The organism is Kistimonas asteriae (genome assembly GCF_018263925.1).
Lineage (GTDB): Bacteria > Pseudomonadota > Gammaproteobacteria > Pseudomonadales > Endozoicomonadaceae > Kistimonas > Kistimonas asteriae.
The window spans coordinates 57672-173014 of record NZ_JAEVHF010000008.1 but is presented as its reverse complement, the minus strand read 5'-3'; the positions used below and the strand labels follow the sequence as shown (position 1 = coordinate 173014).

At 52.3% G+C, this 115343-nt stretch carries 96 protein-coding genes and 9 tRNA genes (2 of these 105 cut by a window edge); 38 read left to right on the top strand and 67 right to left on the bottom strand.

The window, feature by feature from the left end:
- Positions 1-182, bottom strand: the 5' end (the start) of a protein-coding gene (locus KHS78_RS11205; RefSeq protein ID WP_211828473.1) for a type IV pilus assembly protein FimV. It extends 1057 nt beyond the left edge of the window; the window shows 182 of its 1239 coding nt (coding positions 1-182); its start codon is at positions 180-182; the stop codon falls past the left edge of the window.
- A gap of 92 nt (positions 183-274) precedes the next feature.
- Entirely contained in the window at positions 275-2455 is a 2181-nt protein-coding gene (locus KHS78_RS11200; protein ID WP_211828472.1) for a malate synthase G, read from the bottom strand.
- Between the two features lie 409 nt (positions 2456-2864).
- Between KHS78_RS11200 and aceA (KHS78_RS11195) the strand changes: the two genes are divergently transcribed.
- Positions 2865-4181, top strand: a complete 1317-nt coding sequence (gene aceA / locus KHS78_RS11195) for an isocitrate lyase (RefSeq protein ID WP_211828470.1) — start codon at positions 2865-2867, stop codon at positions 4179-4181.
- A 28-nt stretch (positions 4182-4209) separates the two neighbouring features.
- On the opposite strand, the gene KHS78_RS11190 is transcribed toward aceA (KHS78_RS11195), so the two are convergent.
- Both KHS78_RS11190 and KHS78_RS11185 read right to left on the bottom strand, forming a co-directional pair.
- Positions 4210-5175, bottom strand: coding sequence for a hypothetical protein (locus KHS78_RS11190; RefSeq protein WP_211828468.1), 966 nt, complete (start codon positions 5173-5175; stop codon positions 4210-4212).
- A gap of 182 nt (positions 5176-5357) precedes the next feature.
- Entirely contained in the window at positions 5358-6293 is a 936-nt protein-coding gene (locus KHS78_RS11185) for a LysR family transcriptional regulator (RefSeq protein WP_211828466.1), read from the bottom strand.
- 153 nt (positions 6294-6446) lie between these two features.
- Between KHS78_RS11185 and aceA (KHS78_RS11180) the strand changes: the two genes are divergently transcribed.
- On the top strand, positions 6447-7763 hold the full coding sequence (gene aceA / locus KHS78_RS11180; protein WP_211828465.1) for an isocitrate lyase: 1317 nt from the start codon (positions 6447-6449) through the stop codon (positions 7761-7763).
- 102 nt (positions 7764-7865) lie between these two features.
- Here aceA (KHS78_RS11180) and KHS78_RS11175 read toward each other — a convergent pair whose 3' ends face one another.
- A complete protein-coding gene (locus KHS78_RS11175; protein WP_211828463.1) occupies positions 7866-8630 on the bottom strand; it encodes an AraC family transcriptional regulator in 765 nt (254 codons plus the stop codon).
- A gap of 97 nt (positions 8631-8727) precedes the next feature.
- Between KHS78_RS11175 and KHS78_RS11170 the strand changes: the two genes are divergently transcribed.
- Positions 8728-9915 (top strand): MFS transporter, encoded by a 1188-nt coding sequence (locus tag KHS78_RS11170; RefSeq protein WP_211828461.1) that lies wholly within the window; start codon positions 8728-8730, stop codon positions 9913-9915.
- Between the two features lie 344 nt (positions 9916-10259).
- Here KHS78_RS11170 and KHS78_RS11165 read toward each other — a convergent pair.
- The 9 genes from KHS78_RS11165 to KHS78_RS11125 form a co-directional block, all read right to left on the bottom strand.
- Positions 10260-10333: transfer RNA gene (locus KHS78_RS11165), tRNA-Cys, on the bottom strand.
- 25 nt (positions 10334-10358) lie between these two features.
- Positions 10359-10445 (bottom strand) — tRNA-Leu (locus KHS78_RS11160).
- A gap of 83 nt (positions 10446-10528) precedes the next feature.
- Positions 10529-10602 (bottom strand) — tRNA-Cys (locus KHS78_RS11155).
- 23 nt (positions 10603-10625) lie between these two features.
- Positions 10626-10701: transfer RNA gene (locus KHS78_RS11150), tRNA-Gly, on the bottom strand.
- Positions 10702-10772: 71 nt separating this feature from the next.
- Positions 10773-11333 carry a CDP-diacylglycerol--glycerol-3-phosphate 3-phosphatidyltransferase gene (pgsA, locus tag KHS78_RS11145; protein WP_211828459.1) on the bottom strand — a complete coding sequence of 187 codons (561 nt, stop codon included), beginning with the start codon at positions 11331-11333 and terminating at the stop codon, positions 10773-10775.
- Positions 11334-11451: 118 nt separating this feature from the next.
- Entirely contained in the window at positions 11452-13287 is a 1836-nt protein-coding gene (gene uvrC / locus KHS78_RS11140; protein WP_211828457.1) for an excinuclease ABC subunit UvrC, read from the bottom strand.
- Positions 13288-13355: 68 nt separating this feature from the next.
- Positions 13356-14006, bottom strand: coding sequence for a UvrY/SirA/GacA family response regulator transcription factor (gene uvrY, locus KHS78_RS11135; RefSeq protein ID WP_211828544.1), 651 nt, complete (start codon positions 14004-14006; stop codon positions 13356-13358).
- A gap of 185 nt (positions 14007-14191) precedes the next feature.
- A complete protein-coding gene (locus tag KHS78_RS11130; protein ID WP_211828456.1) occupies positions 14192-15118 on the bottom strand; it encodes an electron transfer flavoprotein subunit alpha/FixB family protein in 927 nt (308 codons plus the stop codon).
- Positions 15118-15867, bottom strand: coding sequence for an electron transfer flavoprotein subunit beta/FixA family protein (locus KHS78_RS11125; RefSeq protein ID WP_211828454.1), 750 nt, complete (start codon positions 15865-15867; stop codon positions 15118-15120). The genes KHS78_RS11130 and KHS78_RS11125 overlap by 1 nt, the downstream gene beginning before the upstream one ends.
- A gap of 453 nt (positions 15868-16320) precedes the next feature.
- Here KHS78_RS11125 and KHS78_RS11120 point away from each other — a divergent pair, with 453 nt between their 5' ends.
- Entirely contained in the window at positions 16321-17976 is a 1656-nt protein-coding gene (locus tag KHS78_RS11120) for an electron transfer flavoprotein-ubiquinone oxidoreductase (RefSeq protein WP_211828452.1), read from the top strand.
- Positions 17977-18025: 49 nt separating this feature from the next.
- Here KHS78_RS11120 and KHS78_RS11115 read toward each other — a convergent pair whose 3' ends face one another.
- Positions 18026-18607 (bottom strand): DUF1285 domain-containing protein, encoded by a 582-nt coding sequence (locus tag KHS78_RS11115; protein ID WP_211828451.1) that lies wholly within the window; start codon positions 18605-18607, stop codon positions 18026-18028.
- Between the two features lie 147 nt (positions 18608-18754).
- Here KHS78_RS11115 and KHS78_RS11110 point away from each other — a divergent pair, with 147 nt between their 5' ends.
- Positions 18755-19678: a C40 family peptidase gene (locus KHS78_RS11110; protein ID WP_211828449.1), complete on the top strand. Its 924-nt coding sequence runs from the start codon at positions 18755-18757 to the stop codon at positions 19676-19678.
- A 574-nt stretch (positions 19679-20252) separates the two neighbouring features.
- Here the strand turns inward: KHS78_RS11110 and KHS78_RS11105 are convergent.
- From KHS78_RS11105 to KHS78_RS11090, 4 genes are all read right to left on the bottom strand, one after another.
- Positions 20253-20987: a helix-turn-helix domain-containing protein gene (locus tag KHS78_RS11105; protein WP_211828447.1), complete on the bottom strand. Its 735-nt coding sequence runs from the start codon at positions 20985-20987 to the stop codon at positions 20253-20255.
- A 317-nt stretch (positions 20988-21304) separates the two neighbouring features.
- Positions 21305-21598, bottom strand: a complete 294-nt coding sequence (locus KHS78_RS11100; protein WP_211828445.1) for a HigA family addiction module antitoxin — start codon at positions 21596-21598, stop codon at positions 21305-21307.
- 330 nt (positions 21599-21928) lie between these two features.
- On the bottom strand, positions 21929-23671 hold the full coding sequence (locus tag KHS78_RS11095) for an SLC13 family permease (protein WP_211828443.1): 1743 nt from the start codon (positions 23669-23671) through the stop codon (positions 21929-21931).
- Positions 23672-23736: 65 nt separating this feature from the next.
- A complete protein-coding gene (locus KHS78_RS11090; protein WP_211828441.1) occupies positions 23737-24312 on the bottom strand; it encodes a YfbR-like 5'-deoxynucleotidase in 576 nt (191 codons plus the stop codon).
- A gap of 172 nt (positions 24313-24484) precedes the next feature.
- On the opposite strand from KHS78_RS11090, the gene KHS78_RS11085 reads away from it, so the two are divergent.
- On the top strand, positions 24485-26194 hold the full coding sequence (locus KHS78_RS11085) for a ricin-type beta-trefoil lectin domain protein (RefSeq protein ID WP_211828440.1): 1710 nt from the start codon (positions 24485-24487) through the stop codon (positions 26192-26194).
- A gap of 133 nt (positions 26195-26327) precedes the next feature.
- The gene (locus KHS78_RS11080) at positions 26328-26654 is read left to right on the top strand and encodes a DUF2288 domain-containing protein (protein WP_211828438.1); all 327 of its coding nucleotides are present in this window, start codon (positions 26328-26330) and stop codon (positions 26652-26654) included.
- 226 nt (positions 26655-26880) lie between these two features.
- On the opposite strand, the gene KHS78_RS11075 is transcribed toward KHS78_RS11080, so the two are convergent.
- The 4 genes from KHS78_RS11075 to KHS78_RS11060 all read right to left on the bottom strand — a co-directional run bounded on the left by KHS78_RS11075 (position 26881) and on the right by KHS78_RS11060 (position 31330).
- Positions 26881-27273 (bottom strand): hypothetical protein, encoded by a 393-nt coding sequence (locus KHS78_RS11075; RefSeq protein ID WP_211828436.1) that lies wholly within the window; start codon positions 27271-27273, stop codon positions 26881-26883.
- Between the two features lie 189 nt (positions 27274-27462).
- The gene (locus tag KHS78_RS11070; protein WP_211828434.1) at positions 27463-28833 is read right to left on the bottom strand and encodes an L-serine ammonia-lyase; all 1371 of its coding nucleotides are present in this window, start codon (positions 28831-28833) and stop codon (positions 27463-27465) included.
- A 71-nt stretch (positions 28834-28904) separates the two neighbouring features.
- Positions 28905-30362, bottom strand: a complete 1458-nt coding sequence (locus KHS78_RS11065; RefSeq protein WP_211828433.1) for an aminoacyl-histidine dipeptidase — start codon at positions 30360-30362, stop codon at positions 28905-28907.
- Positions 30363-30526: 164 nt separating this feature from the next.
- On the bottom strand, positions 30527-31330 hold the full coding sequence (locus tag KHS78_RS11060) for an MOSC domain-containing protein (protein WP_211828431.1): 804 nt from the start codon (positions 31328-31330) through the stop codon (positions 30527-30529).
- A gap of 179 nt (positions 31331-31509) precedes the next feature.
- Here KHS78_RS11060 and KHS78_RS11055 point away from each other — a divergent pair, with 179 nt between their 5' ends.
- On the top strand, positions 31510-32604 hold the full coding sequence (locus tag KHS78_RS11055) for an efflux RND transporter periplasmic adaptor subunit (RefSeq protein ID WP_211828429.1): 1095 nt from the start codon (positions 31510-31512) through the stop codon (positions 32602-32604).
- An 11-nt stretch (positions 32605-32615) separates the two neighbouring features.
- A complete protein-coding gene (locus tag KHS78_RS11050) occupies positions 32616-35723 on the top strand; it encodes a MexW/MexI family multidrug efflux RND transporter permease subunit (RefSeq protein WP_211828427.1) in 3108 nt (1035 codons plus the stop codon).
- A 72-nt stretch (positions 35724-35795) separates the two neighbouring features.
- Here KHS78_RS11050 and KHS78_RS11045 read toward each other — a convergent pair whose 3' ends face one another.
- The 3 genes from KHS78_RS11045 to nagE form a co-directional block, all read right to left on the bottom strand.
- The gene (locus KHS78_RS11045) at positions 35796-36671 is read right to left on the bottom strand and encodes a cation diffusion facilitator family transporter (protein WP_211828425.1); all 876 of its coding nucleotides are present in this window, start codon (positions 36669-36671) and stop codon (positions 35796-35798) included.
- 237 nt (positions 36672-36908) lie between these two features.
- Positions 36909-37262, bottom strand: a complete 354-nt coding sequence (locus tag KHS78_RS11040; RefSeq protein WP_211828423.1) for a PTS sugar transporter subunit IIB — start codon at positions 37260-37262, stop codon at positions 36909-36911.
- Positions 37263-37570: 308 nt separating this feature from the next.
- Positions 37571-39007: an N-acetylglucosamine-specific PTS transporter subunit IIBC gene (nagE, locus tag KHS78_RS11035; protein ID WP_211828421.1), complete on the bottom strand. Its 1437-nt coding sequence runs from the start codon at positions 39005-39007 to the stop codon at positions 37571-37573.
- 246 nt (positions 39008-39253) lie between these two features.
- Here nagE and nagB point away from each other — a divergent pair, with 246 nt between their 5' ends.
- Genes nagB through KHS78_RS11020 form a run of 3 tightly spaced genes read left to right on the top strand, consistent with a single transcriptional unit; the run spans position 39254 to position 42448 of the window.
- Entirely contained in the window at positions 39254-40054 is an 801-nt protein-coding gene (gene nagB, locus KHS78_RS11030; RefSeq protein WP_211828419.1) for a glucosamine-6-phosphate deaminase, read from the top strand.
- 1 nt (position 40055) lies between these two features.
- Entirely contained in the window at positions 40056-41237 is a 1182-nt protein-coding gene (gene nagA / locus KHS78_RS11025; protein ID WP_211828417.1) for an N-acetylglucosamine-6-phosphate deacetylase, read from the top strand.
- Positions 41237-42448: an ROK family protein gene (locus KHS78_RS11020; protein ID WP_211828415.1), complete on the top strand. Its 1212-nt coding sequence runs from the start codon at positions 41237-41239 to the stop codon at positions 42446-42448. Before nagA ends, KHS78_RS11020 begins: the two co-directional genes overlap by 1 nt.
- 35 nt (positions 42449-42483) lie before the next feature.
- Here the strand turns inward: KHS78_RS11020 and KHS78_RS11015 are convergent, their stop codons facing one another.
- A complete protein-coding gene (locus KHS78_RS11015) occupies positions 42484-42738 on the bottom strand; it encodes a glutaredoxin family protein (RefSeq protein ID WP_246506347.1) in 255 nt (84 codons plus the stop codon).
- 222 nt (positions 42739-42960) lie between these two features.
- Here KHS78_RS11015 and KHS78_RS11010 point away from each other — a divergent pair, with 222 nt between their 5' ends.
- The 6 genes from KHS78_RS11010 (at position 42961) to KHS78_RS10985 (ending at position 50397) form a co-directional block, all read left to right on the top strand.
- Entirely contained in the window at positions 42961-44943 is a 1983-nt protein-coding gene (locus KHS78_RS11010; RefSeq protein WP_211828413.1) for a monovalent cation:proton antiporter family protein, read from the top strand.
- Between the two features lie 181 nt (positions 44944-45124).
- The gene (locus KHS78_RS11005) at positions 45125-46300 is read left to right on the top strand and encodes a hypothetical protein (protein ID WP_211828410.1); all 1176 of its coding nucleotides are present in this window, start codon (positions 45125-45127) and stop codon (positions 46298-46300) included.
- Between the two features lie 54 nt (positions 46301-46354).
- A complete protein-coding gene (locus KHS78_RS11000; RefSeq protein ID WP_211828403.1) occupies positions 46355-46552 on the top strand; it encodes a DUF2970 domain-containing protein in 198 nt (65 codons plus the stop codon).
- Between the two features lie 336 nt (positions 46553-46888).
- Positions 46889-48550 (top strand): nitrite/sulfite reductase, encoded by a 1662-nt coding sequence (locus tag KHS78_RS10995; RefSeq protein ID WP_211828402.1) that lies wholly within the window; start codon positions 46889-46891, stop codon positions 48548-48550.
- Positions 48531-49019, top strand: a complete 489-nt coding sequence (locus KHS78_RS10990) for a DUF934 domain-containing protein (protein WP_211828400.1) — start codon at positions 48531-48533, stop codon at positions 49017-49019. Before KHS78_RS10995 ends, KHS78_RS10990 begins: the two co-directional genes overlap by 20 nt.
- A gap of 208 nt (positions 49020-49227) precedes the next feature.
- Positions 49228-50397, top strand: coding sequence for a cation:proton antiporter (locus KHS78_RS10985; protein WP_211828541.1), 1170 nt, complete (start codon positions 49228-49230; stop codon positions 50395-50397).
- Positions 50398-50746: 349 nt separating this feature from the next.
- On the opposite strand, the gene KHS78_RS10980 is transcribed toward KHS78_RS10985, so the two are convergent.
- The 3 genes from KHS78_RS10980 to sohB form a co-directional block, all read right to left on the bottom strand.
- The gene (locus KHS78_RS10980) at positions 50747-51646 is read right to left on the bottom strand and encodes an FkbM family methyltransferase (protein ID WP_211828398.1); all 900 of its coding nucleotides are present in this window, start codon (positions 51644-51646) and stop codon (positions 50747-50749) included.
- Positions 51647-52071: 425 nt separating this feature from the next.
- The gene (locus KHS78_RS10975) at positions 52072-53073 is read right to left on the bottom strand and encodes a YhdH/YhfP family quinone oxidoreductase (RefSeq protein WP_211828397.1); all 1002 of its coding nucleotides are present in this window, start codon (positions 53071-53073) and stop codon (positions 52072-52074) included.
- A gap of 27 nt (positions 53074-53100) precedes the next feature.
- A complete protein-coding gene (gene sohB, locus KHS78_RS10970; RefSeq protein ID WP_211828395.1) occupies positions 53101-54135 on the bottom strand; it encodes a protease SohB in 1035 nt (344 codons plus the stop codon).
- A gap of 263 nt (positions 54136-54398) precedes the next feature.
- Between sohB and KHS78_RS10965 the strand changes: the two genes are divergently transcribed.
- Positions 54399-54713, top strand: a complete 315-nt coding sequence (locus KHS78_RS10965) for an SCP2 sterol-binding domain-containing protein (protein ID WP_211828393.1) — start codon at positions 54399-54401, stop codon at positions 54711-54713.
- Between the two features lie 81 nt (positions 54714-54794).
- Here KHS78_RS10965 and KHS78_RS10960 read toward each other — a convergent pair whose 3' ends face one another.
- Positions 54795-55451: a hypothetical protein gene (locus KHS78_RS10960; RefSeq protein ID WP_211828391.1), complete on the bottom strand. Its 657-nt coding sequence runs from the start codon at positions 55449-55451 to the stop codon at positions 54795-54797.
- A gap of 151 nt (positions 55452-55602) precedes the next feature.
- Here KHS78_RS10960 and KHS78_RS10955 point away from each other — a divergent pair, with 151 nt between their 5' ends.
- A complete protein-coding gene (locus KHS78_RS10955) occupies positions 55603-56379 on the top strand; it encodes a TSUP family transporter (RefSeq protein ID WP_211828389.1) in 777 nt (258 codons plus the stop codon).
- Between the two features lie 76 nt (positions 56380-56455).
- On the opposite strand, the gene nudC is transcribed toward KHS78_RS10955, so the two are convergent.
- The 3 genes from nudC to KHS78_RS10940 are packed head-to-tail and all read right to left on the bottom strand — an operon-like array spanning position 56456 to position 59821.
- Positions 56456-57328 carry an NAD(+) diphosphatase gene (gene nudC, locus KHS78_RS10950; RefSeq protein WP_211828379.1) on the bottom strand — a complete coding sequence of 291 codons (873 nt, stop codon included), beginning with the start codon at positions 57326-57328 and terminating at the stop codon, positions 56456-56458.
- Positions 57300-58982, bottom strand: a complete 1683-nt coding sequence (locus tag KHS78_RS10945; RefSeq protein ID WP_211828377.1) for a FimL-related protein — start codon at positions 58980-58982, stop codon at positions 57300-57302. The genes nudC and KHS78_RS10945 overlap by 29 nt, the downstream gene beginning before the upstream one ends.
- 26 nt (positions 58983-59008) lie before the next feature.
- Positions 59009-59821, bottom strand: coding sequence for a crotonase/enoyl-CoA hydratase family protein (locus KHS78_RS10940; RefSeq protein ID WP_211828375.1), 813 nt, complete (start codon positions 59819-59821; stop codon positions 59009-59011).
- Positions 59822-60032: 211 nt separating this feature from the next.
- On the opposite strand from KHS78_RS10940, the gene nhaB reads away from it, so the two are divergent.
- Entirely contained in the window at positions 60033-61493 is a 1461-nt protein-coding gene (gene nhaB / locus KHS78_RS10935; protein ID WP_211828373.1) for a sodium/proton antiporter NhaB, read from the top strand.
- 447 nt (positions 61494-61940) lie between these two features.
- Here the strand turns inward: nhaB and dnaQ are convergent, their stop codons facing one another.
- The 3 genes from dnaQ to KHS78_RS10920 are packed head-to-tail and all read right to left on the bottom strand — an operon-like array spanning position 61941 to position 63922.
- A complete protein-coding gene (gene dnaQ / locus KHS78_RS10930; protein WP_211828370.1) occupies positions 61941-62654 on the bottom strand; it encodes a DNA polymerase III subunit epsilon in 714 nt (237 codons plus the stop codon).
- The gene (gene rnhA / locus KHS78_RS10925; protein WP_211828363.1) at positions 62654-63121 is read right to left on the bottom strand and encodes a ribonuclease HI; all 468 of its coding nucleotides are present in this window, start codon (positions 63119-63121) and stop codon (positions 62654-62656) included. Before rnhA ends, dnaQ begins: the two co-directional genes overlap by 1 nt.
- A gap of 21 nt (positions 63122-63142) precedes the next feature.
- Positions 63143-63922, bottom strand: coding sequence for a class I SAM-dependent methyltransferase (locus KHS78_RS10920; protein ID WP_211828347.1), 780 nt, complete (start codon positions 63920-63922; stop codon positions 63143-63145).
- A gap of 81 nt (positions 63923-64003) precedes the next feature.
- Between KHS78_RS10920 and gloB the strand changes: the two genes are divergently transcribed.
- The 8 genes from gloB to fabI all read left to right on the top strand — a co-directional run bounded on the left by gloB (position 64004) and on the right by fabI (position 74916).
- Positions 64004-64783, top strand: a complete 780-nt coding sequence (gene gloB, locus KHS78_RS10915; RefSeq protein ID WP_211828345.1) for a hydroxyacylglutathione hydrolase — start codon at positions 64004-64006, stop codon at positions 64781-64783.
- A 101-nt stretch (positions 64784-64884) separates the two neighbouring features.
- Positions 64885-66492 (top strand): lytic transglycosylase, encoded by a 1608-nt coding sequence (locus KHS78_RS10910; RefSeq protein ID WP_211828344.1) that lies wholly within the window; start codon positions 64885-64887, stop codon positions 66490-66492.
- A gap of 74 nt (positions 66493-66566) precedes the next feature.
- Positions 66567-68453, top strand: coding sequence for an extracellular solute-binding protein (locus tag KHS78_RS10905; RefSeq protein ID WP_211828342.1), 1887 nt, complete (start codon positions 66567-66569; stop codon positions 68451-68453).
- 16 nt (positions 68454-68469) lie between these two features.
- Positions 68470-70272, top strand: a complete 1803-nt coding sequence (locus KHS78_RS10900) for an extracellular solute-binding protein (RefSeq protein ID WP_211828340.1) — start codon at positions 68470-68472, stop codon at positions 70270-70272.
- Positions 70273-70357: 85 nt separating this feature from the next.
- On the top strand, positions 70358-71449 hold the full coding sequence (locus tag KHS78_RS10895; RefSeq protein ID WP_211828338.1) for a microcin C ABC transporter permease YejB: 1092 nt from the start codon (positions 70358-70360) through the stop codon (positions 71447-71449).
- Positions 71449-72465 carry an ABC transporter permease gene (locus KHS78_RS10890; protein WP_211828336.1) on the top strand — a complete coding sequence of 339 codons (1017 nt, stop codon included), beginning with the start codon at positions 71449-71451 and terminating at the stop codon, positions 72463-72465. The genes KHS78_RS10895 and KHS78_RS10890 overlap by 1 nt, the downstream gene beginning before the upstream one ends.
- On the top strand, positions 72462-74051 hold the full coding sequence (locus KHS78_RS10885) for an ABC transporter ATP-binding protein (protein WP_211828334.1): 1590 nt from the start codon (positions 72462-72464) through the stop codon (positions 74049-74051). Before KHS78_RS10890 ends, KHS78_RS10885 begins: the two co-directional genes overlap by 4 nt.
- A 70-nt stretch (positions 74052-74121) precedes the next feature.
- Positions 74122-74916, top strand: coding sequence for an enoyl-ACP reductase FabI (gene fabI / locus KHS78_RS10880; protein ID WP_211828325.1), 795 nt, complete (start codon positions 74122-74124; stop codon positions 74914-74916).
- 63 nt (positions 74917-74979) lie between these two features.
- Here the strand turns inward: fabI and KHS78_RS10875 are convergent, their stop codons facing one another.
- From KHS78_RS10875 to KHS78_RS10825, 11 genes are all read right to left on the bottom strand, one after another.
- Positions 74980-76887, bottom strand: coding sequence for a SurA N-terminal domain-containing protein (locus KHS78_RS10875; protein WP_211828323.1), 1908 nt, complete (start codon positions 76885-76887; stop codon positions 74980-74982).
- Between the two features lie 271 nt (positions 76888-77158).
- Positions 77159-77431 (bottom strand): nucleoid-associated protein HU-beta, encoded by a 273-nt coding sequence (gene hupB, locus KHS78_RS10870; RefSeq protein WP_211828321.1) that lies wholly within the window; start codon positions 77429-77431, stop codon positions 77159-77161.
- Between the two features lie 354 nt (positions 77432-77785).
- On the bottom strand, positions 77786-80212 hold the full coding sequence (gene lon / locus KHS78_RS10865; RefSeq protein ID WP_211828319.1) for an endopeptidase La: 2427 nt from the start codon (positions 80210-80212) through the stop codon (positions 77786-77788).
- Between the two features lie 303 nt (positions 80213-80515).
- Positions 80516-81805 (bottom strand): ATP-dependent Clp protease ATP-binding subunit ClpX, encoded by a 1290-nt coding sequence (gene clpX, locus KHS78_RS10860; RefSeq protein WP_211828317.1) that lies wholly within the window; start codon positions 81803-81805, stop codon positions 80516-80518.
- Between the two features lie 143 nt (positions 81806-81948).
- Positions 81949-82587 carry an ATP-dependent Clp endopeptidase proteolytic subunit ClpP gene (gene clpP, locus KHS78_RS10855; protein ID WP_211828315.1) on the bottom strand — a complete coding sequence of 213 codons (639 nt, stop codon included), beginning with the start codon at positions 82585-82587 and terminating at the stop codon, positions 81949-81951.
- 80 nt (positions 82588-82667) lie between these two features.
- Positions 82668-84008, bottom strand: coding sequence for a trigger factor (tig, locus tag KHS78_RS10850; protein ID WP_211828314.1), 1341 nt, complete (start codon positions 84006-84008; stop codon positions 82668-82670).
- A 251-nt stretch (positions 84009-84259) separates the two neighbouring features.
- Positions 84260-84344: transfer RNA gene (locus tag KHS78_RS10845), tRNA-Leu, on the bottom strand.
- Positions 84345-84382: 38 nt separating this feature from the next.
- Positions 84383-84458, bottom strand: a tRNA-His gene (locus KHS78_RS10840).
- 36 nt (positions 84459-84494) lie between these two features.
- A tRNA-His gene (locus KHS78_RS10835) sits at positions 84495-84570 on the bottom strand.
- Positions 84571-84733: 163 nt separating this feature from the next.
- Positions 84734-84810: transfer RNA gene (locus KHS78_RS10830), tRNA-Arg, on the bottom strand.
- A gap of 28 nt (positions 84811-84838) precedes the next feature.
- Positions 84839-84915 (bottom strand) — tRNA-Pro (locus KHS78_RS10825).
- A 21-nt stretch (positions 84916-84936) separates the two neighbouring features.
- On the opposite strand from KHS78_RS10825, the gene KHS78_RS10820 reads away from it, so the two are divergent.
- Together KHS78_RS10820 and folD are read left to right on the top strand one after the other, a co-directional pair.
- The gene (locus KHS78_RS10820; RefSeq protein ID WP_211828305.1) at positions 84937-85305 is read left to right on the top strand and encodes a hypothetical protein; all 369 of its coding nucleotides are present in this window, start codon (positions 84937-84939) and stop codon (positions 85303-85305) included.
- A complete protein-coding gene (gene folD, locus KHS78_RS10815; RefSeq protein ID WP_211828303.1) occupies positions 85286-86146 on the top strand; it encodes a bifunctional methylenetetrahydrofolate dehydrogenase/methenyltetrahydrofolate cyclohydrolase FolD in 861 nt (286 codons plus the stop codon). The genes KHS78_RS10820 and folD overlap by 20 nt, the downstream gene beginning before the upstream one ends.
- 54 nt (positions 86147-86200) lie before the next feature.
- Here the strand turns inward: folD and yiaY are convergent, their stop codons facing one another.
- The 4 genes from yiaY to KHS78_RS10795 form a co-directional block, all read right to left on the bottom strand.
- Positions 86201-87352 (bottom strand): L-threonine dehydrogenase, encoded by a 1152-nt coding sequence (gene yiaY / locus KHS78_RS10810; RefSeq protein ID WP_211828301.1) that lies wholly within the window; start codon positions 87350-87352, stop codon positions 86201-86203.
- A 294-nt stretch (positions 87353-87646) separates the two neighbouring features.
- Entirely contained in the window at positions 87647-89029 is a 1383-nt protein-coding gene (gene cysS / locus KHS78_RS10805; protein ID WP_211828299.1) for a cysteine--tRNA ligase, read from the bottom strand.
- Between the two features lie 80 nt (positions 89030-89109).
- Positions 89110-90777 carry a glutamine--tRNA ligase/YqeY domain fusion protein gene (locus tag KHS78_RS10800; RefSeq protein ID WP_211828297.1) on the bottom strand — a complete coding sequence of 556 codons (1668 nt, stop codon included), beginning with the start codon at positions 90775-90777 and terminating at the stop codon, positions 89110-89112.
- A 78-nt stretch (positions 90778-90855) separates the two neighbouring features.
- Entirely contained in the window at positions 90856-90999 is a 144-nt protein-coding gene (locus KHS78_RS10795; protein WP_211828295.1) for an entericidin A/B family lipoprotein, read from the bottom strand.
- 327 nt (positions 91000-91326) lie between these two features.
- Between KHS78_RS10795 and KHS78_RS10790 the strand changes: the two genes are divergently transcribed.
- The gene (locus KHS78_RS10790) at positions 91327-91836 is read left to right on the top strand and encodes a peptidylprolyl isomerase (protein WP_211828294.1); all 510 of its coding nucleotides are present in this window, start codon (positions 91327-91329) and stop codon (positions 91834-91836) included.
- Entirely contained in the window at positions 91787-92560 is a 774-nt protein-coding gene (locus tag KHS78_RS10785; protein WP_211828285.1) for a UDP-2,3-diacylglucosamine diphosphatase, read from the top strand. Before KHS78_RS10790 ends, KHS78_RS10785 begins: the two co-directional genes overlap by 50 nt.
- A gap of 26 nt (positions 92561-92586) precedes the next feature.
- On the opposite strand, the gene KHS78_RS10780 is transcribed toward KHS78_RS10785, so the two are convergent.
- Positions 92587-93234 (bottom strand): MiaE family protein, encoded by a 648-nt coding sequence (locus KHS78_RS10780; protein ID WP_211828283.1) that lies wholly within the window; start codon positions 93232-93234, stop codon positions 92587-92589.
- Positions 93235-93371: 137 nt separating this feature from the next.
- Here KHS78_RS10780 and KHS78_RS10775 point away from each other — a divergent pair, with 137 nt between their 5' ends.
- The 4 genes from KHS78_RS10775 (at position 93372) to KHS78_RS10760 (ending at position 98488) form a co-directional block, all read left to right on the top strand.
- Positions 93372-93980: a hypothetical protein gene (locus KHS78_RS10775; RefSeq protein ID WP_211828281.1), complete on the top strand. Its 609-nt coding sequence runs from the start codon at positions 93372-93374 to the stop codon at positions 93978-93980.
- A gap of 144 nt (positions 93981-94124) precedes the next feature.
- The gene (locus KHS78_RS10770) at positions 94125-94994 is read left to right on the top strand and encodes a universal stress protein (RefSeq protein WP_211828280.1); all 870 of its coding nucleotides are present in this window, start codon (positions 94125-94127) and stop codon (positions 94992-94994) included.
- A 334-nt stretch (positions 94995-95328) separates the two neighbouring features.
- Positions 95329-97920 (top strand): bifunctional aconitate hydratase 2/2-methylisocitrate dehydratase, encoded by a 2592-nt coding sequence (gene acnB / locus KHS78_RS10765; RefSeq protein WP_211828278.1) that lies wholly within the window; start codon positions 95329-95331, stop codon positions 97918-97920.
- 79 nt (positions 97921-97999) lie between these two features.
- Complete coding sequence (locus KHS78_RS10760) at positions 98000-98488, top strand: DUF4442 domain-containing protein (protein WP_211828276.1); 489 nt, start codon at positions 98000-98002, stop codon at positions 98486-98488.
- A gap of 60 nt (positions 98489-98548) precedes the next feature.
- Here the strand turns inward: KHS78_RS10760 and KHS78_RS10755 are convergent, their stop codons facing one another.
- Positions 98549-100570 carry a transglutaminase TgpA family protein gene (locus KHS78_RS10755; protein WP_211828274.1) on the bottom strand — a complete coding sequence of 674 codons (2022 nt, stop codon included), beginning with the start codon at positions 100568-100570 and terminating at the stop codon, positions 98549-98551.
- A gap of 156 nt (positions 100571-100726) precedes the next feature.
- Between KHS78_RS10755 and KHS78_RS10750 the strand changes: the two genes are divergently transcribed.
- Positions 100727-101113, top strand: coding sequence for a hypothetical protein (locus tag KHS78_RS10750; RefSeq protein WP_211828272.1), 387 nt, complete (start codon positions 100727-100729; stop codon positions 101111-101113).
- Here KHS78_RS10750 and KHS78_RS10745 read toward each other — a convergent pair.
- From KHS78_RS10745 to KHS78_RS10685, 13 genes are all read right to left on the bottom strand, one after another.
- Positions 101103-102068, bottom strand: a complete 966-nt coding sequence (locus tag KHS78_RS10745; RefSeq protein ID WP_211828270.1) for a DUF58 domain-containing protein — start codon at positions 102066-102068, stop codon at positions 101103-101105. The genes KHS78_RS10750 and KHS78_RS10745 overlap by 11 nt on opposite strands.
- A complete protein-coding gene (locus KHS78_RS10740) occupies positions 102065-102970 on the bottom strand; it encodes an AAA family ATPase (protein ID WP_211828268.1) in 906 nt (301 codons plus the stop codon). Before KHS78_RS10740 ends, KHS78_RS10745 begins: the two co-directional genes overlap by 4 nt.
- A 114-nt stretch (positions 102971-103084) precedes the next feature.
- A complete protein-coding gene (locus KHS78_RS10735; RefSeq protein WP_211828265.1) occupies positions 103085-104302 on the bottom strand; it encodes an O-succinylhomoserine sulfhydrylase in 1218 nt (405 codons plus the stop codon).
- Between the two features lie 93 nt (positions 104303-104395).
- Positions 104396-105910, bottom strand: a complete 1515-nt coding sequence (gene purF / locus KHS78_RS10730; protein WP_211828263.1) for an amidophosphoribosyltransferase — start codon at positions 105908-105910, stop codon at positions 104396-104398.
- Positions 105911-105969: 59 nt separating this feature from the next.
- The gene (locus KHS78_RS10725) at positions 105970-106467 is read right to left on the bottom strand and encodes a CvpA family protein (protein WP_211828261.1); all 498 of its coding nucleotides are present in this window, start codon (positions 106465-106467) and stop codon (positions 105970-105972) included.
- Positions 106468-106651: 184 nt separating this feature from the next.
- Entirely contained in the window at positions 106652-107176 is a 525-nt protein-coding gene (locus KHS78_RS10720; RefSeq protein ID WP_211828259.1) for an SPOR domain-containing protein, read from the bottom strand.
- A 59-nt stretch (positions 107177-107235) separates the two neighbouring features.
- Positions 107236-108531, bottom strand: a complete 1296-nt coding sequence (folC, locus tag KHS78_RS10715; RefSeq protein WP_211828257.1) for a bifunctional tetrahydrofolate synthase/dihydrofolate synthase — start codon at positions 108529-108531, stop codon at positions 107236-107238.
- 98 nt (positions 108532-108629) lie between these two features.
- Positions 108630-109556 carry an acetyl-CoA carboxylase, carboxyltransferase subunit beta gene (gene accD, locus KHS78_RS10710; RefSeq protein WP_211828255.1) on the bottom strand — a complete coding sequence of 309 codons (927 nt, stop codon included), beginning with the start codon at positions 109554-109556 and terminating at the stop codon, positions 108630-108632.
- A gap of 75 nt (positions 109557-109631) precedes the next feature.
- Positions 109632-110435, bottom strand: a complete 804-nt coding sequence (gene trpA, locus KHS78_RS10705) for a tryptophan synthase subunit alpha (protein WP_211828253.1) — start codon at positions 110433-110435, stop codon at positions 109632-109634.
- A gap of 16 nt (positions 110436-110451) precedes the next feature.
- Positions 110452-111666, bottom strand: a complete 1215-nt coding sequence (gene trpB / locus KHS78_RS10700; protein WP_211828251.1) for a tryptophan synthase subunit beta — start codon at positions 111664-111666, stop codon at positions 110452-110454.
- Positions 111650-112321, bottom strand: a complete 672-nt coding sequence (locus tag KHS78_RS10695; protein WP_211828249.1) for a phosphoribosylanthranilate isomerase — start codon at positions 112319-112321, stop codon at positions 111650-111652. Before KHS78_RS10695 ends, trpB begins: the two co-directional genes overlap by 17 nt.
- Before the next feature lie 23 nt (positions 112322-112344).
- Positions 112345-113157 carry a tRNA pseudouridine(38-40) synthase TruA gene (gene truA / locus KHS78_RS10690; protein WP_246506360.1) on the bottom strand — a complete coding sequence of 271 codons (813 nt, stop codon included), beginning with the start codon at positions 113155-113157 and terminating at the stop codon, positions 112345-112347.
- Between the two features lie 130 nt (positions 113158-113287).
- Positions 113288-115343, bottom strand: the 3' portion of a protein-coding gene (locus KHS78_RS10685) for a FimV/HubP family polar landmark protein (protein ID WP_211828245.1). 1118 nt of this gene lie beyond the right edge of the window; 2056 of the gene's 3174 nt are visible here — the last part of the coding sequence; its start codon lies off the right edge, out of view; the stop codon is at positions 113288-113290.

The following is a 115343-nucleotide window of genomic DNA, read 5'->3' as shown; positions in this document are numbered from 1 at the left end:
CCGGAAACTTCAATCTCCGCATGCAGGGGCTCATTGAATCCAGAGAATAATTGAATCGCGGAAAACTCAACGGCATGAATGGAAGGTGCAAGCAACAGGCATACGGCAAGGAAAAACGTATAAACGCTTAACCCCGAATCATTAATAATGTTGGTATTCGGTTTTTGCCTAACCACTTTCATACTATTTAGAATAGCAAGGCAGAACCGTGAAAATTTGTTATTAAAAAACGCACCCTAAGGTGCGTTTTTTAATGCGCTACGAAGTGATCGCTTTAACAGCCGAACTTGGCTTTGGCCTCCCGGCGACGTGCATGGAGGACAGGTTCTGTGTAGCCATTAGGCTGCTCAGTTCCTTTGAACACCAGATCACAGGCTGCCTGGAAGGCAATACTCTCATCAAAAGCAGGCGCCATATTGCGGTACTCGGGGTCATCAGCATTCTGTCGGTCAACAACAGCAGCCATCCGCTGCATGGTTTCCATCACCTGCTCTTCCGTGCAAACACCATGACGTAACCAGTTGGCGATGTGCTGGCTGGAGATTCGCAGTGTAGCGCGATCTTCCATCAGGCCTACATCATTGATATCCGGCACTTTGGAACAACCAACGCCGTGGTCAACCCAGCGGACAACATAACCCAGAATGCCCTGAGCGTTATTGTCCAGTTCCTGCTGAACATCTTCCGCTGTCAATGCGGCGGGATCATCAAGCAAGGGCACTGTCAGGATGTCATTGAGACTTGCACGCTGGCGGTTGGCCAGCTCGGCCTGTACATCCGCCACATTAACCTGATGATAATGGATGGCATGCAGGGTGGCGGCCGTCGGAGACGGCACCCAGGCCGTATTCGCGCCCGATTTTGGGTGACCAATTTTGACCGACATCATCTGTGCCATCTGGTCAGGAATCGGCCACATTCCCTTGCCGATCTGCGCCCGTCCTTTCAAGCCAGCTGCCAGACCCGTATCGACGTTCCAGTCTTCGTACGCCTTGATCCATGCCTCATTTTTCATGGGGCCTTTGCGTACCACGGGTCCCGCTTCCATGGAGGTATGGATTTCATCCCCTGTGCGATCAAGGAAACCGGTGTTGATGAAAACAACACGCTCTTTAGCGGCAGCGATACAGGTCTTGAGATTCACCGTGGTACGGCGCTCCTCATCCATGATACCGACTTTCAGGGTGTTGACCGGCAGATCCAGTGCTTTCTCAATTCGCCCGAAGAGTGTATTCGTGAATGCGACCTCTTCAGGGCCGTGCATCTTGGGCTTAACGATGTAAACGCTACCCGTGCGTGAATTGCTGTACGGGCCACTGCCCTTAAGGTCGTGGATGGCAATCAGTGACGTTACCATACCATCGAGAATGCCCTCTGGAATTTCATTGCCGTCTTTATCCAGAACCGCCTCATTGGTCATCAGGTGGCCTACATTACGGACAAACATCAGGCTTCGACCAGGCAGAGACAGGGCATTTCCGTCAGGCGTCACATATTCACGGTCTGGGTTGAGGGTCCGTGTGACCGTGCTATCACCTTTCTTGAACTCAATACCCAGCGTTCCCTTCATTAAGCCCAGCCAGTTTCCATAGACAACGGCCTTGTCTTCGGCATCAACAGCCGCGATAGAATCTTCACAGTCCATGATGGTAGTCAGTGCCGATTCCAGTAGGACGTCCTTCACATTGGCCGGGTCATCCTTGCCGATCACATGCTCAGGGTTAATCTGAATTTCCAGATGTATCCCATTGTTTTTTATGAGTATTGCAGAAGGATTATTTAGGTCACCCTGATACCCAACAAACTGTTCAGGCTGCTGAAGCGCTGTTTCTGTACCGTCTTTCAGTTTAACCGCAAGCTGGCCTTCCTTGATGCCATAACCACAGGAATCGGCATGCGAACCCTTGGCAAGTGGTGCGGCCTCGTCCAGAAAACGTCGGGCATAGGCAATCACCAGGGCGCCACGCTCTGGGTTATACCCTCTCCCCTTCTCGGCGCCTGCCTGCTCAGGAATCACGTCGGTACCGTAAAGGGCATCATACAGGCTACCCCAACGGGCATTAGCGGCATTAAGGGCGTACCGGGCATTCATGACCGGTACAACCAGCTGGGGACCTGCCAGTTTTGCGATTTCAGAATCCACATTCTCCGTAGTGATCGTGAAATCTTCAGCTTCTGGCAACAGATAGCCTATCTGTTCGAGGAAAGCGCGGTATTCTGCCGCATTGTGTGACTGACCGCGTCGCTGCTGATGCCAGGTATCAATTTGTACCTGCAGGTTATCACGGCGTGCCAGTAAGGCTTTATTGACGGGAGCCAGCTCAGTGATAATGGCTTCCAGCTCGGTCCAGAAGTGATTGGCATCTACCCCTGTTCCCGGCGCTATCTCGTTGGCAACCAGGTCATGTAAAACCTTGGCAACCTGGAGACCACCTGCTTGTATGCGTTCTGTCATCGTTATTATGCCTCTCAGCCCTGGTGAACAATCCTGTCCTGCCAACCCCCAAGCCTCCCCCGGCGAACAGCAGGTTTCAGGGTATAGGAGTGTGAAAATGCCGGAAAATTCTAGAAGATGCCACTAGGATTTCGCTAATTTATCGTCTTTATGACCGCTATTTCCCGGATGAATAAAATCCGACACCTGATTGCCATACCCTACCGATCGTAACTGTTGCTTATGTCATGCCAGTAAAGATTCATACAGGGCATATTCGTTATAAAAAATAAAAATTGCTCCCCATCCGTAGTTCCACTTACAATGCTCCGGCATGCGACTGGTGCCTTATGGTTGGCACGGTATTGAGGGGTATCAACCAACCTGTTTGCAAGCATCAGGCGCTCATTCCAGAAGTCAGGAGCGAAACATGACCACCTATAACCGCCAAGAAGAAATCGCCCGCATCGAGAAAGACTGGGCCGAGAATCCCCGCTGGAAAAACGTCAAGCGTACCTACACCGCAGAAGATGTTGTGCGCCTGCGCGGTTCCGTCAAGATCGAGAACACGATTGCCCGCCAAGGTGCCGAAAAGCTCTGGGACCTGGTATATGGCGGCACAGCCAAGAAAGGTTATGTTAACTGCTTGGGTGCACTGACTGGTGGTCAGGCGGTTCAGCAGGTCAAGGCCGGCATCGAAGCCATTTACCTGTCTGGCTGGCAGGTTGCGGCGGATAACAACTCTGCCAGCAGCATGTACCCTGACCAGTCCCTGTACCCGGTTGACTCTGTTCCTGCCGTCATCAAGCGCATCAACAACAGCTTCCGTCGTGCTGACCAGATCCAGTGGAAGAACGGCGTTAACCCGAGCGATGACAACTACACCAACATGTTCGCGCCTATTGTTGCTGACGCAGAAGCTGGTTTTGGTGGCGTTCTGAACGCCTACGAGCTGATGAAGCACATGATCGAAGCCGGTGCGGCTGGTGTCCACTTTGAAGATCAGCTGGCTTCCGTCAAGAAGTGCGGCCACATGGGCGGTAAGGTACTGGTTCCTACCCAGGAAGCCGTTCAAAAGCTGATCGCAGCGCGGCTGGCGGCTGATGTTGCCGACGTGCCAACCATTGTACTGGCCCGTACTGACGCTAACGCAGCTGACCTGATCACTTCAGACTGCGACGAGTATGATGCGCCCTTCCTGACCGGTGAGCGTACCCCTGAAGGCTTCTTCCGCGTTAAAGCCGGCATTGATCAGGCCATCGCCCGTGGTCTGGCCTATGCCCCTTATGCTGATCTGCTCTGGTGTGAAACGGCGACTCCGGATCTGGACGAAGCCCGCAAGTTCGCCGAAGCCATCCGTGCCGAGTACCCGGATCAGCTGCTGGCCTACAATTGTTCACCGAGCTTCAACTGGAAGAAGAACCTGGACGACGCCACCATCGCCAAGTTCCAGCAGGAGCTGTCCGACATGGGCTACAAGTACCAGTTCATCACTCTCGCGGGTATCCATAACATGTGGTACAACATGTTCGAACTGGCACACAACTATGCCCAGGGCGAAGGCATGAAGCATTATGTTGAAATGGTTCAGGAGCCTGAGTTTGCTGCTGCCGAGAAGGGTTACACCTTCGTAGCGCACCAGCAGGAAGTGGGTACAGGTTACTTTGATGACATGACCACTGTCATTCAGGGTGGCAAGTCCTCTGTGACGGCTCTGACCGGTTCTACCGAAGAAGAGCAGTTCTAATATTGCTATCAGCCCAAAAAGAGGCCAGCTATTCGCTGGCCTCTTTTTGTAATACGGCAACAACGCTTTTCTCGTCACGACGTCCTACATCATTCAAAAGTCTCATTTCCCAAGGTTTTTCAATGATAGAGCAACGAATAGCTGACTTTTCGAAATCAGTTGCCGGAATTCTTGTTTGATTTCTTAAAACGTGAACCTGCAGCGTTCTCAGCAATTCTTTCATGTTGTCATTTGCATTCTGTTGAGCACACCTTATTTGAGATTCTTCAACCGGCATAGAGCCCATAAGCGGCGCTTTTTCACGCCTGAGCCGTTCCGTCGCCCTTTCAGCCGGGGGCGTCATGGAAAGATAATGATTACTCTGCCTTGAACTTGTGATAATCGCTTTTAATCGACAAAATAATTCATGTCTCTCGAGGAATGCTTGACCTTTCGCCTCATCAATCGGGACGACTTCAGTGCTGCTTTGTGAGTCAGCACCGGTGTTAGGTGCAGCCAAAAAAGCCATTAGACTCGAAGATAGCAATCTGCCTTTTTCTTTTTCAGCGCTTATTAAGTTAAGAATAACTTCCTCGGAGAGGTTGCAGCCAGCATCATCCCAGTTAAGTGTTTCATGTGGCCGACATGCTAACACGGCTTTTTCACTCGATTTTAAATCGACAATAGCTGTTTTTAATTCTTTATTTGAATAAGCTTCCCAAGATCTTACTCTTTTGGCTGGCACAGGGCTCTTTGTATTCTTCCTTACTTTTCTTTTGTTCACCTTTATTTCTGCGCTGCCATTATGGCTAATATCGGGATAACGGTCTAATGGGTCAGATTTACTACGCGTACTAACACCCGTCTTACAAGCTGACGTTGCAGTAGCGTCAAAGTATTTCGAGCTTTTTTTCAGCCTCATCGTTCCCTTTTCTGTTGAACAATGGTCTTGGCGCTCTTCTCTTGACTGGTTGCGATAACTAGAGCCTAGTGCTCCCTTTCCGATTGTCTTCATAGTATGCATCATCCTTAAAGCTTGATTACTCCATTTAAGTCTTCGGTAATCTTACTTCAAGAAAGCCAGTTCTTAAGCGGTCTAGCTGCAGTCTGTTATCGATAATAACTTTTTGGTTATCCCTCCTTGTCAGCCTCAGGTGCTAACCGCGCAAAGTTAACACCTGGGGGGGGAATATTCGATCATCGATTCTGGGCAATGGATATAATCATCCTTCTGAGCCATTGATGCCCTGAATCCTGTTGTAACAAAGGGCTCCAGGCCATTTTTAGCTCAAAAGCGGGAATTTCAAAGGGCGGCGCAAGCACAACGAGATCTCCCCCACCAGTCTGGAGTCGTGCTGCACGGGTGGGCAGTGTTGCTATCAAGTCATTGTTGCGAACCAGTTGCATTGCGACTTGGTAGTGGCGGGTAAAAACTGAAATTGTTCTTTTTTTGCCCAGTCGGTCCAGAGCCTCATCGACCCAGCCCAGTCTCTGAACATCTTCAGGATTCACGCCAACCCCAACCCCCATGCCGGTTTTACTGACCCAGACATGCCGGGCAGCTAGATAGTTATCAAGGATAAATTCATCAAGAATCGGATTGCTGCGGCTGATCAGACAGGAAAAGTCATCTTCCCAGATAATCGCCTGATGGAAAGACTGGGGCATATCGTCAAAGCGGTTGATGGCCATATCCACCCTGCCCCGCTCAACATCCTGAAAGCTAACATCGCTGGGCGTCAACACATCCAAGGTTACATCAGGCGCTTCGAGGCGCAGTTGGCGCAATACCTGAGGAATCAGAGTGGATTCCGCATAATCACTGGCCATAATCCGAAAAACGCGTCGGCTGGTGGCACTTTCGAAAGGTTTTCGTGGCTGAACGGCCTGCTCGATTTCAGCCAGCACATTGCGAACGATGGGCTGTAACTGACGGGCACGCTCTGTTGGGGTCATACCATCACTGGTTCTCACAAGGAGCGGATCTTCAAACAAATCCCGCAATCGCCGCAGGCCATTACTCATGGCCGGCTGCGTAATACCTAACTGGTCTGCTGCTCGGGTGACATTCCGCTCCCGTAACAGGGCATCCAGGTAAACCAGCAAATTCAGATCAATTCTCGATACGTTCATGCTTATGGCGACTTCTGGTCAGTGCATCCCTGCCTGTTATTCATGGCTTTTATGTCGGAAATAATAACTATAAATTTCCGAAATTTTCTCACACTCCATAGAATTCGTCACGTTCATGTAGTTCACCAATATCAATCACTACAGGAGTAACGCATGACTACCTATAACCGCCAGGAAGAAATCGCCCGCATCGAGAAAGACTGGGCCGAGAATCCCCGCTGGAAAAACGTCAAGCGTACCTACACCGCAGAAGATGTTGTGCGCCTGCGCGGTTCCGTCAAGATCGAGAACACGATTGCCCGCCAAGGTGCCGAAAAGCTCTGGGACCTGGTATATGGCGGTACAGCCAAGAAAGGTTATGTGAACTGCCTCGGCGCCCTGACTGGTGGCCAGGCGGTTCAGCAGGTTAAGGCCGGCATCGAAGCCATTTATCTATCTGGCTGGCAGGTTGCGGCGGATAACAACTCCGCCAGCAGCATGTACCCTGACCAGTCCCTGTATCCGGTCGACTCTGTCCCAGCCGTCATCAAGCGCATCAACAACAGCTTCCGTCGTGCTGACCAGATCCAGTGGAAGAACGGTGTTAACCCGGGCGATGGCAACTACACCAACATGTTCGCGCCTATTGTTGCTGACGCAGAAGCCGGTTTCGGCGGCGTTCTGAACGCTTATGAGCTGATGAAGCACATGATCGAAGCGGGTGCGGCCGGTGTCCACTTCGAAGACCAGCTGGCTTCCGTCAAGAAGTGTGGTCACATGGGCGGTAAGGTACTGGTTCCTACCCAGGAAGCCGTTCAAAAGCTGATCGCAGCGCGGCTGGCGGCTGATGTTGCCGACGTGCCAACCATTGTACTGGCCCGTACTGACGCTAACGCGGCTGACCTGATCACTTCAGACTGCGACGAGTATGATGCGCCCTTCCTGACCGGTGAGCGTACCCCTGAAGGTTTCTTCCGTGTAAAGGCCGGCATTGATCAAGCTATCGCCCGTGGTCTGGCCTATGCCCCTTATGCTGACCTGCTCTGGTGTGAAACGGCGACCCCTGATCTGGACGAAGCCCGTAAGTTTGCCGAAGCCATCCGTGCCGAGTACCCGGATCAGCTGCTGGCCTACAACTGCTCACCGAGCTTCAACTGGAAGAAGAACCTGGACGACGCCACCATCGCCAAGTTCCAGCAGGAACTGTCTGACATGGGCTACAAGTACCAGTTCATCACCCTCGCGGGCATCCATAACATGTGGTACAACATGTTCGAACTGGCGCACAACTATGCCCAGGGCGAAGGCATGAAGCATTATGTTGAAATGGTTCAGGAGCCTGAGTTTGCTGCTGCCGAGAAGGGTTACACCTTCGTTGCTCACCAGCAGGAAGTCGGTACTGGTTATTTCGATGACATGACCACTGTCATTCAGGGTGGAAAGTCCTCTGTGACGGCTCTGACCGGTTCTACCGAAGAAGAGCAGTTCTAAGACTGAAGTCTTGAATCTCGTATAAAAAACGCCGGCTCCTGCCGGCGTTTTTTGCATCAGTGAGTTTCAAAACCGGTTTATTCTAAGCTGTGCTGCCCTGGCTTATGAAGCATCAAAAATATGCCCTGGCGTCTGACCAAAATTCTTTTTGAAGAGATGATTAAACGCGCTCAAGCTCGAAAATCCTACCTCCATTGCCACGGTCGAAACCGGTAACCCTTTTGCCAGAAGCTTTAATGCCAGAAAAAGCCGAGCCTGCTGCCGGTACTCGACAAAAGAAAGCCCGATATCTTTACGTAATAACCGGCTCAGCGAACGACTACTGATGTTGATGTATGCAGCCCATTCAGCCAGGGTACGATTATCGTCAGGATGCTCTAGTATGCTTTCACAGACATGCTTCAACCTGACATCGGTTGGCATGGGTAAATAAAAAGTCATTTCATTGGCACGTTTCAGCTGATCCAAAATAACCAGAAACAGTCGCTCTGCCTCCCCGCTTTTCTCCGTTTCTTTGGTTAATACGGCCAAATGCAGGATCAGTTCACGCAGGAGCGGGGAAACATTCAGAACACAGCTTTTTTCAGGCAGTTGTTGGTAGCCGTCAACGCTGACGTACAGGTTTCGCATCTCCGCCTGCCCATACATCGTCACTCTGTGGTCAATATATGGAGGAATCCAGACGGCTCTCTGCGGGGGAACAACCCAGTGATTATCTGCTGTTTCTACGGTCATTACGCCGCTGCAGGCATAAACCAGCTGGGCGAAATCATGATGATGCCAGTTAATCACCCAATCGTCTGGATACGATTGGGGAATAACGATGGCGGTACGTGGCGATCCGGAAAAAGGAATAGACTTTTTCATGCTGTCTCATTTGAGCAAAAGGTCGGCTCTGTAGATTCTATGCGTCAAATTCTTGATCCATAAACTGTCCGTATCAAGACTCAAGCAGGATTAGTTTATGAATAAACAACGCCTTCACTTTCATGTGCTCAATGTGGGGCACGCCCTGGATCATTTTTTCATACTCATCTTCCCGACAGCCGTGTTGGCCCTGCAAAAAAGCTGGGATATTGATTATGCCGAATTACTGACGTACGGCACCTTCGGTGTCCTTGCCTATGGGCTGGGCTCTATTCCTTCTGGCTGGCTCGGAGACCGCTGGAGCCAGCGAGGCATGATGAATGCCTACTACTATGGCATGGGATTGTCTGCCATTTTGACCGCGTTTGCCCAGACCCCGACACAGCTCGCAACCGGTGTTGCCGCTATTGGCTTGTTTGCCTCTATCTACCATCCGGTTGGCACGGCGCTGGTTTTCAGTACCGCTAAAAAAACAGGTCGGGCCATTGCAGTCAATGCGCTGGCGGGCAATATGGGATTGGCCTGCGCGGCTGGTGTGACGGCACTGTTATCACAGGTGATTGGCTGGCAGGCGGCATTCATTATCCCCGGTATTCTCTGTGTACTGGCGGGCGTTGTTTATACCTTGGTATCCAGGGATGTAAAGATTTTCCAGCACCGTGGGAACCAACAAAATGAGACCTATTCAAGCAATAACACTCTAATAAAAATGTTTGCAGTCATTGCTGTTATCGCCTGTTTTGGCGGATTGGTGTTCCAGAGCCTGACGACCGCATTACCAAAAATTATTGATGCCTCGTTTAATATATCTCTCAGTACAACAGGCATGCTGTCTACCACTATTTACCTTCTGGCTGCAGTCATTCAGCTGATTATTGGCGAACTGCTGGACAGGGTTTCTGCCCGTTTACTGCTGATTTTTGTGACGTCTTCTCAGGTCGTTTTCTTAATTCTCGCGGCCTTCACTTCAGGCTGGATGCTGATTCCGGTCTTTATTGGACTAATGTCCAGCACTTATGCGCAGATTCCGATTAACGACTGGCTGATTGGACGGCATTCATCAGATCAGTGGCGTTCAAGAATCTACGCCATGAAATACATGGTGAGCTTCAGTACAGCACCCGTTGCGTATTGGTTGATTGCGGTTATCTATGGAAAAACGAATGAATTCAATTCGTTATACGGGATTCTTGCGGCTGGAATGCTGCTGTCAACCTTGGCGGCCTGGCTAATGCCGGTTATCAGGTCAGAATCGGATGAAGCCTATCGTCACAATCTGGCTTGAACTTACAATTATGCTCAACTGAAGGCTCCTCTCAGGATGTGCTTTCAGTTATCTTTGCCACATCACACTACAAGAATACGAAAAATAGATTTCAGTGAACGCTGGGGTGATACCAGTAAAAAATCTGGTGGCTGTATAAAAACCGAACAGATGAATGGAAGGATCAGATTAAATCATGCTGGAAGTATTGAACGGCACGGATTTGAGAAGAGTCTTATTGTCGGCCAGCCCAGACAGGCTACTCAATAACCTGACAGCCATTAAAATTCATTTCCTTTAAGATCATTTGAAGAAACTGTTTTAACGGCAAATAAAAAAAGGGAGCCAGATGGCTCCCTTTCTGTTGGAGGCGGGCACCGGAGTTGAACCGGCCTAGATGGAGTTGCAGTCCACTGTATAACCGCTCTACCAACCCGCCTTAAAACTTTCAGATACTATCAATATGGTGCCCGGAGCCGGAATCGAACCGGCACGACCTAACGGTCGAGGGATTTTAAATCCCTTGTGTCTACCAATTTCACCATCCGGGCGTTATCTATTCACCGGAAATCACTTTCCAGACACCACATCATAAATCGTCTTGCAGTGTTTCATCAAAGGCTTTGATGAAAAATGGAGGCGGGCACCGGAGTCGAACCGGCCTAGATGGAGTTGCAGTCCACTGTATAACCGCTCTACCAACCCGCCTTAACTGTCACCTGCCTGGAATATGGAGCGGGAAACGAGACTCGAACTCGCGACCCCAACCTTGGCAAGGTTGTGCTCTACCAACTGAGCTATTCCCGCACTGCCCTGCAGAAGACGAGGGCTATTGTATGGACTTATAACAATCTGTCAAGCATATGATAAATAACAGTTTATTTAGCACCAAAAGGCTTAAGTTCCGGCCATGCCGCTTTCAGATAAACAACCATAGACCATAGCGTGAGAATCGCCGCCACATAGAGCAAAACCATGCCAGACATGCCGACCAGGCTGTCTGCAAAACCAGGTGCCCAGAGCAGTAATGTGATGGCACCCATCTGCATCATCGTCTTCATTTTACCGATGAAGCTGACGGCCACACTGGTGCGCTTGCCTATCTCTGCCATCCACTCCCGTAAGGCAGAGATCATGATTTCGCGCCCGATGATGATCAATGCCGGAATGGTCAGCAGCGGGCTGTCAAATTTCTCAATCAGGGTGGCGAGAGCCACGGCGACCATCAACTTGTCCGCCACAGGATCAAGGAACGCACCAAAGGGGGTGGTCTGATTCAGCCTTCTCGCCAGATAACCATCAAACCAGTCGGTAAAGGATGCGACCATAAAAATCGCAGCACTGGCCAGATTCGTCCAGCTAAACGGGAGATATATAACCACCACGATGACCGGAATCAGCAGCAAACGTATCAATGTCAAAATATTCGGTATATTCATCGTCTGAAATGAGCCTGAAAATCATCCACTGTGTAGGGAGGCACTCCCGATTTTGGGCGTCAGTGTAACAGTTACCGGCCGGTGATTGGATAACTAATCATACGGAGTTTGCTTATCTTTAACTGTGCAGGTGATCATGTATCTCCTGCGCTAGTGCCTTGCTGATGCCATTAACCTTGCTTAACTCAGCCACTGTCGCCTGCTGAATGGACTGCAATCCGCCAAAATATTTCAACAATGCGGAGCGTCGCTTGGCGCCCACGCCGGGAATATCTTCCAGTGTCGACTTCCTCCGCTTGCCTTCCCGTCGCTGACGGTGTCCGGTAATGGCGAAGCGATGCGCCTCATCCCTGACCTGCTGAACCAGATGCAATGCCGGACTGCTGGGTTCCAGCACGTATTCTTTGCCCGTCACGCCATCCAGCAGCGTTTCCATCCCGGGTTTGCGGGTCTCCCCTTTTCCAACTCCCACAACCGTAATGCTGGTCAACTGCAGGCTTTCCAGAGATTCCATGGCTTTGCCAAGCTGGCCGGCACCGCCGTCAATCAGGATCAAATCCGGCATTTTACCTTCCCCGGTAAGTAGCCGGGCATAACGTCGCTCAACGGCCTGCCCTATCGCTGCATAATCATCGCCAGGGGTTATGTCACGAATATTAAAGCGACGATAATCTGATTTAACGGCACCTTGCTGATCAAATACTACGCAGGAGGCTACCGTGCCTTCTCCCATGGTATGACTGATATCAAAGCACTCGATGCGTTCCGGCATGGTTGACATCTTCAGCGCCTGCTGCAGCATCAGGAAACGCTGATAGATATTCTTCTTATCCGCCAGCCACACGGCGAGAGCTTGAACCGCATTTTTGTCTGCCAGTTCCAGCCAGCGTTTTCTGTCACTCCGAACTTGATGTCTCAGGGATATGGCCTTTCCAGACACCTCCCGCAATGTAGTTTCCAGCACTTCCTGGTCTTCTACGGCGAATGGGATCACGATTTCAGCGGGGAAATCTCTGGCATCCGCATTCCGTATATAAAAATTGGCCAGGAAACTCAGCAAAGCTGTCTCACGGGTTGTCTCCAGCTTAAAATCCGGATGGAACTGCCGGGTACCGAGCACCCTGCCCTGACGGACGAAAATCACGATAACGCAGCAGCCACCCGGCTCCCAGGCGATACCTAGCACGTCGGCATCGCCACGCTGGGCGCTGATGGCCTGTCCCTCCTGGGTTTGACGCAGGAAGTTAACCTGGTCCCGGAAGGTCGCAGCCTGCTCAAACGCCAGCGATTCTGCCGCTGCATCCATCTTGCCAATCAGGTCAAAGATGATCTCCTGGCTTTTTCCTTCCAGGAATCGCACGGAATCCTGCACATCCCTGGCATATTCCTGCTCATCGACCAAGTCGACGCACGGCGCCTTGCAGCGATTGATCTGATACTGGAGGCAAGGCCGGGTCCGGTTCCTGAAAAAACTGTCTTCACATTGCCGGACTTTGAAGATTTTCTGGAGAATACCCAATGTTTCCCTTGCCGCACCCGCGCTGGGATAAGGACCATAAAATCGGCCCGTCTGGTTTTTCCTGCCCCGGTGCAGGGCTAAACGCGGAAAACGGTCCTTATGGGACAAGTAGATAAAAGGGTAAGATTTATCATCCCGCAGCAGGATGTTATACGGCGGCTTCAGGGTTTTGATTAGATTTTGCTCAAGAATCAGCGCCTCTGATTCGGTATTGGTCACTACCGTTTCAATGGCCTGAATCCTGGCGACCATGGCCTGAGTCTTGACCGCCAAGCCCTGCTTACGGAAATAACAGGACAGCCGTTTTTTCAGGTCTTTTGCCTTGCCGACATAAAGCACGTCGGCATTGCTGTCCAGCATTTTGTATATGCCCGGCAGTTCAGGCGCATTTTTTAGATAAGTCTGATGATCAAAGGCGTTACTATCTGTCGGCATAACAAGCACATCCGGTCAATTCTACCGAATGGTAACGTGATCTCTGTATCGCTGCACTCGCCAACGGGTTAGATCGCCATCGTCTGGGTATCCACCAGTGCATGCCTGATCGCCAGGTGTGTCAATTCCACATCACTGTTGATGTCCAGTTTGTCAAAAATCCGGTAGCGATAGCTGTTCACAGTTTTAGGACTCAGGCAGAGCTTGTCCGAGATGTCCTGCACCTTCTGGCACTGGACAATCATGGTGGCAATCTGCAGTTCGCGCTGGGATAGCTGTTCAAAAGGGTTATCAGATTTTTTACTGAAAGGCTTGAGCGCCATCTGCTGGGCAATGTCAGGGCTGATATAGCGGCTCCCTGAGACAACAGCCCGGATGGCCGTAACCATCTCGTCCAGCGCCGCCCCCTTGGTCAAATAGCCTGAGGCGCCAGCTTCAAGCAGACGACTGGGATACGGATCATCAGAATAGACAGTCACAGCAATGATTTTTGAGGAGGGACTGCAGTGCTGCAGTTTTCGGGTCGCTTCCAGCCCGCCAATACCCGGCATGCGGACATCCATCAAGATCACATCGGGCGTATTCTGGCGGCAAAAAGTGATAGCCTCTTCGCCCGTCGCCACTTCACCGATGACATTAAAATCCTCAACATCGGATAACATCCGTACAATCCCTGTTCGAACCAGATCATGATCATCTGCTACAAGAATTGAAACCACTCGCGTACCCCCGATAGACACCCGCTTCCTGCTCTTGTCGTTATTATTGCAGTCGGCATCCCAGCCTTTGCAGCGTAAAACCATACTAACAAACAACGGCTGTCATGCAACAGCCCGGATCGTCGAATCCAGAGCCGATAAACCGGATAAAAAAAGACCCACTTTCGTGGGCCTTTTGGTTTGCCTTAGAGCTTGCCGGCCAAGTCCGGCACCGCTTCAAAGAGGTCTGCGACCAGACCGTAGTCTGCCACCTGGAAGATGGGAGCCTCCTCGTCTTTGTTGATGGCAACAATGACCTTGGAGTCCTTCATACCGGCCAGATGCTGGATGGCACCAGAGATACCAACGGCAACATATAGCTGTGGTGCGACAATCTTACCGGTCTGTCCGACCTGCATGTCATTGGGTACAAAACCGGCGTCAACCGCAGCACGGGAGGCGCCGACAGCAGCACCCAGCTTGTCAGCCAGACTGTAGAGAATTTCGAAGTTCTCACCGTTACCCATGCCACGACCACCGGATACCACGATATCCGCTGCCGTCAGTTCCGGACGATCAGATTTGGCCAGCTCTTCACCCACAAAGGCAGACGTAGCAGCATCGTGTGCAGAAGCCAGTGCTTCAATAGGCGCACTGCCACCGGTCGCTGCGGGGTCAAAGCCAGTGCCTCGCACGGTGATCACCTTGATTGGCGCACTGGACTGCACAGTGGCAATTGCGTTACCGGCATAAATAGGACGCTTGAAGGTATCAGCATCTTCAACAGCAACAATGTCAGAAATCTGATCAACATCCAGCAGTGCGGCAACACGCGGCATGGTGTTCTTGCCAGTGGTCGTGGCCGCTGCCAGTACGTGGGAATAGTTCTTGCCCAGTTCAGCGATCAGTAGACTGGTATTTTCAGCCAGCTGGTGCTCATAGGCGGCGTTATCAGCCACCAGAACCTTGGCAACCCCTTCAATCTGGGCAGCGCCTTCTGCGGCGGCGCCACAGTTGCTACCCGCAACCAGGACGTGGATATCATCACCGATGGCCCTGGCAGCCGTCACTACGTTGTTAGTAGCAGCGTTCAGGGCGCTGTTATTGTGTTCAGCTACGACCAGAATACTCATCAGATCACCTTTGCCTCGTTCTTCAGTTTCTCAACCAGTTCATCCACGCTGCCTACCTTGATACCGGCCTGACGCTCCGCGGGCGGCTCAACTTTCAGTGTGGTGATGGTGGAAGCCACCTCAACGCCCAGCTCTGCCGGAGATTTGACATCCAGCGGCTTGCGCTTGGCTTTCATGATGTTGGGCAGTGAAGCGTAACGGGGTTCATTTAAACGCAGGTCGGTGGTGACAACCGCCGGCAGGTTCAGCGCAACTGTCTGCAAGCCGCCGTCGATTTCACGGGTGACCACGGCCTTGCCGTCTTCAACCTTAACTTCAGACGCGAACGTCCCCTGCGGCAGGCCAGCCAACGCAGCCAGCATCTGGCCGGTCTGGTTGTTGTCACTGTCAATGGACTGCTTGCCCAGTACGATCAGGTCAGGCTTTTCTTCATCGACAATGGCTTTGAGCAGCTTGGCGACAGAGAGTGAGTCCAGCTTTTCATCGGTTTGCACTTGAATGCCGCGATCTGCACCCAGCGCCAGCGCTGTGCGGATCTGCTCCTGACACTCTTTGGGTCCCATGGAAACGACGACAATTTCGGAAGCCACGCCCTTCTCTTTCAGGCGAACCGCTTCTTCTACCGCGATTTCACAGAACGGGTTGATGGCCATTTTCACGTTGGTCAGATCCACATCACTGTGGTCAGCCTTAACGCGTACCTTGACGTTGTAGTCTATGACTCTTTTTACCGCTACAAGAACCTTCATGAGCTCCTCGTACATTGTCCGTTCAGTTTTTTATCCAGCAGGCTGTACAACTCTGAAACTGTCCAGACTGTTGGCGTCCAGGCGGCGATGCATCGGTCGTTATATAAGGTTTGTTATGTGAGCATCCCGTATCTCGTGCCGGAGCTATCTTGACCGCTGGCCGTAACCGGGTCAAGGAAAGCCGGTGAGTCGTTGCACTCTACCCTTACAGACAGGCAGTAAACCTGACTATCAACAATAATGGCATCACCCGGGCATAACCCGTGGTAGTGGCTACCCGCAGGTTGATTGCGGCAGACCACTGTTCATTTGCGCGAAGCCAAGTATAATGCGAACAAAAATTCAAACAAGCGTTTGAGGCAACGAAGACGCATTTTTACCAAAAGCCGTGTGTTTGCCGGATCGGGGGATGCCAACCCGGGGTTCGGCTAGCCGTAGCAGCAGGAGAGTGTCATGGAACGCGAATCCATGGAGTTCGATGTCGTTATCATCGGGGCCGGCCCGTCCGGATTGTCTGCGGCCTGCCGCCTGATGCAGCTGGCCCAGGAATCAGAACAGGAACTGACTGTCTGTGTGGTTGAGAAAGGTTCAGAAGTCGGCGCCCATATATTGTCCGGTGCCGTCTTCGAGCCACGGGCCATGAATGAACTGTTCCCTGACTGGAAAGAACGTGGTGCGCCACTCAACACCCCGGTCAAGGGCGATGAGATCTACTACCTGAAAGATCAGGGCAACGCTAAAAAGATTCCCGCCTTCCTGACTCATAAGACCATGCACAATGAAGGCAACTACATTATCAGCCTGGGCAATGTCTGCCGCTGGCTGGGGGAACAGGCAGAGGGACTGGGTGCAGAAATTTTCCCCGGATTTGCCGCACAGGAAATCATTGTTGAAGACGGTGCTGTAAAAGGCATTATCACCGGAGACATGGGGGTTTCCGTTACTGGCAAACAAAAAGAAGGCTACATGCCGGGCATGGAACTGCGTGCCAAGTACACCATCTTTGCAGAAGGCTGCCGTGGTCATTTAGGCAAGCAGCTGATCAGTCAGTTCAAGCTGGATGAAGGTAAGGATCCACAGCATTATGGTATTGGCATCAAGGAGTTGTGGGACATTCCTGCTGACAAACACCAACAGGGACTTGTCGTACATACGGCGGGTTGGCCGCTGAGCGAAAGTGGCTCCATGGGTGGCGGATTCCTGTATCACCTGGAAAACAATCAGGTCGTTGTCGGCCTGATCACGGACCTGAACTACAGCAACCCTCATCTCAGCCCGTTTGATGAATTCCAGCGCTACAAGCACAGTCCGGTTGTGAAGCAATTCCTTGAGGGCGGAAAGCGTGTTTCCTATGGCGCACGCGCAATTACCAAAGGTGGCCTGCAATCGCTGCCCAAGATGACCTTCCCTGGCGGTCTGCTGGTGGGCTGTGATGCTGGCACTTTGAATTACGCCAAGATCAAGGGCTCTCATACCGCCATGAAGAGCGGCATGATCGCCGCGGAATCGATTTTCGAAACACTCAAATCCGGTGACGAAGGCGGCCGTGAAATTGAAGCCTTTGCCCAGGCTTTTGAAAGCTCCTGGGTCTATGAAGAACTTCACGCCCAACGTAACTTTGGCCCGCTGGTGCACAAACATGGCGCTTTGCTTGGTGGCGGTTTGTCATGGGTTGATATCAATCTCTTCAATGGCAAGCTGCCTTATACCCTGCACGATAAGTCAGCGGATTACGCCCAGCTGAAACCCGCAGCTGAGTGTCCGGAACTCAACTACCCCAAGCCGGATGGCAAACTGAGTTTTGATAAACTGAGCTCCGTTTTCCTCTCCAACACCAACCACGAGGAAGACCAACCCTGCCATCTGCGCTTGACGGATGCCGATCTGCCCATACGCGACAACCTGCCAAAGTTTGATGAACCGGCCCAGCGTTACTGCCCTGCTGGCGTTTATGAAGTCATGACGGATGAAGCGTCTGGCGAGAAACGATTCGTCATCAACGCCCAGAACTGTGTGCACTGCAAGACCTGCGATATCAAGGATCCTGCCCAGAATATCACCTGGGTTGCGCCGGAAGGGACTGGCGGTCCCAACTATCCCAACATGTAAAACAGAGGGGCGAATTTTTCGCCCCTTTTCTTGCTTTAACCTGCCCCTGTCAAGGCGATGCAACTGGTGCGATTTTGTAAAAAATCCCACCACTCCAGATGCCATACCAATCTTTATCTTCCATTGGCTGGATATCTGCCATCTCAACAAGCTGGTAGAAAATATTCCGGTGCACCAATGCTTCGAGCCGATCGCGGACGAGGATATAAGGCGAAGGTTCTGCGGACTCTGGATCAAGATCCACTCGAAACGGATGTCCGCTGTCCAGACGCACGGTATCGCCCACATTCGTCGTGAACGTCAGCACCTGATTCTGCCCCGTCCCTTCCGCATCGACAGCAGTAGCGACAAACGGCGCATCTTCCACCTGAATTCTGACTTTCTCGACTGGTGTTACCAGGTAATAACAGTCGTCGTCATCATGCCGCATAATGGTTGAAAACAGCCGCACCATGGAAGCACGCCCAATCGGACTCCCCATATAATGCCAGCTGCCATCACGGCGTATAACCATATCCATGTCGCCACAGAATGGCGGATTCCAGGCATGAACAGGCGGCAACCCAGCCTCGGTTCTTATTTTGTCCAGGTTGTTGAGCAGGGAATCCCGGGTTTTATGCTGATCTGTCACACGACCTCCAGGCAATACCGCCATAGTTCTGACATATAGATGATCCTTGCCCACTAAGTATAAGGTCCACCGCGGCCGAATCCAGCGAAGTGCTAATCTCACCAATAGAGGGATCCAATAATTCGACCAGGCAGTAGAAAGACAACAATGAATCCTTTCACCGTCATCGTTCACTGGCTAGAAAAGTGGCTGATCCACGAAACCTCACCGGCGCGTGGCGCCACGCTATGTGATTTCGACCGAATTCGCTATGAACTGAAACCTGCCGACGTCCTGCTCATCGAAGGGCGATCCCGTGTTGCAGGCGTGATCAAGCAGATCACGCAAAGCAACTGGTCTCATGCTGCTCTCTATATTGGCAAACTCCACGATATTGAAGACAAGCGGCTGAGAGACTACGTCAGCAAAAGCTATGACGGTGACAGTGAAGATCAATTACTGATCGAGAGCGAATTGGGACTCGGTACTGTGATTCGCCCGCTGCAGGTGTATGAAGGTGAACATGTCCGCATCTGCCGGCCTAACGGCATGAGTTATCGGGATGGCCAGCAGGTGCTTCACTATGCCGTCAGCCGACTGGGGCAGGAATACGATATTCGCCAGATCCTGGATTTATTGCGTTTTCTGCTTCCATACAGCTTTATTCCCGGTCGCTGGCGATCATCCCTCTTCAACCACATGCCTGGACAGGCGACCAAAACTGTTTGTTCAACAATGATTGCTGAGGCATTCAGCTTTATTCATTTCCCGATCCTGCCGCTGGTCAAACGCAATGGTGAGAAAGGTGTCCAGCTGTTTCAGCGGAATCCTAAGTTATGTACGCCTCGGGATTTCGATTACTCCCCCTACTTCACCATCATCAAATACCCCTTCCTGGACTTCAGCCAGCACTCATCGGATTGTCGACTGCTGCCCTGGCATGGTGACAGTACGCTGGAAGGTCAGGAAGCTGACCTGTACATGACCGCTGGGCAGATTCGCGATCTCAAGCGTTTTAAAGACAAGCTTTCCGTAGACCCGGATAGTCCTCAATCCACTCCAGACGGCAAGCCCAACGATACCAAGGGCTAGCGCGCACAGACCGTCAATTAAATTACCTAAATAATCATTAATTTCATTTTTATGCGTTTTTTGTCTAATTATTGGCTGGAAGATGTCAAAATATCGTTAATACTTACAGTGCTGATGAGGTTGATGTCCCCCTACAACCTTGTCAGCTAGGTCAGCAATGACCTTGGTACTTGGATTGTGTACCTATGTTTCACTCCTAATGGTCTTAGCCCGCGATACTTCCCCCAGTACGCGGGTTTTTTTTCGCCCTTAGAAAACCGTGGCTTTCAGCGCAAACCCTTGATACTACTGGCCTCCATGCACCTCCTATCCGTTTCTCCGTCTCCAGCCACTTGCCTGTCTATGGCTGTCTATAGCTGTCTCAACCTTTAGCAGATCTTTAGCAGACAAGTACCACGTGGGACAGCCTGCTTTTACCCTTGGTACACACCCGAAACCCTTATAGATCAATTGGTTATGGGTTAGCGGTTGTTTATGGTACTTGCGGCTACTGCCCCAAAAGTGTCCCACACCGTCCCAAAAGTGTCCCACCGTGGGACAGTGCAAGTACCCGCTTTAAAATCAATAACATACGTCATTTCAGTATTCTGGCGACGGTACTTTTCCCTATGCCAAGCCGATCAGCAATCTTTCTCACTGAAAGGCCTTCGGCTGACAGCCTGGCGACGGCCTGCTCTACCGTTTCTTCCATCTCTGCAATCGGTTCCGATTTGACTACACGCTGCACTTCAGCCTCCGGCTTAACCGTTGGCGCTATCTCATGTTCGGCCTTGAAAGATCCTCTCTCACGGGCAACTTCATCCAGCGCCAGCTTGACCCTGTTGCCGCCATGGTGGATCGCCTCACCAGTGGTCAGGTTCAAAAACAGTTTCAGCAACCCGGCCTCCGCGTCCACTTCCCAAAAACTGGCATTCTCGCCATGACGCCTGGTGAAGTAACCCACCAGATCCTCTACCGATATTGCCGATGACTTCAGTCCGAAGTGACTGATGATATGTTCTAAACCGGAACTCACGGTGTCACCAATCATATTGAAATCCAGATCGACTGACCCGGATCTCAACATGTCCCTGGTGAACGTTGAGGCAACCTTGGAACGGTCAGGCCTCGGAACCCCCATGGCCTCAAGTTCGGCCAGCATATTGTTCCGACGCATCTTTTCTTCCTCGGCCTCCCCCCACGCATAGGCCTCGTCGTAAGTCAGCTTGGTTCGCGTTATGTTGACCTGCTTACCGTCTTTCCAGGTTCGCGCCAGACAACGATAGACAACGGAACCGTCTGCTTTCTTTCTTGATGTTACTGTTGGCATAAATCCTTTCCTTACTACTATGGTGCCAACAGAATTGTATATCTTTAGTGATTACTAGTAATTAAAAAACACTCAACACGTTGCCAACTGGCATTAGTTTTTCCATCAGCGCTGAACTTATCCTTTTTATTTGATAATCGAGAAACATGGCAGTTATTTATTTGTTAACATCTTCAAAAAAATAGACAGCTAACACATAAACCAAACAACAATACTTATAATTAAGACATCCTCAGAAAACTATTTCCACATATATTAGAAAAACAATCATCTTCAAAATTTACAAACTATCAGATAGAAATACCTCTTCAAAAAAATCAACCATTAACTGACCCAGAAAACATTATCACATTAGATGAATCAAACCCTCTATTAGCCCAAAGATCAAATGACCTCTGTATATTCAGCCAAAAATCCGGCGTTGTACTACAGGCTTTCGCTAGACGTAAAGCCATTTCCACGCTAATACCACAGCGTCCATTAATTATTTCAGAAACCGTTTTTCGACTCACATCCAAACGTTTTGCAGCTTCTGTAACACTAAGACCTAGAGGGTCAAGATAACCTATTTTTAATATTTCACCTGGGTGAAGCGGCTCACTCATTTGCATTAGGGTTATTCCATATGATGTCATTCTCAAAATCGAATCGTAACCCAGCAAGTTACACCCATCAAGCATATCAAGATACAACATTCAAACCCAACACATAAATTGCGAGATATTTTATACATATGCATATTCTTCATCTTTCTGACCAGTAATATCAAGGGGTGCCTGTCGGACTCCTAATGGTCTTAGCCCGCGATACTTCCCCCAGTACGCGGGTTTTTTTTGTGCCAAAAACCAAACCAAGCGAGTGCTTCAAGCCCCAGTGGTCGTTCATGCACAAATAGCTATAAACATTAGCCACTTAATCAAGATATGGTCTGAAGCAACTATCTAGTAAAGGTAAAACCAGGAAATCATGGAAATAGAAACGCAGGCATAAACTAGCATGACCGGGAATCCGGCGCGAAGATAATCGGTTAATTGATAGTTACCCGCACTGTATACCATCAAGTTTGTCTGATAGCCCACCGGGGTCATAAAACTGCAACTGGCGGCAAAAGCAATGGTCATAATAAAAGCGCCGGGGTCAACGCCCAATACCTGAGCCAGCCCCAAAGCGAGAGGAAATGACAAGGCTGCAGCGACATTATTGGTCACGACCTCAGTCAACACCATCGTCAAAATGAACAGTCCCGCCATAACAACCCACGGCTGAAAGTCCTGTAAGTAAACCGCGGCATTCTGTGCGATAGCATGCACGGTACCATCATTGGTAAAGACCTGCGCAATACCCAGTGCCGAGCCGATCACCGCAATCAGTTCAAACGGAATACGATTTCGCAGTTCTTCCAAACGGGTATAATCAGCCAGCAGATAGATGATAAATATACCGATCAGCCCTTCCAGAAGAGGAAACAACCCCATAATGGAACCCGCCAGGGCAAACAGAAACAGGGAAATACTGATTACACTGCTACGTGTATCCAGGCTACCACTGGCCACATGCTCTCGTAGAATATGAAAATCGGTTGTCTCTTCACTGAGGACCCTGAAGTCTTCTCCCGTGGCCAATAGCAAACGGTCGCCCACTTGAAGACGAACATTAGACAATTTGCCGGTTAATTCCTGATTCCCCCGGCTCAGTGCTACGACGGCGGCATCATAACGTATGCGTAACCCCAGATTACGGACAAACTTGCGCGCCAAATCCGAACCGGAAGCAATGACGACCTCGGTCAGGTTACCCACCGGGATTCTCTCTTCTTCAGTCAGCAAAGCCAGACCAGAAAATCGGTCCAGTTCCGAAATAAAGTTCGGATCACCATTAAAGATCAAAATATCGTTAGCGCGTATACGACGATTGGGTCGGACAGGTGTAATCAATCGACCTTCCCGCCACATTTCAACAAGAAAGATACTTTCCAGATCTCGAAAACCGTTTTCCTTGATACTTTTGCCAACCAACGGAGAGCCTTCCTCGACCCGCGCTTCCATCAGGAACTTGTTATAGGACTCACTGGACTGGGTACTATCCGGCAAAATGTACTGGCCGGTTGCGATCAACACGAAAAGCACCGCCATGACAACCGGTGCGCCGATCTTGAAAAAATCACCAAACTCAAGGGGCTCAAGACCTGCATTCACCACAAAACTGTTAATAATGAGATTGGTCGAGGTGCCAATCAAGGTCAGCATACCGCCGGCAATAGCGCTATAAGAAAGCGGAATCAACAGCTTTGAAGCCGCATGCTGCTTTTGCCCAGCCACCTTTCCCATGAAGGCGGCAACAATCGCGGTATTATTGAGCATGGAGGATAGAAACGCCGTCATGGTGCATAGACGCAGTAATGCCGTACGGTAACCACAATCCAATGCGTGGCGAGTGGCCATCTCGATAAATCGGTTTTTTTCCAGAACGATGGAAACCAGCAACAACAAGACCAGCGTCATCAGCACAGGATTAACGAAATTGGCCAATGCCTCACCAACGGCTAACTGACCGGTAAACAGGAAGTAAAGCAGCGCCATGGCAAAAATTTGACCCGCACGCCACAGATTGCTGATTAATGCCGCCAGTACGAGCACCAGGACTGAGCCATTGATCCATGGCATAAGCTGGGAATAGGTTTCCATTAACCATCCATGGTTTCACATTGCCTATTTAGATTACTTTAGCAGCGTGTCATAACTCAGGTGGTTTATTGAAAGGCATCAACAAAATCAATCATGGTGGGCGTGCCGTTTAACAACTCATCAAGCAACGCTTCAGCAGCCGACCATTGCAGTTCGGGGTATTGCGTCATGGAATCCTTAACCAACTGACTGAAGGTTTTCTGGCGTTCCTGAAAGATATGTTGACTGACGCCACCCTTCCCTTCGCTGCGGATAAATTTCATGGCTTCCATGATATCCGCCAGCTTGGCAATCCGCTTCAAACGGTCAGGCAATTGATGCTTATAGCGCTTGTATTCAGGGCAGAGAGATTCTTCTATTTTTTCAATGGGGCTGTCACCTTTGGGAAAGGAGGCCTCCAGTCGGCGCTTAAGGGGGGTAGCCAGATCACCTGTCAACGTTTCCGGCATATCATGCCACAGGCAGAACTGAACAAGCGCGAGCTTTTCCTCCGGCAAAATATCGGGATACACCGCATCCGTCAGCGCACAGGCGTACATCGTGACCAGGAATGAGTGCTCAGCAATCGAAGGATAACGGTGACAGGGAACAGAATGCCAGCGAGTCACATCAGCGCTTCGCGCAATATCGTATATATTCATAGATCCCCCGGAAGCAAGTTGATATCAGATTAATAAATGTTCACTTGTTCTCAATGGCCATTAAATCAACAGACTGCTTATTCCTATGTCCAGTATAAGTCTTGAATCGTCTGCAGCTTGTCACTATTCTGACCCAGCCAAAAGAATAACGAATTTTAATAGGCCACCCTTTATGACAAGACTCTTTCAGTTCTTATTGCTGTTCTGCTTAAGCAGTAGTGCTTTTGCAGAAAGTTATGTTTACCTCACTAACAATACCTATGAAACCCTGCAGATAGAAACCCATGTACGGGGCGATACGGCACTGGTCGCCGGCGAGCATTATGAACAACTTGCCGCTGAGGTGCCGCCACTGGCGACCCGCCGGGTACTTCGCATGAATCGCGATGAAGGGATTAAAAATGGTAAGACGTATTTTCTGGACACCCGGGTTTCCGGCGCCCAAAACCAGATCACTCTCCAACAGAAGCTGACAGGCACCCTGACCTTCAGCAAGATGTGGCTGAGCGCCGCCAGTGACAACGGTGATCTGTCGTGGTTTTATGACCGCGAGATCCACCGCCAATCACTGGTATTTGATGGCAAACAGAGCACCCTGGCATTCCGTTCCCAGAAAGCCAGAACCTCCGGTGATGACCTTTACTATGTGATCCACAATGAGCGTCAGCAGCCCACCCCTCAAAGCAGCGATAAGCTGAAGGTTCTCTCCTACAACACCTGGATTTTATTACCGGGCCTGATTGCCAAAAAATCCGCTGAACGCCTGGACGCCATGCTGGATGCCGTCAGTGGTTATGACATGATTGTTTTTCAGGAACTGTTTGATAACACCTTGCGCCAGAACTTTATTAATCGCTTGGATGAAGAGTACCCCTACTTTACCCGTATTGTTGATGAAACCGGGAAAATGGAGGATGGTGGCATTTTCATCGCCAGCCGCTGGCCCATTGAAGCGGAAGATCAAACCGTTTATGACCGCTGTATCAATGATGGATGCCTGGCTGCCAAGGGAGCGGTCTATGCCAAGGTCAACAAAATGGGGAACAGCTACCATCTCTTCGGCACCCACACCCACGCCTATACAGGCACTGAAGACGTTGCCGTCAGGGCTGAGCACCTGCAGCAACTCAGGAATTTCATTGATAGTCAAAACATTCCGACCTCTGAACCCGTTCTGATCGCCGGTGATCTCAACGTTGACAAGCTCAATTACCCCGGTGAACACAGCCAGATGCTGGCGATTCTCGATGCAAGTGAACCTCAGGCAACGGGTGCTTACCCCTACAGCTATGACGGCCACGTCAACAAGTGGGCCTCAAACTATCGGGAATACCTGGATTACGTGCTTTACAGCAACCGCCATCTTCAGCCACTGGACAGCACCAATGCGCTGCTTACACCGCGGAGTATTGATGCAAGCCTCTGGGGCGACTGGGATCTTTCCGACCACTTCCCGGTGGAAGGTCATTTCTCCTTCCCCCTGCCTTCAAAAGAGCCCGTGGAGAGTGATGGCTACCGGACTATCACCATGAAAGATCTCTGCCTGGATGGAAACAGTGTGATTAACCTGGCCCATACCAGCCTGGAAGCCTGTGACGGCACCGACAGTCAATACTGGCAGTTCACCGCAGAAGGCAGCATCAGGAACCGGGAAAATCCGAACCGTTGTCTCGACGGTATGGGGGTTCTGAACGGAACCCGATTAATTGTCTGGGACTGCCACGGGGGCGACAATCAGCGCTGGATCAAGGATGGCAGGTTTATTCGCAGCACCCAAAACGCCAAAAAGGTGATTGATGCCTATCGGACAGCACAAGGCGGCGGTGTCGGCATCTGGCAGTTCCATGGTGGCAATAATCAGCAATGGCAGTGGAAGCAATAATGCTTACCTGATGACAGATCACTCTGAACCGCATGGACATTAAGCATTCCATGCGGTTTCCTCCTCAAAACACTGCTGATTCCTGGGTTAATCCGGTAAAATTGCCTGCCAGATCCCCTTCCCAGGAGTCAGCATGCAGCAAGAATCTCATTCCAACATCGACCCTAAGACCGTGATCAACCAGGAAACCGCCAAAATCCCCTGGCATGACCTGCAGCGTTTCTTCGCCAGTGGTACGACACTACATGTTCACCATGGGCTTGATCTCGTCGATGTCGCCCTGGCAATGCATGAAGATGATAAAACGGCCATTCAACGATGGATGAGTGATGGTCTGTTAGGCGGTGTAAGCGACGATGACGCTCGAAACTGGTATGAGCAGCACGCAACAGTATGGGCAGTCGTGATTGCCCCCTGGATATTGGTTCAACCCGTAACGGGCGGATCTGTAGACGAATAATGGATACCCTGGTGATAGTATCAGACGATGCTATCACCAGGGCGAAAAGCAGACAGGGAGTCAGAACTCTGACAATTCAATAAACAGTATGAAGTGCCTGTTAGCAAAGGATGCGGAGCATTCCTCTTACTCGGATAGGGTTTTCAGTATCAGGAATTCACCGGGATTAACACCTTGTCCAGCATTGAATAATCATCTGTCCCTGCAGTTAGCGGATAGAACACAATCAGCTGACAGCTTCTTCTTTCTTCTGTTCGGCCTGGGCCTTTTCCAGTTCAAGCGTCAGGTTTTGAACCTGCTGCTGCAGCTGTTTTTGCTTGCTCTTAAGGGTATTGTTTTCAGCGGTCAAAACGCGATTCTGCTCCTGCAGACGCTTAACCTGCTTTTTCATGCGATCAGGATTCTGGGCACGCAGGCTCTTAATTTCACCATCCAGACTCTTGGCCTGCACTGAAAATTTCAGGACGTTCTTCTCAGCCGCTTCCAGCTGGGATTTCAGACCCTGTACTTCCTTATTGTGTGTGGAGGTAATTTCCAACAACGCCTCAAGTCTGCGTTGCTCGACGAGCGCTTGTTCTTCTGAAATGATAGGATTTCCTCCTGCGGTGGATGTTTCCATTGAAAGTACCTCAACCTCTTGGCGAACAGGCAGCGTTTTTACTGTCTATCTATTGATATCAATATGACGTTTATAGGCCAGCTTGGAAGAAACTGGACGCAAGGAAACTGTCAGAGCGCGGCATTATACACTTTTTCAACGTATGGCAAGTAGTTTATTTGAACATATTTTATATGGATTTATCGAAGTTCAGCAGAGAATAACGTTAACCGCCAGCCCGCCCAATGCTGTTTCCTTATAGTTACTCTGCATATCCATACCAGTCTGATGCATGGTTTCTATGACTTCATCCAGGGTCACCCGATGCGAACCGTCCCCCCGCAACGCCAGGCGTGCAGCATTGATGGCTTTGACAGCGCCCATGGTGTTGCGTTCAATGCAGGGTATCTGTACCAGCCCTGCGATCGGATCACAGGTCATACCTAGGTTATGTTCCATCCCTATTTCCGCGGCATTCTCAATCTGCTCTACGCTTCCACCGAGTACAGCTGTCATGCCGGCCGCAGCCATGGAGCAGGCAACACCGATTTCCCCCTGGCAACCAACCTCAGCCGCTGAAATGGAGGCATTTTTCTTGTAGAGCATCCCAATCGCTGCAGCGGTGAGCATGAAGTCAAACAGCCCTTGTTCGTCAGCCCCATTAATGAAACGCATATAGTAGGCAATGACGGCCGGTATAACGCCGGCAGCGCCATTGGTCGGTGCGGTAACCACCCTGCCACCGGCTGCATTTTCTTCATTCACTGCAAGGGCAAACAGGCTCACCCAGTCAATCGCCAGTAGCGGATCAGCTGCATCACTGCCTGCATTGCTCAGCTCCTGATAAAGACCGGCGGCGCGGCGCTTCACATCGAGACCACCAGGTAATATTCCCTCGGTTCGACACCCCCGTTCAATGCAGCTGTCCATGACACACCACAGGTCTCTCAAACCTTGCTGAACTTTATCACTGTCACCCTGCAGGGCGATTTCATTGGCCATCATCAGCTGAGCGACGGATAAATTATAAGTAAGACATTTGCTTAATAATTCTTCTGCAGAATCAAAAGGATATGGGATACTTTTAACACCCAATACCTGAACATTGTCTGCACACTGGATTTCTGTGGCTGAAACAATGAAGCCACCTCCCACGGAAAACCAAGTCTGATCACCTACTGTGACACCCTGCTGATTGAATGCCAGCAAACGCAGGCCATTGGGGTGTTCAGGTAATGGCGTATTATTGAAAATGATGTCGGACGTCTTATTGAAGCTAAGCTGTCGCTGATTGGGCAGACACAATCGCTCATCATTACAAACCGTTAGATAACGATCATGAGCCGTGTCAGGATTAATGGATTCTGGCATTTCTCCCATGAGACCGAGTATGACGGCCTGGTCAGTGGCATGTCCTGTGCCGGTCAATGCCAAAGCCCCGTAGAGTTCCACACGTATCCTCGTTACATCGTCCAACGCAATCGTACGAACAAACTGGCAGGCTGCTTTCATGGGTCCGACGGTATGAGAACTGGAGGGCCCTATTCCGATCTTGAACAAATCAAACACACTGAGGGTCATAGGTTGTCCTGCATACCAATTGTTATGATTGTTGACCGCCGTCCCTGGCAGCCTTTGAGACGTTTGAGCTATCAGACCGCTTCAGGGACAGCGCCCAGCGCCGCCTGCAGCCACTGCCAGAATCGGCTCACACTCTCAATGTGAACCTTTTCATCGGGTGAATGAGGGAACACAATGGTTGGACCAATGGATACCATATCCCACTCAGGATAGGTGGCACCCAGAATGCCGCACTCAAGCCCCGCATGAATCACCTTGACTTCCGGCGCATTACCGAACAACGTCTCATGGGTTTCCTTCATGGTTACCAGCATGGCAGAGGATACGTCGGGCTGCCAGCCCGGGAACATGCCGACCATGCGGGCTTCAGCACCAGCCATACGGAACAGGCCGCAAAGACGGTGCCCCATATTCTCAGTCGCACTGTCAATCAAGCTTCTGGCAAAGCAGGCCGCATGGATCTTGCCATCAGCAATAGTCACAATGGCGAGATTATTGGAGGTTTCAACAACGCCAGGCACGCTGTCACTCATGCGGTCGACGCCATGAGGGCAAGCATCCAGGGTATCAAGCCAGCGAAGCTGATCTTGCTCAGCCATGAACTGGGCCTTGGCTTCGGTTTCTTCGGCCAGCATGATAAGGCCTGGTTCAACAGCCTGTAGCTCGTTACCGAAAACAGCGGCCATCTTGTCAAACAGCCCATCAAAGACGTCTGACTGATCCGCAGGAATAGCGACAGTCGCAAAGCACTCACGGGGAATCGCATTGCTGAGGTTGCCACCTTCAAAGCTGACAATACGCACACCAAGGGTTTGCATTTGCTTGAGCATGCGGATCATCAGTTTGCTGGCATTGCCGCGCTGCAAATGAATATCACAGCCGGAATGCCCGCCCTTCAGGCCCTTAATGGTCAGCTTACGCCACTGCGTATCGGCGGCAGGGGTTTCTTCGGTGTAAGTGGCATCTGCCAGTACATCAACGCCGCCGGCGCAACCGACGTAAACTTCACCCTCTTCCTCGGTATCCAGGTTGATGAGGATTTTGCCCTGCAAAACACCGGATTTGAGGGCTTCGGCGCCAACCATTGAACGTTCTTCATCAATGGTAAACAGTGCCTCAACGGGACCATGAGAGATATCTGTGGCTTGTAGAATCGCCAGCGTAGCGGCAATGCCCATACCATTATCAGCACCCAGCGTGGTGCCAGCAGCAGTTACCCATTCGCCATCAATGTAGGCTTTGATGGGATCACGGCTGAAATCATGATCGGTATCCGCATTTTTCTGGGGGACCATGTCCAAATGGCTCTGGAGAATTACGCCGGTACGATTCTCCATACCTGCAGTAGCAGGTTTCCTGACAATCAGGTTACCCACTTCATCGACATAGCTCTCAAGACCCAGGCGCTCCGCCAGTGCGACGATGTGATCTCTAACCTGCTCTTCCTGACCGGATGGACGTGGAATCTGGCACAGGTCACTGAAATGTCCCCAGATCCTGGTGGGTTCTAACTGTTTGATATCAGACACAATCCATTCCTGTTTTATGACTACGACAATGGCTTGGGACTGTTATATCAATCCGACGCTACGATTGGCGTAGGTATATTCCCGTATTCGGCATGATCAATGTCATCAAACGTCGATATTTCAGGTGTATCAACGTGCCATAAAACAAGATATATGATTGTATATTATTCATGTTTTAAGACCTCAACCGTCATTCCTGCAGCAAGCGATCCCTGCCCATGGTGAATCAGATTCTGGCCGAACAGGATCGAATTGCCATTCCGTCGATACGACGCCAGCGTGCGTAACGGTTGACCGGTTTTTACACCTAGCTGGGTATCAACGGTTGTCATGACACAGCGACTGCAGGGTTTTACTACGCTGAATTCGATATCACCAATACGGATTCTGTCCCACTGGTCTTCTTCATGAGGATCACATCCACTCACGACGATGTTGGGCCGAAATCGGCGCATGGGCACGGGGATGTCCAGTCGTTCATTCAGTGCCGCCAGTGATGCGTCTGAAATCAGCAGGAAGGAAAAACCATCTGCAAAGGACACTTGATCCCCTTTTGATGCATAGGCCCTATCCACCTGACGAAGAAAAGTATCCGGCATCCAGACCAACCGGCATTCAACACCCAAGAAACGGCTGAACCATTCGTCCGCATCCTCTCCCGCACTGACAGCCTGACATTCATCCTTCCATACCAGTACAGAGAGAGACGCTTCATCGCAGGCAGCCGGCGTAGCTATCGGCAGAGGTGTCATCCCCTCTGCAGACACCACAATACCGGTGTCCTGCTCCTCAACCGTCACCAATACCAGTCGTGGGTATTGCCGCTGAGTAATGAACTTCCCGCTTTTGTCCACCACCATCCAGCGGCGATCACCACGGAACCCAAACGCATCGACAAACCGCTCTGTCACCACACGCTGCCGACAGGATTTAATGGGATAGACCGCCAACTCTGACACCGTAATCATGTATTTTCCCAATCACTGATCTGTGCACTTCCCGGTTAAACACCCTTTCCTGAGCATCAGGTCAGCGTGGCGTTTCCCCGACAAACCGGGTGCGGTATAGTTAGCCGCACCTTCTGCCGCCATCATGACGCGGTGCCTAAGAAAAAACAAAAACACATTAATAAAAACAGGGACTCAGAATGCTTAAGCGATGGCTGCTCACCGGCGTAGTGCTGGCCCTTCTGTTTGGCGTACCGGCTGGTTTAAAACTGTTTGAAAAGCACATGACGCAGCAATTCTTCGCCTCCTTTACCCCACCGCCTGTCACTATTTCCGCCGAGGCTGTCCGCCTTGAAACCTGGCAGCCCCGTTTAACCACCATCGGCAGCCTTACCGCCATACAGGGTGTGGAACTCAAGAGCGAAGTCAAAGGGATTGTGCGTGATGTGATGTTTCAGTCCGGCAAACAAGTTGCGGCGGGCCAACCCCTTCTGCAACTGGATGACCAGACCGAACAGGCCAACCTGAAGAGCTACAAAGCCCGCTTAAAGCTGGCTCAACTGACTTATGACCGCGACCGTGCCCTCATTGAGAAACGCGCCATCTCCCAGACACAATTTGACCAGAGTGCCGCAACCCTGGATGAAGCCCACGCCGCGGTTGCGCAGACGGAGGCCATGCTGCGAAAGAAAAACATCACAGCGCCCTTCAGTGGCACCATTGGTATTCAACGGGCAGAACCGGGTGATTACCTGAGTGAAGGCGACAAAATTGCCACCCTTCAGGATTTAACCCGGCTTTACATCGACTTCAGCCTGCCAGAACAGGCCGTGCCTGAGCTGTTCAAAGGTCAGGCCATTCGTTTTCGGGTTCCTGCCCACGGCGACCAGTGGTTTACAGGCGCCATTGATGCCATCAACGCCAAGGTCAACAGTGATACCCGGTACATTGATGTACGCGGTATCGTCAGCAACAGCGACACCCAACTGCTCCCCGGCATGTTTGCCGATATTGAGATCATCCTGGCCGAACAGGTACCCGTTGTTACCGTACCGGAAACCGCTGTCACCTATACGCTTTATGGCGATTCCGTGTATGTCATCCAGGGCAAGGATAGCGAGAAAGAGACTGACACCTTATCCGTCAAACGTACGTTTGTCCGCACCGGTGAACGCCAGCAGGGCCGCGTAGCCATTACTGAAGGGTTGGACGGTTCAGAACAGGTCGTTACCTCTGGCCAGTTGAAACTGGATAACGGCACCCGTGTTGTCATCAACAACACGGTACAGCTCTGAGGGTGGCCTGAATGTCGATCGCAACGAAACAATCCTTTACCGATATTTTCATCCGGCGACCGGTGCTAGCCACTGTGGTCAGCCTTCTGATTCTCCTCCTGGGCCTGCAGGCTTTCCAGAAACTGCCGGTCCGTGAGTATCCGGCCATGGAAGATGCCGTGATTACGGTCACGACCATCTACCCTGGCGCCAGTGCCAAGCTGATGCAGGGATTTGTCACTACCCCGGTCCAGCAGGCCATGGCCGGGGCTGAGGGTATTGATTACCTGACCTCCAGCAGCAGCCAGAATACTTCGACCGTCACGGCCTATCTTCAGCTTGGATACAATGCTGACCGCGCCCTCACGGAAATCATGGCCAAGGTCAACGAAGTCAGGAACCAGCTCCCGAGTGAGGCTGAGGATCCCATCATCACCAAGGGTGACAACAAGGGATCCGCCCTGCTCTATCTGAGCTTTTACAGTGATGCGATGAGCAACGAGCAGGTGACGGATTACCTCACCCGGGTGGTGCAACCAAGGCTGTCGACCCTGGAAGGCGTTGGCAGCGCGGAAATACTGGGGCAGAAGACCTTTGCCATGCGTGTCTGGCTCGATCCGGTACGCATGGCGGCACTCAGTGTCACCGCGGCGGATATCAACCAGGCCATTCTCGACAATAACTTTCAGTCGGCGGCCGGCGAAACCAAAAGCGTCCTGACCGTCACCAGTGTCAATGCCCAGACCGACCTGAGCACTGAGGACGCCTTCAGGCGGATCATTGTCCGAAATGATGGGGATACCCTGGTCAGGATTCAGGATGTCGCCAACATTGAACTGACCGCTGAGAACTTCGACAGTTACGTGGCCTTCAACGGCATCCAATCCGTCTACATCGGAATCTCAGCCACCCCTTCCGCTAACCCGCTGGATGTGATCGAACGAGTCAGAGAGACGTTACCAGGAATCCAGGCACAGCTGCCCGACGTACTCAAAGCCGATATCGTCTACGACGCCACTGAGTTCATCCAATCGTCCATTGACGAAGTGGTCAAAACCTTGCTGGAAGCAACCCTCATCGTCATTCTGGTGGTTTTTCTATTCCTGGGCTCGCTGCGCATTGTGGTGATTCCCGTGGTCGCCATACCGTTGTCCATGGTCGGCGTGTTGTTCCTGATGCACCTGATGGGCTATTCCATTAACCTGCTGACACTGCTCGCCATGGTGCTGGCTATCGGGCTGGTCGTTGATGACGCCATTGTGGTAGTTGAAAACATTCATCGGCATATTGAGGACGGCAATTCGCCCTTTGAGTCGGCGCTGGCGGGCGCCCGTGAAATCGCCCTCCCGGTGATATCCATGACGATCACCCTGGCGGCCGTTTATGCCCCCATCGGTTTCATGACCGGCCTGACCGGCAGCCTGTTCAGCGAATTTGCTTTCACGCTCGCCGGTGCGGTAGTCATCTCCGGTATTATTGCCCTGACGCTATCACCGATGATGTGCTCCCGGTTGCTACAACCGGCCGGAAATGACAGCCGATTTGTGAAGTGGCTGGATCATCGCTTTGACCAGCTCAAGAACAGTTACCAGGCGGCCATACGCCGGGGCTTATCCTACCGTGGCCCCACCCTGTTTTTTGCGGCTGTTGTTTTCTGCGCGATTCCATTCCTGTTTATGGAAACCCGCAGTGAGCTGGCCCCCAATGAAGACATGGGCATTATCTTTGTCATGTCCAAATCCCCCCAGTATGCGAATATTGATTATTTGAACCGCTACACCGATACCTACGAGGCCATCTTCCGGCAATTCCCGGAATACGAAAGCTCCTTCCTGGTCAATGGGGATGGCGGACCGAACATGTCGTTCAGCGGTATGCTGCTGAAACCCTGGGGGGAACGAGAGCGCAATCAGTTCGACATACAGAAAGAACTGCAAAACAATCACCTCAGCCAGGTTTCCGGCCTGGAAGTCTTTTCTTTCAATATGCCCTCGCTTCCCGGCGCCGGTGGCGGTTTACCCGTACAACTGGTCATCAATACCACCAGTGATTATGAAACCCTATTTCGGGTGTCCGAAGGGCTGACCAAAGTGGCCAGAGAGTCCGGGCTGTTCATGTTTATCAGCAACGAACTCCGCTTCAACAAACCCGAAATCCAGCTGATGGTTGACCGTAACAAGGCGGCCAGCCTCGGCATCAGCATGCGGGATATCGGCACCACACTCTCAACAATGCTGGGCAACGGCAACCTGAACCGGTTCAGTATCGAAGGACGCAGTTATAAGGTCATTCCCCAGGCGCCGCGGGAGTTTCGGCTGAATCAGGAATGGCTGGGGCGTTACTACGTCCGGGCGGAATCCGGTGACATGGTGCCTCTATCCGCCATCATAACCGTCAGCACAGACACCCAGCCGAACCGGCTGACCCAGTTCCAGCAGCTCAACTCGACCAAACTCCAGGGGATGTTGACGCCCGGAGCCAGCCTCGGTGAAGCCCTCGCCTTCCTGCAGGAAAAAGCGGCGGAAATGAACCCTGAAGGGTTTGGGATTGACTATGAGGGCAGCTCCCGTCAATTCATCAATGAGGGACAGGCCCTTATGGTGACCTTCGCCATTTCCCTGCTGGTGATTTTCCTGGTGCTGGCGGCTCAGTTTGAAAGCTTCAGGGATCCGCTGGTTGTCATGATCACTGTTCCCATGTCCATTTGTGGTGCCCTGATACCATTAGTGCTTGGCAATATGTTTGAGCATGGTATCGGCATCAGTGTCACCATGAACATCTATACCCAGATTGGCCTGGTGACGCTGATCGGCCTGATCACCAAGCACGGTATCCTGATCGTTGAATTTGCCAATCAGCTGCGGCGCGAGCAGGGGCTGGACATTTGCAAAGCCGTTGAGGAAGCGGCGGCACTGCGGTTACGTCCTGTCCTGATGACAACCGGTGCCACCGTGCTGGGTATTGTGCCGCTTCTGCTGGCCTCCGGCGCAGGGGCCGTGAGTCGGTTCAATATCGGCGTGGTCATTGCCAGCGGCATGATGATCGGTACGCTGTTTACACTGTTTGTGGTGCCGGTTATTTACACACTCCTGGCCAGCAAAACGGTTCATAACACAGAGCTTACGCCACAAACCCACTGAAACCCCGCAAGAAAAAAGGCTACCGGTTGCTGTTTCCGGTAGCCTTTTTTATAGGTAAGGAGATGTGGCGTTCTAATTGGGGTCCAAATGAAAGGTCACATCCGCCTCAGGCATCCACGCCAGAATGGCCTGTTTGACCTGCCCGCCGATATCATGTGCCTGCCTGACGGAAAGATCACCCTGCACATCCAAGTGAAACTGGATAATGGGTAGCGCGCCGGAGATACGGGTTCTCAGGTTGTGAACCCCCTGAACACCCTCAACACTGAGAATGGTCTTTTCAATACGCTCAAGTTCCTCTTCCGGCAGGGCTCGATCCATCAGCATCTGGATAGATTCCCACCCTACTTTCCGGACACTGTTGAGCATATACAGCGCAATCAGAATACCAAAAATTGCATCAGCCTCACGGTATCCCGCAGCGGCCAGCGCCAGCGCGAGAATCACGCTGAGATTGGTAATCAGGTCCATGCGATAGTGCATCTCGTCAGCCTTGATCGCAATGGATCCGGTCTCACGAATGACATAGTTCTGAATGACCAGCAATATCAGGGTGCAGACGATCGAAAAGGCCATAACCATCATGGCAACCTGCTCATTGCCGATTTCCACGTCATTGGTCAGATCGTTGATCGCATGCAGAATCAGGAAAATAGCCGAACCGGCAATGAAGGCCGACTGCGCCAGCGCCGCCAGCTGCTCCGCCTTGCCATGGCCGAAGTGATGATCCTCATCCGCGGGTTTGAGCGCAATATAGACCGCTACCATGTTGATCAGCGATGCAAAGGCGTCCAGCATGGAATCAATGACCGTCGCCATCATACTGACCGAGCCACTGACCCACCAGGCGAACAACTTCGCGACAATCAGTACGATAGCCGTGACAACGGATGCCGTGGATGCCAGCCTGAGCAGCCGCGCATTACGCTGTGCATTTGAGTTAACCATAAAATGCTTTATCTAGTTTGCTTTCAGAATCCCAGCCTCTACATTAACGGCTTTATAGCAGGGAAACCAGATCAGAACGGTTAGGCGCGCTAAGCAAAATCGTTATCGAGATTACTTCAATCCAGCTAAAGAAGTGATTTCATATCAAAGGGTTAACAAAGTTTTCAGACAAGGAGCATCACATGACGAAGGGAAGACAGCGCTTCCCTCCCAGGGATCTGGCCTGCCACGATGGCATCAGGACTGCAGACCTTTCGCCAGATCAGTCGCCTGATCACCTGCCAGCAGATGCACAATGGTATCGCCTATCACCATATGGCCCAGCAACCCTGAAGCTTTCAACTGCGATCGGTTCACACGCGCCGGATCCAGCACTTCAACCCGCACACGGGTCATGGCGACCTGTACAGGACCGGCAATATTCTCCCGCCCTCCTAAAGCCTCACTACAGTCTGCTATCAGCCTGACCGTGTTGTCATCGCTATTCGCAGAAACACAGGCTGGCTCTGCGGCTGCGGCTGCGGCTGCGGCTGCGGCTGCGGCTGCGGCTGGACGATTAAATGCCGTTTTAACTTTGTCAAAAAATCCCATTAGAATGCTACTTCCCTGTTGAATAAACCTGATTTGCCACCAGATGCCGAACCGCTGTCGCTGATTCCAGTGACAGCGTCTGACGAGCCAATTCTCTGCATTGCGGTATAGAGAGACGCCTGACAACAGCCTTGATATCAGCGATAGCAGGTACTCTGACAGACAATTCATCAACTCCTAACCCCAACAGCAGTGGCACCACCTATTCATCACCAGCAAAATGTTCAACCAAATACGGACAGGAACGTGGTAACCCTGTGCTTTACCTGAAGCGAGCGGGCAAAGCACAGGGCCAGGTGACAGCCTGATCAGAATGCCGGTTCAGCCTCGGTAACCTGCATCGTTTTCATGATGCCCGCGATGGTTTCGGCTTCAGGGCCGAGCACCACCTGGATGCTCTTTTCACCCACCCGAATCACACCACTGGCACCCAGCGCCTTGAATTCGGCATCACTGGCAACAACGGGCACATGGACATTCAGTCTCAGGCGTGTGATGCAGGCATCAATGGTTTCCAGGTTCTTAACCCCACCCAGCAGTACCAGATAACGTTGCGCCTTTCCGGTGGGTGTATCTGCTGCTTCCATAGCAGCCGCCGCGGCTGGCTGAACCGCCGTTATTGTTTCTGTTTCAGCCACTTCTTCGTCACGACCTGGTGTTTTGAGGTTCATGAACTTGATCAGGGCATAAAAACTCACAAAGTAAACAACACCCGTGCAAAGCCCCTGAAGCAGCAATACCTCTGGTTTGGTGGCAAGGCCCCAGTTCAGAACAAAATCAAACAGACCAGCGGAGAATCCAAAGCCATGCAGTGTGCCCAGCAGGTTGGAAATCATCAGAGACAACCCCGTTAACACCGCATGGAGGGCATACAGTGCTGGCGCCAGGAACATGAACATGAATTCGAGGGGTTCAGTAATCCCGGTCAGGAAAGCCGTCAGTGCCACGGAGAACAACACACCACCGACCTGCGCCCGACGCACTTTCGGTGCTGCCAAATACATGGCCAATGCACCAGCCGGCAAACCAAACATCATGACGGGGAAGAAACCTGCCATGAATACCCCTGCAGAGGGATCACCCGCAAAGAACCGGTTCAAATCGCCGGTCACCAGCTCACCCGCTGCATTGGTGAAGTCACCCAGGCCGAACCAGAAATAAGAATTCAGCACATGGTGCAAACCAAAGGGAATCAGGCCCCGGTTGAGGGTGCCGTACAGGAATTGTCCCACGGAACCGGACTCTGCAACACCATGACCAAAGGCATCAATACCGGACTGGATCACCGGCCACACATAACCACAGACCCAGGCCACCAGCAACATGATCAGACCGGTAATAATCGGCACCAGGCGCTTGCCTCCGAAAAAACCCAGATACTGGGGCAAGACCGTGGCATGAAAACGGTTATAGACGTGTCCGGCAACGATACCGGCCATAATGCCGCCGAAGAATGACATGTTAATGCTGTCATTGATCGTGCCCGCCGCACTGGTCAGCACGAAGTAGCCAATCGCACCGGCAATGGCGGCAGCACCGGCTCCATCACGGGACAGTCCCACCCCGATACCCATCGCGAACAACAGCGGCAGATTACTGAAAATGGCATTGCCGGCCTCCGCCATAAACGGAATATCCAGCAAATCGGGCTGCCCGAGTCGCAGCAACAGGGCTGCAACAGGCAGCGAGGCAATAGGCAGCATCAGCGCCTTACCCAGCTTCTGCAGGTAACTGAAGATGTTCACGGCAGGTTCCCCTCGGTTAGCTAATCATTTACGGCATCATCGTACCCACTTTTTTTATTGCGTGAAATATGTAACCGGAAAATTTCTGTCGAAGGTCAATAGAAACGGATTAAATCAAAATTATTTGACCTTTAAGTCACCTATTATTTTATTATGTAAATTATTGGCAGATTCCATCCGTTGTCAGAATCGGTACGCATCAGCCCTCATCGGAACCGTTTCACACCACTATCCGGGAGATAATCCATGCGTCTTATCCCTCTGCGAGATGCCCAGGCGACAGGACTCTGGTCAGCACGCTACATCGCAGACCGCATTCGGGCATTCGATCCAGGCCCGGACCGCCCTTTTGTGCTGGGTCTTCCCACGGGGGGCACGCCGCTATTGACGTACCGGGAGCTGATCCGTCTGCACCAGCAAGACGATCTCAGTTTCAAGCATGTCATCACGTTCAACATGGATGAATATGTTGGACTTGCCGCCGGACACGCCCAAAGCTACCGGACCTTCATGGAAGAGAACCTGTTCCGGCATATCGACATTCCCGCTGCCAATGTCCATTTCCTTGATGGCAATGCCGATGACTTGGATGCTGAATGCCAGCGCTACGAAGACTGCATCACCGCCGTCGGAGGTATCCATCTGTTTTTTGGCGGCGTTGGCCATGACGGGCACATCGCATTTAACGAACCCGGCTCTTCCCTGCGCTCCCGCACCCGGACAAAAACCCTGACACAGAACACCCGCCAGGCAAATGCACGCTTTTTTGAGGGGGATATCGATCAGGTGCCCAAACTGGCATTAACTGTCGGAGTCGGCACCATTATGGATGCCGATGAAGTCATGATTCTGGCCACCGGTTCCGGTAAGGCCCGGGCGATCAAAGCCGCCGTGGAGGACCCCATCAACCATATGTGGACGATCTCAGCCCTTCAGCTGCACGCCAAAACGCTGCTCGTCTGTGATGAGGCCGCCACCCTGGACCTGACGGTTCGCACCCTCCGGTATTTTGAAAGCATCGAAGCTGAGCATATCCAGGGATTCTGACATGGACATCGGACAAACAAACACCTTTGCCCTCATCGACGGCATCATCGTTTCAGACAGCAGCATACTGGAAGATCACGCTGTCATCATCAGCGATGGAACCATTGACGCCATCGTCCGTGATGACCAGCTTCCAGCAGGCATGGCAGCCCATTCGCTGGACGGGCAATGGCTCTGCCCTGGCTTTATTGATCTACAGCTGAACGGTTGTGGCGGTGTTCTGTTCAACAGTGACATCAGCACCAGCACACTGGATACCATGCACCAGACCAACCTTCGTCATGGTTGCACCAGTTTCCTGCCGACACTGATCACCTGTGATGATAACGATATCCAGACTGCCATTGCAGTCACGCGGGAGTACCAGCACCACCATCCGTTTCGTGTGCCCGGCCTTCACCTGGAAGGCCCCTGGCTAAGCCCTAATCGCAAGGGTATTCATGATGCCACACAGATTCGACAGCCTGATTCCGCTTTGCTTCGTCTGATCTGTGATAACAGCAATACCATCAGCATGGTGACACTGGCCCCCGAGGTCTGTCCGGCAGGCACCATTGAGCAATTGACGGACGCGGGTATCCGGGTCGCCATAGGGCATACTGCGGCCACCAGCACAGAAGTCGAGCAAGCCATCATAGCCGGCGCAGCTTTTGCCACGCACCTGTTTAACGCCATGCCACCGTTAACCAACCGCGAACCCGGGCCTGTCGGCGCCATTCTGGATGATCAGCATATTTGTGCAGGCATCATTGCTGATGGCATACATGTGGACTGGCAGAATATCCGTCTCGCGTGGCGGCTACTCGGCAGTGACAGGCTCTGCCTGGTTACCGATGCCACACCTGCCGCTGGTGCCCAGATCGAGCAGTTCCAGTTCGGCGGCCAGACCGTGTATTATCGCGACGACAAGTGCCTCAGTGCCGATGGCACGATCGGTGGTTCCGCACTGACCATGGACGCGGCGGTCAAAAATAGTATTGATCACGTCCATATCCCACTGGCCGAGGCCATCTGCATGGCAACCGCAACACCGGCCAGCAGCATTGGCATGGATGACCACATCGGCCAGATCAAACCGGGCATGCAGGCAAACCTGACCATTCTGGACATGCACCATTCAGTGACTGCAACCGTGTCGGACGGCGTACTCATGGACTGGCGTGACGGGACGCTTAATAGATAATGATCAAAACGGAATCTACGGGACAGGAACTCAGGCTACAACCGATTGCCACGGTCTATCGCACCATTGATCAGGCAGGTCCGATTTCACGGATACAACTCGCCCGTGAGTGCCTGATGGCGCCCGGCACACTGACCCGTATCGCTCGCCTGCTGATGGACAACCATCTGGTACAGGAAGTCGCCTCACAGGCCTCCACTGGCGGGCGACGCCCAGTTTCTCTCGCCATAAATACTGCCGCACGACAGTTACTTGCAGTGAGAGCGGGCCGCAGCCACTTCCATCTGGGATTATGTGATCTTTCCGGAAAGCTCATCAAGAAAGAAACCGTTGAGGCTTCAACCGATTCAGAAGAGACATTCTGTGCAGGCCTGATCACCGCCATGCGCCACTTCATCAGTGCCAATACGCAACATATAACCGCGCTGACGGGTGTAGGAATTACACTACCCGGCCTGATCGACAGTCACGCCGGCATTGTGCACTTCATGCCGAACATTACCGTTAACCAGCTGGCTCTGGCACAAAGCGTCCAGCATGCGCTGGAAATACCCTGTTACATCGGTAATGACACTGCCGCCATGTGCCTTGCCGAGCACTACTTTGGTACGGCACAAACCTGCAACAACGCCCTGTTTATCAGCATTCATAATGGCGTGCGTGCCGGCATGATGATCCATGGCGAACTTTATGAAGGCTGCCTGGGCGCTGCCGGTGAAATCGGGCATATTCAGGTCGATCCCCTGGGGCAACGTTGCTATTGCGGTAATTTTGGCTGCCTGGAAACACTGGTCTGCAATCCAGCCATCGAAAATCGCTATAATCAGCTATCACGCGATCACCAGCCTGCCACGGACTCCTACCCATTAGAAAACAAGAATATCGCAGAGATCTGCGCTGCGGCTGTCAACCTTGAACCACTGGCCGTGAATGTCCTCAAGGATGTGGCAAAGCATCTTGGGAATGTCATTGCGATGAACGTAAACCTGATACGTCCTGAGAAGATTATCCTTTCCGGAGAAATAGCAGCGGCATTTCCAGTGATCGCGCCTGTCATTCAGCACTGTATGGAGACTGGCACGGTACAAGGCATTTCTCGCGCGCCGATACTGGAAGTCTCACCACTCGGCCAGCAACGCTGGCTCGGTGGCACCGCGCTGGTGAAACGCGCACTTCGCGATGGCAGCCTGCTAGGTCAATTACTCGAATAAGAGGGCAGGTGTAATCAACAGCCCTGAAGTGTTTGTTACAACGCCTCTTTTGCCCTTTCGAGCAAGGCCAGTGCCTGTCCAGCATCAAAAGGCCAGCCGAGTTCGTGACCGTCTGGCGCAACCTGCACCACCGGAATTCGTTCGCCGTACTGATCAATCAACTGATCCGACTCGGCAATATCAATCAACTCCAGGGCAAAAGGCTCTGTGGGCTTCAGATTCACCAGCATGTCCAGGGCCTGCTCACAGAGATGGCAGCACTCTGTTGTGTAGAGGAACAGCGTGATCATGATAACCCCCTTCTGGTCAGTCAGAGCACCTGACACTGGACTATGCTCTTTATGAATGAAGTATGTAAACAATACTTACAGATATAGTTAGTAGTAATAACATTCCCGTCTGTCACCTTACTACAAGCACGCGTAAAATAACGTGATAAATCAACTGACTGCAACACATTATGCAGATCAGAAATGACAACGAAATAACTAACTGTCGTAACAGGGGACTGCATGGATTTCAGCTTTTTCAACCAACTTCTTATTATCTTCTCCCTGTCAGTAGTTTGTATTGCTGTCTTCCATCGTCTGCGTATCTCCGACACCCTAGCCTATTTGGTGGTAGGACTGATCCTTGGTCCGACAGCCACCGGCGTCATCGACAGCAGCTTCGATATCAGCCTGCTTGCCGAAATGGGTGTGGTGTTTCTGCTGTTCTCCCTGGGATTAGAATTCTCACTATCGAATATGCTGGCCATGCGCAGGGTTGTGTTTGGACTGGGCGGCCTCCAGGTACTCATCAGCACCGTGCTAATCGGCTTCTGCGGCCTGCTGCTGGGTTTTTCCCATGCCGGTGCACTGGTCATGGCAGCCGGGTTATCCCTCTCATCCACGGCCATTGTTTCCAAAGAGCTGTCTCGCCGAAACGAGATCCGCTCTGACCATGGTCAGCTGGCGATTGGCACTCTGATCTTTCAGGATATTGCGGCGGTATTCTTTCTTATCCTGGTTCCCGCTGTTGGTGGCTTTGGCGAGTCCGGACTGGCGATGTCGCTACTCATCAGTCTGGCCAAAGGCAGCCTGTTTGTGGTCTTTATGCTGATGATTGGCCGCTGGGTGATGCCAAAGATATTTCATGAAATCGCCAGGGCCCGCTCCGAAGAGTTGTTTGTCCTCACCGCTATCGTAGTTGCCCTACTGGCATCATGGCTGACACATCTGCTGTCTCTATCCATGGCACTGGGCGGCTTTGTCGCCGGAATGATGCTGGGAGAAAGCCATTACCGCCATCAGGTAGAAGCAGACATCCGCCCTTTCCGTGACATTCTGCTGGGTCTGTTTTTTGTTTCCATTGGCCTGATGCTGGATCTGGATCAGTTCCTGAGCCAGTGGCACCTGATCCTCCTGGCCAGCGCCGGACTCATACTGTTCAAAGCAGTGCTAATCAGTCAGCTGAGCTATTTCGTGTTCCCTGATCGAAAAGCCGCTATCCGTACCGGCCTGTCATTGGCCCAGGGCGGCGAATTCTGCTTTGCACTTGTGGCACTGGCGGCCAACAACCAGTTCTTATCAACCAGCACCAGTTCCCTGATCCTCTCAGTAACCATCGTCTCAATGGCCGTGACACCACTGTTGATCCGCTACAGTGAAACCATTGCCGAACGCCTGACCGGTGAACGGAAAAAGCGGCCAACCATGATTTCATCTGCCGACCGTATCCGACAGGAAACGGAAACGATGGATAACCATATCCTGATCTGCGGCTATGGCCGCGTCGGCCAGGCGATCAGCCGTTTTCTGGATAAGGAAGGCTTGCCATTCGCCGTACTGGATGACGACCCTGTGCATGTCCGCGAGGCAACACGCGCCAGCATGCCGGTGTTTTATGGGGACTGTCAGCGCCTGGAGCTGTTGGAAGCTGCAGGTCTCAATCGTGCCAGACTGGTGGCAATCTGCATCAACAACTCCCGAAATGCCCACGCCGCCCTGAAGAAAATTCGCAGCGCGAATCCCGACATCCCGATTCTGGTTCGCACCCGGGATGACGCGATGATGGACACCCTCAAACGAGACGGCGCAACGGAAGTATTCCCGGAAGTGCTCGAATCCAGCCTGCTGATTATCAGCCACGTCCTTCATTTGCTGGGGCACAACAAGCTGGCAGTCGCCCAGCGCATTGATGCCGTCCGGCGCCAGCACTACAACATCCTGCACGGCTCCTTTTTTGGCACCAGCGAAGCGCTGCACGATATTGACGGTAATCCCCAACAGTTCCTGCACGCCGTGACCCTGCCAGAAAAAGCCTATGCTGTCGGCAAACGACTGTCCGAAATCCCGCTTGAGAAAACCGGGGTTTATGTACAAAGGGTGACTCGTGACAATAACTCCCTTCCTTTGTGTAACGACCCCTCACTCCACCCTGATGACGTTGTACTGATTAACGGTACACCGGAACAGATCGAACACGCTGAAACCGTTTTGCTTAGCGGTCAGTAATCCTCTACAAAAGCCGGATGGTCCACACACCCATCCGGCTTCCTTCACAACATACAGACTGATCTATACTGGCAGTGGCGCCTCTTCCCCCCCACAACCCATAGCTGGCGCTCAAAGTCATCTTTTCCCATCCATACAACTTATCATTCACTACTGACCGGCAACGGCCGGGAGGTAAATCATGTTTTCTGTAAAAATACCGTTCTTGTTCACCAGCCTTTTCCTGGTATCAACGGCCGGGGCCGATGTTCAACGCACCAGCCTGACAAGCGCGATGCCTGATCGGGGTTTATGGACCCGAACCTTTACCGACCTGATTAGAACCGACCAGCCTGACCATTGGGGTAACTGGAACCTGGATACCTCCATCACAGCCGGGGCAATTGGCTATATCAATACCAATACCGGTGAATTCGAACGTATCGGGATCGTGCCGAATATTATCACCAGCAAAACCCCCATGTCAGAGGTCATGAAGCTGTCAACCGAATATGTGAACACCTCACAGTTCAACATCAATCTGAGCGACAAGCTTCCATCACAGGACAGCTCCTCTTCACCGGAAGTCGGCACAACAGTGCAGTGGAAATTCAATAAAAGCGGTTCTATTGCCACCCAGTGGGCTGTTTCCTCCCATGAACGCGTTGACAACCCCATTAATGTCATAGGTGACAACATGACCTGGCTGCAATCTGAGGCCGCCAAGGTCAATATGTATGACGCCGATCATGGCATCTCCCAAGGGTTTGGCATGGTCACGGGGATCATTTGGGCCAAGAGCGGTATGAATGCCGGCTCGCTATCTGACACGGCATCATGGAGCATCACGGGGAAAGCCAGCAACATTGACAGCATGCTCGGTAGCGGCTCTGCAGAAGCGTCGTTCCTTAAAACAGAATCTACAGGTGCTATCTCAACCCATACCTGGCCTGCCAGTGCAAATTCCGTATCGACAACGCTGGTTCCCATCGCCTATAGCTTTGCCTCGATGGATGGTACAACCATCATTCCTTCATGGATTGGGATGATTAACTCCTTCCAGGTCATTCTCAACAACACCCACGGCAGCTATATCGTTGACGCTGACCTCTACTACAGCACTGAGAGTGGCGAAGTTCACGAGCAGACACAACTCAGCGGCGGCCTCACTCGAACATTCGGCAATATTCCGCTGAATGCTGACCATCTGAAGCTTGAACTGAAATTCATCGGGATGATCAACAGCGATTACTACACCATTCGCTGGGAAAAACCTCTCGGCCACTGGCTGACTGGCCAACGGCATGTCGAACTTCACGGGTACTGGCCGGGTCCAACATCCTACACAATACTGGAGGAGCAGTTCGCTGATGAGTAGACTCTCAAGATAGCGTCGTCAGCTCACAGTGCGAACATCGGATAAAGAGACACTATGACAGATAAAAAAGGATCAGGTATTTTTCGAGTTATCCAAAGCGTGGTAGCGGCTGCCTTTGGTGTTCAGAGTAACCGCAATCGTGAAAGGGACTTCACTGAAGGAAAACCCGGCCACTTCATTATTGCCGGGATACTGTTCACCGTTATTTTTATTATTGTCCTGATCAGTATCGTCAATACGGTACTGGGCTAGATAAACGATAACCGCTTTATTGGCCACTCACCCAGTAGACGGCAGCCACCACCACAATCATGATCAGTGCTACGGCCGACCACGCATCAACCTTGCTATCGGTCTGTTCAGTTTCCTGAGACATTCTTTCCCCTCCTGATTGCTTTAAGAGACACCCGTCCAGACTAGCGAATGTCAGCAGATTCAACAAGCCGCGGTCTTTTTTATTACTTTTATATAGATATCTATGACTAAATATTACTTTTAAATATATGAGTGCATTGGTATTTTGCTCAACAATTATTCCTCAATAAAAACAATGCCAGGCAGGATGTCTGGCCAGAAAAAAGACACACCATGTATCAATACGATCAGCATGACAGAACACTGGTAGCGGAGCGAGTCCGGCAATTTGCCAATCAGACCGAACGCTATCTCGCCGGTGAACTTAGTGAAGAGCAGTTCCTGCCACTGCGTCTGCAAAATGGCCTCTATATTCAGCGCCACGCGCCGATGCTCCGCATCGCGGTACCTTACGGCATGATCAGCGCCACACAACTGCGAAAGATTGCCGACATCACCGAGACCTACGACAAGGGCTATGCCCATCTGACCACCCGCCAGAATATCCAGCTGAACTGGCCTGCCCTGGAACAAGTGCCCGATATTCTTGCCGAGCTGGCCAGTGTCGAAATGCACGCCATCCAGACCAGTGGCAACTGCATCCGCAACACAACCACCGACCAGTTTGCCGGTGTGGCCGAGGATGAAATAGAAGACCCCCGCCCCTGGTGCGAAGTCATTCGCCAATGGTCAACCTTTCATCCGGAATTCGCGTTCCTGCCGCGTAAGTTCAAAATTGCAGTTAATGGCGCCAGAGAAGACCGCGCCGCCATCCAGGCCCATGACATCGGCCTGGAACTGGCAAGAAATGAAAAAGACGAAATAGGCTTTCGTGTACTGGTGGGAGGCGGACTGGGCAGAACCCCTATGCTTGGCACTGAGATTACCCCCTTCCTTCCCTGGCAGCACTTGTTGACGTACCTGGATGCAATTCTACGCACCTATAACCGGTTTGGCCGACGGGACAATAAGTACAAGGCGCGCATCAAAATTCTGGTCAAGGCGCTGGGCATTGATGCATTTCGCCAGAGGGTCAATGCCGAGTGGGAAAACCTTAAAGATGGCCCAGGCACACTGACAGAACAGGCACTCGCTCAGGTTAGTCATCACTTTAGCGACCCCGATTATGAGTCTCTGCCAACCTCGCCAGCCAACGCTGATCAACAACGTGCAGACAACAAGGCGTTTGACCATTGGGTCACCCGCAACGTTTCAGGTCACAAGCGCTCCGGCTATGCCACCGTGACCCTCTCACTCAAAAGTACGGCCTATGCACCCGGTGACATCAGCACAGAGCAGCTGCGCATCGCGGCCGATCTATCAGAGGCATACAGTTTTGGCGAACTTCGCATCAGCCACCAGCAAAATCTGATCCTTCCGGATGTGCAGAAAGCATCGCTTTACGCCCTCTGGCAAGCATTAAGTGACGCGGGCTTTGCGACCCCTAACCTTGGGCTGCTCACTGATGTTATCTGTTGCCCCGGTGGCGACTACTGTGCCCTGGCCAATGCCAAGTCGCTACCGGTGGCGGAAGCCATCCAGCGTCGCTTCGACGATATCGATTACCTTCACGACCTCGGCGACCTGGAGCTTAATATTTCAGGCTGCATGAATGCCTGTGGGCATCACCACATTGGTAATATCGGGATTCTAGGCGTTGATAAGAAAGGCGAAGAGTATTACCAGATCCAGATTGGCGGCGCCTCTGGCAACAATGCGTCACTCGGCAAGATCATTGGCCCGTCGTTCAGCCGATATGATGTCCCTGATGTTCTGGAACGCCTGTTGAACGTCTATGTAGAACAGCGTGTTGATGGTGAAACATTCATCGCCACCTCTCGCCGTATCGGTCTTGAGCCTTTCAAGGAGCGGGCATATGCCAAGAAAGATCATTAAGAATCAACGTGTTATCGATGACAGCTTTGAGATCATCACAACACAAGTGCTCGACTCCTCGACAGCGCAGGCAAACAGTCTCGTTCCGTTGTCTATCTGGAATACCTTGATAGACAACACACAACGCGAATCCCTTCCCGCAGGGTTATGGCTGGATAGCCACGAAGCCCCGGAAGAAATCTCTGGTAACCCAAACCAGGCGCTGATTATTGCCATCAATTTTCCGGCTTTTACCGATGGCCGTGGCTACTCCCTTGCCCGCTTGCTGCGTCAGCAATACCGTTTCACCGGTGAACTGCGGGCGATTGGTGACATTCACCGTGATCAGCTTTACTACCTCTCTCGCTGCGGGTTTGACAGTTTTGCCCTGGCTGATCCCGCACAATCTGAATCTGCCATTGAAAGCCTGGAAGATTTCAGCGTGGCCTATCAGCATGCGGGGGACTCTTCTACGCCTGTCATCCGCTGAAACCAGTCCCGGATGCCCATTCTCATGGGAATCCGGGTATCTCTATGAAAAAACGGCTTTTTTTCGCGTTAATACTTCACATCTGGGGCAAAACACCGATTACATAACTATACAGGACCTATGGAGCTGACCTCGGCGCCCGGTTGTAGGCTATACCGGACAGGCATCGAGCGTTTATACTCTCGAAAAACAGAACATATACATGGACATGGATTCGGGTTCTCTGGTCTTCTCTTTCTTCCTCATCTTTACAGGTGCGGCCGTAGTGTCCACGCTGATCCTGTATACCCGCCAACCCCTGATTGTCGGCTACATTGTTCTGGGCGCCATCCTTGGCCCTTACGGTATGGAGATGGTGTCCGATACCAAGCTGCTCAACGACATTTCTCATGCCGGTATTATTTTCCTGCTCTTCCTGCTCGGGCTTGATATGCAGCCTGCACACCTGATTCACATGCTGCGAAAAACCGCCATTGTCGGTGTAATGAGCTCACTGGTATTTGCTTCAGCAGGCTATATCTGCGCCCTGGCGTTTGGCTTTTCCCAGTTGGAGAGCCTGATCATCGGCGCCAGCATGACGTTCTCAAGCACCATTATCGGGATCAAGCTGCTTCCCACAACCGTGCTTCACCATAAACACACAGGTGAATTGTTGATCAGCCTGCTCCTGTTACAGGATTTACTGGCCATACTGCTGCTACTGCTACTCCAGAATGGCGACAATATCAGCGATGGCTACTCTACCTTATTGATCCCTTTGGGTATTTTGCCGTTGCTGGTAATTGGCGGGTTCCTTAGTGTCAAGTTCATTATCCTGCCGTTAATGGCGAGGTTTGACCGGTACCATGAATACCTGTTTCTACTGACCATTGGCTGGTGCCTGGGCATGGCAGAACTGGCTCAGGCCATTGGTTTATCGGCAGAAATAGGCGCCTTCATTGCCGGCATCAGTATGGCTACCAGTCCGATTTCCCAATATATCGCTATTAACCTGAAGCCCCTGCGAGACTTTTTCCTGATTCTATTTTTCTTCTCAACCGGCGCCAGCTTTGATCTTTCGTTGCTTGATGACGTATTCATGCCGATGCTGACGCTCTCGGCGATCTGCCTTCTGCTTAAGCCGCCCGTATTTCGCTACTTCCTGCGCAAGGTGAGCGAAAAGCGTAGCACCGGCTGGGAAGTGGGTGCCCGATTGGGTCAGAACAGTGAATTTTCCATCCTGATCGCCAGCGTCGCATCCAGCCATGCCATTATTGACAGCATTGCCTCACACACTATCCAGGCAACAGCCATCCTGACACTGCTGATCTCATCCTATATCGTTGTCTTTACTTACGAATCTCCGATTGCCATTTCGGATAAATTGCGACGAGACTAGCCATTATAAATCGGACGCTGACAATATGACCAAGATCCCTGACACTGAAACCACTCATCTTATGGAAGCGATATAGTCATGAGTATCCCGCTAGCAACCCTGGTAGCGGGACTACAATTGAAAGCTATTCTCTGTTTAGGATCAAGTAACGGTAACGGGCCTTCACTTCTACATTTTTAATACCCTGTTGAATTTCCCGAGACTGAATACAAGCAACCAAAATTACAACATAAACCACTCAAAAATCGTCAACCACTCTTGCATACACCCCTGACCCCTTAAATCGAAAACTAAAGACTTTCTGTCATTACCATGATCAAACCTATTCGAGGCAGCTCAGCATACCTTATTAACCAACTAAAGACACATTATTCAAGAGACAATGCTTAGAATTTGGAATTGCAATAATAAAATGATAAAACCTATCATCAAAAACTTCTCGCTGCTTTACATAAATACGCTTTCTAAAGATGTCTTGCAGAAGCAGCTTCAGAAATATAGCAACCTTACTTTCACCAAAGAAAAAATTCTCTTCAAAAACAAAAAATCGGTACTCATAAGTACGAAGTAGATCAATGACTTCGCTGCTACCTTCACGAATACAAGCCTCTTCAAACAAGATAATGGGTTTATGTTGTTCAATCGTGTTTTTTGCTCCCTGTAACACCCTTAACTCGTGACCCTCTACGTCTATCTTAATAAGCTCTATTCGAGAGGTTTGATCACTTAAAACATCATCCAAGGATTCAACATGAACATTAATAAAGGAAGAGGCATCATAATTTAAATCTTCTCCAGTAATCCTTGAAGCTCCCCAGTTTGTTTTATCTATCTTGAAATTCAAGATATCTTTTTTATCACTAAGGCCAACTTTTTTCGCCTCAATATTAGATATATCTTCAGTATTAATACCCAACAGTCTATATGTTTTCGGATTCGGCTCAAAAGCAATCACTTTCGAAAAGAACTTTGAAAAATAAATTGAATGATTACCAATATTTGCACCAATGTCCAGAGCTGTAGAGTTACGCTTTGCACTCAAACCCAATACTTTTGACAGCGCCTCAAGCTCATCTACTTCATATAAACCATCAACATTTATTTTGTGCAATATTGCATCGTAGGAAAACCCAACCATCGTAGGATGGTGAACACTATTCTTCTCTGACAAATACCTTAAAAAATAGTACACAAATTGACGAATAAACCTGTTTCTTTTCGTAGACTGTATGTCTTCTTGTCTTTTCATACCCCCCCCGAAACTTGCAGTTCAGCTTTTATACTAGTATTAGGGGATATCTTTGATTACGCCAGCCAGCCGTTAATGAAACACTCCACCTTGAAGATCAGACAGTATAGTGTTTATCTGAGCGTACTCAGAGCTGCCAATATTCTGCAATATATCCGGGTCGCTGATTGACTTTGCATGAAACAATAGAGTTAATAACTCTACTCTACTCTTTGGCAGAATCAGTCAGTTTAGGCGCATAACGCCTCGAAAAGGCTTGCAAGAAGAGCGGATGATTTTTGAAGTGAGTCAAATAGAACCTGAAGATAAGGACATTTTTGGATCATGGTGGGAAAAAACCGTCAGGACCCTTATCCTGACGGCCATGCTAGCCTACCTTCCACACCGTTTGGGGCAGATATACTTAAATGGACGGCAATCAATCACTAGATTTCCTGCAAATTGACCAAGACACGACCCACCTGTTTTCCTTTGAAAATACTTTCAATGTATTCCGGCAGCTCTGCCAGACACACTTCAGTGGTCATTTTTTCCAGCCCATCCGGCTGCCACTGACCCGCTAACAACTGCCAAATCGCCTCTTTTTTCTCCCGTGGCAGCTCAACAGAATCCACGCCCAGAAGATTGACCCCACGGAGGATAAAGGGAAACACCGTTGCCTGAAAACTGGGAGATGAGACCAGACCACAACAGGCAACACTGCCACCGTATTTCAGCGACTTGATGATATTGAACAAAATATCGCCGCCTACTGTATCGACAGCGCCCGCCCATGATTCCGGCAACAAGGGACGCTCCGATCCATCAGCGATGGTTTCACGGTCAATGACCTTACTTGCACCAAGTTCAGTCAGATAATCGGCCCGTTCCAATTTACCGGTGCTGGCCGCCACCGAGAAACCCAACCTTGCCAGAATCGCCACACTCAGGCTGCCAACGCCACCGGTTGCGCCACTGACAAAGACATCGCCCTGATCAGGCGCCAACCCCATCTGCAGAAGCTTTTCAACACAGAGCGCTGCCGTGAGACCCGCCGTACCAAAGACCATACTGTCACGCAGTGACAAGGGCTCCGGACAGGGAATCACCCAGTCACCCGGCACCCGAATATAACCACCAAAGCCACCTGGCGTATTCATGCCCAGGTCATATCCCGTAACAATCACCCGATCACCGGGCTGGAAACGGCCGTCACTGGACTGCTCGACAATACCTGCCGCATCAATACCCGGTGTGTGAGGGTATTGACGGGTGACCGCTTTGTTCCCTTTCGCTGACAGGGCATCCTTGAAATTCAGGGAAGAATACTGCACCTGAACCAGCACATCCCCTGCAGGCAAGGCATCAACCTCACGATCGATCAACGACAGGGAATAGACGCTTTCATTCGCTTTCTTGTCGACCCACAGGGCCTTGAACGTTGTCATTACACATTCACCTACACAAATGCGGCGCTATGAAAAAAAACGGCTGGCGGTCAAGCGATCCCACCAGGAAAGCACGGTTTGCTCCAACGCCTTCTGCGCACTGAAACCGAATTTTTCCGGCAAGGATTTTTTCTGGCTCCAGGTCACCTGGTACACCTGGCTGCCCGCGTTAACCGCATCACAGATATATTCATCACTGGTCTTCAGTTCGTCGACCAGTTGTCGATCCAGCGCCCGTTTGCCGTACCAGATCTCACCGGTTGCGGCTTCCTCAATATTCACCACAGGACGCTGTTCAACCACATACTCTTTGAACAGCACATGGGTATCTTCCAGATCCTGGATAAACTTTTCACGCCCCTTGTCAGTATTTTCACCCATCACTGTGAGGGTACGTTTGAATTCACCGGCCGTGTGCAGTTCAACATCCACATTGTGTTTTTTCAGTAGCCGATGAATATTGGGCAACTGTGCCATCACACCAATGGAGCCCAACACCGCAAACGGCGCAGCCAGTATTCGATCCGCCAGGCAGGCCATCATATAGCCACCGCTGGCAGCGACCTTGTCGACCGCTATCGTTAGTGGAATGCCCCGCTGCTTGATACGCTCCAACTGGGACGACGCCAGCCCATAGGCATGCACCATGCCGCCGGTGCTTTCCAGCTTCACCAGCACTTCATCCTCCTGGCGGGCAAGGCTCAACACCGCGGTAATTTCCTGACGAAAGTGCGCTACGGCAGAGGCCCGGATATCACCATGAAAATCCAGTACATACAGCCGCTTTTCCGGGGATTCAGCCCCCTGTTTTTTACGCGCTTTTTCCTCTTTTTTCAGGGCCTTGTGTTGCTGTTTTAACACCTGCTTGTCAAGAACCGCTTCTTCCAGCGCCGTTTTCATATCCTTGATGTCATCATTGAGATGGCGGATATCAAGATGCCCTTTTCCCTCTTTGCGACCTTTCTGGCCCAGTGACGCAACCGCACTGATGATCAACAGAATACTACCTACCAGAATGACCGCCTTGGCCAGAAACAATCCAAGTTCTGCAAGAAACTCCAATGCATCTCTCCTGAGTCAATAATGAGATCACACCTACAAATTGCCAATAGGATAAACCATAGCTCTGCGCTACCGAAATGCTTTTAGCATGCCATACTGCAAACACCACCAAGCTGTTGCGTTATTCACCTATTCAAGATTCAAACAAGTGTATGATTTTTTATTGACACCCCCGGTGAATACCAATAATCTCAGCGCAGCCTATTATGTTGGGTTACTCACTTTTTTACGCACCACAGCAGAAAGCAATAAGGGACATGACAATGGCGAGTATCACTGAAGTATTCGAGCAGATGAAAGACAAGTTCAATTCCGATGCCGCTGCCGGTCTTGATCTTGTGTTCCAGTTTGACATTGAAGATGGCGACACTTATCACCTGCTGATCAAGGACGGTGGTCTTGATATTGTCGATGGTGCCAACGACGATCCCAACGTCACACTGATCATGGACACCGAAACCATGATCGGCATCATGACCGGTGAAGTGGACGGCATGCAGGCATTCATGATGGGTAAACTGCGCGCTGAAGGCGACATGATGCTGGCAACCAAGCTGAGCGAACTGTTCCCTAACTAAGCACTGCGGAATCTCCTCATCAAGGTAACCTGACACCGGGTTACCTTGACATTTATCTTCCTTGCCTTAACTTCCAAAACGCTAATTAAGTTTCTCGCTAATGGTCTTTGCGGCCTCATTCACAGGCTCTGCCCTGACCCCATCCACAGACAGCAATACATTAAAGATAACCCCATCAACCATCGGCATATAGGGTGTCAGTTTTTCCTGCGCCTGCAATACGCTGATCTGATCATTGAACCAAAGCAATACCGGCCAGCTATCCATATCCGCGTAGGGTCTGTGGAGTGCCACCCGCTGACTCCCCTGTTCCTGCTCCTGTTCAAGGGTCAGGTATCGGCTCTGAATAGCCTGAAATCGGTAAATCGGTTCTGCAGGGAGTCCATCCGCCATATCCGGTGCCACACTCACGACAGCAAACTCTGCCCGCCACAGATCCCCTTGAACAGGTACCGTCAATTTCGTGGATTTTCCGCCTGTCAGCGTCATCTCGTATTGCTGGGGTGCTGTCTCGGTAAAACTGACCGTGGCAACCACTGTCTCATTTTGCAATGTGTGGTAATACCAAAGATCCCAGCCAACGACCAGAATGCAAAAACCACCTGATAACAGCAGCAATCCCAATGTACCTTTGAGCCACCCTACCACCCAGCGCATATCCAGCAACAGACGCCCTGCCAGCCAAAGCAGAACCAGCGCGACTATGGCTACGATCAATGTCATCACGGCAATGACCATGGTATTGTCTATCCCCGCTCACGTTTTCCTGAAATATCAGCCCTACCACCCAAGCTCAGCTTGTCGACACGGTATTGTCCACCATCGCTTTAGGGGCTAAGGTAAAATGTTGGCACTCTGTTAAGTGCACTTAATCTATCCTGAGATCACAATGCTAGAACTTTCAATGGACCCGGGACTTTTTGCTGTTTTATCCATCGTCGCCTTTCTGGCCGGATTTGTGGATGCGATCGCTGGCGGCGGCGGGCTCCTTATGATCCCGGCACTGCTTTCGGCCGGCATTCCTCCCCATATCAGCCTGGGCACCAACAAATTGTCAGCCAGCTTTGGCAGCTTCATGGCCTCTCTCACCTTCTACCGGAAAGGTATCTTCCGCCCCCGGTACTGGATACTGGCAGCATGCGCTACTGCCGTCGGCGCAACCGCTGGCACAATCAGCGTAGACCTGGTGTCTACAGAGTGGCTTAACCGACTGCTGCCCCTGGCGGTTTTCGCCAACGGCGTTTATATGCTACTGCATAAATCCAACAAAAAAGATGATGCTGTCCAAAAAACCACCATCCAACCCAACCGTATCATACAGTCTTTACAGGGGCTGGTTATTGGTTTCTATGACGGGTTTGCCGGCCCCGGCACAGGCTCGTTCTGGGCCGTCAGTAATATGAGCTTCCATCGCCTGAACCTGCTCCTGGCCTCAGGCGCCGCACGGGCAATGAACTTCATCAGCAACATTATTTCACTGCTGACCTTTGCCTGGCTGGGCCACGTAAACTGGATGCTGGGTATCGGTCTGGGCATCTCATTGATGGCAGGCTCCCTGCTTGGTGCGCATTCGGCCGTTCGACTGGGCAGCCGATTCATCAAACCGGTCTTTATTCTCGTTATCCTGGCGATCTCAATCCATCTGGTCATCAAACACTGGTTCTAACCCGCTTTCTTTTTGTTTTATACAACAAGCAATACCGCATCGAATGGAGAGCCAACCTCTCCATTCCAGCCAACACCTATGAAACCGTCTTTCTACCGGTAAGGTGCTGCTCAATCAACTGCCGGGAAAGCGTAAACATCGGGGGCAACTCTGGCAGCTGATCCATGTGAAACCAGCCACCCGCCTCCAGTTCATCCTTATCTAACACAAGCTCACCCGATTCAAACTCAGCGTGATAACCCAGCATCAGATTATGGGCAAACGGCCAAGGCTGACTGGCAATGTAGCGGAGGTTCTTTACTTTAACGCCCGATTCCTCATATACCTCACGAGCCAGCGCCTGCTCGACGGTTTCTCCCGGCTCTACAAATCCCGCCAACAACGTAAACATACCGGGCTTGTGGCGTGGGGAGCGGGCGAGCAGGATTTCATCACCTTTGCTGACAAGTACAATGACGCAGGGTGACACCGGCGGATAAACATGCGCCTGACACTGCGCACAAGCCTTGTAACGTTCTGCAGGAATAGCTGTCAATGTCCCGCCACAAGCCGCACAGTACTGTGTCTTGCGTCCCCAACTCAGTAATGAGGCAGCCATTGCCAGTGGCTCACCATCTGACTCAGCGGTCTGCGCCATGGCATTACGAAGGTCTTCACGCATGACTTCAGTGGGCGCACCAGCAAGCTCAACCGCATGAAAAATGGCCCGGGAATCACTCCCCAATACATAGTGCTGCACAATACTTTCCCGGGAAAACGCGTCCGGCACCCCCTTCGCACTGCATGACCAATACATAGCGCCCTGCTTATTCAGCAGCAACTCCCTGCCAGCAAACACTATGGCATAAACAGGCTTACCCGTGTCCTTATCTGTCAGCTTACGCCGGTCCAGAGAGTCCAAAGTACGACGGGAAGTTAATTCAGGCGGCAACGTGATACCCCAGTTCATCAAGAGCGTTCTCTGCCAGTCTCAGTGCATCAAACGGCATTGTTGCCGGGATATCCAGGGATTCCAGGTAAAATTCCAGACTGGAAAGCACATCAGCAAACACTTCCATCACCCGATCAGACGGGATGGATTCCTGTTCCATAATATGCTCCCGGATAAACTGGGCACAATACTGGAGAATATCGGAACAACGATCCTCATCCAGAAAATAGAGTCCACCCGCAATGGCTGAGAGCGAACGCGGCAAACTTTCCAAATGGATCTTGTCGTAGTCTGACTCAAGGTAGGCGGTCACAGCACGCTTAGCGAGCGTAATACCGGCCACTGCTTCAGACTGCACAACGGTACTGGCTTCCAGCAAGTGCCGCTCAGTAACATGATCCTCTTCATGCGGTTCTTCCGTGGCTCCTGGCTCGACGGATGGTCTGCCAGCACTCAACGCACTGACCATCGTCTCCACGTACAGCACAGCCTCAGCAACGGAGTCCAGCTCTTCTGAGGTGCCGACAGCCCCCACATCATGCCATTGCCTGACCAGTGGCTGTTGTCGCTGCAAGGTATTCGACGCCGAATGCAGACCAGTCATGGACAGCGTTTTACCCAGGCGGGCAATATGATTCTGTAACTCACCAAAATCCGGATCCTGACCAGCACCGCGCTCCAGCAGGTCAAGCGTATCCTTCACTGTCGCCAACTCTTCACCCAACGCTTCAGACAGCGACTGGAACACCCCGTTATCCGGCCCGGACATCACCTGCCGGGCATTGCCCAGCGAAACATCATTGAACGGGAGCGCTGTGATCTTGTAACGATTCCGGACCGCCTGCGCCAATTCGCTACCGCTATCAGCCAAAGCCAGCAAATATAACAACTCTTTCTGGTGCAACCGGGGAATATCAAGTACATGCTGACCGGCATGCAACTGCAACCGACGTATCTGCTGATCCAGACGGGAAAACAGAATCCGCCGGTTCGGCGTTAAAGCCATCTCGACATCGGTAATGGCTTCCAGGCAGGCCGCGGCGACCAGAAACAATTCCGTAATCGCTTCCTTTTGAGACAACCGATGCAGATGCAGCATACTGCGCTGCATCAGTTTAATCCCTGCGTAGGGCTTTTCCTGTGACATCATGCCCAGCAAACCCACCTGATACATCTGCCTCAAACGACGTATGGGTGATCCTCTGCTTTCCAGTGGTTTGACCAGAGGGGCAGACGCTTCAGACTTCACATCCAGCCGAACGGAAAAAAACCAGCTTTCGGGTAAGGCTGCTTCCCCCCTGGCCTTCCTGACCCGATTAATCTCTGGCAGCAACAGCTCAGGCAACTCATCACGCTGGGTTACGACGTAATCGAGGTAACGTTCCAGAATAAACAAACCCCGTCCCAAGCAATCGAGACGGTCATCGGTTACCGTCATGCTGCCCGGGGTCAGCAGCAGAGCCAGTTCTGTGAGCTCTATAACCAGAAGCTCTGCCCCATTGAGCTCAATCAGTGTCAGGATGCCGCCGATCTGCTGCAGGTCATCAATACACGCCTGCAGCGATACCCCCTGGTCCTGTGCTTCAGCAAAATGTTCCAGGGATTGAACCGCGTGCTGGAGTGTGGCGTCCAACTCATCACGCAGGGGATGCAGTGCATTGACTCCCGCCATGGGGTTACTCCTTGTCGTCGTATGCCTCAATCATCAAAGACAGGGGTTTGTTTGGACATCTGCGCCATGATGGCCTGCTTGAGATCATCCGATTGCAGCATGGCCGCATTCCAGGAGGCCACGTAATTCAACCCTTCCTCAACTGAGTGGTCACGGGTATAAATCAGCATTTCCTTGGTACCCTGCACGGCAATGGGGGATTTGGCCGCAATCAGCTGGGCTTTCTCCAATACGGCATCAACGAGACTGCCGTGATCCGGATACACCGCATTCACCAGGCCCGCCCTGCCGGCCTCATCACTGTCCATCACCCGACCGGTGTAGGCCAGTTCACGCATCAGGCCATCACTGATGATATGGGGAAGCCGTTGCAATGTACCGACATCCGCCGCCATGCCAATGTCCACTTCCTTGATGCAGAAACGGGCATCTTCTGTGCAATAGCGCATGTCACAGGCTGCGACCAGATCAATACCACCGCCATAACAACACCCCTGTATTGCCGCCAGCACCGGCTTACTGCAGCGTTCGATCGCACTCAGGGCGTCCTGAAGCTCCATGATTTTACGTCGCAACAGACGGGCGTTACGCCCGACGTCCTTGCCGAGAGAAGCACCCAGGCCAGCCATCATGGCCAGATCAATTCCGGCGCTGAAATGTTTGCCATTGGCACTGAAAACAACCGCACGGACGGAGGGCTCAGTATCAGCCCAGTCAAAAATAGCGTGAATCTCCCGCCAGACGTCTTCACTCATGGCGTTGGCCTTATCAGGACGGTTCAGCCTGACGTGCGCCACCTTATCAATCTGTTCCACCTCGAAGGTTTTATAATCGGACATCCTGCAACTCCCGTTTTTCTGGATCGGGTGGGAAGAACGCGCCAACTATATCAAGGCTTTCCCAACCGTAACAGAGTAACCCCGGGATTCAGTTAACCGCCTCACACTTTCCCCATTCCAGCAAAAACAGACGTTCTCACATTGAACAATCAAAAGGACGTGCCAAGCTCAAGCACTCCAACTCCATTCATATCACGGAAAAACCATACTTATGACTGCTGCAGTATGGCCCACCCTTGGGCATCGTTTTCTTGGTGATAGTCCCGTCTGGTATAAAAAAACTATTCTCCTCTTCCTTATCGTGAACCCCGTTATCTGGCTCTTTGCCGGCGGGCAGGTCTGCGCCTGGGTGATACTGGGGGAATTTATTTTCACCCTGGCCATGGCGCTGGAAGCCTTTCCACTACAACCCGGTGGCCTGCTGTTAATTGAGGCACTGGTATTGGGCCTGACCACACCCGAGAACCTTTACCGGGAAGTTCTGAACAATTTCCCGGTATTACTGCTGTTGATCTTCATGGTAACGGCCATCCACTTTCTGCGAGACTTGCTGATGGTGGTTTTTTGCAAGATCCTGACCGAAACCCGAAGTCAGGCTATGCTGGCCCTGGCCTTTACGACGTCAGCCGCTTTTCTCTCAGCCTTTCTGGATGCCTTGACCGTCACGGCGGTGATCATTACGGTGGCGACCGGTTTTCATGGGCTCATCCAGCATGCCAGACAATCCGACACCATCAGCAACACGGATTTTCAGCAATTCCGTGACTTCTTATGCGGACTGATGATGCATAGTGCCGTCGGAACAGCGCTCGGCGGCGTGTTCACACTGATCGGCGAACCCCAGAACCTGCTCATCGGTGAACAGATGGGTTGGGACTTCATGGAATTTCTCGCTCAGATGGCGCCGGTTTCTCTCCCGGTCTTTGTGCTAGGGCTGGCTACCTGCCTGTTTCTGGAGCGTTCCAGGCGGTTCGGCTATGGAATCACCATGCCTGAAACGGTGAAGACCTGCCTCCACAGCGTTTCCCTGGGTGACCTGACCGGCAGCCGTGACACCGACAAACTCACACTCTCCATACAGGCACTCTCCGCTGTTTTATTGATTACCGCGCTGGCATTGCATTTAGCAGAAATCGGCCTGATTGGTCTAATGATCATCATCCTAACCACGTCATTAAACGGCAATAACCGGGAAGAACAACTGGCAGAGGCATTTCGCGACGGCATGCCGTTCACCGCGCTGCTGGTAGTCTTTTTCGGGATTGTGGCCATGCTTCACGAACAGCACCTGTTCAGTCCCCTGATTGCCTGGGTTCACAGCCTGCCGGAAGAACAGCAAACCAGTATGATGTTTGCGGCCAATGGCATTTTGTCTTCTATCAGTGACAACGTCTTTGTTGCCACGATTTACATCGAGGAAACCCGTGCTGCGTTCGATAACGGCCTGCTGACACGGGAGATGTTTGAAAAACTGGCCATTGCCATCAACGCCGGCACCAACCTGCCAAGCGTTGCCACCCCCAACGGGCAGGCTGCGTTCCTGTTTCTGCTGACCTCACCGCTGGCGCCGCTGATTGGGCTCTCTTACAGCCGTATGGTGTGGATGGCATTGCCCTACACGATCGTGTTAACCATTTCAGGACTGGCCTGTACAACCTGGCTGCTGACATAACAGATAGGATGATTCAACAGTGGCAATGACAATATCGCCACTGTTGAACGGATTAAAGCCCACGATTACGACGCTCCTGAAGCATCACTCTCCGCTCTGAGAGTGGAATGTGCTTGGGCAAAGGCTTATTACGGGCTTTGGCACTGGGTAAATCGCGCAAAATTTCCTGCATACAGCTGTATGAGGATAATGGACGCTTAGGGCAACAAGAAGGTGAGGAAGAACAATGAGCCCTACCACTAACCAGCCTTATCCGCCGACTTCCTTTGGTGGCGATCACCGGCTCTTGAGACTGAATGCGGCCTGCGTTATATCCTGACCCATTATTTCCATCAATTCTCGACATGTGCTATTCCTTTAGCCCTAAATCCATGATGTGAATCTAATAAGAAGATCAACGCGTTTTTTATAAAATTATAGTTCTCTATCAAGGGTCACAATAGCATTCTACCCTACCTGCCAGAGGCAGTTACCACCGCTTTTTTTGCTAATTTCAGCCAGTTTTTCCTCATGAAGACGAAGCTCGCCCTCCGTTGCCATAACAACGGGGATCGCTGGACGATCCGCAGCCAAACGCCGGATGACAGTATCATCGCCCTCCGCGTCCGAATCAGACTGGGCACCAAGCAACAGGCTGGTTTGCCCACCCGTCATGTAGAGGTAAACATCGGCCAGGATTTCAGAATCCAGCAAGGCGCCGTGCAGCGTTCGGGACGAGTTATCGACGCCATACCGTTTACAGAGGGCATCCAGGCTGTTCTTCTGGCCCGGATGCTTCTTCCGTGCATACACCAAGCTGTCTGTGATCTTGCAGTAGCTTTCGATCTGCCCCGGTGATGGCTTCAGCTTTCCAAATTCATGGTTAATAAAGCCCACGTCGAACGGCGCATTATGAATTACCAGCTCAGCCCCCTTCACAAAGGCCAGGAATTCCTCTGCAATCTGGTGAAAGCGTGGTTTGTCTGCCAGAAACTCATTGGTGATACCGTGCACTTCCATGGCACCCGCATCAACCTCACGGTCCGGATTGATATAAACGTGATAATGGTTACCGGTTAACTTGCGGCCAATGACTTCCACACACCCAATTTCAATGATCCGGTGTCCCTGTGAAGGCTCCAGACCAGTGGTTTCCGTATCAAGCACGACCAGTCTTGACATCAGTTATCTCCTGCTTTCGGAATGCCGCGACGCGCCAGCTCATCGGCAATCTCATTCTCTCTGTGACCACTGTGACCCTTGATCCAGCACCACTCCACCTGGTGACGGGCTGCCTCACTGTCCAGGCGCTGCCACAAATCGACATTCTTAACGGGTTGTTTGGCGGCGGTTCGCCAATTATTGCGCTTCCAGCCCTTGAGCCATTCCGTGATCCCTTTGCGGACATATTGGGAATCCGTCGTCAGGCGAACCTGGCAGGACCGTGTTAAGGCCGCCAGCCCTTCTATGGCCGCCATCAGCTCCATACGGTTATTGGTGGTTTGGGCTTCCCCACCATACAGCGTTTTCTCTGTATCGCCATAGCGCAACAGAACACCCCATCCGCCAGGACCTGGATTGCCACTACAGGCGCCATCGGTGAATATTTCGACTACCTTGGCGGATCGGTTCTCAGACGCATCAGACACTCTTGGTAAACTCCCTGCGTGTTACATTGCATCCCGGGATGCCGTATTTCGGGCATAAGATGCCCCCAGCAGGCGCTTATGGGACGCCTGCCAGCGTGAATGATAGCGGGTCATTCCCGCACGATCTTTCGTGGCCACCAGCATATAAAAGCTCCCCGTCGGCAACTTCCTGAGCCCGGCATGATTCTGAAGCCAGGACTGGTGACTGGGCTTGAGATGAGAGCAGAACGGGTAAAGGTGACCGCCATAGTGCAAATGACAGCGACTGAAATTCAGCAATGTCAGCCAGTCTTCAATGCGCCGATGATGAAAATAGCGTCCGCGGCGCATGATACTGTTAGCCCCCATACCGAACAGGCGGTATATGCCCCACAAACTCAGAGGATTAAAACCGACAACAACCAGCTTCCCGCCAGGCACAATGGTTCGACAGGCTTCGCGAAGCACTCTGTGGGGCTTTTCTGAAAATTCCAGCACATGATGTAACAGCACCAGATCCATGCTCCGTGGTTGCACGGGCCATTCATTGACATCCAGCCGAATGACCGACTCTGACGGCGCCTCAGCCAGCGGTGTCAGCACCGTCCCGTGCACCACCTGACTGTAGTCGAGCAGCTTTCCATCCGGGCAAATACCCAGCATTACCGCATGATGGCCAAAGATACGCGGCAGCATGGCCTGCAGCATGCGTTCTTCCGATGCCAGGAGATAACGCCCCTTCCCCGTGGCCAGCCATTGCCTCGCCAGAGGCAGCTGGTCAGCAAATGTTTCGGTCTTTTTTGACGAGCTATGTCCGAACATTCGGTATCCGTTACTATTGGAAGTCAACTGGCAAACCGATAGGATGCCAGTAATCCCGGTTTCAGAGCACACCAGACGCCCATGATCAACGTAACCGGCCTTCCGGCCTTCAATGACAATTATATTTGGCTGCTGACTGATCCAGACAGCCGCCTCTGCCATGTCGTTGACCCGGGTGATGGTGACATCGTACTCAAAGCCTGCCGTGACAACAATCTGGAACTGGCGGGCATACTGATCACTCATCATCACGGTGACCATACCGGTGGTATACGGACGCTGCTTGCACACCACAATGTGCCGGTTTATGGGCCGGCCAATGAGCAAATCCCCGACCTGACACACCCCCTGTCTGAGAACGATACGCTGTTGCTCCATGGCTGTACATTCCGGGTTATCGAAACGCCGGGGCATACAGCGGGCCATATAGCGTATTACGGCGAGCCTGAGCAACAGCCCCCAATCCTGTTTTGTGGTGACACCCTGTTTGCCGGTGGCTGTGGACGGCTTTTTGAAGGTACGCCCGCACAGATGCTGGCGTCACTGACCAAGCTGTCAGCGTTGCCAGACTCAACCCAGATTTACTGTGCCCATGAATACACGCTGGCGAATCTGCGTTTTGCACAGACGGTTGAAACAGATAATGCGGAACTCCAGCAACGCCTGACCGAAGCAGAAGTACTCCGCCAAAGCGGCAAATCCACGGTGCCATCGGATATGGCCACGGAACGGGCCACCAACCCGTTCCTGCGGTCCAGTCAGGCAACCATCAAAGCCGCGGCAGAGCAGTTTTCTGGCCGCACTATGACAGACGATACGGACACCTTTGCAGCAATACGTCGCTGGAAAGACAGTTTCTGATTACCAGGGATATACTGTTATGAGAAACTACAGTCATTCACTGGTGCGCGTCGATCAATACCAGCGCCCCTATTGACGCACAACAACAATCACGGTACCCAATGCAAGAAGCGAATCGAACGAAATCCCCTTCGCGCGCCTTAGGCCGGATAAGCCCGGTTGCAGGCGCCGTTCTGGCTCTGAGTCTACTGGCAGGATGTCAGACATCCCCTCTGCAACAATCGCCAGAAACCGCGAATTCCTCTGTCGGCACGGGTTCAGCACAAACGGCCGGCGAACAACACGGCAAAGCGAAAACACCGCCTGCACCAAAACCGGTGGTTATCACCAATCTCTGGGATCGCATTATTCCCGGCCTGGCCATGAACCTCGACCAGGATGAACCGAGAATCCGGGCGGAACTGCACTACTACCGCCGCCATCAAGGGTACTTTGACCGTGTAATCAACCGCGCCTCCCCTTACCTCTACCACATTGTTGAAGAGGTCCAGGAGCGCAATATGCCTATGGAGATGGCGCTACTGCCCGTGGTGGAAAGCGCCTTTGACCCCTTTGCCTACTCCCACGGCCGCGCTGCGGGCCTCTGGCAGTTCATCCCTTCAACGGGGCGCCATTATGGGCTGAAACAGAACTGGTGGTATGACGGACGCCGTGACATCCTGGCCTCAACCGATGCGGCGCTGGATTACCTGCAGGAACTTCACGACGAATTCAATGACTGGGAGCTGGCCCTTGCCGCATACAATGCCGGCAGAGGCACGGTGGCCTCTGCCATCCGCAAGAATCGCAAGAAAGGCAAGCCGACGGATTTCTGGTCACTCAGCCTGCCGCGGGAAACGACCGCTTATGTTCCCCGACTGATTGCGATCTCCAAAATAGTCAGGGATTCCGATACCCATAACATCACCGTGAACCGCGTCGCCAACAAACCTTATTTTGATGTGGTCGAAACCGGGCAGCAGATTGACCTCGCTCGCGCCGCCTCACTGGCAAAAATAGACATTGATGAGCTGTATCGCCTGAACCCGGGCTTCAATCGCTGGGCGACCGATCCCGAAGGGCCGCACCACCTGCTGGTACCCATCGACAAGGCCGATCACTTCCGTCAGGTACTGACTAGCCTGCCAGCAGAGCGCCGCCTGCAGTGGCAGCGTTACACCATTCGCTCTGGCGACAGTCTGCTGACGATATCCAAGCGCTACCAGACGTCCGTTGACCTGATCAAGGAGGTCAACAACCTGACCAGCAATACCATTGTTGCAGGTAAAGCCCTGCTGATCCCGGTGCCCTCCGAGGACAGCGAAGCCTATGCACTCAGTGCAGAACAACGGAAACTGGCGCGACAAAGCCGTTCTGTCAGTGGTCGACAGAAAATGCAGTATCAGGTGAAACCGGGCGACAGCTTCTGGCTGATTGCTAAAGAATATGACGTCAACGTCCGGGCATTGGCTAAGTGGAACAGCATGGCTCCCACTGACACACTGCGCGCAGGTCAGCAACTGGTCATCTGGACTGAACCCGGCAAAGAGAATTCCGGCATTATCCGCAAGGTTAACTACCAGGTTCGAAATGGCGACAACCTCTCCCTGATTGCCGGGCGGTTCAACGTCAAGGTGAACCAGATCAAGCAGTGGAACACCTTGCCGGGCAAATACCTTCAGCCGGGCCAACAACTCACCCTCTACGTGGATGTAACCAGTACCAACTGACACTGAAATCGTAGGCTCCGCACCCCCTGCTATAGTTGGATAAGCATCCAATCAGCAGGGGGATTCTCCAAAACGTGCACGCCTTTTTTATCGCACTCACCGCCTTCCTTCTGGCTGATATTGGGGTTGCACAGGCCGATACTGCTCGCCCTCAAGGCGATATTATCCATTCTCATGGATTCTCACTCCATGAACCACTGAAGTACCCGGCAAATTTCACCCATCTTGCAACAGTCAATCCGGATGCGCCCAAAGGCGGCACCCTGCGATTAATGGCCTATGGCACCTTCGATTCACTCAACCCCTACCTTCTCAAAGGCAATGCGCCATCGGCATTACCCGGCTTTTCCCTACTGGGTGTCAGTGAATTTAATGAGACCCTGATGACAGGTAGTCATGCATTCCAACTGTCCTCCGATGAAATGCAGGTCGCCTATGGGTTGCTGGCAGAGTCTGTCACCTACCCTGAAAACTGTGCCTGGATGACCTTCCATCTCAGGCCTGAAGCCAAGTTTCACGACGGGAGCCCCGTCACACCGGAAGATGTACTGTTTTCATTTCAGGCCTTGCGGCAATGGGGGCATCCCCGCTATCAACTGGCCTACCAAATAGTCGAGCGTGCGGAAGTGACGGGTAAACATGCAATCCGTTTTGATCTCACTTCTGAAAATCACTGCGCCCAGCTCTATACCTTGGCGGAACTGCCGGTACTATCAAAATCGTCCTTTACCAACAAAAACATTCCAAACCCACTTCAGACGACTGACCCGTTGATCCCCCCCCTCAATTCCGGCCCCTATCGCATTACACGGGTGATTCCAGGTAAACAGCTGGTCTTCGAACGGGTGGCCAATTACTGGGGGCGGGATTTGCCGATCAACCGGGGAAAATACAATTTTGATCGAATAATCATAGACTTCTACCGGGATCTTAATGTCGCCTTTGAGCATTTCAAGACAGGCGCCTTCGATGCTTACATTGAAACCGTTGCCAAGAACTGGCACAGCGCCTATGACTATCCAGCCATTAAAACCGGGGCAATAAAAAAACTGGAAATCCCTCTATCCAGTCCGGGAGGCATCAGGGCATTCTTTTTTAATACGCGTCGCCCTCCGTTTAACAACGAGTCAACACGCGCAGCAGTCAGCCTGATGTTTGATTTCAATCTGATCAACCGCCTGCTTTTTTATCAAAGTTATCAGCGAAATCAGAGTATCTTCCCGTTCCTTCAGAACCAGTTATGGGATAGCCCTGATCCAAAGACACTCAATCTGTTAACACCTTTCCGGAAACAACTCCCTGCGAGATTATTTTCAGACCCGCTACCGACTCACCGCGAAACATCCCATCCTGCTGCCGCCAAACGTCAGGCCATCCAGTTACTTGAACAGGCTGGCTGGCTTTACCGGGATCATCGTATGGTTAATGCTCAGGGAATGCCTTTGCATTTCGAGATTATTCACCCCTCAAAAGGGCTGGAGCGTATCGTTCAACATTTTATTAAGAATCTTGCTGACATTGGTGTCCACGTCACCTTGAGAGCATTGGATGCCAGCCAGTACCGTCAGCGACTGAAGCAGTTTGACTTTGACCTCATACATTACCCGATCCCCCAGCGCATGTTGCCCGGACCAGAAGTCATCGACTTCTTTCATTCTTCCAGCGCTCGACAACCCGGCAGTATGAATTTTTCCGGTATCGAAGATCCCGTCATTGACCAGCTGATTTCCGGCTTGTTGACCGCCCGTGGTATTCATGCGCTGCACAGCCACGCCCAAGCCATTGACCGGGTTTTATTGTGGCGGCATTACATTATCCCGGGTTGGCATAGCCCTGTGCTGCGCATCGCCTACAAGGCCAGACTCCAGCATCCCGACCCGCTGCCACAGTATGGGTTCAGTTTTGCCCACTGGTGGGAGCAGACCGCGCGCGCTCACAACCCCACGCACAAGCCGGATTAAGAGGGATATCATCAGCATGCTGCCAAACAGCTTCCGCATTGTCGTCAGCGTCATACTGCTGACCGCCACAGCAGCCTTATCCGCAGAGACGACTATCAGCCACGGCATAGCCCTCCATGGTAATCCGAAATACCCTGCCAATTATGCTCACCTTGATTACGTCAATCCCGACGCACCCAAAGGTGGCACCTTGCATCTCCATGCGACGGGTACATTTGACAGCTTTAATCCCTACATCCTCAAAGGTAAAGAGGCCTTTGGCAGCCTCTTTCTCCACGACACCCTGCTGAGTCGAACAGTGGATGAGCCCCTGAGCAAGTACGGTGTGATCGTCAGACATATTGAGCGGCCGGATGATAACCGCTGGGTGGCCTTCACACTCAATCCGGACGCCCGCTTTCAGGACGGAGCGCCCATCACCGCTGCAGACATTGTCTTCAGCTTCAACACTCTTCTTGAGAAAGGCTCCCCCTTCTGGCGACAGTTTTATGCTGACATCGACTCAGTCACCGCCACATCCCGTGACCGGGTGCTGTTCACCTTCAAAACCGGCCACAACCGGGAACTCCCCTTTATCCTTGGACAAATTCCAGTATTGGCTGAGCACTGGTGGCGCCATCGTGATTTTTCTCACAGCGACCTGCAGCCGCCAGTCGGGAGCGGCTCATATCGGGTTACGGATTTCCAGCCCGGCCGTTATGTTATTTATGAACGCGTCAAGGATTACTGGGCCTCTGACCACCCCTTTAACCGTGGGCGATATAATTTCGACCGGGTACGGGTTGACTACTTCCGTGACCAGACTGTTGCACTGGAAGCCTTCAATAACGGCAGTATTGATATACGCATCGAAGAGAATCCGCGACACTGGCAGCAGGGATACAATCAAAAAGCGCTTCTAAGCAGAGAAATCGTGCAAGAGAAGCATCGAAACCAGAACCCCCAGACACTCTCTCTGGTCTTTAATGCCCGTAAACCGCTACTGAAAGATCGCAGCCTCCGCGAAGCTATCACCTGGCTACTCGAACCGGACTGGATGATCAATCACTTGCTTCACAATGAGTTTAGCCGGGCTCTGAGCCTGTTTTCCGGTACCGATCTGAGCCTGCCAGACAACATGCCCAGCCTAGAAGAAAAAAACTTACTGATGCCCTATAAGGACGTCCTGCAAGCCCCCCTGTTTACAACCCCCTGGCACCCAGCCCCTGCAAACCAAAGCAGTCGACAACGCCTCAAGTATGCCCATCAGATACTACGGACCGCCGGCTACCACATCGATAAAAACCAGCTAAAAACCCCATCAGGCAAAAGCGTCCATCTGGAGTTACTCCTTCATCAGCCAGAGCTGGAGCGTTTATTTCAAGGGCAGCGCAAACGCCTGGCTGAAGCAGGTATTCAGCTGAATATCAGGACGATAGACAGCGCGCTCTATCTAAACCGCGTCCGCCAGTATGATTATGACCTTATTGTCCATACCTTTCGTCATACGCCATCGCCAGGCACGGAGCAATGCAACTTCTGGCACAGCGGTGTCGTGAATATTCCCGGCAGTCTGAATCTGGCCGCAATCAACAATCCCGCTGTAGACGCCCTGTGCGCCAGTATTCCGCAGGCCGGCAGTCGAGCAGCATTGAAAGCCAGGTTGCACGCTATGGAGCGCGCCATACTCTGGCAATACCAGGTTGTTCCCCTGTTTTACATGCCCGACTGGCACATTGCCTATCACGCCAGACTCAGGCACCCCGACACACTGCCCGGTTATGGCATAGACCTCACCACTTGGTGGCTGCGCACACCTGATATTCAAACGCTAGACTAAAACACATTCACCCCATCAAACGGCATGAAGCCGGGCAATAATGCAACAAAGCCCAGCCATTTAATAACCCCTGACGGTTAAACTGATGCGAGCCTATATCGCCCGACGACTCCTGCTGTTTATACCCACACTGTTTGGCATCATGCTAATCAACTTTGCGATTGTCCAGGCGGCGCCCGGTGGCCCCGTCGAGCAAATGATCGCCAAGCTGGAAGGACTGGATACCGACATTACCGGTCGCATCGGCGGGGATGCTGGCAGTGAAATCCAGCAGCCGTTAATGGATCAAAGCAGTGAATACCGAGGCTCCCGAGGACTCGACCCTGACCTTATCCGGGAAATAGAAACACAATACGGTTTCGACAAGCCACCCGTAGAGCGCTTCGTCCGGATGATGTACAGCTACCTGACCTTCGATTTCGGAAGCAGCTTCTACCGTGATATTTCCGTTATTGAACTCATTGCAGAGAAATTGCCAGTCTCGCTCTCTCTCGGGCTATGGAGCACCCTGCTGGTTTACGCCCTCTCCATTCCCCTGGGCATCCGTAAGGCGGTGCGACACGGCAGTCACTTTGATGTCTGGAGCAGTACGCTGGTTACAATCTGTTATGCCGTACCGGGCTTTCTGCTGGCATTATTTCTGATCATTTTTTTTGCAGGTGGCAGCTACTGGCAACTTTTTCCGTTACGGGGACTGGTGTCCGATGATTTCGACACGCTGTCGTTAGCAGGTAAAGTGGCTGATTATTTCTGGCATCTGGCTCTCCCGCTGACAGCCATGGTACTTGGCAGTTTTGCCACGCTCACCTTTCTGACCAAAAACGCCTTCCTGGACCAGATGGCTCGTCAATACGTGATGACAGCACGTGCCAAAGGACTCAATGAGCGGCAAGTGCTCTACGGCCATGTGTTTCGCAACGCCATGCTGATCGTTATTGCCGGCTTTCCTGCGGCGCTGATCAGCATCCTGTTTACCAACAGCCTGCTGATTGAAGTGGTCTTTTCCCTTGATGGATTGGGCTTGCTCGGTTTTGAAGCCGCCATCAGCCGGGACTATCCCGTGGTGTTCGGAACACTCTATATCTTCACACTACTCGGGCTCATCGCAAGACTGCTGGGTGACCTGACCTATGTTCTGGTTGACCCTCGCATTGATTTCGAGACAAGGGGTTACTGATGCGGCTGCGACCTCATAATCAGAAACGGTGGCAACGATTCAAGGCAAATCGCCGGGGCTATGCCTCCTTATGCCTGTTCCTGATGTTATTTGCCCTGGTACTCATGGCAGAGCTGATTGCCAACGACAAACCCCTGCTGGTTCGCTATGAAAACCAATTCCATGTGCCGGTCCTGTTTGACTACCCGGAAACCACTTTTGGTGGCGACCTACCACTCCGCACAGATTACCGGGAACAGGATATCCAAGCACAAATCCTTCAGCAGGGCTGGATACTCTGGCCCCCGATACGCTATTCGCACGATACCATCAATTTTGATCAGCCCGCACCGGCGCCCCCTTCTTCCGAGAACTGGCTGGGCACGGATGACCAGGGACGTGATGTCCTGGCTAGGGTTATCTATGGACTCAGGATTTCCATCCTCTTCAGCCTGATACTGACCCTGTTCAGCACCCTGATCGGCATCGTGGCGGGGGCACTCCAGGGTTACTATGGCGGGCGCATCGATCTGTTTGGACAACGCTTCCTTGAAATATGGTCAGGTCTTCCGATGCTCTACCTGCTGATCATCCTGGCCAGCCTGGTTGAACCCGGTTTCTGGTGGCTACTGGGCACCATGCTGCTGTTCTCCTGGACAGCCCTGGTCGATGTCGTCAGGGCAGAATTCCTTCGAGGCAGAAACCTGGACTATGTCAGGGCAGCACGAGCATTGGGCGTCACCGATACCCGGCTGATGTTCAGGCATATCCTGCCCAATGCGATGGTCGCCACCCTGACCTTTATACCGTTTATCCTCACCGGCGCGATCAGTACGCTGACCTCCCTCGACTTTCTGGGTTTTGGCCTGCCTGTTGGTTCACCGTCCCTCGGCGAGCTGATTGCCCAGGGCAAAAACAACCTGCAGGCTCCCTGGCTGGGCATTACCGCCTTCCTGGCTCTGTCAGTCCTGCTGACGCTACTGGTCTTTATCGGTGAAGCGGTCAGAGATGCCATGGACGCAGGAGCCACTGTATGAGCCTGCTGGACATAGCGGATTTATCCGTGCGATTGCACGATAGCCAGAAAGAGCTGGTGAAATCGCTGTCATTCTCCATTGAAGCGGGAGAAACCGTTGCTTTGGTGGGCGAATCAGGTTCAGGCAAGACCCTGACAGCCCTCAGCATTATGGGATTACTGCCCCACCACACCCGCGCTTCTGGTCATATACACTTCCAAGGACACAATCTGCTGACGCTTGGAAACCAGGCACTAGCGAACCTGCGCGGCAACCGACTCGGCATGATCTTCCAGGAGCCCCTGAGCGCATTAAATCCTCTCCATACGGCGGGAAGACAGATCAGTGAAACCCTGATACGCCACCAGGGACTGAGCGACCGACAGGCGAAAACCGAGACACTCGCACTCCTTGAACGGGTAGGCATCAAGCAGATTGAACAGAAATATAATGCCCTGCCCCACGCATTATCCGGCGGCCAACGCCAGCGTGTTATGATCGCCATGGCACTGGCCAACCGTCCCGACCTGTTGATTGCGGATGAGCCTACGACTGCACTGGATGTCACCGTCCAACAAAAGATTCTGGCGCTACTGGACAGCTTACGGGATGAGTACGACCTCTCCGTACTATTAATCAGCCATGACCTGAACCTGGTCAAACACCATGCATCACGGGTTGCTATCATGGCAGACGGGCAGATGATTGAATCAGGGGCCGTTGAATCCGTATTGCATGATCCCCAACAGCCATTGACCAAAACATTGATTAACGCCACCCCCCAGGGCTCTGCCTCTCCTCTTCCGCCAAACGCACCTGACGTAATGCGTGCATCAGAGATCACGGTACGTTTTCCTGAAAAAAAGGGGGTTCTGGGTACCATTAAGTCCTGGCATTATGCCGTTCGTAATGTATCACTGGTGTTAAAAGCCGGTGAAACCCTGGGACTGGTCGGAGAAAGCGGCTCGGGGAAAACAACGCTGGCATGCGCACTCCTGAAGTTGCAGCCCTTCTCGGGCAACATTCAACTTCGCCAGCAAAACATTGACCAGCTGTCACGTAAAGCATTCCGCCCTTTCCGTCGCCACCTCCAGATCGTCTTTCAGGATCCATTTGGTAGCTTGAGCCCCCGACTGACGGTTGAAGAAATCGTCGCTGAAGGGCTTCACATCCATTGCCCTGACAATCCGGATATGATCAGGCAACAGGTCATCAGCGCCCTTCAGGATGTTCAGCTACCGGACACCATTCTGAACCGCTACCCCCACGAATTCTCCGGCGGACAACGCCAGCGAATCGCGATTGCCCGGGCGCTGGTGCTTAAGCCCAAAGTACTGATACTTGATGAACCCACCTCTGCGCTGGATCGAACAGTACAGTGCCAAATCATCAACCTTCTCAAAGCGTTACAAAAGAAACATCATCTCAGCTATCTGATAATCAGCCATGACCTCGCCATTATCAGGGCCGTTAGCCATCGCATCATAGTCATGCTCCATGGTGAAATTATTGAATCCGGTAATACGGAAGACGTGTTCCAACACCCCGCCCAAGCCTATACACGCCAGCTCCTGCAGGCTTCGTTGACAGATAATTACATAAAATAAAGTGCCGTTATCGAAACCGGCTGATGGTTTCTCTATACTGGCGGAATTTGTCGATATAAAGGAATTCCAGATGGCTTTTCTCAAGGGAAAACGTGCACTGATCGTGGGCGTTGCCAGCAAATTGTCTATTGCCAGCGGCATCGCAGAAGCTATGCACCGGGAAGGCGCCGAACTGGCCTTCACCTATCAGAATGAAAAACTGAAGGGGCGAGTAGAGAAATTCGCTGAGCAGTGGGGCTCTTCCCCTGATTTGTGTTTCCCCTGTGATGTCGCCAACGATGAACAAATCGAGGCCGTATTTACTGAACTGGCCAAGCAATGGGACGGCCTGGACATCATTATCCATGCCGTAGGCTTTGCACCGGGCGACCAGCTCAGCGGTAATTTTGCCGATGTCACCACCCGTGACGGCTTCCGCATTGCCCATGACATCAGCGCCTACAGCTTCATCGCACTGGCCAAAGCCGGCCGTCAGATGATGGCGGGACGTAATGGCGCGTTACTGACCCTGTCGTACCTTGGCGCTGAGCGCACCATGCCCAACTACAACGTGATGGGCCTGGCCAAAGCCAGTCTCGAAGCCAGTGTCCGTTACCTGGCAACCGGCCTGGGTGAAGAAGGCACCCGGGTCAATGCCATCTCTGCCGGCCCCATCCGTACCCTGGCAGCCAGCGGCATTAACAGCTTCCGCAAGATGCTGGCCCATAATGAAGAACGGGCACCACTGCGCAGGAACGTCACGCAGCTCGAAGTCGGCAATGTGGCGGCCTTCCTCTGCTCTGATCTCGCCAGTGGCGTTACCGGTGAAATTACCTATGTCGATGGCGGCTTCAACATCACCGCGATGGGGCAACTGCCAGAGTAGTCCTGCATTTACTAAGGATAAAAAAGGCCGGAGAATCCGGCCTTTTTTATCTGCATGAAAAACTTAGCTTTCTGAGTCTTGCGCAAATCGCTTAACATCCGCAGTATTTTTCAGATCCTGCTGATACTCGCCAAAGAGCGCTTCTCCCATCCGCATGGAAAGAATATTGCCAATCGTCTGCACTTGCTCAGACTCAACGGCCTCCGTTCCCTGCACCACCTTGTTTACGGCAACCACAACCACATCGCCATTCGGCAACGCCGTTTTTCCGTAACTGGCCATGCCTGCTTGCGGATGCGGCAATTTAAACGCATCCATGAGTAACTGCTGGGGCACGCCCTCTTCACCGCGTCTGGCGTTTTCTTTGATCTGCCACTCTGCCGCATAGGCCTCGGCAACCTCAGCACCCGTTTTGCCAGCGCCAAGCTCGGCAAGGATCGCACCGGCTTTGTCGTTCAGCTGCTGGTCAGCACGTTCTTGCTGAATCTGTGCAACGATAGCATCACGAACATCAGACAATGGCTTCACTTCCGGCTGTTTATGTTCCTTGATTCGAACAACCGCAACCTTACCAGGACCAATATCCAAAGGCTCACTGTTCGCCTGGAGGTTCAGAACATCATCACTGAAAGCCGCATCGATAACCGCACGATTTTCTGCAACCCCTTCGCCACCACGACGACCAAACAGGTCAGTCGCTTGCACGTCGAGACCCAATTCTTCAGCTGGCTGCTGGAGATCCGCCGCCTCAAAGCTGATATCTGCCAGCTTCTGGGATTGCTCAACAAACAAAGGATCGACGGCACTTTCCTTAAACTCCCTGACGAGTTCATTCCGCATAGCTGCCAACGTGGGAATATCAACCTCAGTACCTGCAGTACGCTTGATCAACACCACACCAAAATCGGTTAATACGGGCTGGGAAACTTCGCCCTTGGTCAGTGCAGCCAGGGCTTCATCGAAGGCGGCTCCAAGGAAACCGGTCTCAACAGCACCCAGATCACCACCCTTGGCAGCAGAATCAGGCTCTTCGGAATACTCGCGAGCCAGTACTGAGAAGTCTTCGCCCTTATTCATACGCTGCCTGAGTTCGTCTGCGAGGGCGAGGGTTGCTTTCTCGTCGCGGGTCTCACTGGACTCAAGCAATATCATGGACGCGGTGACGGTATTGTCAGCCTTCTCTTTTTGATCAGCCACACGCGCGTCATAGCGCGCCTTGATATCAGCCTCACTGACCTCAATCTGCTCCGCCAGTTTGGAGCGATCCAGAACCACATACTCCAGGCTGACTTGCTCAGGCGTCATATATTCAGCCTGATGATCCTGGTAATAAGAGGTAATGGTCTCTTCATCAACCTTTACAGCCTTTCGTGCAGCAGCGACATCCAACGTCAGCCAGGCAACATCACGGGTCTGCTGCTGTATATCTGTCAGCATCTGTACTTCATACGGCGTGGCAAATTCGGAGCCGGCAATACTGGCACGGATATGAGATGCCAGTAGCTCTTCTCGGAGATATTGCCGAAATTGCACTGGCGTCATACCGAGAGAACGTACCAACTGCTGGAAACGGTTGGCATCAAATTGCCCATCCACCTGGAATTCCGGTGTTGAACGGATCAGTTGATCAACGCTCTGGGCTGAGATGGACATCCCCACTTTGTCCGCATACTGGCGGACGACTTCCTTCTGGATCAAACCTTCCAGTGCAGCCTGTTGCAGCATCTGGTCATTGAACATGGAGGGATCAAAATTGCCGCCCAGCTGCTGCATCAATAGCCGCCGCTGCTGATCAACCGCCTGCATCAGTTGCTGCTGGGTGATCTCCTGACCATTTACTTCGGCGACTTCAGGGTTATTAGGGTTCGGAGCCAGTGACTCCAGACCGAAGATAGCAAAGGTAAAGGCAATAAAGGCAATAATCGCCTTGGCGATCCAGCCCTGGGCCTTATCCCTCATGTTTTGCAGCATAGAAACCTCAACAACGTCCTGTGAATCGAATTCTGTATGAATGCAACAACCTGATAGTCAACCGGCCAATCCCTGCTTCAGACTCCGCGGGCATCGCCGGCCAAGGCCTACTGTGCACGTCATAGGATGAAAAGTAGTGAATAATAATAAAAAGGCGTATCCATGGATACGCCTTTTTTTATCTCAACCCCCTGCACATACCCGTTTGTGCGTACGCAATAGCCTCCTGACAGGGATCACCATTCGCGTTAAAGGGTGAGCGTCGGTTATCTTAGTTAACGGCGTCCTTCAACGCCTTGCCAGCTTTGAAGCTGGGGATCTTGGCTGCTGCGATCTGGATCGGCTGACCCGTCTGAGGATTACGGCCGGTACGTGCAGCACGCTCCTTGACCGCAAACGTACCAAAACCAACCAGCGCCACTTGATCACCGCTCTTCAGTGCGCCGGTAATGGAATCTACAACCGCATCCAGCGCGCGACCGGCAGCGGCTTTCGGGATATCCGCAGACTCAGCAATTGTCTCGATCAGTTCAGACTTGTTCACTTCATTCCCCTTCTTGTGACATGGTGTTTCGATGGTCTACGCAAGGGCTCAGCCATCGTGGTACGTGCTTCACCAGTTTTTCCGGCTACTTCTGTCACACACTAACCAACAAAGGGGGTGATGACTGAATGGGCATACCGGAAGGAACTGCCATACATTTTGACCTGCAAAAACCGCAAAGTTTTATACCAATACGCTTCAGTCACTGTCAAGAAAGCCCCGCCCTGCAAGGGTTTCAGAGATACAGAATCAGTATAAATAGACTATTTTCCGGCAGGCCGTGTAGAAAATCGAAGAATATTACCCAAAAACAGCTGTAGCGAGCTTAGGCCCGCTACAGGTTAAAAGAAGATTTTAATGTGTACTGACCAAGTCGCCACGGGCAGTCTCGGCTTTCCCCTTCGCATCCTCGACGGCGGCGTCCTGATCTTTTGACTGCGGCTCCGGCATAAATTTCAATGCCAGCTCCAGCACTTCATCAATCCACTTAACCGGGCAGATTTCAAGATCCTGCTTGATATTATCCGGAATCTCTTTGAGATCCTTCTTGTTCTCGGAAGGTATGATCACTGTTTTTATCCCACCACGGTGAGCTGCCAACAGTTTCTCTTTCAAACCACCGATCGCCAGAACCTGACCGCGCAAGGTAATCTCCCCGGTCATCGCCACATCCGCACGTACCGGGATACCGGTGAATACCGAGGCCAGTGCCGTGCACATAGCAATCCCCGCACTAGGACCATCCTTCGGTGTCGCGCCTTCCGGGACATGGATATGAACATCGTGGCTCTCATGAAAATCGGGTTTGATACCAAGCACAGGCGCCCGACTTCTCACAACAGTCATTGCGGCCTGAATAGACTCCTGCATGACATCGCCCAGTGACCCCGTCTTGATAACCTGGCCTTTCCCGCTAGTCGCCACGGTCTCAATCGTCAGCAATTCACCACCCACCTGAGTCCAGGCCAGACCGGTTACCTGACCAATCTGATCCTTTTCCTCAGCGAGGCCATAGGTAAACTTTTGAACGCCGGAATAATGATCAAGATCGTCTGGCACGATTTGACCAGGCACATCATGAACACCTAACGCCTGCTCTTTAACCAGCTTTCGGCATATTTTGGCAATTTCCCGCTCTAATCCCCGAACACCAGCTTCGCGCGTGTAATAACGTACAAGATCACGAATGGTATTCTCATCAAATTGGGTTTCGCCCTTCTTCAAACCGGCATTTTTGAGCTGCTTAGGCAACAGATACCGTTCAGAGATATTGATCTTCTCCTGCTCGGTATAACCCGGAATTCTGATCACCTCCATACGATCCAACAGCGGCGCCGGGATATTCATGGAATTGGAGGTACAGACGAACATGACATCGGAGAGATCGTAATCCACTTCCAGATAGTGGTCATTGAAGCTGTTGTTCTGCTCTGGATCCAGCACTTCCAATAACGCAGATGCTGGATCACCGCGCATATCAGAGCCCATCTTATCAATTTCATCCAGAAGAAAGAGCGGATTCTTGACGCCCGACTTGGCCATTTTCTGTACCAGCTTACCAGGCATGGAGCCAATATAGGTCCTTCTATGGCCGCGAATTTCAGCTTCATCGCGCACACCACCCAGTGCCATGCGTACAAACTTACGATTGGTCGCCCTGGCTATAGACTCTCCCAGTGACGTTTTACCCACTCCAGGCGGCCCAACCAAACACAGAACAGGCCCTTTTATCTTACGAACACGCTGCTGAACCGCCAGATACTCAAGAATACGATCCTTAACTTCCTCCAGACCATAATGATCCTCATTGAGGATTGTTTCCGCTTTTTTCAGATCATGGCGAACTTTGCTACGTTTTTTCCAGGGGATACTCAGCATCCAGTCTATATAACCACGAACGACTGTTGCTTCTGCTGACATCGGTGACATCTGCTTCAGCTTCTTCAACTCAGACATGGTCTTATCGAGCGCTTCAGCGGTCATGCCAGCAGCCTCTACTTTCTCCTTGAGGCTATCAAACTCATCGACACCATCCTCGATACTGCCCAGCTCTTTCTGAATGGCCTTCATCTGCTCATTCAGATAGTACTCCCGCTGACTCCTTTCCATCTGTTTCTTGACGCGACCACGCACCCGCTTCTCAACCTGAAGCAGATCAATCTCGGTTTCGATCAGTGCGATCAGATGCTCAAGCCGTTCAAAGATGTCGTCAACTTCCAGAATCTTTTGTTTGTCTTCTATCTTGAGGACCATATGGGCAGAAACGGTATCTGCCAGTCTCTCAGGGTCATCGACTTCAGTGAGGGAGTTCAGGACTTCTGTCCCCACCTTTTTGCTGAGCTGCACATACTGCTCAAATTTGTTGTAGAGCGTCTGCGTCAGAACTTCAGAGCGCCGCGCTTCAACCGGAAAGGATTCTTGAACATCAGCGAGTGCTGCGCAATAGTCACCACAATCACGGAATTCGGCAATATTAGCTCTTGCGGCCCCTTCCACCAGAACCTTCACCGTTCCGTCAGGCAGTTTCAACATCTGCAAGATGGTTGATAGCGTACCGACCTCGTAGATTTCATCAGGACCCGGATCGTCATCCTGAGCATTCTTTTGAGCCACAAGCAGCACACGGCGATCACCGGCCATGGCCTTTTCAAGGGCTTTGATCGATTTATCCCTGCCGACGAACAATGGAATAACCATATGGGGATAGACGACAACATCCCGGAGTGGCAAAAGCGGTAGCTCCACCGTCTCATGGCAGCGGGTGAGATCCTGATTTTCCATACGCAGCCCTCTCTTCTGATACTCCTGACGGTCAGAGAACACGCTGACAACTCAGTGCAGCGCCAGCGACTACCGCAGACCGCCTTACAGTCACTAAGATGAGGGCTTACGAACAAAAATACAAGGACAAAATGACCTGCATCAAAAAACGCTGACCACTTTGTCACCACTGACCAAAATTATTGAAATATAAATAAAAAAGCGAAGCTGAGCACTGGAAAAGGGAATCAGCAGAGGAGAAGGGAGGAGGCAATGAATGAAAAAAGAGGTGACAATCGCATGATTGTCACCTCGCAGGATGACTTACTCTTCTGGTAGCGCTTTTTGCGTTTCAGTATTTTCGTAAATCAAAATAGGAGCAGTTTCACCCCGAATCACATTTCCATCAATGACCACCTTGGAAATAGTCTTATCCGAAGGCACGTCATACATGATCTCAAGCAACACGTTTTCAAGGATAGAACGCAAGCCACGAGCACCGGTTTTTCGCTCCATCGCCTGACGAGCCACTTCTCGCAATGCCTCATCACGAAAATCGATATCCACCCCTTCCATTTCCAGAAGGCGTGAATACTGCTTGGTCAGCGCATTCTTAGGCTCCGTCAAAATTCTGATCAGCGCCTCTTCATCCAACTCTTCAAGCGTTGCGGCAACCGGCAGTCGACCAACAAACTCAGGGATCAGGCCATATTTAACCAGATCTTCGGGCTCAACATCCTTGAATGTCTCACCAAGACTTTTCTTGACATCTTTGCTTTTGACATCTGCAGAAAAGCCAATACCGCCCTTCTCTGTCCGGTCGCGAATCACTTTTTCCAGACCCGCAAATGCACCACCACAAATAAAGAGAATATTGGAGGTATCAACCTGCAAGAATTCTTGCTGCGGATGCTTACGCCCGCCCTGAGGCGGAACCGATGCCACAGTACCCTCAATCAGCTTGAGAAGCGCCTGTTGCACGCCTTCACCTGATACATCCCGGGTAATGGACGGATTGTCGGCCTTTCTTGAAATTTTGTCGATTTCATCGATATAGACAATGCCCATCTGAGCCTTTTCTACATCATAATCGCATTTCTGAAGCAACTTCTGGATGATGTTTTCAACATCTTCACCCACATAACCTGCTTCTGTTAACGTCGTTGCGTCCGCAATCGTGAAAGGGACATTCAACAGACGCGCCAGCGTTTCAGCAAGCAATGTTTTACCGGAACCCGTCGGCCCCACCAGAAGGATGTTACTCTTCCCGAGCTCTACATCATCTTTGTTGCGGCTTTCACCCGCCTGAAGTCGCTTGTAGTGGTTATAGACTGCAACGGACAACACCTTCTTGGCACGCTGCTGACCTATAACATACTCATCCAGAATATCCTTGATCTCTCTGGGCGCGGGAAGCTTGTCACTGCTACCTTCCGGTGCTGCTTCCTGAACCTCTTCACGGATAATATCGTTACAGAGATCAACACATTCATCACAAATAAAGACCGATGGGCCCGCAATCAGCTTCCGCACTTCATGCTGGCTTTTGCCGCAGAAGGAGCAGTAAAGCAGCTTGCCGCTATCATCACCCTTGCCGTTGCTCTGGTCGGTCATTCAAATACCCTGTTTTCTGGGATAACCCTTTTACAACAAGATGCTGGTTTTACCGTCACATTTCAAGGGGGTCAGACAGAGAAAAGGTAATCGCCTTGTCCGTACTGCTGACCACCCGAAATGCCATGGGTCAGCCCAGGCTTCTACTCGGAAACCTGGCGCTTATCCATCACCTCATCAATCAGACCATACTCCTTGGCCTGAAGGGCATCCATAAAGTTGTCACGGTCAGTATCTCTTTCAACCACTTCCATGGGCTGGCCGGTATGATGTGACAAGACCTTGTTCAGTTTGTCCTTGATGGTCAGAATCTCTTTGGCATGAATTTCAATATCAGACGCCTGACCCTGGAACCCACCCAAAGGCTGATGAATCATCACTCGGGAGTGTGGTAGACAATAACGCTTACCCGCAGCACCGGAAGCCAGCAGCAATGCACCCATACTGGCTGCCTGCCCGACACAATAGGTACAGACATCAGGCTTGATAAATTGCATGGTGTCATAGATTGCCATACCCGCCGTGACAGAACCGCCGGGAGAATTGATATAAAGGTGAATATCCTTATCCGGGTTTTCTGACTCCAGAAACAGCATCTGGGCAACAATCAGGTTAGCCATGTAATCTTCAACCTGGCCCACCATAAAAATAACCCGCTCTTTTAACAGGCGGGAATAAATATCGTAGGAACGCTCACCCCTGGCAGATTGCTCCACCACAATGGGCACCAGCCCACCGGCTGCAGATATTTGGGGAGCGCTGTAATCAGTGAATCTGGACATATCCTGGAATGGCTCCTTGTCGGTGTGGGAGCACTGTCTCCGACAGTGCTCCGGTCTTGCTGAGAAGATCAGCGGCAGGCTCAGGCCTGTGCTTCAGCCTCTTCTTCAGCGGCATGTTGTTGAGCAGGCTTGATGGCCTCTTCGTAACTGCACTCAGCTTCAGAAACCTGCGCAGCATCGAGAATAGTATCCACCACCTGTTCTTCCAGTACAACATACTGCACCTGGCTCAGCTGCTGCTCATTGCTGTAGTACCAGTCAATCACCTGCTGAGGCTGCTGGTAAGCAGAAGCAATGTCTTCGATCATGCTGCGCACACGGTTATCATCGACCTTGATCTCTTTAACCTTAACGATCTCACCGACCAGCAGGCCAAGCTTGACGCGCTTGTCAGCTTCATCTTTAAACAGTTCAGCTGGCAGGTTTTTCGGATCAATACCGCTGTTGGCACCACCAAACTGGGCAACCGCCTGATGACGCAGACGATCAATCTCCTGCGCCGCCAGAGCCTGGGGCACATCCAGATTGTGAACAGACAACAGTCCATCCATCACCTGGTTCTTGATCTTGGTCTTGACAGACTGACGCAGTTCACGCTCCATATTCTTACGAATTTCTTCACGGAACGCCTCTTCGCCGCCGTCCTTAACGCCATACTTGGCAAAGAACTCATCGTTCATTTCCGGCAGAACAGGCTGACTGACCGCTTTAACCTTAACGGTAAAGGTCGTCTGCTGACCTTTCAGCTCTTCTGAGTGATACTCTTCCGGGAAGGTCAGCTCAAGCACTTTCTCTTCGCCAGCAGAGGCACCCACCAGGCCATCTTCAAAGCCAGGGATCATCTGACCAGAACCCAGCACCAGCTTCTGATCTTCAGCACTGCCACCCTCAAACGCTTCACCGTTCAGGGTACCAACATAGTCAATCTCTACCTGATCACCGCTCTCGGCAGCACGCTCAACCACTTCCCAGGTACGGCTTTGCTCACGCAGCGTGCTGAGCATGGTATCAACATCAGCATCCTGAACCGTGCTGACGGGCTTTTCGACATTGATCTGAGCAAAGTCTTCCAGGGCGATTTCCGGGTAAACTTCAAATGTTGCAATGAACTCGAAGTCCTTGCCTTCTTCCATCACCGTGGGTTCAACACTGGGAGAACCGGCAGGCTGGAGTTCCTCGCTGGAGATCGCTTCCATGTAGGAGGTCTGCATAACCTCACCCAGTACTTCCTGATAAGCGCCCTTTCCGTAACGCTTCTTGACCACCTTGAACGGTACCTTGCCCGGACGGAAACCATCCAGACGGACACGGCGGCTCATTTCCTTAAGACGCTCCTCAACCTTGGCATCTACATCAGCCGCCGGAACAACAATAGTCAGGCGACGCTCAAGGCCGGAAGTCGTTTCAAGTGAGACTTGCATGGGTATTCCTCATAAAACCAGCTGTAGCAACATTCGGTCACTGAAAAGTGTAACAGGGTATCAAATTCTCATGCATCACTGAATAGTTGATACACATCCCCTTGCTACAAGATCAATCCCCGGAAGACAGTCTTTTATGCGCTTATTATTTGCAACCAAAAGGTACATGGACACATAGGTACCAGCACGACCTTTTCGCGACATACGAAAAATGGGGATAAGGCAAGCTTATCCCCATTTTTAACAATATATGGTGCGGAAGGAGAGACTCGAACTCTCACGCCTTTCGGCACTGGAACCTAAATCCAGCGTGTCTACCAATTCCACCACTTCCGCACAAAAACCCACCAACTTGGCGGGATACTCTTCAAAACTGGGGTGGACGATGGGGATCGAACCCACGACCGCAGGAGTCACAATCCTGAGCTCTACCAACTGAGCTACGCCCACCAACACAACATCAAACACTAACTACAAAGAATTAAGTGGGGTGGACGATGGGAATCGAACCCACGACCGCAGGAGTCACAATCCTGAGCTCTACCAACTGAGCTACGCCCACCACTAAATTCATACTGCCAGAGAGAATCTCACCGATCAGTTGCGAAGCGCATCGTACTGATTTTTAAACAGGATGCAAGCCCCAGCCTCAAACCAAACGACACATCATCAAACCAAAAAACGTTTTCAGAGACTGGCTAAGAAAACCGATCAGAGACACTGCATGGCGCGCCCGGCAGGATTCGAACCTGCGACCCACGGCTTAGAAGGCCGTTGCTCTATCCAACTGAGCTACGGGCGCATATACCCTTTATATCACAGGTTGTAACTGGTCGGGGTAGAGAGATTCGAACTCCCGACATCCTGCTCCCAAAGCAGGCGCGCTACCAGACTGCGCTATACCCCGAATCAGACGCTGCGAAGCGGCATGAGTGCTGCTCAACGACGGGGCGAATATTACCCGCAGCCCTTCGGTTCGTCAACGCCTCTTCGCCTACCTTTTTTCGTTAGGAAACGAGGACTTATAAAAAGCATTAACGAAAATGCCACTCACTGGTTTCTCTTTAGTAAAGAACAGTTTTTACCCCGCAACAAAACCGACCAAATAAAAAGCGTTATCCCCTATCTAAATACAGAACAGATCAACTCGAATAAGAAATCCCACACCTGCCAGAGAAAAGCAATGTCCCTCCAAGCGTTGACCCATGCCACGATTTACCGCCGAAAATCTGTCATACTCCCCGCCTTCCTGAAACAGAAAAAACAAGTCACATCTCATGCACGCAAAGATCATTGATGGCAAACGCATTGCTGACGGGATCACGGACCGCATAGCTGCTGCTGTAAAAACAAGACAGGAACAAGGTCTCCGCACCCCAGGCCTCGCGGTGATACTCCTGGGCGAAGATCCCGCTTCCCGTGTTTATGTTGGCAAGAAACGACGGGACTGCGAAAAAGTCGGCTTCCTTTCTCGCTCCTATGACCTACCCACCGCCACCACTGAAGACCAATTACTCACCCTTATCGATAACCTGAACAACGACCCTGAAATCGACGGCATCCTCGTCCAGCTCCCACTCCCCCCCCACATCAACAGCACTCACGTTATCGAACGCATCCGCCCGGATAAAGATGTTGATGGTTTTCACCCCTACAATATCGGACGTCTCTGCCAACGGAATCCGATGCTACGCCCCTGCACCCCCAAGGGCGTCATGACGCTACTGGAAAGCACTGGTGAATGCCTGCGTGGCAAGAAATCAACGATTGTCGGAGCTTCCAATATTGTTGGCCGTCCCATGATGCTGGAGCTGCTCCTCGCGGGCAGCACTACCACAACTGCACACCGCTTCACCGAAAACCTGGCATCAGAAGTCGCCAGCGCTGATATCGTTATTGTGGGTGTCGGAAAACCTGGACTGGTAAAAGGTGAATGGATCAAACCCGGTAGCATTGTTATTGATGTGGGCATCAACCGCCTGGAAAGCGGCAAACTGGTTGGCGATGTGGAGTTTGAAGCTGCCGCTGAGCGCGCCTCCTGGATCACACCAGTACCTGGCGGCGTCGGACCCATGACCGTCGCAACCCTGCTGGAAAACACACTATATGCTGCCGAGCATCTTCACCCAGACGCATAAGGCACACAAACAAAAAGGCCGGACATCACGCCCGGCCTTTTTTATAACTATTAATTACATCGCATTGCGGTAAATAGCCACGATTTCATCGTGGGTAGCCTGCTTGGGATTGGTCAGACCACAGGCATCCTTCAGCGCATTCTCTGCGAGCAGATCCAGATCTTCCTCTTTCACATTCAGCTCACGCAGACCTGCGGGAATACCAACAGACGCCGACAAGTCACGGATCGCTTCCAGTGCTTTTTCAGCGGCCTGAGGCGCTTCCATACCCTCAACATCCTTACCCATGGCACGCGCCACATCAGCCAGACGACCCGGGCTAACCTGCGCATTGTACTGCTGGACATGAGGCAGCAGGACAGCGTTGCATACACCGTGCGGCAGATCATAGAAACCGCCCAGCTGGTGCGCCATCGCGTGAACGTAGCCCAGACTGGCATTGTTGAACGCCATACCCGCCAACAGCTGCGCGTAAGCCATTTGATCACGGGCCTCCATATCTTCGCCATTATCGACCGCACGGCGCAGGTAAGAAGCGATCAATTTGATGGCTTTCAGCGCACAACAATCAGTCACAGGCGTAGCGATCGTAGAGACATACGCTTCTACCGCATGGGTCAGGGCATCCATACCGGTCGCTGCCGTCAGGGAAGCTGGCATACCTTTCATCAGCGCAGAATCATTAACTGACATAATCGGCGTGGTGTTCTTGTCAACAATCGCCATTTTCACATGACGTTTCTCATCAGTGATGATGCAGAAACGGGTGATCTCAGACGCAGTACCTGCGGTAGTATTAATCGCTACCAGCGGCAGCTGGGGCTTACCGGAAACATCTACACCTTCATAATCCTTGATCTCACCACCATTGGTCGCAACCAATGCAACCCCTTTGGCGCAGTCATGAGGAGAACCGCCACCGAGGGAAATAACGCAATCACAGTCATTTTCCTGCAGCAGCGCAAGACCATCTTGAACGTTTCCACAGGTCGGATTGGGCTGAGTGCCATCATAAATAACGCTGGCAATCCCTTTTCCACCCAGCTGCTCAACCACATCGGCGACCAGGCCAATATCGTTCAGCACCTTATCCGTCACAACCAGGGCTTTCTTAAGGCCAAATCCGACAATATCGTTGATCGCTTCAGCCAGACATCCTTCACCCATGTGGTTAATGGTCGGCATGAAAAACTTGAAGGCACTCATGGTTATCACTCCGTGTCAGTATTACGACTTAGCCTGCCGCCAGATATGCGACAGAACAAAAAACTTCATACCAACCAAGTTACCACCCGCCATCAACCCTCATATTGACCTGACGCAATAGGGCATGCGCTGCAAACCCACCATTGCATTGATCTCCGGCAGCTAAAACAACGTTTGTTTGAATCTGTTTTCAAAGCTAACGCGAACAAACAGAAACAATCATCGACAAAACAGGTTGTTTACAGGTGAAAAGATAAAAAAAAGCCCCCGAAATCGGGGGCTTGGCAATACTTCTTAACGTTCGATCCGCCAGGTCGTACCTTCGCGACTATCTTCCAAAATAACCCCTTGCGACGCGAGTTCGTCACGAATCCGGTCAGCTTCAGAAAAGTCACGATTTTTCTTGGCAGCAACACGCTGATCAATCATCGACTGAACCCAAGCCTCATCGACGTCAGCACCGGACTTCAGGAACGCTTCCGGTTCACCCTGAAGAATGCCAAGAATACTACCCAGCTTGCGCAGCAGTGCCGCCAACGGCAGTGCCTTGTTGACATCTTCGCTGCGAACCCGGTTCAACTCGCGCACCAATTCAAACAATACCGCCAACGCTTCTGGCGTATTGAAATCATCATCCATCACAGCAAAGAAACGCCGCTCGAACGGATGGTTTTCAGGCACTTCAATACCAGAGAGATCCAGATCCTTCAGCGCAGTATAAAGACGCTCAAGACGGATACCAGCCTCTTTCAAACTGTCTTCTGAGTAATTCATCGGGCTGCGATACTGACTGGAAATCAGGAAGTAACGCACCAGCTCCTGATTATACTTTTCCAGCACTTCACGAATGGTGAAGAAGTTACCCAGACTCTTGGACATCTTTACGTTATCGACGCGAATCGCCCCGGAGTGCATCCAGGTATTGACGAATGTGGTGCCGTTGGCCGCCTCACTCTGGGCAATCTCGTTTTCATGATGGGGGAACCTGAGATCGGAACCGCCGCCATGGATATCAAAGGTTTCACCCAGGCAGCACTTGCCCATGACCGAGCATTCGATATGCCAGCCGGGACGCCCCTTACCCCAGGGGGAATCCCAAGACGGCTCTTCGGGCTTAGCACCTTTCCAGAGCACAAAATCCAGCGGATCTTCTTTCTGCTCATCCACCTCAATACGGGCGCCAGCCTCCAGCTCTTCCAGCACCTTGCCAGACAGCTTGCCGTAGCCCTCAAACTTACGCACCCGATAGTAGACATCTCCATTTCCCGGGGCATAGGCAAAACCCTTTTCAATCAGGCCTTCGATCATGGTGATCATGCCATCAATATGGGCGGTAGCGCGGGGCTCCTCATCCGGATCCAGATTACCCAGCTGACGGAAATCTTCTCGCATGGCGGCAATCATCCGGTCAGTCAGTACATCAATGGTCTCACCGTTTTCCAGGGCACGACGGATGATCTTGTCATCTACATCCGTGACATTACGTACATAGGTGAGATTGTAACCACGGGCACGCAGATAGCGGGCCACCACATCAAACGCCGTCACGGTCCGTGCATGGCCGATATGGCAGAAGTCATACACCGTCATCCCGCAGACATACATCCGGACATTGTTGCCATCCAGCGGGGTAAAAGGCTCTTTCTTTCGGGTCAGGGAATTATAAATCTGAAGCACGGTGTCATCCTGTTTACTGTCTTTCTACCCAAACGTGATCACCGGCTTTCCTACTGCGGGAAAGCCGGTGCAGGGCGTTATTATTTACCCTGGGTATCCTTGAGGCCGATGGTCAGGTTGAAAACGGGATGTTCGGCCGTGTGATCAACACGATCCGCCACAAAATACCCTTCCCGCTCAAACTGGAAGCCCTGCTCCGGCGCAGCATCCGCAAGCCCCGGCTCAATCCAGGCCTGCACGACCTGCAGCGACTCAGGATTCACGTACTTCATGAAATCCTCTTCACCGCGATCTGGCGCTTCATGGGTAAACAGACGGTCATAAATACGCAGTTCCGCCTGACGCCCCTGAGAAGCCGAAACCCAGTGAATCACACCACGGGGGCGGACACCCTCTGGCGGATTTTCCCCGACGGTACCCGGCACCAGCGTAGCACGGACTTCGACAATCTTACCGGCATCATCCTTGACCACCTCGTCAGCACGGATAACATACGCACTGCGCAGGCGCACCCACTCACCCAGCACCAACCGTTTGAACTTTTTCCGGGACAGGGTGCTGTCTTCGGTGAAGTCTGAGCGATCGATATAGATCTCGCGAGTAAATGGTAGGGTACGCTCGCCCATTTCAGGACGGTTGGGATGTGCCGCCGCCGTCATTGCCTGCACTTCGCCTTCCGGCAAATTGGTGATGACCACTTTTAACGGATTCAGCACCGCCATGGCACGGGCTGCATTCTCGTTCAGGTCGTCACGGATCGCATGCTCCAGCATGGCTACATCGACGATACCATCGGAACGGGTTACGCCGATCATGTCGCAGAATTTGCGAATAGCTGATGCTGTATAGCCCCGGCGACGCATGCCGGAAATGGTCGGCATCCGCGGGTCATCCCAGCCTGATACGACATCTTCATCCACCAGCTTCTTCAGTTTCCGCTTACTGGTCACGGTATAGTTCAGGTTAAGACGCGCAAATTCATACTGGCGCGGCTTATGCGGCACCGGCAGATTTTCAATGAACCAGTCATACAGTGGCCGGTGATCCTGGAATTCCAGCGTGCAAATGGAATGGGTAATGCCCTCAATCGCATCTTCCTGACCATGAGCAAAGTCATAGCTCGGATAGATGCACCATTTGTCACCGGTCTGATGGTGGGACTGCTTGCGAATCCGGTACAGAATAGGGTCTCGCAGGTTCATATTGGAGCTGGCCATATCAATCTTGGCCCGCAGCACTTTGGCGCCCTCATCGAATTCACCCGCGCGCATGCGCCCAAAAAGATCCAGGTTTTCTTCAACACTACGCGTACGGTAAGGGCTATCCTTACCCGGCTTGGTGGCCCACCCACGATATTCACTGGCTTCTTCTGGTGAAAGGTCGCAAACGTAAGCGTTGCCTTCACGAATCAGATGCAGCGCCCACTCATAGAAAGTATCAAAGTAATCGGAGGCATAACGCACCTCGCCCGCCCACTGAAAACCGAGCCAATGAACGTCTTCCTTAATCGCGTCGACATACACCTGCTCTTCCTTTGCTGGATTGGTATCATCGAAGCGCAGGTTACATTGTCCCTGATACTTTTCCGCCAGACCGAAGTTCAGACAGATGGACTTGGCGTGCCCCACGTGCAGGAAACCATTAGGCTCCGGCGGGAAACGGGTGCTGATGGAAGAAAACTTGCCGTCGGCCAGATCTTTTTCAATGATCTGCTCAAGAAAATGGCTGGGTTTGTCTGTGATGCTCATCGTATGCCGGTGAAACTCAGAAAATAAACGGTTGATAGGCGGTAATCGGTAGAAACGCGAACGAAGCGATTTATACGCTTACTGCCCGGCGCTCTGTTCAATCTTGTTGCCCAGAGCCTGAATATCCTTGCCAAGGCCTTCCATGGTATTACAGCCGCCAGCCACCAGCATCAGAACTGCCATTACGGCAGTGGTGACCAGACCTGGTATCCTGCGTGTCATAGTAAATCCTTAGTGGGAACGCGCCTCTGCCAGAAATCAGCAGGGTGGGAAATGCCAATTGTCAATTAGAGGCAGAGATTACCACTATCACTATAACAGTTAAATCCCCTGCCTTCGCCGGAATCACGGGCAAACCAGCGTTATTTAACCGGACAATACCGACAGCAAAGCCAACAAGGCATTGGTCTTGGCGAAATCTGAAGCTATCATATGGCCAATCTGCACCCTCAACGGAAGCAGCAACCATCCAGACCACAACTCGCTTCAGCGATTGCTTTCAAACTGAAGCCGTGGTCTGCCAGTAGTAACAGCATCTAAGGCACGTATATGGTAATTCTTCACACCACTTTTGGTGACATCAAACTGGAGCTGGATGCCGAGAAGGCGCCCAAGACTGTCGCAAACTTTCTGGAGTATGTGAAAAAGGGCCACTACAACAACACCATTTTCCACCGTGTCATTAACGGCTTCATGGTTCAGGGCGGCGGCTTTGAGCCCGAGATGAAGGAAAAAGACACGGCCAACCCCGTCGAGAACGAAGCGGACAACGGCCTCCAGAACGCAACAGGCACCATCGCCATGGCGCGCACCATGGACCCCCACTCTGCTACCGCCCAGTTCTTCATCAACGTAGCCGATAACGATTTCCTCAACCACACCAGCAAAGACGCCCAGGGCTGGGGTTACGCCGTATTCGGCAAAGTGGTTGACGGCATGGACGTTGTCGAAAAGATCAAGTCTGTCCAAACGGGCAATGCCGGCTTCCACCAGGACGTCCCCGTGGAAGATGTCATCATTGAATCCGCCGAAGTGGTGGAGCCTGCGGTCGTTGCCTAGCCTCTTTATCTCAGACCTTCACCTGATGCCCGAGCGACCGGATGTCGCCCGGGCATTCCATGGTTTCCTGCAAGGCAAGGCATTGGAAGCTGAATCGCTCTACATTCTGGGCGATTTCTTCGAGTACTGGATTGGCGATGACGCCATGGACAGTTTCCACCTCGAGATTGCCGAAGCCCTGCTCCGCTACACAGCAACAGGTCGAAACATCTTCTTCATGCCAGGCAATCGCGACTTCCTGGTCGGCAAAGCTTTCTGCCGCAAAACCGGCGCCACCTGGCTGGATGACCCCACACTGGTTAGCTTGGATGAGACACCGATTTTGTTGATGCATGGCGACAGCCTCTGCACCTTGGATACTGGCTATCTTCGGTTTCGAAGATTTGTTCGCAACCCACTGATTCAATGGTTATTTAACCATCTGCCACTGCGTACCCGGAAACACATCGCAGAAAAGTTGCGCACCAAAAGTCGTGATGCCGGTTCAGCAAAACCCATAACGATCATGGATGTGACACCAGAAGCCGTTGCGGAAATCATGCAGGCACATCAAACACTCACTCTCGTGCACGGCCACACACATCGTCCTGCGACACACGCATTGCAACTGGGCGGCCAACCCGCTCAACGCATTGTTCTGGGAGACTGGGACAAAGAGGGCTGGTACCTGGAGTTCAGCAATGGCCATTTCAATCTGGCGCATTTTTCGATCCCGAACCCCTGAAACAGGTCGGGATCATGGAGACTAGATTACACCGTTTCAAGCACCTGCACGCCGGCAGCCTCTTCAGTCGCTTTCACGGGGACACCACTATGGAAACGAAACTCTGGATCTACGCGTAAAATAGCCTCACATTCGATCTCTGCAATATCCGCAACGCGCGATGTGATTGACCCTTCTGATACATTCATGGCCAATATCAGGTAATCCTGAAAATGCCGTGCCTCAGACTTAAGGAGGGAGCGGTAAAACTTGGCGAGTTCGTCATCCAAATAAGGCGCCAGCTTGCTGAATCGCTCGCAGGAACGCGCTTCGATAAATGCCCCAACAATCAGTGTATCAACCAGGCGCAGAGGTTCCTGTTTCCTGACGTGGTCTCGCAACGTGGTTGCATAACGGGAAGCGGAGACATACCGATAATCAACCCCCCGCTGCTGCATGATGGCAAATACCTGCTCAAAATGGCGGAGCTCTTCCCTGGCCAACCGGGACATTTTGTTCTGAAGATCCGTATGTTCGATATAACGGAACATCAGGTTTAGTGCAGTAGCTGCGGCCTTCTTTTCACAATTGGCATGATCAATCAAAAGAATGTCCTGATTGTTCAGCGCCGCTGCCACCCAGGTATCTGGCGTTTCGCACAGTAAGAACTCATCCAGCTCTGGCAATAAACCCATTACTCTCACTCCTCCCAACAAGCCCCTGATCATTATAAAAAGACATTCAACAAAACCAAGCACTGCATGAAAAGGTCTACGCTTCAACGGGATCGCAATATTACTTCAACTTTTTCATTATCAGGAGGCAATCCGTCATGCCGCTGAACCGTACAACCCTGCTTCTATACCTTTTCCTAGCCACGCCCTGCCTTCTGCATGCAGCCGATTACGGTTTCCGACACGGTTCTCAACCCTTGGCGGTTCATCACTATAGCGATCTGGAAGCGCTATTACTCAGCGGGCAGCCGGTACGCGCACTGATAAATTATCAGTTTTGTGAATGCGACGATGACATTGATTCAGACGCAGACGCAAGTGGCATTCAGGAGGAGCAATCCAACCACCATCGGTTTATCGCATCGGTTGACTGGCGAACCTTCTATTTAATCACTCCAGACCATAACGATCCCGATACCCACTGCCTGGTCACATTCAAACATAACTTTATGAATACAGCGGACCTGAATTATCTGTTTGACAACGACGCCACGCCTGATACTGACCATGAACACACCTGGATCAAGCTGACGGTCAACTATGCCGTTTGCAGCGATACCCCCGAGCAACTGAACTTCCACATGAGCAAACGCATAGTGGCAGCCAACAACCCTCTGGAAAATGGCATGCTCTACCCACAGGCAACCGATAAATCACGGGCTTATGGGCACTGCCCGCTCAACGCGATCCGTTTTTACAGGAATTAATCAAAACAGGCACGCCTCCAGAATTTGAACGAGCGTTTGAAATTAGAGACCAGCATTGACATAGGTCAATCGCGGGGTATTTTACCTCGGCTATGATCTGATCAAACCTTGGTCAAATGACATTGGATAGGGAGGTACTCGGGCATGCGTGCTCTTAAGAAGATGCTGGTGATCGTCGACACCAGGCAGGACAAACATCTCGCACTGGCCAGAGCCCGGTTGCTGGCAAAAGCAACGGGCGCCACCATCCACGCCCTGGCGCCCAACCCACGCGCCAACGAGGCCTCCCTCAAAGTGCTGGAAACCCTGATCAAACCGCTTCAGGATGATGGCCTTGAGGTAGTTCCCCATGAGCTCTGGCACAACAATGCCGTGGAAACCATCATCCATGTCCGCCAGTCCGAAGGCTGTGACCTCGTAGTCAAACAGGCCAAGCGGGCCGATAACGTTTCCCGGGTGATCAGCACACCGGAAGACTGGACACTGCTGCGCAAGTGTCGGGTCCCGGTTCTCATGGTCAAACATACGGATCCCTGGAGCAATGGCAAGATTCTCGCCGCTATCGACGCCAACCCTAACGACAGCGAACACCAGGTGCTGAATGAGGTCATCCTGGAGTATGCAGCGGCCATCGCCGGTGTCGCTGATGCCGAGTGCCATATCGCCTCTGCACATCCGGCTCCCATGCTCTCCTCTGCAGATCCGGACAAACAGACCCTTGAGGGCATGCGATTCAGTTACCAGGCGGGCTGCAAACCCTTTGCTGACCGTTACGAGATCCCTGCAGAAGACATTCATGTCGAAGAGGGCCCGGCTGAAACCCTGATCCCGGCCATTGCCAAGAAAATCGATGCGGACCTGGTGGTCATGGGCACCGTTGCCCGGGGAGGCCTGAAAGGCGCACTGATGGGCAATACCGCCGAATTGCTGCTGGGCGCCATCGAGAGTGATGTCCTGACCCTGAAGCCCCGTGACATCATGGAGCCTCTGGAGCAAACACTCTACCGTTTCTAAGGCTGACAACACGCAAAAAAAGCCGGTATCACTATACCGGCTTTTTTTATGGCTCGCCCAAGGCACTATTCACTAACAAAATACCCGCTATTTCGGTATTTCCTTAACTTGCCCGGGGCCTTCGAGTATACTTTTTGGCGCCAGAAAAATTCTATAAACCCAGACGATGGCCCTGCCAGAGGCTGGTTTTGCCACGGGATTCCCTGACGTATCAGCGCCTTTCCGGTACGTTCCGCCATGTGACCGGCAAGCTCTGAAACTGTCCAGCCTGAACCCCGTACGAGCAAGCCCGCCCAAACCTTCCGTGGCAGGTGAAGTGATGAGGAAATCAACCGTGTTAGAAGCATATCGCGCCCACGTCGCAGAACGTGCTGCAGAAGGTGTACCACCTAAACCTTTGAGTGCCGAGCAGGTCACCGGTCTGGTAGAGCTGCTGAAAAATCCACCAGCCGGGGAAGAAGACTTCCTGCTGGACCTGCTTGAAAACCGTATTCCTCCGGGTGTCGATGAAGCGGCTTATGTGAAAGCCGGCTTTTTGTCCGCCGTAGCAAAAGGCGAGTCCGAATCGCCTCTGCTCACCAAAGAGAAAGCCATTCAACTGCTGGGCATGATGCTGGGCGGTTACAACATTGAGACACTGGTCAGCCTCTTGGATGATGCCGCCCTTAGCACCCTGGCCGCTGAACAGCTGAAAAAGACCCTGCTGGTCTTTGATACCTTCCATGACGTGGAAGAAAAAGCCAAGGCTGGCAACGACAACGCCAAAGCCGTGCTGCAATCCTGGGCTGACGCGGAGTGGTTCACCCAGCGCAGTAAAGTTCAGGAAAGCATCAAGGTTGCCGTCTTCAAAGTCACTGGCGAAACCAACACCGACGACCTGTCCCCGGCTCCTGATGCATGGTCACGTCCCGACATTCCGCTTCACGCCCGTGCCGCCTACAAGATGCCCCGCGATGGCCTGACCCCGGAAGAACCGGGTGTAACGGGCCCCATGAGTCAGATTGAGGCAATCAAGGCACAGGGCGTACCGGTCGCATTCGTAGGTGATGTCGTTGGTACCGGCTCCTCCCGTAAATCCGCCACTAACTCTGTACTCTGGTTCTTCGGCGATGATATTCCGGGCGTGCCCAACAAGCGGTCTGGCGGCATCTGTATCGGCAGCAAGGTGGCACCGATCTTCTTCAACACTATGGAAGATGCCGGTGCACTGGTGTTCGAAGCCCCGGTTGACCAGCTCAACATGGGTGACATCATTGAAATCCGTCCTTATGACGGCAAGATTCTGTCCGAATCCGGCGATGTACTCTCCGAGTTCACCTTCAAGTCAGACGTCATTCTGGATGAAGTCCAGGCTGGCGGCCGTATCAACCTGATCATCGGACGCGGCCTGACCGACAAGGCCCGTGAAGCGCTGGACCTGGAACCCTCCTCGGTTTTCCGCCGCCCTGCTGATGCGCAAGCCAGCAGCAAAGGTTTTACGCTGGCGCAGAAGATGGTCGGCAAGGCCTGCGGCGTGGAAGGCGTACGCCCTGGACAGTACTGTGAGCCCAAGATGACGACTGTTGGTTCTCAGGACACCACCGGCCCCATGACCCGTGATGAACTGAAAGACCTGGCCTGCCTGGGCTTCTCATCCGACCTGGTCATGCAGTCTTTTTGCCATACGGCGGCCTACCCCAAGCCGGTCGATGTTGAAATGCAGCACACCCTGCCTGATTTCATCATGAACCGCGGCGGTGTCGCCTTGCGTCCTGGTGACGGCATCATTCACAGCTGGCTGAACCGGATGCTGATGCCTGACACGGTTGGTACCGGTGGCGACTCCCACACCCGTTTCCCGCTGGGCATCTCCTTCCCCGCCGGTTCTGGCCTGGTCGCCTTTGCCGCTGCAACCGGCGTCATGCCCCTGGATATGCCAGAATCGATACTGGTTCGCTTCAAGGGAGACATGCAGCCTGGGATTACCCTCCGCGACCTAGTGCACTCTATTCCGCTATACGCCATCAAGCAGGGTCTGCTGACCGTCGAGAAGAAAGGCAAGAAGAACATCTTCTCTGGTCGCATCCTTGAGATTGAAGGTCTGGAAACCCTGACAGCGGAACAGGCTTTTGAGCTGTCTGATGCCTCTGCCGAGCGCTCAGCGGCTGGCTGCACCATTACACTCTCCGAAGACTCTGTCGGCGAGTACCTCAAATCCAACATCACCATGCTGCGCTGGATGATCAGTGAAGGCTACGGCGACGCCCGTACCCTTGAGCGTCGCGCGAAGAAGATGGAAGAGTGGTTGGCCAACCCTCAGTTGATGCGGGCGGATGCTGACGCCGAGTATGCTGCTGTCATTGATATCGATCTGGCAGACATCAAGGAACCCATCCTCTGCGCCCCGAACGATCCCGATGATGCCCGCACACTCTCCGACGTCGCTGGCGACAAGATCGACGAGGTCTTCCTTGGCTCCTGCATGACCAATATCGGTCACTTCCGCGCAGCCGGCAAACTGCTGGAACAGAACAGCGATCCGCTGCAGACCCGGTTCTGGATGTCACCACCAACCAAGATGGACAAGAGCCAGCTGGAACAGGAAGGTTATTACGACATCTACAACAAAGCCGGTGTCAGAACCGAGATCCCGGGCTGCTCCCTCTGCATGGGTAACCAGGCCCGCGTAGAACCCGGTGCGACCGTGCTCTCCACCTCAACCCGGAACTTCCCGAACCGCCTGGGTGACGGCGCCAACGTCTACCTGTGTTCCGCGGAATTGGCGGCTGTCGGTGCAATTCTCGGTAAAATCCCAACCGCCGAGGAATACATGGACTACGCCAAAAATATTAACGCCATGGCGGGTGATATTTACCGCTACCTGAACTTTGACCAGATCCAGAGTTACCAGGAAGCGGCGGATAACATTATCGCCAAAGCCGGTTAACCTAAAGCCGGAAACGGGATCAGATGGTCTGATCCCGTTTTTTTTCGCCCAAGAGACCCAATAAGAAACAGGAATGACCATGGCAGGTAATCGACTCAGCCGTATCGTCGCTAACACGCAGAAAGCCCCGCCCTTTATGCAATCCTGGTTATTGACGAAAGTATTTGGCACGGCGATCAAGTTTGCCGGAACCGCTAAGGTTGAGATTAACCACCTCAGCCATCAGGAAAGCCGGCTTACCATAAAAAACAGAAAGCGGGTGCAGAACCATATCGGTAGTGTCCATGCCTGCGCCATGGCCTTGCTGGCGGAATCTGCCACTGGCTACATTGTTGGCATGAATGTGCCGGATGACCGTGTGCCGGTAATCAAGAGCATGCATATTGACTATGTAAAACGCGCGACTGGCGATCTCAAAGCGGTAGCCCACCTCTCCGATGAACAAATTCAGCAGATTCTGACAACGGAGAAAGGTGAAGTCACTGTCGCCGTCACGATCACCGATGAAAAAGGGGTTGAACCGATCAAAGCCGAGATGATTTGGGCCTGGACCCCAAAGCGCCGATAACATACGTCCTATCGCCTCAGGTGTCCTCAGGCACGGCAATGAAGGACACCTTATGACTCACTAGACATTCGACAACGCTACTTTTAATCGTTGAATGGTATCTGGCTTATTCATTGCCCCCTTCCCATACTGACAACTCGCATAGTACTCGGTGAACATGACCGCGTCAGCTGCCAGCTCAGGCGCACTCTCAGCGATCCGCTGACCATAGGCAACAGGGCCTTCACCAAGGTGTCGCTCAAAGCCTTTTCTTGCCATCTTCCGGCAAAAACGATCGTATAATTTCTCCACCGCCGTCCGCTTTTTTCGGCCAGGCCACAACAAAACCGCACTCATGACCATTAAAAACAGGGCCGTGGCACTGGCCAGTACTATGGCCAGGGTCTGGTACATATCACGACCACCAAACAAGCGCCGGAACAGGGTCTCCTGACTCTCGTGATTGTAACCCAACACCCTCCGCTGCCACTGGTATTCCAGGTTTTCCCAGGACAAACGCATTTTATTCAGCAGATCAACATGCCGGAACCGAACCGGAGAAAAAGGACGTCCACTCAAAAAGCTGCCCTCTCCTGAGACAGCCTCTTCCAACCCTTCACGGACACGCTCTGGCGAGACGGCTGCCGTTGGATCCACGCGCAGCCAGCCCTTTTCCGGCACCCATATTTCGGCCCAGGCGTGAGCATCGAACTGACGGACCTGGATAACACTATCATCCGGCTTGTACTCTCCGCCCTGGTAGCCAGCAACCACCCGCGCCGGAATCCCTGCTGCACGCATGACAAAAACAAATGCCCCGGCATAATGACTGCAAAAGCCCTGTCGGGTGGAAAAGAGAAACTCATCAATGGTATTGGCGCCCAACAATGGCGGCCTCAGGGTGTAATAAAACGGCTGGGTTCGAAACTGCTCCAGTAACGCATTGGTGATCTTGACAGGGTCAGCATCAAACTGCTTTGACAGCGCCTCACCATAAGCTCGCGCTTCACGATCACCATCATAGGGCAAGCGCAGATTGAGCTCTGCCATCCACGTCGGCAAATCCTGATCATTCGGTTGTCTTTTACGGGACTCCAGCTGATAAGCCATTCTGAAATCAACCGGATTGCGGGGTATAAGCCGATAATTGCGCGTCACCCCAGTGTCTTCAATAGCTTCCCAAGCAGGCCCCAGTGAAAACAGCCAGGACTGACTCGTCGGCTCCAAGATAATGTCGTAACGGTATTCTGGTTCAACGCCCTTATCCACCTCGTACCAGGAAGGCGTCGGATACCAGCGCACCAGACCATCTTCAGTAATATCTCGTCTGACGGCCAATTTATCATGATCTTCTTGAGACCAAGTTCGGCCGTCGAAATGGCTCATCACGATGCCCCGCCAGTAACGCTGTTCCGGCGGGGGCACCTTACCATCAAAGGTAGCCCGGAATGCCAGCCTGTCCGACTGGCTCAACCGCGCAATATCCCCCGGGCTCATGGAATCGCTGACGCCCGTGGTCGCATCCCGTTCAGGCATCGGCACAGACCACAACGGTGGAATACGAGGAACCAGCAGGAAAAGAATCAACATCATGGGCAATGCCTGTGCCGACAGTATGGCGCCGCGCCGAAAGACAAAACCCAGCCCCCGCCTATCACTGCGGTAATGTAACCCAGTCATAGCGGAGACAATCACGACCAGAACAACCAGCAGATAACCTGCCATCAACAGACTCTGGGAAAAGAGTAAGCCGGTGACCACAATAAAAAAGCTCAGCAGCATGATAATCCAGGTATCACGCACCGCTTTTAATTCAAGCAGCTTCATGGAACAGGCAGCCACCAGCACAGACGCACCGGCAGCCAGTCCGACAAGCGTTTTAAATTCGATATAAATACTGACGGAACAGAATACGACCAGCAGCACCTTAAGCCAGGTTGACGCCTCACCACATCGCCCACGAAGTTGGCGGTAACGCCAGAAAACACAGAAGATAACCGTACCGATCACCGCAAAAGGCAGCACGGGGAACAAGGGCGCACTGACCAGCAGTAGCGTGGCCACCAGCCAAACCGTGGAAGATCGTGCTATCCGTTGGGACATCCCGTTTTACCCATATCCAAAAAGTCTGTTTCTTATTCTTGGCATGCAGCAACTGACTTGTTGATCACCCGAGGGAGTCACCACGCCCCCAACATAATCCCATTCCATGCACTACTTTTTCTCTATCCCGTCACTCGTCCCACGAAGGAGGTAGTGTTGTCACAGTTTTTATCATCATCCTGGTGGTCACAGGTGCAACAAACCATTGCAGACGCTGACAACCTGAAAATCCCCACAAACATCCGCGCCATCTGCCTGAATATCACCGTTATCACACTGGGAGGTCACAAGCTTTCGCTGGCCATGAAAAACGGGCTATTTGTTGCCAGGCACCAACCGGATGCCACTGCCCACATCACCCTGCCGCTTGACGTCGCCCGCCGTGTCTTTATTGAAAATGACACAACAGCCGGATTCAAAGCTTTCATCAGGGGCCAATTGAAAGCCTCCGGTGATTTGCGCTGCCTGTTGACACTCCATACCGCACAACCCACCCCGGCACAGCGACGCCTGCAGCAGGCCATTGCCGCATTTACCGATTAGCGTCATCGTTCCCATGGAGTGCCAATGCCGTCAGACAGTCTTGCGCATGCGCCTCCCCCTGGGCGGGTTCAATGACACGGTCCGGTAACCAAAGACCGAATTGCGCCTGCTGATCCGCATAATGCAAGACCAGCCCGCAGAGTCTTGACAGTTTTTCTTCCGCCTCATACCCAGACACAGAGCGGTAATCAAGCCAAAACCGCTCGTCGGCATAATCATGAAACTGCTTGGTTAACAGTTCACCGGTTCGCGAAAAGGATTTCCAGCTGACATGGGCTAACGGGTCGGTCGGCACGGTTTCACGCAGGCCGGCAAAATCCTCATTGCCATCCGGTCTCACCGCACCTTCCCCCTGACCGGTCAGCGCCAGCGACTCTACGTCGACGTCAGACTTATCCGGTGTGGGATATACCAACGTTTCCAGTTGAAGATCCACCCAGCTCCAGGCGTGAAACAGACCCAGTGGGAACTCCGTAGACACTCTCAACCGGTCAGGTCTGAGCCAGCCGCGTTGCCTGGTCGGATGCCAGACCGTCACGTCATCACTCTCCTGACCGGGTTCTGCTGTGGTCAGCTGCTCTAACCATCCCAACTGAATCCCATGTTGAGAGCGCCCTTGAGCCGCTTGAACGGTCACCGCAAACCCGGCATCCTGACCAGCATGTACCGACTCAGCGCCATGTCCTGATAGCGTCAAACCTGCCAGGTTCTTCCAGGTATGCAGCATGGTGACAAGAAACAACCCCACCATGAAAAAACTCACCCCATAGGAAAGGCTGTTCTGGTAATTGATGGCCGCGAGAAACACAAGGAATGCCACCAGAAGAAAGCCATACCCCACTCTCGAAGGCACAATGAAAATACTTTTTTGATTCAGCGTGACGTGGTTGGCTGGCGGAATGCGTCGGGTCAACCAGCGATCAAATCGTTTGTTCCAGGCCGCCCTGATCATCACGACTGACCCGATACATCAATTTCTGACAGTAACTCATTGGTGCCAGAGGCATTTTTTCTGGCAATAACCCGATGGCGGCAGACTGGCTGGAACACCACTTGCAAATCTTCCGGTATCACATAATCACGCCCTTCCATGAGCGCCCAGGCCTTGGCCGCCGACAGCAGGCCTAACGCCCCCCGAGGCGACAGGCCACAAACAAATCGATTGCCGTCCCGTGTGCCAGCCACCAGTTTCTGAAGGTAATCAAGTAGCGATTCACTGACATGCATACTGTCGACTTGCGCCTGCAGATTGATCAGGGTTTCGGCCGTCATAACTTGCCTGAGCGTATGTAACTGCCCCCGGCCGGATTTCCCCTGAAACAGCGCCCTCTCAGATTGGGCACTGGGGTAGCCCAGAGTAATCCGCATCAAAAAGCGATCCAGCTGGGATTCAGGCAACGGAAACGTACCACGCTGAGAGGCGGGATTCTGAGTTGCAATAACAAAAAATGGCCGAGGGAGTGAACGGGTTTCCCCTTCTACCGTCACCTGGCCCTCTTCCATGGCTTCCAGTAGCGCACTTTGCGTCTTTGGCGTGGCCCGATTGATTTCATCGGCAAGAATCACACTGGAAAAGACAGGGCCCGGATGAAAAACAAAGGCGGAGCTACCTTGATCAAAGACAGAAACGCCCAAAATGTCAGCGGGAAGAAGATCACTGGTAAACTGAATACGCTGATAACCCAAGCCCAACACCTGAGCCAAGGCATGTGACAGGGTTGTCTTCCCCATCCCCGGCAGATCTTCAATCAACAGGTGGCCTCGGCTCAGGAGCGTACACAATGCCAGTCTGACCTGCTGCTCCTTGCCGACAATAACCCGCCCTAACTCATCAACAGTCTCATGAATAATGCTCATACAATCCAATTGCACGTTTTATTGGTCATTTTTTCTAAGCGTAGCGCCAAATCGACGGGCTATGGGCAGCTGAGCATCCAAATCCATTATACCCAGCTGCACAGCCCTTTAAGGTCAAGCTTTCAGACGCTGCAAACCATGGGAAAGGTCTTTCATAAGATCTTCAACCGACTCCAAACCTACGGCGACACGAATCAGGTTTTCACTGATCCCTGCACGGCGCTTGTCTTCATCACTCAGTCGACAATGGGTTGTCGTTGCGGGGTGAGTAATCGTGGTCTTAGCATCGCCGAGATTGGCTGTTCTGGAAATGATCCTGACGCTGTCAATAACCTGCCAGGCCGCCTCTCGACTACCCGCCACTTCAAACGCCAGAACACCACCAAAACCGGACTGCTGTTTTTGTGCCAGGCCATGCCCGGGATGTTCTGCCAAGCCACAATAGTGCACCTTCTTCACACCGGCTTGGGACTGAAGCCACTCAGCAAGCAACCCGGCATTGCGACAGTGTGCATCCATACGCAGCTTCAGTGTTTCCAGGCCTTTCAGGAAAACCCAGGCATTAAAAGGACTCAGCGTGGCGCCTGCGGCCCGTTGCCAGATATTCACCTCGTCCACAACACTGGCAGCACCGACAACGACTCCGCCCAGGCAACGCCCCTGCCCATCAATGTATTTGGTCGCGGAATGGATTACGATATCGGCCCCCAGCGACAAAGGTCGCTGCAAAGCCGGCGTACAGAAACAGTTATCTACCGCAAGCAAAGCTCCCTGCTCACGGGCAAGCCGACTAATGGCGTCAAGATCGGCCACTTCGCCCAGCGGATTGGAAGGCGTTTCCAAAAACAGCAACCGGGTTTCCGGACGGATTGCTGCCTGCCACTGCTCAAGATCAACCAGATCCACAAATGTTGTGCTGACACCAAAACGATCCATGTACTTGGCAAAAAGAGTCACCGTGGTGCCAAAAACACTGCGTGAGCACACCACATGATCCCCTGCCTTCAGTACCGCCATGCAGACGCCCAGTATGGCCGCCATACCGGATGCGGTTGCACAGGCACGCTCGGCCCCTTCCAGAGCTGCTATGCGCTCTTCAAACATTCGAACCGTTGGATTGGTATAACGGGAATAGACATTACCCGGTTCATCGCCGGCAAAGACCGCCTGGGCCTGGGCCGCCGAGTCATAGGTAAAGCTGGAGCTGAGAAACAGGGCTTCACTGTGCTCTCGCTCATCGGAGCGGGTAATGCCCGCCCGCACCGCCAGTGTTTCAAAATCTGCTTCTGAGAGTTCGCTGCCGACCGGCGCGCTATCGTTATTATCGTTCATAAGGATCCTGATACTGCGTGTCGGATAAGAGAGTTTCCGATCCTCAAACCGGGCGGAATGCCCGGTTTCCTCCTGTTCGGCACACCCGGTGCGTCAGGCCGATTCGTTATGCATATCAATGACCGCATTTTCCCGCGCGTCGCGGTCTCGCTTGGCACTGTCACTCCGCTGCATGGCCAGTTGATTCAGATAGACTTCATCAATATGGCCCGTGAGGTATTTGCCATCAAAAACCGAGCAATCAAATGCAGTCAGATCCGGGTTACCCGCCCGAACCGCCTCAATCAGATCATTGAGTTCCTGATAAATCAACCAGTCAGCCCCAATCTGCTGGCAAACTTCGCCATCACTCTGGCCATGAGCAATCAGTTCGCTGGCAGTCGGCATGTCGATTCCGTAGACATTGGGAAAACGTACGGCTGGCGCGGCAGAGCAGAAATACACGTTCTTCGCCCCCGCATCGCGCGCCATCTCGATGATCTGCTTACAGGTAGTGCCTCGCACAATAGAGTCGTCGACCAGCAGGACATTCTTGCCCTTGAACTCCAGATCGATGGCATTGAGCTTCTGGCGAACCGATCTCTTGCGCTGGGTCTGCCCCGGCATGATGAAGGTCCGGCCAATGTAGCGATTCTTGACGAAACCTTCGCGATAGCTGACGCCAAGGCGCGTAGCCAGCTCCAGTGCGGCAGTTCGACTGGTATCCGGAATCGGCATAACCACATCGATATCATGATCCGGGCACTCTAACAGGATCTTGTCGGCGAGCTTCTGCCCCATGCGAATACGGGACTTATAGACAGACACTTTATCCAGAATCGAGTCAGGACGGGCAAAATAGACGTACTCAAAAATACACGGCGTGCAGGTGGCTTCTGATGCACACTGGCGTGTATGCAGCTGGCGATTCTGATCAATATAAACCGCTTCACCAGGCCGAACATCGCGCACCAGCTTGAAGCCCAGAACATCCAGCGCCACGGATTCAGACGCAATCATGTACTCTTTGCCATCGGCCGTATCCCGCTCACCAAATACCAGAGGACGAATACCGTTGGGATCACGAAAACCGACCACACCATAACCATTGATCACGGAGACAACAGAATAGCCCCCTTCACAACGATCATATACCTGCTCAACCGCCGTAAAAATATCGTCCGGTGTCGCTGACAGCTTACCCTGTCGCTGCAATTCATGAGCAAACACATTCAGGAGGATTTCGGAGTCGGAGCTGGTGTTGATATGGCGGAGTTCGGTGCGGAAGAGGTGATCCTTAATGGCATCGGCATTGGTGAGATTACCGTTGTGGGCCAACGCAATGCCATAGGGCGAGTTGACATAAAACGGCTGCGCCTCGGCCGAACTGGACGAGCCCGCCGTTGGGTATCGGACATGGCCGATACCGGTGTTCCCCTCCAGCAATTTCATATGCCGGGTTCGAAAGACATCCTTGACCAGCCCGTTATCCTTACGCATGAAGAACCGTCCTTCATGACAGGTCACGATGCCGGCAGCATCCTGCCCCCGGTGCTGAAGCACCGTCAGCGCATCAAACAGCGCCTGATTGACATGGCTGGAGGCCGAGATTCCGACAATACCGCACATTCAGATTTCCTCATCACTTGCAAACAATGACTAACAACCCGTATGCAGGACGCCGGTGATCAACGACTGTTGACCACCGGCGCCATCCAATCAAATACCATTGATTTCGACCATTCAGCCACCAGTTCAAAATGGGGAACCAGTACTGAGTCACGCCACCACGCATCCTGTTGGACTGGCAGATAGGACGCCATCCCGACTAGGACAACCACCAGCAAACCACCGCGCAGTGCGCCAAATACCATACCCAGGGAGCGGTCAGTACCGGTCAAGCCGGAAAATTCCACCAGCTTGCCAATCAGGGTATTGATAATACCGCCCGTGATCAGGGTCAAAATGAAGAGAATGGCGGCAGCAGCAATGACGCGTAGCGAGGGCGTTTCAATATAATTAGCAAATAGAAGCGACAGGGAACCACTGAACAGCCAGGCAATAATGACCGCGGCAATCCAGGTTAACAGTGACAACACTTCCCTGAAAAAACCCCGACGAAGGCTGATCAAGCTGGAAATGACCGCAATCCCTACAATAACCCAGTCAACCCAGGTAAACGCCATAACAAAGATCCTGTCGGGCAATAGCACTGCATCGGTCACCAGGCCCTGAGGTGACCAATCGCTGAAAGAGTGTGAATTACACTACAGGGTGGATGATTCACCCTGTACCGCATGGCAAGGGATTCTAACAAAGAGACTGTGGTGAATATAGAGAGTCTGTCCGCGATAAGCCCTTATAGAGCGATCACGGACGATACCTGACGACCAGTCCTTCCAGTTCATATCCCTTATCGAGTTCCGCCAGCAGGGTTTCCGCCTTATTGCGAACCAGTTCAGGGCCGACATAGACTCGTACCACGGATTGCCCGTCAGACAAGGTCACCGTGCGTTGATAGGCACGGTAGCCGTCCTTCCGCAGCCGATCTCTCAGAGCTACTGCGTTTTCTTTTTGAACAAAAGCGGCCAGCTGTAATGTCCAGCTGACAGGAATAAGATCAGCGCTCAATTCAGGTACAGCGTTATCTTTCGCCGCCAGTTCTTGATCATCCACCGGCTCTGCTGGCAGCTCTGGCATAGGCCGGTCGATATCCGCGACGTAGACCGGAACGTCCGGCACTGGCAATGGCGGCGCTATCTGGGCAGCTTCTTCATCCCGGAATACAGTGTCATCAAACAGCAGCGGATAGAGCAACAGACCTGCCGCGACCAGCACCGCTGCCCCAGTGATACGTTGTTTCTTAGCCAGTTCCATGGTTGCTGCCAGCCTCATTGAGCAAACCCGGCCATTGTAACCGGTTTATTGCAGAAAATTGGAGTCCGTCATTCATACTACGGCTGACATTCTCCATCCTGCAGGTGCTGAAGGCTTTCCGAAACCGTATAAAACGAACCAAAAACCACAACCGTATTGGTTTCATCACCGACTTCAAGCGCCGCATCTAAGGCATCGGCCACACTGTCATGACATTGAACCCGCTGCCCTCGACTGATCAAGTGATCCGCCAGCGTCTCTGCGGGCAGTGCCCGAGGCCCATAACTGACTGCCGCAACGTGCCATTCGGTAAAAACGTCATCAAATCCATTCACAACGCTGCCAAAATCCTTGTCACCCAGCATGGCCAAAACGGCCGTCAGACGCCGTTTCGGCAACAACGCCCTCAAACGCTCTGCCAGATAATGTGCTGCTTGAGCGTTATGCGCGACATCCAGAACCACTGTAACTTCTCTGCCATCCTGACGGACAACCTGAAGCTTCTGCATACGGCCTGCAACAGATACCCTGGTTAACCCCGCATTCATGGCAGCCACGGAAATCTCGTAAGGCAACAACTGAATAGCTTCAAGGGCGCAGGCCACACTGGTCAGCGGCAACTCTGGCTCAACCAGACCCGACAGAGTGACCCGCTCTCCCTCAGCCCCCATTCCCCGGAAGATCAACCCTTTGCGACTGCGTTCAATAGCAAAATCTTTTTCCCGAAAATAAGGCTGCGCATCAATACTCTCAATCGCTGAGACCAGGCTTTCAGGTACCGGAATATCACCAAACAATGCCGGCTTTTGTCTCCGGTAAACACCAGCTTTCTCTGCAGCAATAGACTCTATGTCATTGCCCAACCACTGCTGATGATCCAATGCAACGGTGGTAACAATCGCAACATCGGGTTCAATGATATTGACGGCATCCAGCCTGCCACCCAACCCGACCTCCAGCAAAATGACATCCAGTGCACTTTTGCTAAAAATCACCAGCGCAGCCAGCGTCGCGAATTCGAAGTAGGTCAGAAACGTATCACCCTGTGCCGTATTGACCTGCTCAAAAGCTTCGCAGAGTTGCTGATCGGAAACCATCTCCCCTTTGATACGAACCCTTTCATTGAAGCGCAACAGGTGAGGCGACGTGTAGGCGCCAACAGACAACCCCGACTCGCTCAACATCGCATCCAGCAAGGCCACCGTACTCCCCTTGCCATTCGTACCTGCAACGGTGATCACCGTAGGTGCCAGTTTTTCGGGCAATAATCGCTGGGCCACGTCACCAATACGGTCAAGCCCCAGCACCATATCGTGCTCAGGCCGTTGTGCCTCCAACCATGACAACCAGTCAGCAAGCGAAATAAATGTCATAAGGTAGTCCAGTACTAAAAAACCTAATGAAAGAGAGGCAGGGAAATCATCAGTCGGGCGGGCAGAGCCTGTGGCGAAAGACGCCACAGGCCAATCAATCAGCTATCGAATGCAGCATCCTTTTCTGGATCAGGGTCTGCAGCAACAACCATCTCACCCGACTGGTGACGCATCATACGCGATAACATCCGGGCAATGGTGGCTTTCATGTCATGACGGTGCACGATTTTATCGATCGCACCGTGCTCCAACAAGAATTCACTGCGCTGAAACCCTTCAGGCAACTTCTCTCGAACCGTCTGTTCAATCACCCGGGGGCCGGCAAATCCCACCAGCGCCTTGGGTTCCGCCAGGTTAATATCCCCCAACATGGCAAGACTGGCGGATACCCCACCATAAACGGGGTCAGTCAGCACAGAAATAAAGGGGATGCCAGCCTGCTTCATACGCTCCAGCACGGCACTGGTTCTCGCCATCTGCATCAGAGAGAACAAAGCCTCCTGCATCCGGGCACCACCACTGGCGGAAAAACAGACCAACGGGATATTGTGTTCCAGACAATATTCGCCTGCTCTGACGAATTTTTCCCCTACAACAGCGCCCATGGAGCCGCCCATAAAGGCAAATTCAAACGCAACAGCAACCACCGGGACTTCATTAACTGCGCCCCTGAAGCAGATAGCAGCGTCTTTTTCACCCGTCGCCTTTTGAGCCTGGACAAGACGATCCTTGTATTTTTTGCTGTCCCGAAATTTTAACCGGTCTTCCGGCTCCAGCTCGGCGAACATTTCCAGGCGATCCTCAGACTCATCCAGGAAACGCTCCAGACGCACCCGCGCAGAAATGCGCATGTGATGGTCACATTTCGGGCACACATCCTGATTGCGCTCAAATTCAGGACGATAAAGAATCGCATCGCATTTGACGCACTTCTTCCACAACCCTTCAGGCACATTACTTTTTCCCGTCTTTTTTGCATCCATACGGGAGAGAGATGGAATCAACTTGTCTAGCCAGTTGCTCATAGACCTTTCCTGTAAGCCCGTGCCTGTCCCTCGCTGTTCGGCAGGTATAAATACCGGCCGAACAGCGAACACAGATTAGCAGGCATCCATTCTACTGCGCATTTCCGCCAGCTGCTGTTTCACGGCTTGACTGCCCAAGGCCGGCGTTGCTTCTGCAGCAAGTGTTTTAACCAGCGCGGTACCGACGATCACGCCGTCAGCCACCTGACTGATGGCCGCTGCCGTATCACCATTATGAATACCGAAACCCACACACACAGGGAGTTGTGTGATTGTCTTAATCTGCGCAACCCGCTCACGGACACCGTCCACATCCAGCGTCGCTGCACCGGTCACCCCCTTCAGAGAGACGTAGTAGACATACCCACTGGCCGCCTCACAGATACGACGAACACGGTCATCAGGCGTCGTTGGTGCGAGCAGATAAATCGCATCCAGCTCATAACGCCCTAACGCTTTCAGCAGTTCGGCAGAGTGCTCCGGTGGACTATCCACCACCAGCAGGCCGTCAACACCCGCCTCGGCTGCGGTCTGGGCAAACTGCTCATACCCCATGATCTCGACCGGGTTAAGGTATGTCATCAATGCGATTGGCGTATCATTATCGGTTTTACGAAACTCGGAAACCATTGCCAGAACGTCAGCAAGTGTAACGCCCTGTGACACACCGCGCTGATGGGCAGCCTGAATGACCGGTCCATCCGCACCCGGGTCAGAAAACGGTACACCCAACTCAATGACATCAACCCCTGCCGCCACCATTTCCAGCATCAAATTGACGGTATAGTCTTTTTGCGGATAGCCAGCGGTAATATAGGGGATCAGCGCCTTGCGCCCCTCCGCTTCAAGACGGGCAAAACATCCCTTGATACGACTCATAATCACTGCCCCCTTCTTACAGCTCGATGCCGTCAATTTCAGCAACGGTATGGATATCCTTGTCCCCACGTCCGGACAGGTTCACGATAATGCTCTGCTCCGGCGACATCGTTGGCGCCAGCTTTTTCACCCAGGCCAGTGCATGACTGCTCTCCAGGGCGGGCATGATGCCTTCATACTGGGTCAAGTCACGGAATGCCGAGAGGGCTTCATCATCATTAACGTGAACATATTCTGCCCGCGCCGACTCCTTCAACCAGGCATGCTCAGGGCCGACACCAGGATAGTCCAGCCCGGCAGAGACTGAATGGCTTTCGATAATCTGGCCTGCATCATCTGACATGATATAGGTTCGATTACCATGCAAAACACCCCGTCGCCCAGCGCTCAGACGGGCAGCATGCCGCCCGGATTCAATACCTTCGCCCCCGGCTTCCACCCCGTAAATTTTCACATCATCATCAATGAACGGATAGAAAAGCCCCATGGCGTTAGAACCACCGCCCACACAGGCCACCAGCGCATCGGGTAACCTGCCGGTCATCTCCAGATACTGCTTTCGCGCTTCGCGTCCAATCACACTCTGGAAGGTACGCACCATCTTGGGGTAAGGATGGGGGCCAACCACTGTACCCAAAAGATAGAACGTGTTGTCAATATTGGTGACCCAGTCACGCATGGCTTCGTTGATCGCATCTTTCAGGGTCTTGGCTCCCGCCTCGACCGGAACCACTTCGGCCCCCAGCAGTTTCATGCGATAAACATTGAGCGCCTGGCGCCGCACATCTTCAGCGCCCATATACACGACACATTCGAGCCCCAGTCGAGCCGCAACAGTCGCGGTTGCAACGCCATGCTGCCCGGCACCGGTTTCGGCGATAATGCGAGTTTTACCCATTCGCTTCGCCAGCAGCGCCTGACCAATGGCATGGTTGATCTTGTGAGCACCGGTATGGTTAAGGTCTTCACGCTTGAGATAGATCTGCGCGCCGCCAAGAAGACCCGACCATCGTTCAGCATGATACAGCGGTGAAGGACGCCCGACATAATGGGCAAAATCCTTATCCATTTCTTCCAGGAACGCTGGATCCTTGATATAGGATTCAAAGGCCTCTTCCAGCTCCTGAACGGCAGGGATCAGGGTTTCGGGGGAAAAACGCCCACCAAAGGGGCCAAAATAGCCCCGCTGATCCGGCATGCTATAACGGGTTTTCTCAGTCTCCAGAGACATTATCTACCTCTCTCATGAATGCCCTGATAAGGGCTGCATCCTTAACGCCTTTTCCACACTCAACACCACTACTCACATCCACACACCAGGGTTTCACCTGGGTAATGGCTTCACCGATATTGTCAGGGCGCAATCCACCGGCCAGCATAACCGGGCAATTCAATCCTTCAGGGATCAGACCCCAATCACACAGCTCACCGGTTCCACCAAAGGCATCAGGATTATAACTGTCAACCAGAAAGGCGCTGGCGCCCGGCCAGGCATTACCGACAGCGGCATAATCCGCCCCCTGACGGAGACGAAGCGCTTTGATATAAGGTAATCCCCACTGCCGGCAGAATTCGTCCTTTTCATCACCATGAAACTGAATGGCATCAAGCGGAACGCGGGCCAGCACTTCATCCAGCCAGGCCGCTGTCGGGTTCACAAAAACACCGACAATAGCAACTTTTCCCTTCACTTCAGCGACAATATAACTAGCCTCTTCGGGTGTCACATAACGAGGACTAGGGGCATAGAACATCAGACCAATGGCATCTGCGCCGGCGTCTACCGCGACATTTGCCATTTCAACACTCCGCAAACCGCAGATTTTGACGCAAGAACGCCTCTTTCGCGTGGTGCAGGCCTGATAAGTTTCTGCGTCAAACAGCATGCCGGAACCTTGAGCAATTTTTATTACGGGTTTAACAACGGGGCGATAAAACCGGGCCCCAAAGCATCTTCCGGCAGATCAAACTCTGCCGGATAAATCACATTAACAAAATACAGGCCATACGGCGGCGCAGTCACCCCACCCATTCTTCTATCCCTGGCCTCAAGGACGTCTCTCGCCCAAATGGGTTCTCGCTTACCGCAACCAATAGCCATCAAGACGCCGGCAATATTACGCACCATATGGTGCAGGAACGCATTGGCCTGAATATCAATGACCAACACATCACCAAAGCGTTTAACACTGAGGTGGGTAATTTTCCGTACCGGATTTTTGGCCTGACACTGCACGGCACGATAGGACGTGAAGTCATGCTCACCAATCAGGAACCGAGCCGCCTCGGCCATCCGCTGCTCATCCAGAGGACGGTAATTCCAAGTCACGCCCCTGGGCAATATCGCCGGCCTGACCGGAGTATTGTATATCACGTAACGATAGCGTCTGGCCAGCGCAGAAAAACGAGCATGAAAATCATGGCTCACAGGGCGTACCCAGCGCAGGGCAATACTGTCCGGCAAATGGGTATTAGCGCCGAAAACCCAGCTACGCTCTACCCGATCGGCGGGCGAATCAAAATGGATAATCTGCCGACAACCATGCACGCCCGCGTCGGTTCTTCCGGCACAAACAACTGAAACAGGGTGGTTTGCGACAGAGCTCAACGCCGCTTCAACATGCTGCTGGACCGTCGGAAGTCCTGATTTGAGCGATTGCCAGCCATGATATCCGGCGCCGTCATATTCCACACAGACCGCGTAACGCTGGCCGTCATTCATCACGTCCAAAACATATCTCATCAAGAGGTTTATGAGGCAAGACTGAGGCGATTGCCCGTAAAAAGCCCGCACAAAAAAAGGCTGGTAATCATACCAGCCTTTTTTTGTAACCGAGAGTGTGAATCAAGAATCAGAGTTTTTTCAACAAACTGTCCGCTTCCTGCTTCTGAGCATCATCACCCTCACGAGCGACCTCTTCCAAGATATCCCTGGCGCCATCCTGATCTCCCATCTCAATATAAGCCCTGGCCAGATCAAGCTTGGTGGCGGTTTCATCGGTTTCTTCAAGGAACTCGAGATCTTCATCCAGCTCAGTCGCTTCCTCACTCACACCGACTTCTCCAGAACTACCCATCTCAGACAAAGGTTCGGAGAGGTCCATCGAATCAAGATCCAGAGACTCAAGGTCAGTATCTTCGCTGCTCTCAACAGCCTCCGGCTGCAGAGCCCCATCAAGATCAGCCTCACCAAGCCCTTCAGAGAGATCAGACAGGTCGGTATCCAGAGAGGCCATTTCAGCATCAAGATCAAATTCAGACTCATCGAGCTCGAGCTCAATCTCATCCGATACCGCATTCCCCTCACTGGAGGACGCTTCCAGGCTTTCACCCAGATCGTCATTCAGTTCAAGGTCAAGATCGCCCAGATCGAATGATTCATCGTCGGATTGCTCGTCTTGAGACGCTTCAGTTTCTGCCGTTTCAAGCTCGTCATTAAGCTCCAGATCCTCAAGCTCGACAATACCCTCATCTTCAACCAGCGACGGCGTCTCCTCTACGGAAGCGTCGAGCTGAAACTCATCAGCATCCAAATCAAGGGATAAATCGTCGAGGGACTCAGCGTCAGGCAACGCCTCTGGCGCTGACGATTCAGAATCCTCAGCGTCATCCAACTCAAGATCCAGAGCAATATCATCCAGATCTTCAGCGTCAGACATATCGAGCGTTGCAATGTCGTCCGTATCACCCAGTGACAAATCATCCGTCAATTCACTGACTTCTGACACCGCTTCATCATCGTCCAGGCTTAGACTTATGTCATCAAGATCAGCCATTTCGTCTGATCCGCCTTCAGAAACCGCATCACTGCTGGCATCTTCAAGGCCAAGGTCAAGCTCCAGATCATCCAGCCCATCAATAGACAGATCGTCGTCTTCAAGCTTGCCAGTATCAAGCGATGTCTCAACATCGACACTGTCATCAATACTTAAGTCGTCCTCCAGCGCCAGATCCAGAGCGTCGGCAGATGCGAGATCGGATGACGCCTCCTCCACAACAGAGTCCAGACTGGCATCCAGATCAATATCGGTACTGGTCAGCTCATCGGTTAAAGCCTCCAGCTCATTCAAGACATCTTCAGGCTCGAAATCTGCCAGCGTTGTATTGGCAAACTGCGACTTCAGAGCCTCAACCTTTGCCTGCGTAGCCTCATCCACATCGCCTAACGCGTTCAGTTGCTCCCTGAAGCCATCCAGGTCATCCATACCCGCCTGGACTTCCATCAGTTTCAGGCGATAGCTGGCATTGCCCGGCTCAGTCTCAACGGCTTTAGTGAGTATTTCTGCAGCCTGCTGAAAACGCCCATAGTCCGCATAGACATCGGCTTCAGCCATCACACTGCCTGCGGCTGTCGATGCAACCTGTTGATCCAGCAGGTCCTGGTCGATTTCCAGGTCTGCATCCAACTCCAATGGCTGTATGCCTGCACCACCGGCAGCTTTTGTTGATGCAACAGCGGGGCTTAACCCAGTACCGAGGTCAATCTGCTCGTTTCCTGCAGGAGAAAACGCCTCTTGATCATTCAGGGAATCCTGGAACACATCTTCGGCCTGCGCCCGTCGTCGAGCAACAAACATCAGACCCGCCACGATAAACAGAACCCCTCCCCCAGCGATCCCCATGTATAACGGGCTATCAAGAAACTCATCGATGAAGGATTTTTCAGGTTTAGCCTTTGTGTCATTGGCTATCTTGTCAGGCTTTTCCGAAGGTTTATTGTCAGAGGGATTCTGCTGTCCCTGACGCTTCCCAGCATCCGCCATCGGCTGCTGAGTTTCGCCAGACTCTGCGTCATTCTGGTAATTGTAATCAATTTCGCCATTTGCGGGAGGCGGCAAGGTCGTCGGCGGATCAGCCTGAGCAATATCCCGAGGCGGCTCCGGTGGGGTAAGGGTTTCACCCGCATCC

Excerpts from the sequence above, each read along its gene's own strand:
- KHS78_RS11200 (WP_211828472.1), bottom strand. The coding sequence starts at position 2,455 with ATGACAGAACGCATACAAGCAGGTGGTCTCCAGGTTGCCAAGGTTTTA.
- aceA (WP_211828470.1), top strand. The coding sequence starts at position 2,865 with ATGACCACCTATAACCGCCAAGAAGAAATCGCCCGCATCGAGAAAGAC.
- KHS78_RS11190 (WP_211828468.1), bottom strand. The coding sequence starts at position 5,175 with ATGAAGACAATCGGAAAGGGAGCACTAGGCTCTAGTTATCGCAACCAG.
- KHS78_RS11185 (WP_211828466.1), bottom strand. The coding sequence starts at position 6,293 with ATGAACGTATCGAGAATTGATCTGAATTTGCTGGTTTACCTGGATGCC.
- aceA (WP_211828465.1), top strand. The coding sequence starts at position 6,447 with ATGACTACCTATAACCGCCAGGAAGAAATCGCCCGCATCGAGAAAGAC.
- KHS78_RS11175 (WP_211828463.1), bottom strand. The coding sequence starts at position 8,630 with ATGAAAAAGTCTATTCCTTTTTCCGGATCGCCACGTACCGCCATCGTT.
- KHS78_RS11170 (WP_211828461.1), top strand. The coding sequence starts at position 8,728 with ATGAATAAACAACGCCTTCACTTTCATGTGCTCAATGTGGGGCACGCC.
- pgsA (WP_211828459.1), bottom strand. The coding sequence starts at position 11,333 with ATGAATATACCGAATATTTTGACATTGATACGTTTGCTGCTGATTCCG.
- uvrC (WP_211828457.1), bottom strand. The coding sequence starts at position 13,287 with ATGCCGACAGATAGTAACGCCTTTGATCATCAGACTTATCTAAAAAAT.
- KHS78_RS11130 (WP_211828456.1), bottom strand. The coding sequence starts at position 15,118 with ATGAGTATTCTGGTCGTAGCTGAACACAATAACAGCGCCCTGAACGCT.
- KHS78_RS11125 (WP_211828454.1), bottom strand. The coding sequence starts at position 15,867 with ATGAAGGTTCTTGTAGCGGTAAAAAGAGTCATAGACTACAACGTCAAG.
- KHS78_RS11120 (WP_211828452.1), top strand. The coding sequence starts at position 16,321 with ATGGAACGCGAATCCATGGAGTTCGATGTCGTTATCATCGGGGCCGGC.
- KHS78_RS11110 (WP_211828449.1), top strand. The coding sequence starts at position 18,755 with ATGAATCCTTTCACCGTCATCGTTCACTGGCTAGAAAAGTGGCTGATC.
- KHS78_RS11105 (WP_211828447.1), bottom strand. The coding sequence starts at position 20,987 with ATGCCAACAGTAACATCAAGAAAGAAAGCAGACGGTTCCGTTGTCTAT.
- KHS78_RS11100 (WP_211828445.1), bottom strand. The coding sequence starts at position 21,598 with ATGCAAATGAGTGAGCCGCTTCACCCAGGTGAAATATTAAAAATAGGT.
- KHS78_RS11095 (WP_211828443.1), bottom strand. The coding sequence starts at position 23,671 with ATGGAAACCTATTCCCAGCTTATGCCATGGATCAATGGCTCAGTCCTG.
- KHS78_RS11090 (WP_211828441.1), bottom strand. The coding sequence starts at position 24,312 with ATGAATATATACGATATTGCGCGAAGCGCTGATGTGACTCGCTGGCAT.
- KHS78_RS11085 (WP_211828440.1), top strand. The coding sequence starts at position 24,485 with ATGACAAGACTCTTTCAGTTCTTATTGCTGTTCTGCTTAAGCAGTAGT.
- KHS78_RS11080 (WP_211828438.1), top strand. The coding sequence starts at position 26,328 with ATGCAGCAAGAATCTCATTCCAACATCGACCCTAAGACCGTGATCAAC.
- KHS78_RS11075 (WP_211828436.1), bottom strand. The coding sequence starts at position 27,273 with ATGGAAACATCCACCGCAGGAGGAAATCCTATCATTTCAGAAGAACAA.
- KHS78_RS11070 (WP_211828434.1), bottom strand. The coding sequence starts at position 28,833 with ATGACCCTCAGTGTGTTTGATTTGTTCAAGATCGGAATAGGGCCCTCC.
- KHS78_RS11060 (WP_211828431.1), bottom strand. The coding sequence starts at position 31,330 with ATGATTACGGTGTCAGAGTTGGCGGTCTATCCCATTAAATCCTGTCGG.
- KHS78_RS11055 (WP_211828429.1), top strand. The coding sequence starts at position 31,510 with ATGCTTAAGCGATGGCTGCTCACCGGCGTAGTGCTGGCCCTTCTGTTT.
- KHS78_RS11050 (WP_211828427.1), top strand. The coding sequence starts at position 32,616 with ATGTCGATCGCAACGAAACAATCCTTTACCGATATTTTCATCCGGCGA.
- KHS78_RS11045 (WP_211828425.1), bottom strand. The coding sequence starts at position 36,671 with ATGGTTAACTCAAATGCACAGCGTAATGCGCGGCTGCTCAGGCTGGCA.
- KHS78_RS11040 (WP_211828423.1), bottom strand. The coding sequence starts at position 37,262 with ATGGGATTTTTTGACAAAGTTAAAACGGCATTTAATCGTCCAGCCGCA.
- nagB (WP_211828419.1), top strand. The coding sequence starts at position 39,254 with ATGCGTCTTATCCCTCTGCGAGATGCCCAGGCGACAGGACTCTGGTCA.
- nagA (WP_211828417.1), top strand. The coding sequence starts at position 40,056 with ATGGACATCGGACAAACAAACACCTTTGCCCTCATCGACGGCATCATC.
- KHS78_RS11020 (WP_211828415.1), top strand. The coding sequence starts at position 41,237 with ATGATCAAAACGGAATCTACGGGACAGGAACTCAGGCTACAACCGATT.
- KHS78_RS11015 (WP_246506347.1), bottom strand. The coding sequence starts at position 42,738 with ATGATCACGCTGTTCCTCTACACAACAGAGTGCTGCCATCTCTGTGAG.
- KHS78_RS11010 (WP_211828413.1), top strand. The coding sequence starts at position 42,961 with ATGGATTTCAGCTTTTTCAACCAACTTCTTATTATCTTCTCCCTGTCA.
- KHS78_RS11005 (WP_211828410.1), top strand. The coding sequence starts at position 45,125 with ATGTTTTCTGTAAAAATACCGTTCTTGTTCACCAGCCTTTTCCTGGTA.
- KHS78_RS11000 (WP_211828403.1), top strand. The coding sequence starts at position 46,355 with ATGACAGATAAAAAAGGATCAGGTATTTTTCGAGTTATCCAAAGCGTG.
- KHS78_RS10995 (WP_211828402.1), top strand. The coding sequence starts at position 46,889 with ATGTATCAATACGATCAGCATGACAGAACACTGGTAGCGGAGCGAGTC.
- KHS78_RS10990 (WP_211828400.1), top strand. The coding sequence starts at position 48,531 with ATGCCAAGAAAGATCATTAAGAATCAACGTGTTATCGATGACAGCTTT.
- KHS78_RS10985 (WP_211828541.1), top strand. The coding sequence starts at position 49,228 with ATGGATTCGGGTTCTCTGGTCTTCTCTTTCTTCCTCATCTTTACAGGT.
- KHS78_RS10980 (WP_211828398.1), bottom strand. The coding sequence starts at position 51,646 with ATGAAAAGACAAGAAGACATACAGTCTACGAAAAGAAACAGGTTTATT.
- KHS78_RS10975 (WP_211828397.1), bottom strand. The coding sequence starts at position 53,073 with ATGACAACGTTCAAGGCCCTGTGGGTCGACAAGAAAGCGAATGAAAGC.
- KHS78_RS10965 (WP_211828393.1), top strand. The coding sequence starts at position 54,399 with ATGGCGAGTATCACTGAAGTATTCGAGCAGATGAAAGACAAGTTCAAT.
- KHS78_RS10960 (WP_211828391.1), bottom strand. The coding sequence starts at position 55,451 with ATGGTCATTGCCGTGATGACATTGATCGTAGCCATAGTCGCGCTGGTT.
- KHS78_RS10955 (WP_211828389.1), top strand. The coding sequence starts at position 55,603 with ATGCTAGAACTTTCAATGGACCCGGGACTTTTTGCTGTTTTATCCATC.
- nudC (WP_211828379.1), bottom strand. The coding sequence starts at position 57,328 with ATGAACTGGGGTATCACGTTGCCGCCTGAATTAACTTCCCGTCGTACT.
- KHS78_RS10945 (WP_211828377.1), bottom strand. The coding sequence starts at position 58,982 with ATGGCGGGAGTCAATGCACTGCATCCCCTGCGTGATGAGTTGGACGCC.
- KHS78_RS10940 (WP_211828375.1), bottom strand. The coding sequence starts at position 59,821 with ATGTCCGATTATAAAACCTTCGAGGTGGAACAGATTGATAAGGTGGCG.
- nhaB (WP_211828373.1), top strand. The coding sequence starts at position 60,033 with ATGACTGCTGCAGTATGGCCCACCCTTGGGCATCGTTTTCTTGGTGAT.
- dnaQ (WP_211828370.1), bottom strand. The coding sequence starts at position 62,654 with ATGTCAAGACTGGTCGTGCTTGATACGGAAACCACTGGTCTGGAGCCT.
- KHS78_RS10920 (WP_211828347.1), bottom strand. The coding sequence starts at position 63,922 with ATGTTCGGACATAGCTCGTCAAAAAAGACCGAAACATTTGCTGACCAG.
- gloB (WP_211828345.1), top strand. The coding sequence starts at position 64,004 with ATGATCAACGTAACCGGCCTTCCGGCCTTCAATGACAATTATATTTGG.
- KHS78_RS10910 (WP_211828344.1), top strand. The coding sequence starts at position 64,885 with ATGCAAGAAGCGAATCGAACGAAATCCCCTTCGCGCGCCTTAGGCCGG.
- KHS78_RS10900 (WP_211828340.1), top strand. The coding sequence starts at position 68,470 with ATGCTGCCAAACAGCTTCCGCATTGTCGTCAGCGTCATACTGCTGACC.
- KHS78_RS10895 (WP_211828338.1), top strand. The coding sequence starts at position 70,358 with ATGCGAGCCTATATCGCCCGACGACTCCTGCTGTTTATACCCACACTG.
- KHS78_RS10890 (WP_211828336.1), top strand. The coding sequence starts at position 71,449 with ATGCGGCTGCGACCTCATAATCAGAAACGGTGGCAACGATTCAAGGCA.
- KHS78_RS10885 (WP_211828334.1), top strand. The coding sequence starts at position 72,462 with ATGAGCCTGCTGGACATAGCGGATTTATCCGTGCGATTGCACGATAGC.
- fabI (WP_211828325.1), top strand. The coding sequence starts at position 74,122 with ATGGCTTTTCTCAAGGGAAAACGTGCACTGATCGTGGGCGTTGCCAGC.
- KHS78_RS10875 (WP_211828323.1), bottom strand. The coding sequence starts at position 76,887 with ATGCTGCAAAACATGAGGGATAAGGCCCAGGGCTGGATCGCCAAGGCG.
- lon (WP_211828319.1), bottom strand. The coding sequence starts at position 80,212 with ATGGAAAATCAGGATCTCACCCGCTGCCATGAGACGGTGGAGCTACCG.
- clpX (WP_211828317.1), bottom strand. The coding sequence starts at position 81,805 with ATGACCGACCAGAGCAACGGCAAGGGTGATGATAGCGGCAAGCTGCTT.
- clpP (WP_211828315.1), bottom strand. The coding sequence starts at position 82,587 with ATGTCCAGATTCACTGATTACAGCGCTCCCCAAATATCTGCAGCCGGT.
- tig (WP_211828314.1), bottom strand. The coding sequence starts at position 84,008 with ATGCAAGTCTCACTTGAAACGACTTCCGGCCTTGAGCGTCGCCTGACT.
- KHS78_RS10820 (WP_211828305.1), top strand. The coding sequence starts at position 84,937 with ATGAGTGCTGCTCAACGACGGGGCGAATATTACCCGCAGCCCTTCGGT.
- folD (WP_211828303.1), top strand. The coding sequence starts at position 85,286 with ATGCACGCAAAGATCATTGATGGCAAACGCATTGCTGACGGGATCACG.
- yiaY (WP_211828301.1), bottom strand. The coding sequence starts at position 87,352 with ATGAGTGCCTTCAAGTTTTTCATGCCGACCATTAACCACATGGGTGAA.
- KHS78_RS10800 (WP_211828297.1), bottom strand. The coding sequence starts at position 90,777 with ATGAGCATCACAGACAAACCCAGCCATTTTCTTGAGCAGATCATTGAA.
- KHS78_RS10795 (WP_211828295.1), bottom strand. The coding sequence starts at position 90,999 with ATGACACGCAGGATACCAGGTCTGGTCACCACTGCCGTAATGGCAGTT.
- KHS78_RS10790 (WP_211828294.1), top strand. The coding sequence starts at position 91,327 with ATGGTAATTCTTCACACCACTTTTGGTGACATCAAACTGGAGCTGGAT.
- KHS78_RS10785 (WP_211828285.1), top strand. The coding sequence starts at position 91,787 with ATGTCATCATTGAATCCGCCGAAGTGGTGGAGCCTGCGGTCGTTGCCT.
- KHS78_RS10780 (WP_211828283.1), bottom strand. The coding sequence starts at position 93,234 with ATGGGTTTATTGCCAGAGCTGGATGAGTTCTTACTGTGCGAAACGCCA.
- KHS78_RS10775 (WP_211828281.1), top strand. The coding sequence starts at position 93,372 with ATGCCGCTGAACCGTACAACCCTGCTTCTATACCTTTTCCTAGCCACG.
- KHS78_RS10770 (WP_211828280.1), top strand. The coding sequence starts at position 94,125 with ATGCGTGCTCTTAAGAAGATGCTGGTGATCGTCGACACCAGGCAGGAC.
- KHS78_RS10760 (WP_211828276.1), top strand. The coding sequence starts at position 98,000 with ATGGCAGGTAATCGACTCAGCCGTATCGTCGCTAACACGCAGAAAGCC.
- KHS78_RS10755 (WP_211828274.1), bottom strand. The coding sequence starts at position 100,570 with ATGTCCCAACGGATAGCACGATCTTCCACGGTTTGGCTGGTGGCCACG.
- KHS78_RS10740 (WP_211828268.1), bottom strand. The coding sequence starts at position 102,970 with ATGAGCATTATTCATGAGACTGTTGATGAGTTAGGGCGGGTTATTGTC.
- KHS78_RS10735 (WP_211828265.1), bottom strand. The coding sequence starts at position 104,302 with ATGAACGATAATAACGATAGCGCGCCGGTCGGCAGCGAACTCTCAGAA.
- purF (WP_211828263.1), bottom strand. The coding sequence starts at position 105,910 with ATGTGCGGTATTGTCGGAATCTCGGCCTCCAGCCATGTCAATCAGGCG.
- KHS78_RS10725 (WP_211828261.1), bottom strand. The coding sequence starts at position 106,467 with ATGGCGTTTACCTGGGTTGACTGGGTTATTGTAGGGATTGCGGTCATT.
- KHS78_RS10720 (WP_211828259.1), bottom strand. The coding sequence starts at position 107,176 with ATGAGGCTGGCAGCAACCATGGAACTGGCTAAGAAACAACGTATCACT.
- folC (WP_211828257.1), bottom strand. The coding sequence starts at position 108,531 with ATGACATTTATTTCGCTTGCTGACTGGTTGTCATGGTTGGAGGCACAA.
- accD (WP_211828255.1), bottom strand. The coding sequence starts at position 109,556 with ATGAGCAACTGGCTAGACAAGTTGATTCCATCTCTCTCCCGTATGGAT.
- trpA (WP_211828253.1), bottom strand. The coding sequence starts at position 110,435 with ATGAGTCGTATCAAGGGATGTTTTGCCCGTCTTGAAGCGGAGGGGCGC.
- trpB (WP_211828251.1), bottom strand. The coding sequence starts at position 111,666 with ATGTCTCTGGAGACTGAGAAAACCCGTTATAGCATGCCGGATCAGCGG.
- KHS78_RS10695 (WP_211828249.1), bottom strand. The coding sequence starts at position 112,321 with ATGCTGTTTGACGCAGAAACTTATCAGGCCTGCACCACGCGAAAGAGG.
- truA (WP_246506360.1), bottom strand. The coding sequence starts at position 113,157 with ATGAATGACGGCCAGCGTTACGCGGTCTGTGTGGAATATGACGGCGCC.